This window comes from Rhizobium bangladeshense, from assembly GCF_017357245.1.
In the GTDB taxonomy this organism is placed as follows: Bacteria; Pseudomonadota; Alphaproteobacteria; order Rhizobiales; family Rhizobiaceae; genus Rhizobium; species Rhizobium bangladeshense.
This window is the reverse complement of sequence record NZ_CP071612.1, coordinates 235214-346297: the sequence shown is the minus strand read 5'-3', so window position 1 is coordinate 346297 and position 111084 is coordinate 235214. Positions and strand designations below refer to the sequence as shown.

Below are 111084 nucleotides of genomic sequence, written 5' to 3'. Positions count from 1 at the left end.
CGCAGACGATGGCAACCGCCAGGAAACCCGTGGAGAGCGACAGAGACAGCGAGCTTTCGGCTGGACTGACGGAAAACTCCCGCGAGAAGACCGGCAGCAGCGGCTGGACGCAATAGAGCAGCGAGAAGGTGGAAAAGCCGGAGAGGAAAAGCGCAAGGCTGGCGCGGCGATAGGCGCCGGTGCCGCGCGTGAGGTAGAGCTTTTGCCTTGGGACTGCGGCCGTCTCGGAGGTCTTCACTGCATGCGCTGACATCGGCATATCGTCATCCTTCCGCATCCGATCTAGTCAACCCTCCTGCATTTGTCCAATATATGGAAGTGGCGATTTCGATAGGTTTTGGAGATGGTGATGGAGTTGCGGCACCTTAGATATTTCCTGGCGGTGGCGGAGGAAGGCAATTTCACCCGCGCCGCCGGCAAGCTCGGCATCGGGCAGCCGCCGCTCAGCCAGCAGATCCGTGACCTCGAGACGGAAGTAGGTGCTGCGCTGTTTCACCGTGTGCCGCACGGCGCCGAGTTGACGGCGGCAGGTACGGCATTCCTCGGCGAGGCGAAGGCCGCCGTGGCGGCAGCGGAGAAGGCGAAGCTTGCCGCCCAAAGGGCCAATCGCGGCGAGACCGGGCGCCTGTCGCTCGGCTTCACCGCCTCCTCGGCCTTCAATCCCATCGTCAGCACGACGATCCGCAGCTTCCGGGCGCGCTGGCCGGAGGTGCGGCTGGCGCTGACCGAGATGAATACGCTGGCGCTGATGCAAAAGCTGGAACGCGGCGAGTTGGACGCCACCTTCATGCGCCCCGGCCTCGACGATCCCGCCGGCATCAGGCTGCGGCGGCTGGCTGATGAGCCGATGGTGATCGCCCTGCCCGCCAGCCACCCGCTGGCCCGGCATTCGAGCCTGCCGCTTGCCGCGCTGGCGAACGAACCCTTCATCCTCTTTCCCCGCCTCGTTGGCTTGAGCCTTTACGACGACGTGGTGCTTGCCTGCCGCAAAGCGGGTTTCGAGCTGACCGTGGCGCAGGAGGCGCCGCAGATTTCATCCGTGGTCAATCTGGTGGCGGCCGATCTCGGCGTGTCGATCGTGCCGGCCTCCATTTCCCAGATCAGGCTCGAAGGAGTTGTTTATACCCCGATCGACGGACCGCCGGCCGTCGCGCGCCTGGCGCTGGCAATGCTGAAGACGCATCGCTCGCCGGTCACCGAGAACCTGATGAGCCTGCTCATTCATGAATGACTTCGCAGGTCCGAACAGGAACGTCCGTACTCGATTGCATGTTTTCTGCCAAAGGCTTAGGGTCGAGAACGATCAGAAAAGCGACGGGTAGAAAGCCATGGCTCTCAGCGGCAAACGCATCCTCCTCATCATCTCGGGCGGCATCGCTGCCTATAAGAGCCTGGATCTGATCCGCCGGCTGCGGGAGCGCGGGGCGAGCGTGCGCCCGGTCATGACGAAGGGTGCGCAGGAATTCGTGACGCCACTTGCGGTCGGCGCGCTGGCAGCGGACCATGTCTTTGTCGATCTTTTTTCGCGGCAGGACGAACAGGATGTCGGCCATATCAGGCTGGCGCGCGACTGCGATCTCGTGCTGATTGCCCCAGCCAGCGCCGACCTGATGGCGAAGATGGCTAACGGGTTTGCCGACGATCTCGCCTCGACGGTGCTGCTGGCGACGGACAAGCCGGTGCTGGCCGCCCCGGCGATGAACCCCAGGATGTGGGCGCATCCGGCGACACGACGCAACGCGGCGACGCTCAGGGCGGACGGCGTCCATTTCATCGGGCCGACGGCAGGTGAAATGGCCGAAGGCGGGGAAGCCGGGCTCGGCCGGATGGCGGAACCGCTGGAGATCGTGGCTGCTGCGGAAGCTGTGTTCGAGGGCGGCCGGCGCAAGCCGCTTGCCGGGCGAAAGGCGATCGTCACGTCGGGACCGACGCACGAGCCGATCGATCCGGTCCGCTATATCGCCAATCGCTCCTCCGGCCGGCAGGGACATGCGATCGCCGCAGCACTGGCCAAGCTGGGGGCCGATGTGACGCTCGTATCGGGGCCGGTAACGATCCCCGATCCGATCGGTGTCAACGTCGTGCATGTAGAGCGGGCGGAGGAGATGCGCGACGCCGTGCTTGCGGCGCTGCCGGCCGACGTCGCCGTGATGGTGGCGGCGGTGGCGGACTGGCGCGTGGCCTCGGCCGCCGATCAGAAGCTGAAAAAACATCCGGGCGAATCCATTCCGACACTGGCGCTGACCGAGAACCCCGACATCCTGAAGACTGTCGGTCATCACACGATGCGGCCGAAGCTGGTCATCGGATTTGCCGCCGAGACCCAGGACGTCGAGAGCAATGCCAAGGCAAAGCTCGAGAGGAAGGGCGCCGATATGATCGTCGCCAATGACGTCTCTCCTGCGACCGGCATCATGGGCGGCAGCCGTAACAGCGTGAAACTGGTCCGCCACGACGGCGTCGAGCAGTGGCCGGATCTGGCAAAGGAAGAGGTTGCAGAACGGCTGGCAGCGCTGATCGCCGAGCGGCTCAGGCTGATATAGCGACGCGCTGCGGCTTTGCCGTGTTGCGTTTCTCCGACCGGAAATCGGTAACCTCGATGCCGGCCTTGCCGACGATCACGGCGCTGCCATCCGGAATTTCCGCCCAGGCATCGACGTCGTCGTTCAACGGCTCGGAGACGAGGCAATGGCCGGCTCCGAGAGGAGAAGCATAGAGCGTCGGCGCCTTGCGATCCGTAGCATAGCGGATCGCATAGAGCGACTTGCCGTCGGAGAAGGCAGCGGTAAAGCGCAGCAGGATCGAGCCGATGGTGTTTTCGGCCAGGTCTTCGACGAAGCCGACCATCTCAGCCATCGCAGCGATCGGCTCCTCGCGCAGGCCGAACTGCAGCGCCAGCAGAAACATCAGCTCGGAATCGGTGGTGCCGCTGCGGGCATTGAACAGTTCGTCGTCAAGCATCGCCTCCATCGGCCGGCGCAAGCGCTCGAAGCCGGATATCTGGCCATTGTGCATGAACGACCAAGTGCCATGCGTGAAGGGGTGGCAATTGTCGCGGCGCGTACCGCCGCCTGTAGCGGCGCGGACATGGGCGAGGAAGAGCGGCGAGCGAATCTGCCGCGCCAGGCTCTTCAGATTGCAATCGGACCATGCCGGCAGGATGTCGCGGTAGCGGCCGGGTTCGGGCCTGTCGCCATACCAGGCGATGCCGAAGCCGTCGCCATTGGTCGCCGTCTTGGCGCGGGTGGCGCAATGGGACTGCTCGATCAACGAATGGGCGGGCGAAGATACCAGTTCCTCGAGGTACAGAGGATCTCCGCGATAGGCTGCCCAGCGACACATGCTCTTTGCTCCGGAACCCGCGGCATTGGCGGGCATGCTCTAAATTGTCGAACGCCACGGCTAATAACAGCTTAACGCGCCGCCGATTTGCAAGCAGATCATGACGGTTTGGTGACGGATCCCGGCTTCAAATTAGGCTAAAGCCTGTGTTCATTTGTGAATGCCTCGCACTCATCGAACCCTCACATCAAGGGCATTTCTGCTTGCATCTCGGACGAATCGTCCTACCTTTGGTCTATCAGCAACAGAACGAAAGGAAGGTGATCCAATGTCTAGTGAGATTTCGGACCTCGTATTGGGCATGGAAGTGGTGATGAAAGCGAGGCAGCCCTCGCTCTAAGACCCGCCTTCCTGGGGCTGCTTTGACAGTCCAGGCCAGTTCGAGGCCAAACTCATGGAAAGGGTCGCCAAGGCGGCCCTTTTTATTGCCTGATCTCCGACGTTGACGGTCGATTTGAATTCTTCTACTCATAAAGTCATCAGATGACTTTATGAGTAGAAGATGCAGCCGCTCAGCAAAACCAACCTCGCCGACGGGGCCATCGAGGCGATCCGCAGCGATATACTCGGCAAACGCTGGGCGGTCGGCGACAAGTTGCCGAATGAGGCCTCACTGTCGGCCATGCTTTCCGTCAGCCGCGGCACGGTGCGCGAAGCAGTGCGGGTCCTCGTCGCCCAGGGTTATCTCGAAACCCGGCAGGGATCGGGCACCTATGTGCGTTCGACCAGCGATGCCGGCCGGCCGCTGACGATGGCGCGGCGCGCCAGCCTGCGCGATCAGTTCGAAGCGCGCTGCGCGCTCGATGTCGAAGCTGCCAGACTGACGGCAATGCGAAAGACGCCGGGGGCTGTTGCCGAGCTCCGCCGACTGCTGAACGAACGCGGCAGTTACGCCGGCGTCGATGAAACCGCCTTCATCGAACGCGACCTTGCCTTCCACAGGGCCGTCATTGCTGCTTCCGGCAATCGGGCGATGATCGAGATCTACGATTTCTTCTCGGCCTCGATCGCCGATACGATTGCGGCGACGCTCGGCAAGGATATTCCCGAACCAGACATGCAGGCGCATGTCGACATCGTCGACGCGATCGACACCGGAGATCCCGACCAGGCGGATGCGGCGGTGCGCCGCTTCATGGCGCCCGTTCTTGCCGCGCTCGACCGGATGATCCTGTCGTGAATACGCCTTGCAACAATGCCGCCATCTCGCTTGACGTGGCCGACGATTTGCTGATCGATGCCGAGGCTGACGGCCTTCCCGCCCCGCAGGCAACGCCGGTGCGGAATGGCGCGGCCAGTTTGCTGCTCGGCGCGAGCCTCGTGCTGATTGCTTTCAATCTGCGCCCGGTCTTTTCGAGCGCCTCGGCGCTGCTGCCGGAGATCCGCTCCGAACTCGGGCTGAGCGCGCTCGGCGCCAGCCTGCTGACGACGCTTCCGGTCGTCTGCCTCGGCGTCTTCTCGCCGCTTGCCCCTCGTCTTGCCCAGCGCATCGGAACCGAACGCACACTGCTCGGCGTTCTCCTGCTGCTTGCGCTCGGCACCGCCTTGCGTGGGCTTTCCTCCGTGCCGCTGCTGTTTATGGGCACGGCCCTTGCCGGCGCCTGCATCGCCATCGGCAACGTGCTGCTGCCGGGGCTGGTGAAACGGGACTTCCCCAAGCGCGCCGCGCTGATGACCGGTTTCTACACAATGGCGCTCTGCGCAGGTGCTGCCAGTGCGGCCGGGCTGACCCTGCCGATCGAACATGCTCTCGGCGGCTCCCTCGACGGCGCGCTCGCTGCCTGGGCGCTGCCGGCGCTCGCCGTCGGCCTTATCTGGCTGCCGCAGGTTCTTCGCAGCGGCGCTGGAGCAAGGCGAAACGGCTTCCGCGTCGAAGGACTCTGGCGGGACCGGCTCGCCTGGCAGGTCACGCTGTTCATGGGACTGCAATCGGCGCTTGCCTACTGCGTCTTCGGCTGGCTCGTTCCCATCCTGCGCGAACGCGGCCTCGACGGCGTCACCGCCGGGGTGATCGTTTCGCTTTCGGTGATGGTGCAGGCCACCTCCTGCCTCGTCGTGCCGCATATCGCCGTGCGCGGCCGGGATCAGCGGTTGATCAATGCCGGCCTTTGCGGCGTCGCCGTCACCGCTCTGCTTGGACTGCTCTTTGCGCCTCTTTCGAGCGTCTGGCTGTGGGCGGTGCTGCAGGGCATCGGCCAGGGCGGACTGATCGCGGCCGCCATGACGACGATCGTGCTGCGCTCGCGCGATCCCGATGTTGCCGCCCATCTCTCCGGCATGGCGCAATGCATTGGTTATCTGCTCGCCGCAATCGGCCCGCTGATTGTCGGCCTCATCCGCGGCTGGACCGGAAGCTTTTCCTGGTGTGCGGTTCTCTTCATTGCGCTCGGGCTCGGGGCCGCGATCAACGGCTGGAGGGCCGGCCGGGCGCTGGAGGTGAATGTGCGCGCGGTCGAGAAAATCTGAGCCACCCTCACCTTCAAGCTCACCAGCCCATCACCATCTCTTGATGCCGGTCGCCAGCCGCGGATGCTAGGCTATCTCAGTCGCATCCGCCGGAGGACAAATCGTGCGCATCCGAACCCTGTTTCTGCTCACCGCGTTTATGGCGTCGCTTTGGCCTGCCCTTTCCTCAGCGCAGGAACGCGTCGAACGCCAGGCAAATGTCGAGCGCAGTGCCGGCGACGGCGTGCTGAAGCTGCTGCCGGACGACTCCGTCACCCAGCACGAGCTGACGGTGGACGGCCGGAAGATCGCCTATACCGCGACAGCCGGCACTCTTGATCTCTTCGGTCAGGACGGAGCGCAAACCGGTGCGATCTTCTACACCGCCTATGTCGCCAGCGGTGGCGGGCCGGATCGGCCGCTGACCTTTGCCTTCAACGGCGGGCCGGGCGCGGCCTCCGCCTTTCTGCATCTCGGGCTGGTCGGGCCCAAAGTCTTGGATTTCGGGCCTCAGGCACGCGACGGCGCCCATGCGAAATTGGTCGACAATCCGCAAAGCTGGCTCGACTTCACCGACCTCGTGCTGATCGATCCGATCGGCACGGGCTGGAGCCGGCCCGCGAAGGCGGACGACGCCTCCAATTACCATAACGTCAACTCGGATGCGCAGAGCATCGCCAAGGCGATTGCGCTCTATGTCGCGCATAACAACCGTTCCAACTCGCCGAAATATCTGCTCGGCGAAAGCTACGGCGGCTTCCGCGCCGCCAAGGTCGCCTCCGCCCTGCAGGAAAGCCAGGGCATCGTCGTCGCCGGCGCAGTGATGCTCTCCCCCTTGCTTGAAGGTCAGCTGATGTTCAATGCCGATCAGTTCGCGCTCGGCGCAGCCCTGGAGCTTCCGTCGCTGGCTGCGGCCAAACTCGACCGGGACAACGCCTTTGACGAGCAGACACAGAAAGAGGCGGAGATCTTCGCGCTCGGGGAATATCTGACGAGACTGGCCGGCCCGCCGCCGACAGGCACCGATGCCGAGGCCTTCTATGGCAGGATCTCCCAGTTGACCGGCATTCCACAGGATATCGTCGCCCGCAACCGCGGCTTCCTCGGCAATTCCTTCGTCAAGCATTCGGATGTAGCAAGCAGCGAGGTGATGAGTTCCTACGACGCCTCCTTCGCAGCGCCCGATCCCTATCCGGAATCGGATTACGACCGTGGCGACGACGCCATCCTCGACGGCTTCACCCGGGCCTATGGCGGCGCCTTCGCCAACTATGCCCGCAACGAGCTCGGCTTCAAAACCGAAATGACCTATACGCTGCTTGACGGCGATATCAGCCGGCGCTGGGAATGGGGTGGCGGTCGCGGCAGCGGATCGCGCTTCCAGGCTAGCGCTACCGACGACGTCAGGCAGTTGCTCGCCTCGAACACGGCCTTCCATCTTCTGATCGCGCATGGCTACAGCGATATGGTCACGCCTTACAGCGTCAGCCGCTATGTGGTCGACCACTTGCCGCCCTCGCTCGCTAGTGGCCGCGTCGGGCTGAAGCTCTACCACGGCGGCCATATGTTCTATACGAAAGCCGATCAACGGGCCGCCTTCACGGCGGATGCCAAGGTTTTCTACGCCGCACGCCCGGCCGCACAGCCGGCGGACTGAGGAGTTGCCCATGCATATAACGGGAGGATGCCATTGCGGGGCAATCCGCTATCAGGCGGAGATCGACCCGCAGCGGGTCTCGATCTGCCATTGCACCGATTGCCAGCGCTTGACGGGCTCGGCCTACCGCGTCACCGCGCCGGCGCTGGCGGAAAGTTTCACGCTTATTTCGGGTGAACCGCGCAGCTACGCGAAACATGGCGACAGCGGCGCCCTCAGCCGGCAATTCTTCTGTCCGAATTGCGGATCACCGCTCTATCGCACGGATGGCGAAGGGGGCTCGATCGGCATCCGTGTCGGCAGCATCGACCAGCGGCGGGACCTGACGCCAAAGAAACAGATATGGTGCCAGTCGGCTCTGCCGTGGGTGGAGAACATCGAGCCGCTGCCGCGTTTCGATGGCGAGGCTAACGGAGCCAAGACCTTAGGACCTGACTAAGGAGGGGTTAGGCCGCGTTCGGTCATCAGTCTCTTGGTCAGCACGTTGCGTTGCCGGACCGCCACGTGATGGGCTGCCCGTGGCGAGAGCGCAAGCCAAAGACCACTCCCGTCGAGCGCCGGCAATGAAATCCACTGGCATCCCAGAACTGGGCGGTCTCAATTCCAGTGTTGCACGAACACCCAAAAAGAGGACCCGTCAATATTGCTCTGATCTTAGCTCGAACTGGCTAAGTGCATCTAAGATCAATTTATAGTATATGTAAGATGAGGGGATGATCGCGCATACGGCGCGGAAGGTTGCCGCAGTACTCAGCGGATTTCTCCTGAATTTTACATCCTTGTATTGCATTTTTTTGGGCGTAAGCTTCAGAGAAGCTATCATGGCAGCCTTAGATGCGGGCTTTAGTCGTAACGCGTATAGGGACTTTAGTCTTAATACCCTCCAACTGTGAATGAGCTAGTTCTCTCGATCGACAACCATCGCAGTCGATCGAGAGCTCTAGGTTCAATACGCAAGAGGGTGGGTCCGGGGATGCAGTTCGGCATCCGGGCTCTGTGACCCTCTGCGAGCTAGCCGAGGGAGAAGCTCCATGGCACTCGACATCACAACTCAAGATCTCATCATTGACGAAACCGCCAATTTGCAGGACGACGACGTCAACCCGGCGATTGCGCCGCACAACAATGCGACGGTGCAATACCTGCTGGGTCTCGACGCTACCGGCGGGCTGACCTCCCCGGAGGTGGCTTACCAGAGCAATTTCGTCGTGGCCTCGGCGAGCGCCGGGGAAACCATCAGCGCGGTCGTTCTCACCCAGAACGCATCCGGCACCCCGTACTCCACCACGGTCGGCGTCAACAGCAACATTCGCACCGTCGATGGCAATTATGTCTGGCTATTTCAGGATCCGAACAATGCAAACGTCGTGATCGGCATCATCGGCACGTCCGACCCGCTCACCGCGCCGGCCGCGGGCGGGCCGCTCGCCTTTTCGCTGGCGCTGATCAGCACCAGCGCCACCAATGCCGACCTCTACACCGTCCAATACGTGCCGCTATTCCATACCGATGCGACCAATCCCGACGACCGCATCGATCTGACGAATAAGGTGTATGCCTCGGTCACGGCAACTTCGGTAGTCAATTTCAGCCAGCTTGGAGATGCCCCATCCGGGCATAATAACTGGTATATTCTCGACGCCGACGCAGCCAGCCCGCAGAAGATCCTCGTCACCGCTCACGACAATGGCGTGCAGGCGGAAGTCAATGTCAGCACGCAGGGCCTCGGCGTCGCGTCGCAAGACGTTCGGTTCGGCCGCGAGCTCCAGATCGACCTCATCACCGGCGGTACCCAGAGCGCTGGCAAGGATTTCACCAACACGCCAACCGCGCCCGACTACGGCTCTCACATCGAGAACGTCTTCAGCGCCGGCTTCTCGGTCTCGCAGTCTACTCCAACCGGCACCGTCGCCGACATCGAGATCCACGCTTATAACAATGACGACAATGTCGAAGGCGCGGCCTTCCCCACAGACGATAACGATACCGAGATCAACATCACCGGCGTGACATTCAAGCTGAACGGCGTCACAAAAACAGCCGCTGAGCTCGGTATCACGGTGAACCTCGCCGGCACCGGACTGATCCTCGAGAATGTCGGAGAGGGCGTGACGGTCGATTTCACGACCGCGGGCGGAGCTGGCGGAACCTTCGACCGATTTACCATCAAGAATATCGACACCGAGAAAGACTTTTTCGATGTGAAGGAGGTGCACTTCAGCGGTGCTGTGGGCAACGCCTACAATGAAGAAGTCGGATCCTTCATCAACTTCGACGATGACGGGCCCAGCATCACGGCAACCGGCACCCCGCCGCAACTGACAGTCGACGAGACCGTGCTGACGACCAACGCCAGTGCCGACTTCTCGGCCTTCTTCACCTCGAATGCCGGGGCCGATGGCGGCGGCGCCACCCCCATTACTTATGCGCTCGCCATCAACCAGGTCACCAATGTCAGCGGCCTCACCGACACCGCAACCGGCCAGTCCGTGCTGCTGTTCCTCGAAAGCGGCAGTGTGGTCGGGCGAGCCGGAGCCGGAGGGCCAGTCGTCTTCACCGTCAGCGTCAGCGCCGCCGGCGTCGTCACCCTCGACCAGCAGCGGGCCATCGTCCATGCCGACGCCACTAATCCGGATGACAGCCGAACCCTGGCGGCCGCCAACCTCGTCACCCTGACCGCCACCATCACCGACGGTGACGGCGATCCCGCCCCGGCCACCCACAATATCGGCCAGAACCTCAACTTCAAAGATGACGGGCCTAGCATCACGGCAAGCGGCACTGCACCGCAGGTGACAGTCGACGAGACCGTCCTGACGACCAACGGCACCGGCAACTTTGCCACCGCCTTCACCTCGAATGCCGGCGCCGACGGCGCCGCCACCGCCACCTATGCACTCGGCATCAGCCAGGTCACCAATGTCAGCGGCCTTACCGACACCGAAACCGGCCAATCCGTGCTGCTCTTCCTCGAAAGCGGCAATGTGGTCGGGCGAGCCGGAATAGGCGGGCCTGTCGTGTTCACCGTCAGCGTCAGCGCTGCCGGGGTCGTCACCCTCGATCAGGCACGGGCCATCATCCATGCCGATGCCACCAACCCGGACGACAGTCGGACACTGGCGGCCGCCGACCTCGTCACCCTGACCGCAACCATCACAGATGGTGACGGCGATCCCGCCTCGGCCACCCGCAACATCGGCCAGAACCTCAACTTCGAGGATGATGGACCGACAATCACAGTGCCGTTCGACGGCGACCCCGTTACCGCGGGCATCCAGCACGAGACTCTGGCCAACGTGCTCAACGCATCGGCCAGCGGCAACTTCGGCTACAATATCGGCGCGGATATTCACCCGGCCGCGTTCTATGCCACCGGCTCCGACTTCGTCGACCAGGATGGCGGGACGGCCGGCGTCCAGATCGGACTGACAGGCACCATCACCGGCGGCGGCGGCGGCAGTCTTCTCAGTTCGAATGTGACGCTCGCCTCGGAGAGCCTCACCTCCGCGACGTTCAACTTCACCTTCACCTATGACAAGGATCCGGCGGCCGGCAACCAGGTCGGCACAGCGGGCGGCACTCTCGTCTTCGACAAGGCCGCCGACACCTACACCATCCAACTGACGGACCCGCTCGAAGGCTTCAGCTTCGACGTCCTGCACACCAGCGAACTCTTGTCGAAGGAGCCCACAGGCAATACCGGCCATCCGCCGATCGTGGTGGAACGGTTGCAGGCGGATGATCCGAATACGCCGGATGACGAAGACTTCTACGTGCAGTTCACCGGCAATCTGATCAACAAATCTAACCCGTTCAGCTTGACCGGCAATGGCGAGGGATCATCCGGCGATTCCACCTTCACGGTCGGCGGCCACGAGATGGTCAGCAATGCCAATGAAACCTGGGTGTCGGCGACGCAGAGCACCAACGGTGTTGCCGGCGACACGATCCAGAAAGACGAACTGCTCACCTTGCGGTTCTTCAACAGCAATGTCGGCATCATCAACGAGGCCCTCACCCCGACGGCGACCGCCGGCTCGATGGCCATCAAGTTCGACGGCATCGGCAATAGCGAGGATCTGATGGTAATCCTCGACCTGATCGACAAGAACGGCGCCGACAATATCGCCGGCAACGGGGACGACAATGCGACGATCACCCGGGCCGTCTACATATCGAACTCCGACATCTTCAAGGCGGGTCAGGTCCCTGCCCCTTACAGCAGCGAGTTCACGCTCGACAACAATGACGGCCTCGTGATCATCGAGCAGAACGACTACAACGCGGCCGGCGAAGACTATGTGCTGCAGGGCGCCCAGATCATGCAGTCGGGCAACGGGATCACCGGCAACAACGCCGCGATCGATCTGATCAGGGCGACCGGCGCCAATGGCGGCAGCAATGCGACCGGCAATCTGGTGAACTTCGACGCCACAGATAACGACGTGCTGAAGATCACCGATATCGGATTCACCTCGACCGTGACCGAGACACCGAACGCCAACCTCGACTTCGCCTTCAAGGTGGCGGACGCCGATGGCGATCAGACAGAGATCCAGCACATCCTTGTCGACGTCGCCTGACATCCGACCAAAGGGGGCAGCAAGCTGCCCCCTCACTGCCTTTGCATGCTCATGTAATCTCGTACGCCAGAGATATGATGATGAAAACAAACCGGCCATCCCCTGCCCTGCAGGTGGTGATGAAAGAAGCCAGACGCGCCATCCGGCCGCTGATCTGGTTCAGCGGCGGCATCAACGTGCTGATGCTGACAGGAGCGCTCTACATGCTCCAGGTCTACCACCGTGTGTTGTCAAGCCACAGCCTAGAGACATTGGTCATGCTCTCGCTGATGGCGGCCGGCGCGCTTGCCGCAATGGCGGGGCTGGAGGTGGTGCGCGGGCGACTTCTGGCAACCGTCGGATCCTGGATGAACGCACGCCTGGCGCCGGTGCTGCTGACCGCATCGGTGGAATATGCCGCCTCGGCGCCCAGCCAGGCCAATGCCCGTCCGCTGCGGGACCTCGACCAGGTGCGGAATTTTTTCACCAGCCCCAGCATCTTCCCGATCCTCGACGCACCCTGGGCGCCGCTGTTTTTCGCCGCGATCTTCTTCATGCACCCTTGGCTGGGCTGGCTGGCGCTGGGGGGCGGAGCAGTACTTTTCGGCTTGGCCCTGCTCAATGAATGGCTCACACGCAAGCCGCTGACCGAGGCCGCAAGCGCGCAGTCGCAGGCCTATGTCCAGGCGGAAGCCGCGATCCGCAACGCCGAGGTCGTACAGGCAATGGGCATGTTGAAGCCCTTGCTGGAGAGCTGGAGGAGTCAGCAGGACGAGGCGAACAGGGGACAGGTCGTGGCCGCCAACCGTGGCGGAATCATCTCGGCCATCGCACGTTGTCATCGGCTGGCCCTGCAAATGGGCATATTGGGGCTGGGGGCTTATCTCGTGCTTCGCAACGAAGCTTCTCCGGGGATCATGGTCTCCGCCTCGATCCTGATGGGGCGCGCCTTGTCGCCGGTCGAACAGGCGATCGGCACATGGAAGGCGACGGTGGGGGCGCGGGCCGCCTATCGGCGCCTCGCGGCCGTCGCCGGCCAGCACCCCGAGGCCACGCCGGTCCTGGCGCTACCACGACCGACCGGCAGGTTTGAGGCCGACAATATCGTGCTTGCCCGACAGGGCGGCGAACATATCCTGAAAGGGATCAGCTTTCATCTCGAGCCCGGTGAAGCAATGGCTTTGATCGGCCAGAGCGCAGCCGGCAAGACGAGCCTGGCGCGAATATTGGCCGGCGCCTGGCGTCCGTCCGGCGGTCGGGCGCTGCTTGACGGCATGGATGTCGCTCAGTGGGCGGCAGAAGACCGCGGCCATCATGTCGGTTACCTGCCGCAGGACATAGAGCTCTTCGCGGGGAACGTCTGCGAAAATATCTGCCGTTTCGCCAAGGTCAGCCCGGTGGTCTTCGACAAGGTCGTCAAGGCCGCACAGCTCGCCGGCGTTCACGAACTGATCAAAGGGCTGCCGAAAGGTTACCTTACCGAGATTGGCGAATCCGGCGCGGTCCTGTCAGGCGGACAGCGCCAGCGCATCGGATTGGCGCGGGCTCTCTACGGCGACCCGGCGCTCGTCATCCTGGACGAGCCCAATTCCAACCTCGACCGCGAGGGTGAGGAAGCATTGATCGCAGCCCTCGGCACGGCCAAGGCTGCAGGCACAACCGTTATCCTGATCGCCCATCGGCCTAACATCATGGAGACGGTTGACAAAATACTGGTCCTCAATCGCGGCCAGCAAGACCTCTTCGGCCCACGTGACTACGTCTTCAATGAGCTCGCGGCACGCGTACGCAAGGTCGCTCAAATGCCGACGAAAGTGGTGAAGTAGCGAGGAACGAAACAGCCATGAAAAACATGAAGGTCGTTCCGTTGCCCGTTTCGCCGCCGCCTGCACCTGTTCCCCTGCGTCTCGCAGGCGTCACTTTCACCGGCTTCGCGATCATGTTCCTGTTCTTCGGCATGGCCGGGGGCTGGGCGACGCTCGCACCGTTGGAGAGTGCCGCGGTAGCGCCGGGCGTTATCAAGGTGGCCGGCGATCGCAAGCTCATCCAGCACCTGGAGGGCGGCATCATCGCCGATCTGAATGCCGCTAATGGCGATATCGTGAAGGCGGGCACGATCCTAATCCAACTCGACGGTACACAGGCGAGGACGAAGCTCGACCTCATCCAGAACCGCATCGCAACGCGCGAGGCGCTGGCCGCCCGCCTGAGGGCCGAGCGTGACGGCAAGACCGAGATCGAGTTCGATCCGGCCCTGCTTGCAGACTCCACCAAATCGGCAAGGGACGCGGTGGCCGCCCAGCGTGATGTATTTTCGGCGAAGCACCACAATTTGAAGGACGAGCGGGAAATTCTCAGCCAGCGCCGTCGCCAGACCGCGGAAGAGATAACCGGACTGGAGGAGCTCATCATCACCGAGGACAAGCAGATCGAGGTGTTCGAGGGTGAAACCAGAGATCTCGAAAGCCTCCTCAAGCGCGGTCTCGTCACCCGCGAGCGTTGGCTGCTGCTCAGACGGCAGCAGCGGGAAGTCGAGGGGGAGCGCGCGACCAATGTCGCGGCCATCGCTCGCGCCAGGAGCGCCATGGCTGAGATCGACATGCAGATCCTCAACCTCACCACCTTGCGATTGAACGAGGCGGTCGAGGAGTTGAGCAAGGTCGAGGCGGAACTGTTCGACCTCAGGCAGGAGGAGCGTTCCGCCAGGGATGTGCTCGCCCGCACCAGTGTCGCCGCACCAGTCGACGGCATCATCATGGACCTGAAGGTCCACACAACCGGCGGAGTCGTAAAACCCGGCGAGACCCTGATGACCATCGTGCCGCTTGGACAGCAGCTTATCGTCGAGGCCATGGTCAGACCGGAGGATGTCGAGACCATCGCTCCCGGGCAACTGGCGCGCGTCAGTTTCCCGGCCTTCGCCCGCTATAACCTGCCGCCGCTCGACGGCGTCGTGGAGATCGTATCGGCTGACAGGATGGTGGAGGAACGCAGCGGGGCGCCTTATTTCGCCGCAACCGTTTTGATCGACAAGAGCGAGCTTGCCAAGCTGGAGGGGCGCAAGCTCCTGCCCGGCATGTCGAGCGAGGCGATGATCCGGACGGGTGCCCGCAGTGTGCTTTCTTATCTGGCCGAGCCGATCACGCAGAACTTCCGGCGGGCGATGCGGGAAAAATAGTTGCGGCGCCGCCCGATCACGCCGCTTTGGCGGCGTGATATTCCTTGATGGCGACCATCTTGATTGCCGGATAGCGCTCCGCCTCGTAACGTAGCGAGAAAGCGTCCTGGGCGAGGAAAACGGGATCGCCGTCGAGGTCGCGGGCGATATCGCCGCGTTTGACGGTGAGGAACTTCTCGAGATCGGCTGGCTGATCGGCCGAGATCCAGCGGCAGACGGAGAAGCGCGACATTTCGAAGGAGACCGGCAGGCCATATTCGGCCATCAGCCGTTCCTTCAGGACGTCGAGCTGCAGAGCGCCAACCACGCCGACGATCGCCGGCGAACCGTCTTCGGGCGAGAAGAGCTGGACGACGCCTTCCTCGGCCATCTGCTGCAGCGCTTCCTTGAGCTTCTTCGCTTTCATCGCATCCTCGAGACGCACCCGGCGCAGGATTTCCGGCGAGAAGTTCGGGACGCCCTGGAACACCAACGCTTCGCCTTCGGTCAGCGTATCGCCGATGCGGAGCGTGCCATGATTGGGAATGCCGACGACGTCGCCGGCATAGGCGGTATCGGCGAGTTGGCGCTGCGACGCGAAGAAGAATTGCGGCGCCGTCAGGCCAAGCTGCTTGCCGGTGCGGGCAAGCCTCGCCTTCATGCCGCGCTCGAGCTTGCCCGAGCAGATGCGGGCAAAGGCGATGCGGTCGCGGTGGTTCGGGTCCATATTGGCCTGGATCTTGAAGACGAAGGCCGTCATCTTGTCGTCGGTCGCATGCACGGTCCTGGTGTCGGCGACCTGGTCACGCGGCGGCGGCGCGAATTCGCCGAGCGCATTGATGAGGTCGCGAACGCCGTAATTGCGCAGCGCCGAGCCAAAGAAAACAGGCGTCATATGGCCTTCGAGGAAAGAATCGCGGTCGAAGGGGCGGCAGGCCTCGATGGCGAGCTCGGTCTCATCGATGAAGGCCTGGCGTTCGTTTTCCGGCAGCCTGTCGGCAACGGCCTGCGGTCCGTTGACCGGCGTCGTCTCGATCTCGGTGTCGGAGCCGCGGGCGGTGCTGTTGGCGAGATGATAGGAGCCGCAGAAGGTCTTCGAACGGCCGATCGGCCAGGTGATCGGCGCTGTATCGAGCGCCAGCTTCTCCTCGACCTCATCGAGGATCTCGAAGGGATCGCGGCTTTCCCTGTCCATCTTGTTTATGAAGGTGATGATCGGGATGTCGCGCATGCGGCAGACTTCGAAGAGCTTCAGCGTGCGCGGCTCGATACCCTTGGCGGCATCGATGACCATGACGGCGGCGTCGACGGCCGTCAGCGTGCGGTAGGTGTCGTCGGCGAAATCCTCGTGGCCAGGTGTGTCGAGGATGTTGAAGACATTGTCGTTATATTCGAAGGTCATCACCGAGGTGACAACCGAGATGCCGCGCTCGCGCTCGATCTTCATCCAGTCGGAGCGCGTCTGCATGCGGTCCTTCTTCGCCTTGACTTCGCCGGCAAGCTGAATGGCGCCGCCGAACAGCAGCAGCTTTTCGGTGAGCGTCGTCTTGCCCGCGTCCGGGTGAGCGATAATAGCGAATGTGCGGCGGCGGGAGACCGCCTCGGCGAGGCTTTCGGCCATGATGTGAATCCTGTGGAATTGCGGCGTATCTAGCGATTAAAGCCCGGCAATGCAATTGACCTCAGCCGCTCACGCGCAAAGTAATGCGCCATGACCATTCATCACGATCTCAGCCCGACGCTGAACCTCATCCGCCTGGCCAATGGCGACGGCCTCGATCTGCCCGCCTATGAAAGCAAGGGGGCGGCCGGCATGGATCTGCGCGCCGCCGTCGCCGACGGCGAACCGCTGACGCTCTCGCCCGGCAAGCGGGCGCTGGTGCCGACCGGCTTCATCTTCGAAATCCCCGAAGGTTTTGAGGGTCAGGTGCGGCCGCGCTCCGGCCTTGCGTTCAAACACGGCATCACCTGCCTGAATTCGCCGGGCACCGTCGACAGCGACTATCGCGGCGAGGTGAAGGTGCTGCTCGTCAATCTCGGCGAGGACGCTTTCGTCATCGAGCGCGGCATGCGCATCGCCCAGATGGTGATCGCGCCGGTGACCCAGGCGCGGGTGGCGGAGATCACCGAGACAAGCGAGACGGCGCGTGGCGCGGGCGGGTTCGGCTCCACCGGCGTTTGATCGACGGTTCGAATGAAGCAGCCGAACGGCTGATAAGCAGCGTTTGTGGGGGCGCTTATGCTATTCAAGAGAGCGCCTTGGGGCGTGGTTATGGGTCTAGCGGCAGCGCTGATTTCGACTCCGGCGCTTGCGTTGGATTCAACAAAGCTCCAGGCCATTCGCTCTTCGTTATCTGTGGAAGAGATCGTGGCTTTTGCAATGACGAAATCAACAGCGCCGATCCTCAACATCGACAATCCGGTCGACGTAAACATCGTCATCAATGTGAAGGGCATGGAGCGGAACGATATTCAAGCTTTACAGCTAGAGTTTTTCCGCGTGTTTTTTGGTCTCATGGCTTACGTAGACGTTCGGCTTAATTTCGACGCCAGCCAATCCATAGGCTACTCAGCTGGAACGTCATATGCCCCTTTCGGTGATCAGAACCGGCGGTCGAATAGCCAGGCAGTTGACGTGTTCGTTGATCGTGATGCGCTCAAGCTGGCAAAATTGGGCCAGATAGCAGTGCACGACATAGACACGCTTCGAAGCAAGCCGGACACGTTGGAATGCTACCATGAGCTCCGGAAAGGATACTCGGCTATCAACGTTATCGTCGATCGCGATATCAATCCTGTAGGTTGCCTTTACACGGTTCTGCTGCAGTCGATCGGCCTAAAGGGACCTTTCGGCGGAGTTGCGGCAACATATCGTGCCGGCGAGGTTCCCGGCTTCAGGCGCAATGCCGAAATGGCGGCAGCATATGCCATTCATGAGTGCCGATCTCTCATCGATAAAAAAGATCAGTTTGAGCAGTGTATCACAGGAGTTCTGAAGGGGAACTAAGGAGCCGCGGAGTTGCCCAAAATGAGCGGCGTTGGTGGGGCATTTATGCTATTCGGGAAAGTGCGTTTAGGCGTGATTGGGGGCCTAGCGGCAGCGCTGGTCGCAACACCGATGCTTGCGATTGATTCAGCGAAACTCCAGTCGATTCGGTCGTCCTTCTCCACCGAGGAGGTGGTCGCATTCGCTGTGGCGAAATCGGCAGCACCGATTTTCGACATCGACAAAACCATCGATATGCACATTGCCCTCAACGTGAAGGGTATGGACAGACGCGATATTCAAGCTTTGCAAATCGAGCTTTTGCGCGTGGTTTCCGCGATTGGGGCTTACGCGGAAATCGGTATCAATTTCGACGTCAGTCGATCCATCGATTACTCGCCTGCAACGCCGTATGTGCCTTTCGGCGATCAGAACCGGCCGCCAAACACCCAGACTCTCAACGTGTTCATCGATCGTGATGCGCTTAAACTGGCAAAGTTGGGCCAAATTGCAGTTCACGATATAGACACGCTACCGAGCAAGCCAGACACGTCGACGTGCTATCACGAGAGCCGAACGGGGAACCCGGTCATCAATGTCCTCGTCGACCGCGACGTCAATCCGGTGGGCTGCCTCTATGGAGTTCTACTACAATCGGTCGGAGTTACGGATGCTTTTGGCCGAGATGCTACCACTTTCAATCCCGGAAGGATTCCCGGGTTTAGGATCAACGCCGAAATGGCGGCAGCATATGCCATTCGCGAATGCAGATCTCTCATCGATAAAAAAGATCAACTCGGGATGTGTTTGAAAGGCGTTCTCGGTGAAGGGAAATAAGGAATTCCGGATTGGCCGAGGCTGCTTGCATTCCCTTGCAGTATACCTTCGATCGCGGATTTTTAAAGCGGGTCGCAACAATCCTGGTTCAAGCGGACGGGCTGCCGTCCTTTGTTTTTATACATCTCGTTATTCCCCGCTGCACATTTGGTGAGACACCTCTGATGGCAAATCGCCTCGACAGCGCCGGCCTGACCTTCCGGCAGGATTACTTCGACGACCCGACCGGCTGGGCGGCCTTGGTCTGTCTGCTCAAGGATATTTTCGGCATCGACATCGGCCCGCTGCAGCAGCTCGGCGGACCCGATCCCAGCAGCATGCCGTTCGGCTGGTTCGATGCCACGGGAGAGCTTGCGGCCAATATCTCGGCCTTTGCGCTGCCCTTCGTCATCAATGGCAGGGTCGTCCATGCCGCCGGGCTGCAATCCGGCGCGGTGCGGCCGCAGTGGCGCGGCCGCGGTCTCTATCGCGACCTGACGGTGAAAGCGCTCGACTGGTGCGAGCAGCAGGGCTTCGAGGCCATCATCCTCTATACCGATAAGCCATCGCTCTACGAGCCCTATGGATTCCGCTCGATACCGCTGCACCGCTACGAGGGGGTGGCCCCCGCGCCCTCCACATCAGCCGCACCAGCCCTGCCGCTTTCGGCGGCGAATGCGGATGATCTTGCCCTGCTGCAAGCGCTGCTGAAAGCACGCAGCCCGGTCTCGACGACGCTTTCGGTGACGGCCAATGCAGCGATGTTTCTCATCAATACCCAGCTCGACCCCGATATTCGCGTCAGTTTCCTTGAAGGCGAGCGCGCAGCCATCGCCTGGAAGATGGATGCAGCGGGTCGCTTCAGCCTTTTCGACGTCGTGGCGACGGAAATCCCGACGCTTGCAGCGATCCTCGGCGGACTCGACATCGCCTCCGCCCACATCGAGGTGCTTTTCCGGCCGGACAAGCTCGGCTGGGCGGGTGATCCGCTACCGCTGCAAAGCGGCACGACCCTGATGCTGCGCGGGCTCGGCGATATGACCCCGCATTTTCCGGCGATGCTGTCGCCGATGGCGGATTTCTAAGCGCCGGCTTCGGCCGCCGCTATATTTTCCGCGAAAGCGGCGGCAGGCGGCGTTTGACAGGCGAGGCTTTGATCATCGCAGTGTTGGTTTCCGCGCGCTCGGCGACCCTGTCGAGGAGACCGTCGAGCTCTGCCATCGATCGGATGACCAGGCGGGCGATGAAGCAATCCTCGCCGGTCACCTTGTCACATTCGACGATTTCGGGAATCTCCTGGATGAGCCGCTCGACGATGTGCAGCTGTCCCGGCAGCGGCCGCACACGCACGATCGCCTGCAGGGGATAACCGACGGCGGCAGGGTCGAGATCGATGGTGAAGGCCTTGATGACGCCGCGCTCCTCCAGCCGCCGCAGGCGCTCGGCGGCACTCGGCGAGGACAGCCCCACCTGCTGCGCCAGCTCCTTAAGCGAGATCCGGGCGTTGCCGGCCAGCGCTTCCAGAATGGCCTGATCGATATCATCGAGCGATTGCACATCATTAGCCACAGCGATTTATTTCCCTATGATGATTAGGCGATTAAGCCAGTTTTCCTTTCTATCTCTATATAAAACCTTCGGCCGCCGCAATATTCTCATCTCATAGAAACGGAGGCGATCATGAGCGGCGACATCAAAAGAGGTTCAGTGGAAATGACGGCAGCGATGCTGATCTCGGGAACGATCGGCTGGTTCGTCGTCATGTCGGGTCAACCGGTCAGCGGCGTCGTCTTCTGGCGCTGCCTGTTCGGAGCGATGACGCTGCTCGTCATCTGCGGCGCCCTCGGGCTGCTGCGGCCCGGCATCATCACGCTGCGCGCCTTCGGCATCGCCGTCTTCGGCGGCGTCGCCATCGTCGTCAACTGGCTGCTGCTCTTCGCCTCCTATTCGCATGCGACGATCTCGATCGCCACGACCGTCTACAATACCCAGCCCTTCATGCTGCTGGTGCTCGCGCGCTGTTCCTCGGCGAGAAGATCACCGCCGCCAAGCTGTTCTGGCTGGCACTGGCCTTTGCCGGCATGGCGGCCATCGTCGAAGCGAAGCCGCAGACGGGCGGGACATCGGACAGTTATGGGCTCGGCATTCTGATGGCCCTCGGCGCCGCCTTCTTCTACGCGCTGGCGGCGCTTGCCGCGAAATGGCTGAAGGGCACGCCGCCGCACCTGATCGCGCTGATGCAGGTCGCAACCGGCATGCTGATGCTGGCGCCGATGACTGAGTTTTCGCAGCTGCCCGGCGATGCCGGCGGCTGGGCGATCCTCGTTTCGATCGGCGTCGTCCATACCGGGCTGATGTATGTGCTGCTCTACAGTGCGATCCAGCGGCTGCCGACCCACCTCACGGGCGCGCTTTCCTTCCTCTATCCGATCGCCGCGATCCTCGTCGACCGGCTGGCATTCGGCCACGCGCTGCAGCCGATGCAAATTGCCGGCGCGGCGATTATCCTGCTTGCCGCCGCCGGCATGAATCTCGGCTGGATGCCGCGGTTGCTGCGGCCGAGGGCGCTCGAGAGTTGAGAGCTGAGCATCCCCCGACAGGGCGAGCCGCCCGGGATAATGCCGAGATTATTTCTGGCCGCGCGTCGTTTCGAACAGGAACCAGGTGCGGCGCTCGGCCTCGTCGATCCAGTTCTCGATCAGGCTGGCGGTCGCGACATCATTATGTTCGTCGCAGAGGTCATGCACCTCGCGCAGCAGTGATACGAGCTGGGCATTGTCCTCGCGCAGTTCCGACAACATGTCCTCGGGGGTGACGAAATCCGCGTCGTTATCAGCAATGCGCTGTTGGCGAGCGATCTGGCCGATCGATCGCAGAGTCGTGCCGCCGATCTTGCGGACACGCTCGGCAATGTCGTCGGTCATGCTGAAGATCTGCGCTGCCTGCTCGTCGAGCAGCAGATGATAGTCGCGAAAATGCGGGCCGGACATATGCCAGTGGAAATTCTTGGTCTTGAGATAGAGCGCGAAGACATCGGATAGCAGCGCGGTCAGCGCCGCCGAAATATCGGTAATGGCGTTGGTCGACAGACCGGACGGCGTCTTGAGCGGCGAAAGCCTGCGGGATTCGGCTGAGGTAAGGGACATTCATTTTCTCCTTCGTGATGAAACCTGTTGGTGACCGCCGGGGAGCCTCGGCGGCGCGTGCTTGCGAAGAGGAAATTAACAAGGCCCGACCGCTTGCCAAGTAGACCCTTGTTCAGCAGACCTATTCTTAATGCTTATGGACAGATCAGCGCCAAAGCATTGATGAAGCCACGTCGCGTGCTTATAGGAATGTGACACACCCCTTGGATTTGACGATGAGCCTTGCCGCCTTGCTCGCCTATGCCGGAGCGCTTTTCATCGCCGCGGTCATTCCCGGGCCCGGCATCACTGCGATCGTCGCCCGCGCGCTAGGGTCGAATTTCCGCGAGACCTTCTTCATGGGTCTCGGCCTGGTGCTCGGCGACATGGCCTATCTCACCGCGGTCATTCTCGGTCTCACCTTCGTCGCCCAGACCTTCACCGAAGTATTCATCGCCATCAAGATCGCCGGCGCCCTCTATCTCGGCTACATCGCCTGGAAACTCTGGACGGCGGGACTGCTGCCGCAGGATATTACCGCGCAGCGATCCGGCAATATCGGCCTGTCCTTCCTTTCAGGCCTGCTGGTGACGCTCGGCAACCCGAAGACAATGCTCTTTTATGTGGCGCTCGCGCCGACGCTGATCGATATCGGCAATATCACGCTACGCGACTATGCGCTTCTGCTCGCAGTCACCTTCGTGGTGCTGATCGCCGTGCTCGTGCCATATATGCTGCTTGCCTCGCGCGCCCGCACGATGCTGAAACAGCCGCGCGCCCTGCAGGCGCTGAACCGAGTTGCAGCCGGAATCCTTGCAGGCACGGCAGCCTTTATCGCCACGCGGGCAGCGTGAAATAAACATCCGTCAAGGAACGGTCTTCAAAGCATATTTTCTCTCCGGCGCCCCGCCCGGGACGAACGCGCTCTGGTCTCATTCCGTCTTTGACCCTATTCTCCTCTCCGATTTCAGGGACCGAGTCCAAAGGGAGAGAACCATGTCGCACAAACCCGGCCGCGGCCGCATCTATTCCTCGATCACCGAGACCATCGGCGACACGCCGCTGGTGCGCTTCGACAAGCTGGCGCGGGAAAAGGGCGTGGCGGCAAACCTGATCGGCAAGCTGGAATTCTTCAATCCGATCGCCTCCGTCAAGGACCGTATCGGTGTGGCAATGGTCGAAAGCCTGGAATCGCAGGGCAAGATCACACCCGGCAAGACGGTGCTGATCGAGCCGACCTCCGGCAATACCGGCATCGCGCTCGCCTTTGCCGCCGCCGCCAAGGGATACCGGCTGATCCTCACCATGCCGGAGACGATGTCGGTCGAACGCCGCAAGATGCTGGCGCTACTCGGCGCCGAGCTGGTGCTGACGGAAGGGTCGAAGGGCATGAAGGGCGCCATCGCCAAAGCGGAGGAGCTGGCCGCCTCCCTTCCCGACGCCGTCATTCCGCAGCAGTTCGAAAATCCGGCCAACCCCGAGATCCACCGCAAGACGACCGCCGAGGAAATCTGGAACGACACCGAGGGGACGGTCGACATCGTCATCTCGGGCATCGGCACCGGCGGCACCATCACCGGCGTCGGCCAAGTGCTGAAGAGCCACAAGCCCGACATCAAGATCATCGCCGTCGAACCCGCCGATTCGCCGGTGCTCTCAGGCGGCAATCCCGGCCCGCACAAAATCCAGGGCATCGGCGCCGGCTTTGCCCCAAAAATCCTCGATACCGGCATCTATGACGAGGTCGTCACCGTCACCAATGACGAGGCCTTCGAACATGCCCGCCTCATCGCCCGGCTCGAAGGCGTGCCGGTCGGCATCTCCTCGGGGGCGGCGCTGACGGCCGCCATCAAGGTTGGCAGCCGGCCGGGAAATGCGGGCAAGAACATCGTCATCATCATTCCGTCCTTTGCGGAGCGCTATCTCTCGACGGCGCTGTTTGAGGGGCTGGGGAGCTGAGGTAGGGCTTTATCTAACGGTTTCCCATTCATAATCCTCGCGGGAATATTGGGGCGCTGCGGCGCCCCTTGCTCTTGCTGATGTGATCCGCTGGGGTGGAACGCAAAATTGGATAAAACTTGGGGGCAAAGTCACGATCTATACTGTTAAGTTGGGATTTGCGTTCGATCTTATCGGATCGAAGAAAGCTAAGTGCACTGTTGTGGGAAGGAAAGAATGCTGAACGCGCAGGCGCGATTATTATGTACAGCAGTTTTGGTTCTATCGGCTATTGGTCTGCGGCAGACTGCGGCAATGGCGCCGTGTCCCAGCCAGAAAGAACTGCTTGCGAAGGCGGAGGTCGTCGTGGAGGCAAGGGTCAGATCACTCTCCATCAGCCCTTCTGGTTTGATAACGACCGACAACGATTTCCCAGGGCAGTTGGTAAGAGCAGAGTTGGAGATCAAGAAGGTCGTCAAAGGAAAGTTCCCTGCAAAAGAGGCCATAGCGTACGGCATTCCATTTCCTCCTGGGCCGTTCACTGAGTTGACTACCATGGCGCTACTCTACGGTTACGAAGGCCACGACACGTTCGAGTGGGAACTTTCGCAGGCCGACATGGACCATGGTATGGGGTGGTTCAGGATCAATGACTGCATCTATTACAAATTCCCCGAGTTAGCCGTCGATCCCCGCTGACGACGGTGACCCGCCCCTGCATTACGCAGAGCTAGCCGCAGACGTTCGTCCCATCGAATTCGGTCTAGACCGAAACTTGTCGTTGATTGAAGGCATGGCTTGTTCCCGATGTCGCGTGAGCAGGGCATTGCTGTCATACGCTTTATCACCGCGCACCGCCGTGCCCACCTGAGCCACGAGAAGAGCAGGACTTCAGCGCGCCGGCGGCCCCCATCTGGTTACGCCGCCGCCGTCAACCTCTCACCAGCGATGCGATAGGAGATCGCTTCGGCAAGATGCAAGCGCCCAACCGTCGGCTTGCCGTCGAGATCGGCAAGCGTGCGGGCGACCTTGAGGACGCGGTGGTAGCCGCGGGCGGAGAATTTCATCTTATCGGCGGCATCGCGCAGCAGCTGCAGTCCGCTCGCATCGGGTTCGGCGAGTTTTTCGATCATCGCGGTGGAGCAGCGGGCATTGGTGCCGATATCCCTGGCGCCGGCGCGCTCGAAGCGCTCCTGCTGGAGCTCGCGGGCGCGGGCGACGCGGCGGGCGACGTCGGCGCTCGCCTCGGCCGCCATCGGGCGGATGAGGTCGGCGGCGGAGACGGCGGGCACGTCGATGCGGATATCGATGCGGTCCATCAGCGGCCCGGAGATCCGGGCCTGGTAATCGCTCATGCAGCGCGGGCCGCGGGCGCAGGTATGGCCTGGCTCGCCGGCCATGCCGCAGCGGCAGGGGTTCATCGCCGCGATCAGCTGGAATTTCGCCGGATAGGAGACGCGGTGGTTGGCCCGCGCAATGACGCATTCGCCGCCTTCAAGCGGCTGGCGCAGCGCATCGAGCGCCTGCGGCGTGAACTCCGGGAATTCATCGAGGAAAAGCACGCCGTGATGGGCAAGCGAGGCTTCGCCAGGGCGGGCGCGCAGACCGCCGCCGACGAGGGCGGCCATGGTGGCGGAATGATGCGGCGTGCGGAAGGGCCGGCGGTCGGAAAGCTTGCCGCCGGTGAGCTGGCCGGCGATCGAATGAACCATCGAGACTTCAAGCAGTTCGGCGGGCGAAAGCGGCGGCAGGATCGACGGAAGCCGCGACGCCAGCATCGACTTCCCCGAGCCGGGAGGCCCGACCATCAGGAGGTTATGGCCGCCGGCGGCCGCCACCTCGAGCGCGCGCTTGGCGCTTTCCTGACCCTTGATCTCGGCAAGATCCGGCAGGTTGGCGGTATTGGCGCGGATCGACGGCTCGGGCCGGGAGAGCACCTGCGTACCGCGGAAATGATTGGCAAGGGCAATCAGGCTGCGTGGTGCGAGAATATCGACGTCAGCGCCCGCCCAGGCCGCCTCTGCGCCGCTTTCGGCCGGGCAGATCAGCCCTTTGCCCAGTGCATTGGCGCCGATGGCGGCCGGCAGCGCGCCGGCGATCGCGGCGATCGTGCCATCGAGATTGAGTTCGCCGACGACGACATAATCCGACAGTGCGTCGGCCGGAATGGCGCCGAGGGCCGCCATCAAAGCGAGCGCGATCGGCAGATCGAAATGCGAGCCTTCCTTCGGCAGATCGGCCGGGGCCAGATTGACGGTCACTCGCTTGCCGGGCAGCGCCAGGCCGGAGGCGTGAAGCGCGGCCTGCACGCGCTCGCGGCTTTCGGCCACCGCCTTGTCGGGCAGACCGACGATCTGCATGCCGACCTTGCCGGGCGCGATCATGACCTGGACCTCGACCGGCACGCCCTCGATGCCCTGGAATGCTACCGTACTGACACGCGCGACCATATGCTCACCCTTGTCCCGCAAACTCTTAGAGACCGCCCCTGTGGCCATTGAAAGCCAGCGGTTGCAATCTGGCATGGAAACCGGAATAAAACAAGAACGATAAAAGAACGCAGGCGGATATCAGCGGTGATCGCGGTTGTACCCGGATCGCAGCCTCAGGTGCGCTTGCGCTCGATCGCATCCCAGAGCAGGCTTGCTATGTCGGCGCCGCCGAACTTTCTGACTTCGCGGATGCCTGTCGGCGAAGTGACGTTGATCTCGGTCATGTAATCGCCGATCACGTCGATGCCGACGAGCAGGAAGCCGCGTTCGCGCAGAGCGGGACCAATACGCTTGCAGATCTCTTTTTCGCGCGGCGTCAGTTCGGTCGCCTCGGCCCGGCCGCCGACATGCATGTTGGAGCGGCTGTCATGCTCGGCCGGCACGCGGTTGATCGCGCCGGCGAATTTGCCGTCGACCAGGATGATGCGTTTGTCGCCCTTGCGCACGTCGGGCAGATATTGCTGGGCGATGAACGGCTCGCGGAAGAGCTGGCCGAACATCTCCAGCAGCGAGGAGAGGTTGCGGTCGTCACGGGTCGAATGGAAGACGCCGGCGCCGCCATTGCCATAGAGCGGCTTCAGGATGATGTCGCCCATTTCGTCGCGGAAGCGGCGGATTTCGGCCGGATCCTTGGTGATCAGCGTCTTCGGCATCAGATCGGCAAATTCGGTGACGAAGATCTTCTCCGGCGAATTGCGCACCCAGGCCGGATCGTTGACGACGAGTGTCTTCGGGTGGATGCGCTCGAGCAGGTGCGTCGAGGTGATATAGGCCATGTCGAAGGGCGGATCCTGGCGCAGCAGTACGACATCCATGGTCGAGAGATCGACGCGCTCGGACGCGCCGAGCTCGAAGTGATCGCCCTTGACGTCGCGCAGCAGCATCGGCTCGACGCTGGCAAAGAGCTTGCCGTCGCGGAAGCTCAGGCGGTCGGGTGTATAGTGGAAAAGCCTGTAGCCGCGCGCCTGCGCTTCCAGGCTCATGGCGAAGGTGGAGTCACCTGCGATATTGATGCCGGCGACATGATCCATCTGGACCGCTACATTGGTGATCTTGGCCATTTCCGTCCCTCGCTGAATGCCGGACAGATGTAGGTCGGCCGGGCATCAAACGCAACGGCCAATCAAGGGCGGCAAAGGCCGGCGATCGTCAGGCGGCGATCCCCTGGTTGCCGCCATTGCGCAGCAGGTTGCGCAAGCGATAGGCGATCGCCAAGGGCTTGGGGAACGGCTTGCGCAGGAAAGCTACCTTGCGGACGTAATTGTCGACGCGCCAGCTGGCCCAGGTCCCACCCGCGAAAAAGGCGACGTCGCCGGTGCGCAGGGTCCGTTCGGTGCCGTCTTCGGCGGTGATATGGACCTCGCCTTCGAGGATCATCACGGTCTCGTCCCAGCCGAAATACCAGCGGAATTCGCCTGCCGTGCAGTCCCAGATCGCCGTTAGCGACGCCTCGTCATGACCCCGCGAATGTTCTGCGGTGCGTGCTTGCGGATTGCCGCTGACAATCCAGTCCGGGTTGATCGGCGTCGATTTGAGCGGCAGCAAGTCGCTCGCATGGGCAATGAAGGATTTACCGGCCGGCTTCGCCACGGCATAAGGCACGGAGCGCGCAGCCATGGCGACCGCACTTGCAAACATCAGCTTCCAGGCCATGAAACAACCCCAATTGTTACCCCTACGCAGATTGCGATAGCAGAGAGTCGTAAGAAGCTGGTTCAAGCCGAAGCTAAAGTTTTAACGATCCGAAACCGCTGAACCGAGAGACGCTAAAACGCATCCGGAAAGTGGCGCGGCAGCCGGCCTGGCATGACCGCGACGATATCGTAGCGCTGGGAAAGGCGGGCCTGATCGGCCTGGCGGGCGAGCCAGAGATCGCTTGCCGCCCGTATCCGCTTCTGGGAGGCGACGGAGACGGCGTCGATCGCCGCAGTCTCGCGATGGCGGGCTTTGACCTCGACAAAGATGGCGAGATCGCCCTTGCGGGCGACTATATCGATCTCGCCGAGCCGGGTTCTGTGGCGCAGTGCCAGAATGCGGTAACCCTTCAGCATCAGGAAGACGGCGGCGACATATTCCGACATGCGGCCCCGTCGCAGCGCTTTCCTTTTAATGTCGGTGAGGTTTTTATCGCCCATTGCCGCCCTTCATCTCCAGCAGGCGCTGGTAGAGAACCTTGCGTGGCAGGCCGGTGAGACGCGCCGCCTCGGTCGCGGCCTTCGCCGTCGGCATCGACATCGACAGATCGGCAAGCACGGCCTCGACATCGGCTTCCGGTGTTTCCACAGGCTGCGGCGGACTGACGACGAGAACGATCTCGCCCTTGACGTTTTCCACCTGCTGATAATGGGCGGCAAGTTCGGCCAGCGTGCCGCGGCGGAATTCCTCATAAGTCTTGGTGAGCTCGCGGCAGACGGAAGCCGGCCTTGCCGGGCCGAGCACATCGGCGGCAGCCAGCAGCGTCGCGCCGATGCGATGGGGCGATTCAAAGAAGATAAGCGTCGCGGGGGCTGCGGCAAATTCACCGAGACGGTCACGGCGGGCCTTGTCCTTGGCCGGAAGAAAGCCGGCGAAGAGGAAGGCGTCGTTCGGCAAGCCGGAGCCGACAAGGGCTGCGAGCGGCGCCGAGGCTCCCGGGATGGGGATGACGCGGTAACCGGCGGCAATCGCCTGCTGGGCCAGCCGGTAGCCGGGGTCGGAGACGAGCGGCGTGCCGGCATCGGACACCAGCGCCACCGAGCGGCCGGCCTCCAGCGCCTGGATGAGCCGCGGGCCGGCTTCGTCGGCGTTGTGCTCGTGATAGGCGAAAGGCCGGTTCTGGATGCCGTAACGATCGAGCAGCACGCGGGTGACGCGCGTATCCTCGCAGGCGAGCACGTCGGCGCCGGCCAGCGTTTCCAAGGCACGCAGCGTGATGTCGCCGAGATTGCCGATCGGGGTGGCGACGAGATAGAGCCCCGGCTCCAGCGGTCGCGCCGGCACCGTCATACTGTGCAGGCGGAAACTCCGCCTCGCGGCGGCATCCGCTGTGGTTTGCTCGTTCATGCCGTTTGCTTTCGTCCCGCCGTCATCAATCCTCTATGGGGACCTTTATGGGCGAGCCGCACCGCTTCGGCAAGGCTTCGGATTTCTGTGAGGATTGCTCCGGAAAACCGCAAATGCAGGCGCGCGGCCATCCATGCCTCTTGCAAAGCGATGCTGAAGTCTGCCATTTTGCCCCTCCACTCCCCCGGTCCACGGTCGGGAAAGCATTCTCGGGTGCTCGATGCGCCCGGACAGTCACGGTCGAAAGCGGTAGCATCCCATGCGTATTACTATTGAGCGGTCAAACCTGTTGAAATCGCTGAACCACGTCCACCGCGTGGTCGAACGTCGCAACACGATCCCGATCCTGTCCAACGTATTGCTCAAGGCCGACGGCCAGAACCTCGACATGAAGGCGACCGACCTCGACCTCGAAATCACCGAGGCGACGCCTGCCAGCGTCGAACAGGCCGGCGCCACCACTGTTCCGGCCCATCTTCTCTACGACATCGTGCGCAAGCTGCCCGACGGTTCGGAAGTGCTGCTGGCCACCAGCACCGACGGCGGCTCGATGACCGTGCAGTCCGGCCGCTCCAAATTCTCGCTGCAGTGCCTGCCGGAATCCGATTTCCCGGATCTGACCGCCGGCACCTTCACGCATAGCTTCAAGCTGAAGGCGTCCGATCTGAAGATGCTGATCGACCGCACCCAGTTCGCGATCTCGACGGAAGAGACGCGTTATTATCTGAACGGCATCTTCTTCCACACGATCGAGAGCAACGGCGAGCTGAAGCTTCGGGCGGTCGCGACAGACGGCCACCGGCTGGCCCGCGCCGATGTCGACGCGCCGTCCGGCTCCGAGGGCATGCCCGGCATCATCATTCCGCGCAAGACGGTCGGCGAACTGCAGAAGCTGGTCGACAATCCGGAAGCGATCGTCACCGTCGAGGTTTCCGACGCCAAGATCCGCATGACGATCGGCTCGATCGTTCTGACCTCGAAGCTGATCGACGGCACATTCCCGGATTACCAGCGCGTCATCCCCACAAGCAACGACAAGGAAATGCGCGTCGACTGCACAAGCTTCGCCCAGGCTGTCGACCGCGTCTCGACGATCTCCTCCGAGCGCGGCCGCGCCGTGAAGCTCGCGCTGTCCGACGGACAGCTGATGCTGACCGTCAATAATCCCGATTCCGGCAGCGCCACCGAAGAAGTCGCCGTCGGCTACGATACGGATGCGATGGAAATCGGCTTCAACGCCAAATATCTGCTCGACATCACCGCACAGCTTTCCGGCGAGGAAGCGATCTTCCTCCTGGCCGACGCCGGTTCGCCGACACTGATCCGCGACACCGCCGGCGACGACGCGCTCTACGTGCTGATGCCGATGCGCGTCTGACGGGAACGAAGGCGACCGCTTTCGGTTTTCCTCCTGTCGAACAGGAGGATTCCAGATGAAGAAGACGGGAGCGGTGCGCATCGGCATTTCAGGCTGGACTTATGCGCCCTGGCGCGGACAATTCGATCCGGAAGGCCTTCCGCAGAAGCAGGAGCTTTCCTACGCCGCCCGTCATTTCCGTTCGATCGAGATCAACGGCACCTTCTACGGATTGCAGAAGCCCGAAAGCTTCGGCCGCTGGCGGGACGAAACGCCTGACGATTTCGTCTTTGCGGTCAAGGGGCCGCGCTTCCTCACCCATGTCAGGCGACTGAAGGAGATCGAGGCGCCGCTCGCCAATTTCTTCGCCTCCGGCCTGCTCAGGCTCGGTCCCAAGCTTGGGCCGATCCTCTGGCAGTTCCCGCCTAACATGGCCTTCGATCCCGATCGTTTCGAAAACTTCCTGTCGCTGCTGCCGCAGGATCACGACGCTGCGATAGCGCTTTCGAAGCGACATGACGAGCGCCTCAAACAGGCCTGGCTCGAAAGCGACGGACACCAGCCGATCCGCCATGCCCTAGAAATCCGCCACGACAGCTTTTGCTCAGCCGAGTTCATCCAGATGCTCCGGCGGCACAAGGCAGCGCTCGTCTGCGCCGATACGGTGAAATGGCCGCTGCTGATGGATATCACCGCCGACTTCATCTATTGCCGCCTGCATGGATCCGAGCAGCTCTATGTGAGCGGCTATGAAGACGAAGCGCTGGATAAATGGGCGGAACGCATCCGCGCCTGGACAAGCGGTGGAGAACCTGGCGATGCGACGCGCGTTCTGGAGCCTCTGCCGGCGCGTGCGAAAGGCCGCGACGTCTATCTCTATTTCGACAATACCGACAAGAAGCTGCGCGCGCCTGTCGATGCGGGGCACCTGGCCGAAAGGCTTGCCGATCTCATGCCTCGTTCCCATCGAAAAGCGGCATGAGTTGTTGATGCCGATGTCCTTGTTGCGAAAAACCTTGTCCCGAGAGCGACAAGCAGCATATTAAGACGGTCGATCAACGTGCGGATGGGTGGAGAATGCGCTTACGGGTCAAGGTGAAGGAACGGCTGGGGAAGAAATTCGATGATGAAATCCGCTTCTTCCGGGGCATGATGCAGGGACCGAAGACGGTGGGCTCCATCGTGCCGACCTCCTCAATCACCGCCAAGCGCATGGCCAGCGTCATCGACCTCAGTTCCGGGCTGCCGGTGCTCGAACTCGGCCCCGGCACCGGCGCCATTACCAAGGCCATCCTCGGCCGCGGCGTCCGGCCGGAAAATCTGGTGGCGATCGAATATTCGACGGATTTCCACCAACATCTGCTACGGACCTATCCCGGTGTGAACTTCATCAACGGCGACGCCTTCGATCTCAAAACCACGCTCGGCGATTACGGCGACCAGACCTTCGATTGCGTCATCTCCTGCATTCCGCTTCTTAACTTCCCGATGGCGATGCGGGTCTCGCTGCTCGAAAGCCTGCTTGATCGCCTGCCTGCAGGACGGCCGGTGGTGCAGATCTCCTATGGCGCGATCTCGCCGATCGCCGCCAATGGCGATCGTTACAGCATTCATCATTTTGATTTCGTCATGCGCAATATTCCGCCGGCACAGCTCTGGATCTACCGGCGAGGATAAATGTTCGGACTTTATATCACCCATCCGCAAGTCAAAATCGACCCGCAGGTTCCCGTTCCCAAATGGGGTCTCTCAGACATCGGCGCCGAACGCGCCCGCAAGGCTGCTTCGAGAGACTGGGCGAAACGGCTGACCCGCATCATCTCCAGCGACGAGACGAAGGCGATCGAGACGGCCGAAATCCTGGCGGAAGCATCCGGCACGAAAATCGAGATCGTCGACGCCATGCACGAGAACGACCGTTCGGCCACCGGCTTCCTGCCGCCGCCACAATTCGAAGAGGCGGCGAACTGGTTCTTTGCCAATCCCGAAGAAAGCTTCAAGGGCTGGGAGCGCGCCATCGATGCGCAGGCCCGGATCGTAGCGGCGGTCAAGGCCGTTCTCGCCACCCATGATACGGCATCACCGATCGCCTTCGTCGGCCACGGCGGCGTCGGCACGCTGCTCAAATGCCATCTGGCGGGGCGGCCGATCTCCCGCGACCGCGACCAGCCGGGCGGCGGCGGCAATCTCTATGCTTTCGGCCTTGCGGATGTCAGTTTAACATGCGACTGGACACCCATCGAAGAGTGGCGGGGGTGACTTCACATGGACGCACGCGAGCGGCTGATCGTCGGCCTGGATGTTCCAGCGATCGACGAGGCGGAAAGACTGGTTTCCACGCTCGGCGACGACATTCTCTTCTATAAGATCGGTTATCAGTTGGTCTTTGCCGGCGGTCTGGAATTCGCCCGCGACCTTGCCGCGAGCGGCAAGAAGATTTTTCTCGACATGAAGCTGCTCGACATCGACAACACCGTCGCCTCCGGCGTCGAGAATATCGCCAAGATGGGCATGTCGATGCTGACGCTGCATGCCTATCCGAAGGCGATGCGGGCGGCGGTGGAGGCTGCGGCCGGCTCCGGCCTCTGCCTGCTCGGCGTCACCGTGCTGACCTCCATGGATGCCGAGGACCTCGCCGAGGCCGGCTACAGTCAAGACCCGCACAGCCTGGTGCTCAGCCGCGCCGGACAGGCTCGCGCCGCCGGCATGGGCGGCATCGTCTGCTCGGCGGCGGAAGCGGCCGAGGTGCGGGGGGTCGTCGGAACCGATATGGCGATCGTCACTCCCGGCATTCGCCCGACCGGCAGCGACAAGGGCGACCAGAAGCGGGTAATGACGCCTTTCGACGCGCTGAAGGCGGGATCGACGCATCTCGTCGTGGGCCGGCCGATCGTCAAAGCGCCCGATCCGAAAGAGGCGGCCCGCGCCGTCCTCAACGAGATGGTGAATGCGCTCTGGCCGGCAAACCGCTGAATCCAAAAAAGCAAAAGGGAGAAGATCATGGCCAAGGCATATTGGATCGCCCGCGTCGACGTTCGTGACGCCGAGCGCTACAAGGATTACGTGGCGGCGGCCAAACCGGCCTTCGAGAAATACGGGGCGAATTTCCTGGCGCGCGGCGGCGCGATCACCGAGCTCGAGGGCAAGGCGCGCGCTCGCAATGTCGTGATCGAATTCCCGTCGATGCAGCATGCCGTCGACTGCTACAATTCGCCGGAATACCAGATCGCCGCTAAAATCCGCCACGAAGCGGCGGATGCGGAAATGGTCGTCGTCGAAGGCGTCTGAGTGCCTCCGCATGCGCAAAACTCACGGCGCGATAGGCCTTCCCGTCGCGCCGGGATTCGGCTAAGACGGAGCCGATACAGCATCCCGCACAGCCTTTCGAGGAGCCTGCCATGACCCTTGCCAACCTGCCGCCGCTCGTCACCGTGTTCGGAGGTTCCGGCTTCGTGGGCAGGCACGTGGTGCGGGCGCTGGCCAAGCGCGGCTATAGCATCCGCGTCGCCGTGCGCCGGCCCGATCTTGCCGGCTTCCTGCAGCCGCTCGGCAATGTCGGCCAGATTTCCTTCGTGCAGGCGAACCTGCGCTATCGCAACTCGATCGACCGTGCCGTCGAAGGCGCCAGCCACGTCGTCAACTGCGTCGGCATTCTGCACGAGACCGGCCGCAACACTTTCGACGCCGTGCAGGAATTCGGCGGCCGCGCGGTGGCTGAAGCCGCACGCAATGTCGGCGCGACCCTCACCCATATTTCGGCGATCGGCGCCAACGCCAATTCCGATTCGGATTATGGCCGCACCAAAGGCCGCGCGGAAGCCGCGATCCTCTCGATCAAGCCCGATGCGGTTATCTTCCGCCCGTCGATCGTCTTCGGACCCGAGGATAGCTTCTTCAACAAATTTGCCGACATGGCCCGCATGTCGCCCGTCCTGCCGCTGGTCGGCGGCGGCAAGACGAAATTCCAGCCGGTCTATGTCGAGGACGTCGCCGAGGCGGTCGCCCGCGCCGTCGACGGCAAGGTCGCCGCCGGCAAGATCTATGAGCTTGGCGGGCCAGAGGTGCTGAGCTTCCGCGAATGTCTCGAGATGATGCTGAAGGTGACGCGCCGCAAGAACCCGCTGGTGTCCCTGCCCTTCGGTCTCGCTTCGCTGATCGGCAGCATCGCCTCGCTTGTCCCGTTTGTGAGGCCGCCGATCACGCCGGACCAGGTGCGCCTGCTCAAGCGCGACAATATTGTTTCCGCAGAAGCCGAGGCAGAAGGCCGAACGCTGAAGGGGCTCGGCATCACGCCCACCATGCCGGCATCGGTGCTCGGCTCCTACCTCGTGCAGTATCGTCCGCACGGCCAGTATACCGGCTCCGGCAAGGCTGCCTGAATAACTTCGAGCATTCTGAACAATGCCGTTCGCGGATAAAGCGGGCGGCATTTGCCGTTGCCGTTTTAAGCACGGGCAGCGCAAATCCGGCATGTCTGATTGCGGCTCAGCTCAAGGGCCGTTGCAGAAAAGACGCATCTGAAAAATTGTGGAATTAACGCCAAATTTAGCAGGAACGTTTATTGCTATTTGCCATTCCACTGACTACCAAACCCCGCGCGTCTCCAACGGACTCGACGCCTGCGAAAGCGTGCGGCAATCACTGTGAAAGGCATTCTCGATGGGCAAGTCAATCGCGCTCCTTTTTGCGTGTGCGGCGCTGATTATCATGGCAGGCTCCTTCGTTGCGCCCGGTTCGGTCGCGGCGGTCAAGGGCGATTGCTCGCCGGCCTACGGCGTCGATCCCTGCTCGACGGCTTCGGTCCGCCACTGACGAAAGGCTGGCCCTTCGCGCCGGTCTCCTATCCAGACAATGCCCGCGAAGCGGATACCTGACACAGGCGTTTGACAAACGCTCGGCCCCGCCTGCGTCATCATCGCCAGCTGGGCGCACAGCGTTTAATTATTCGGCTATCGCGTATCGCATCCGCGCCGGGAGCTGCGCGGACGCGATGCGATCGGAACATCTCAGCTGATCATGCCTGTTGTGGCCATGCCGAGCAGCAGGACACCGAGAATGATGCGGTAGATGGCAAACAACGTAAACCGGTTGCTCCGGATATAGGCAAGCAGCCATTTGACGGCGATGAACGCGACGATGGTGGAGACCACGAAGGCGATGGCGAGCGCAGTCCAGTCTTCACCTGCCGCACCGCCATCCCTGAAGGCCTTCACCAGTTCATAGCCGCTGGCGGCGTACATTGTGGGGATGCCGACGAGAAAGGCGAATTCAGTCGCCGCGGCGCGATTGCCGGTGCCGGCCAACAGAGCGACGAAAATCGTGGCGCCGGAGCGCGACGTTCCCGGGAAGACGCCGGCGACGATCTGGGCGATGCCGACCAGGATAGCGACGAGCCAGGTGATCTCTTTATGCGGCGGGCGGCGCGCGGCGGCCCACTCGGCAAAGATCATCCAGATGCCGCCGATGATCAGCGCCCAGGCAATCGGCGTCGCCGTCTCCGGCAGTTCAAAACCGAGCCTCTTGACGATGAAGCCGAGAATGGCGGTGATGAGGAAGGCGACGATCAGCTTGGCGGCATAGTCGCGATTCTCAGGCTCCCGCCAACCAAGCACCAGATCGACGAGACGACGCCAGTAAATGATGGTCACGGCAAGAATGGCGCCGGCCTGGATAACGATATTGAACATGTCGGACCGGTGGCCGAGCCATTGCTCTGCAATGATGAGATGGCCGGTGCTCGAGATCGGCAGAAATTCGGTGATTCCCTCAATGACACCTAGAATCGCGGCATTTATATAATCCATACATTGTCTCCGGTTTAGAGTTCGGCCGGGCCTGAGCGCTTGGGTCGATCAGGCTGCCGCTTCCATTCGTTCGTTAGACCGTGTTTTGCCATCGTCAGATGGCGTAAAATCCGATTCGCTTGTATTGGCGGGGCCAAGCTCCTATAGCTTCAACCAATGAGTCATGACTAGGGCGCTATAAATGAGCTGCCGCACAGTCCTGTAACAGCAATCATAAAGCACGAGTATCGATGCCCACGCTTTATCACCATCCCATGTCATCCGCATCTCGCTTCGTCCGGCTGATCCTGGCGGAATACGGCTATCAGACGGATCTGATCGAGGAGCAGACATGGGAGAAGCGCCGGGATTTCCTGGCGCTCAACCCGGCCGGCACGCTGCCGGTCTATGTCGACGACAGCATGCGAGCGCTCTGCGGCGCAAGCGTCATTTCCGAATATCTCGACGAAACGCACGGGGTCCTGAAGCGCGACCGGCGGCTGCTTGCCGAGGACCCTTTCCAGCGGGCAGAAATCCGCAGGCTGACCGAATGGTTCATGCAGAAGATGGAAAACGACGTGACGAAGCCGCTCGCACGTGAACGCGTCTACAAGTTGCAGATGACCGCTGATCAGGGTGGCGGAGCGCCGGATTCGAAGATTTTGCGCACGGCCCGCGCGAATATCCGCCAGCATATGCGCTATCTCACCTGGCTTGCCGGTTCGCGCCAATGGCTGGCCGGAGAGCGAATGAGCTATGCGGATCTCGCCGCCGCCGCCTCGGTCTCGATCCTCGATTATCTCGGCGAGATCGAGTGGGCCGAAGCTCCCGTCGTGAAGGAGTGGTATCAGCGGCTGAAGTCGCGTCCGTCTTTCCGGCCGATGCTGACCGAGCGCGTGCGCGGCCTGACCCCCGTTTCACACTATGCCGATCTGGATTTCTGACGAGGGCTCTTCATGCCCGAAGCTTATAGAGACGACAAAGAGCGGCGGCGCCGCGACAATTTGACCGACTTCGTCAGGGCGGAATCTGCGGCCAAGGGCTTCGATCTCTGCCGCATCACGCGCCCTGACGCGATCCCCGAAGCCAGACAGCGTCTCGGTGAGTTCATCGATGCCGGGCGGCACGGGACGATGGAGTGGATGGCGGAGACGCGCGAGCGGCGCGCCGACCCGCTGACCCTCTGGGGCGCGGTGCGATCGGTCGTCGTCTTCGGCCTCAACTACGCGCCCGATGAGGATCCGCGCAGCATTCTCGACAAGCCGGACAAAGCGGCGATCTCCGTCTATGCCCGCAACCGTGATTATCACGACGTCATCAAGGGCCGGTTGAAAGAGATCGCCACGCGTTTTGCGGCGCGGGCCGGCGCCGACGTCAAGGTGTTCGTCGATACGGCGCCAGTCATGGAAAAGCCGCTGGCGGCCGCCGCCGGTCTCGGCTGGCAGGGCAAACACACCAATCTCGTCAGCCGCACGCATGGTTCGTGGCTGTTCCTCGGCACGATGTTCACCACCGCCGATCTTGCCGTCGATGCGCCGGAGAACGACCATTGCGGCTCGTGTCGCGCCTGTCTGGACGCCTGCCCGACGGCCGCCTTCCCGGCGCCCTACCAGATCGACGCGCGGCGCTGCATCTCCTATCTCACCATCGAGCACAAGGGACCGATCGATCCCGAGTTGCGGGTGCTGATCGGCAACCGCATCTATGGCTGCGACGACTGTCTCGCCGCCTGTCCCTGGAACAAGTTCGCAAGTGCTGCCTCCGAGATGAAGCTGCAGGCGCGGGAAGAGTTGAAGGAGCCGTCGATCGCCTTTCTGCTGACGCTCGACGATCCCGCTTTTCGCGCCTTTTTCAGCGGCTCGCCGGTGAAGCGGATCGGCCGTGACCGTTTCGTCCGCAACGTGCTGATCGCCGCCGGCAATTCCGGCGAGAAAGCGCTCATCGCGCAATGCCGCCTGCTCGCCGACGATGCCTCGCCGGTGGTTCGGGGGATGGCGGTCTGGGCGCTTTCAAGGCTGATGGAGACTGGCGAATTCTCGGCCTTTGCCGCAGAAAGGGCTGGTGAGAGCGACGACGACGTTCTGAACGAATGGCGGCTGGCAGGAGTGGGCTGATGCATGTGATGATCTTTGGCTGCGGTTTTTCCGGCACGGCGATCGCCGAGGCCTTCGCCGGCGACGGCGTGCGCGTCTCCGGAACGACCCGTTCGGCAGAGAAGATGGAAGCGCTCCGCCGCGCCGGCATCGAGGCATTCCTGTTCGATGGCGAGACCATGGAAGAGCGACTCGTCGAAGCTTTGGCTGATGTCACCCACCTGGTGCAGTCGATCGCACCTGGGAAGGCCGACCCGCTGCTGCGGCTGCTTGATAAAGACGGCGCGGGCCTGCTGCCGAGGCTCGAATGGATCGGCTATCTCTCCACCGTCGGCGTGTATGGCGATCACAAGGGCGCATGGATCGACGAGGAAACGCCCTGCGTCCCCGTTTCCGGACGGTCGAAAGAACGGCTCGAGGCCGAAGAGGGCTGGCTGGCGATGGGCCGCGAGCGCGGCGTGCCGGCGGCGGTGCTGCGTCTTTCCGGCATTTACGGGCCGGGGCGCAACGCCTTCTGCAATCTCGAAAAGGGCACGGCGCGGCGGTTGATCAAGAAGGACCAGGTCTTCAACCGCATCCGCGTCGAGGATATCGGCGCGGCGGCACGCTTCTTGTCGGCGCGTGGCCTCGGCGGCGTCTATAATGTCACCGACGACCGGCCGGGGCCACCGCAGGATGTGATCGTCGAAGCGGCACGGCTGATGGGTGTCGAACCGCCCCCGGAACAGGCTTTCGAAACCGCCGAACTGACGCCGATGGCGCGTTCTTTCTACGGCGAGAACAAGCGGGTTTCGAATGCGAAACTGAAGGCTGCCGGCTTCGAATTCTCCTTCCCGACATACCCTATGTCGCTTGCGCAATTGTGGCGGGACGGGCGCTGGCGCGGTTAAACTAGGCCACCATTTCTGGCCCGTTGCCATCACCCGAAATGAGTAGGAAATTCCTACTTTCCTCATTTATCAGAATAATTCTCGCGGCATATTATAGTTAACGGCCTTTGAATTTGTCCAAATGTGGCAACGAATATGGCAGAACCAGAAAAAAAATTTCACTAATTTTGTGAATGCCGGGAAGTTTGATTTTCTATGGAAAAAATCATCTGAGTTTTAGCTGATTTCATTACCTTTTTTCCACACTCTGCCGGACGCGGCGAAATCTCATATTTAATCAATGATATCACCAATATTACAGAATGTAACATTCCGTGATCTCGTGCGGCACTTTTTTGCCACTTTTCGACGGATTTAAGCCCCGCCGCCTGCAAGGGCGTGAGTTCAATAGTTGAGGGATAATCCGTTTTGAAGAAAATCAGCCGTTCTATTATCGCTGCCGCAACTATTGCAGCCTGCTCTTCCATGCTTCCGGCGGAAGGTTTTGCTGCAAATGGCTGTGGCGGTGCTTCATGGTACGCACTTCGCTCCAAAACTGCTTCCGGAGAACGTATGAACCCCGCCATCTTGACTGCCGCACATCGTTCGCTCGCATTCGGCACCAAGGTGAAGGTCACCAACCGCAACAATGGCCGCACCGTCGTCGTCCGCATCAATGATCGCGGTCCGTTCATCCGCGGCCGTGTACTCGATCTGTCGCGCGCCGCCGCACAGAATATCGGCATGGTGAGCTCCGGCACGGCGAAGGTCTGCTACCAGGTCATCAGCTAAGCCCCGACTGCGCCGTAAGCGGCGCTTGCTCTTGCCGCCAATCGCGGTTACCACGCGATTGAACCCTGTAGACAATCCGCCGAGCCTCTGTGTGCGGATCGTTCACATGGCATGGCAACAGGAGATATGTGAATGCGTCTGGGCGGCCGCCTCGAAGGGGCGATTTCTGTGCTCGCGGACATCGATGCCCGCAAGCGGCCCGTCGCCGACGCGCTGAAGGACTGGGGCCTGGCGCACCGCTTCGCCGGTTCCGGCGATCGCGCCGCGATCGGCAATATCGTTTACGACGCCTTGCGCATGCGGCTTTCGCATGCCTGGCTGATGGATGACGACAGCGCCGCCGCCATTGCCCACGCCGTCATGTTCCGTCAATGGGGCTTCACATCGGACAGCCTCGCCGCCGAACTCGCCGACGACAAGTTTGCGCCGGCGCCGCTTCCGGCCGAGGCCCTCGCGGCCTTTGCAAGCCGCTCGCTCGACGATGCGCCGCCGCATATCCGCGGCGATATTCCAGAATGGGTTCAATCCTCCTTCGAACGGGCTTTCGGCACGGGTTGGCTCGCCGAGGCACAGGCGCTTGCCGCCCGCCCCACACTCGATCTGCGCGCCAACATCCTCAAAGCCTCGCGCGACAAGGCCGTCAAGGCGCTCGAAAGAGCCGGCGCGCATGCGGCGAAGATCGCCCGCTACGGCATCCGGATTGCCGCAGGCGAAGGCGCCTCGCGGCTTCCCAACGTGACAGCCGAGCTTTCGTTCCAGAAAGGCTGGTTCGAAGTTCAGGACGAAGGATCGCAGATCGTCGCCGATCTGGTGCTGGCCAAGGAGGGTGAACAGATCCTCGACTATTGCGCCGGCGGCGGCGGCAAGACGCTCGCCATGGCCGCCGCCATGCAAAACAAGGGTCAGGTTCACGCCTACGATGCCGACCGCAAACGCCTGGCGCCGATCATCGAGCGATTGAAGCGAGCGGGCACCCGCAATGTCCAGGTGCATGACGACGCCAGGGGATTGTCTGGCCTTACCGGGCGCTGTGACAAGGTGCTGGTCGATGCGCCCTGCACCGGCACCGGCACGTGGCGCCGCCGCCCCGATACTAAATGGCGGCTGACGGCGAAGAACCTCGACGAACGCACCGCCCAGCAGCAGGATGCGCTGGCGCAGGCGAGCGGCTTCGTCAAACCGGGCGGCGAGCTGATCTACGTCACCTGCTCGGTGCTGCCTCAGGAAAATGAGGAGCAGGTGCGCCGCTTCACCGGCGGAAATCCCGATTTCCAGATCGTCAGCGCCCTGCCCGTCTGGGATGCCCTCTTCGGAAAGGACGCGCCGCGTCCGCATTCCTCCGACGGCCTGACGGTGACGCTGACGCCGGCCTCCACCGACACGGACGGCTTCTTCTTCTGTCGCATGCAGCGCAAGGGCTGACGCCTCGCGGCATAAGCAGACGGAGGCGGCCCTCGCTAGCCGGACGGCCGCGCTGACCTTCACGCAAATGCTCTTGAAATCGGCGTTTGCCGGTCTTCCCCATTCTTGAAATCATTCCAAACTAGAGCGTTTGACACCAGTTTGCTTTTGCGCGAAGAGACGGAGGCCGATTAGACGGAAGATCCGTCACAGGAGAGGATAATGAAGCTCAACAGCAAATTCCGCGCAGCCGTGCTGGCGATTGCCCCCGCAGCCCTGCTCGCCCTTCCAGCGCAGGCCGAGACGGATGCTAGCGCCGTGGTGAAACACTATGCCGAGGTAGCGCACGCCAAGTATGAGGACTCGCTGACCACGGCCAAGGCGCTCGACGCTGCGATCGACGCCTTCCTGAAGGCGCCGACCGACGAGACGCTGAAGACAGCGAAGGACGCCTGGATCAGGGCGCGCGTTCCCTACCAGCAGACGGAAGTCTATCGTTTCGGCAATCCGGTCGTCGACGACTGGGAAGGCAAGGTCAATGCATGGCCTCTCGACGAGGGCCTGATCGATTATGTCGACCCCTCCTACGGCACCGAGAGCGACGAAAACTCGCTCTATGTGGCGAATGTCATCGCCAACAAGACGATCAAGATCGACGGCAAGGATGTCGACGCCTCGAAGCTGACGCCGGAATTCCTCTCCGGCACGCTGCAGGAAGCCGGCGGCATCGAAGCCAACGTCGCGACCGGTTATCACGCCATCGAATTCCTGCTCTGGGGTCAGGACCTCAACGGCACCGGGCCTGGCGCCGGCAACCGTCCGGCAACGGATTACGACCTCAAGAATTGCACGCATGGCAATTGCGACCGTCGCGCCGAATATCTGAAGTCGGCTTCCACCCTGCTCGTTTCCGACCTGCAGGAAATGGTGGACGACTGGAAGCCGGACGGGGCTGCGACGAAGAACGTCGAAGCCGATCCGAAAGCCGGCCTCGTCGCGATCCTGACGGGCATGGGCTCGCTTTCCTACGGCGAGCTTGCCGGCGAGCGCATGAAGCTCGGCCTGCTGCTGCATGATCCGGAAGAAGAGCATGATTGCTTCTCGGACAATACCTACAACTCGCACCTGAACGACGCGATCGGCATCGCCGCCGCCTATACCGGCAACTACACCCGTGTCGACGGCACCAAGCTCAGCGGCCCGTCGCTGCACGACCTCGTCGCCGCCAAGGACAAGGCGCTCGATGCCGAGATGGAAGGCAAGCTCAACAAGACGCTCGATGCGATGAACGCGATGGCCAACCGTGGCGAGACGGTCGAGAAGTATGACCAGATGATCGGCGAAGGCAACAAGGAAGGCAATGCCGTCGTCCAGGCCGCCATCGACGGGCTGATCGACCAGACGAAGTCGATCCAGCGCGTTATTGCCGCACTCGATCTCGGCACGGTTCAGCTTGAAGGTTCCGACAGCTTGGATAATCCTAACGCCGTCTTCAAATAAGCGAAAAGGCGGCCGCTTCGGAAGCCGGAGCGGCCCGAACCCTGAAATGCCATCTATTACTTCCCTCATTCCTGTGTCTGGGCTCTGCCCGAGGGATGTCGCAGGAATCCAGCCACCACGCATCGGCGTCGTGAGTGACTTGGCTGAGGGGGAGTCTTTCGCGCCCAAGCACTTGGACGCAATGGATTCCTGTGACATCCATCGGGTCAAGTCCGAGCACAGGAATGAGGGAGTAGCAAGGGAGGCACGCGCCGACACCCTCAAACTTGTTGGACGGAACAATCGCTTCTTCTCAAGAATTCAGCTATCCGTCCGCATCGCCACCCTTGCCGCCCTTGCAGGAGCGCCGGCAGCCATCGCCGCCGGTTTCGATCTGCCGACGAACCGCACCGACCTTTCCGAGGCCGATCTCAAACGCGTCGCCGACGTCACGCGGCCGACCAGAGATTTTGCCAAGGCCGAACAATATGAAGCGATGCAGGCGGGGGCAGCGACGTCGGTCGATCCCGTCACCGAGGACAGTTTCTCGCATATTTCAGCCAATATACCCTTCGATGAAGAGCAGAATTTCAAGCTTGGCAATGCGCTGTTCCGCAAGCTCTGGATTTCCGCTCCTTCCTCGACACAGGCTTCCGATGGCCTTGGGCCGCTTTTCAACGCCCGCTCCTGCATGAGCTGCCATGTCAATGACGGCCGGGGCAAACCGCCGGAGGGCGGTCCAAGCGCCACCTCGATGTTCCTGCGGCTGGCACGCGCGGCCAAGACGCCCGAGGAAGAGAAGGCGATCGCGAATGCCGATATCGTCAATTTCCCCGATTCGGTCTATGGCCATCAACTGCAGGACCTTGCCGTTCCCGGGCTTGCCGCCGAAGGCAGGATGGCGATCAGCTATCGCGAGGAAAAGGTGACGCTTGGCGATGGCGAGGTCGTGTCGCTGCGCCGGCCGAATTATGCGGCGACGAATCTCGCTTACGGGCCGCTTGACGCAGCGACGACCATTTCGGCGCGCATGGCGCCGGCGATGATCGGCCTTGGATTGATCGAAGCCATTCCCGAGGCCGATATCAGTGCCCATGCCGACCCCGATGATGCAGACGGCGACGGCATTTCGGGCAAAGCCGCGATCGTGCGCGACCGCCGCAGCGGCAAGATCGCGCTCGGCCGCTTCGGCTGGAAGGCGCAGAACGCCACGGTGCGCGATCAGAGCGCCGACGCCTTCGCCAACGATATCGGCATCTCGACGCCCGACCGGCCGGACGCACATGGCGACTGCACGAGCGCAGAAGAAAAATGTCTTGAGATGCAGACCGGCGTGCAAAAGCGGCTGGGCGAAGAAGAAGCACCGGGACCTATTCTCGAGCTCGTCACCTTTTATTCGGAAAACCTGGCCGTGCCGGCGCGCCGCAAGGCGAGCTTTCCCCGGACGCTGCAGGGCAAGCGGCTTTTCTACGAAACCGGCTGCATTTCATGCCATGTGCCGAAATTCGTTACCCGGCGGGATACCGCCAACAAGGCGCAGTCCTTCCAGCTGATCTGGCCCTATTCCGATTTTCTCCTGCATGACATGGGCGACGGCCTTGCGGACGGGCAACAGGTGGGCCTTGCAAGCGGACGTGAATGGCGCACGCCGCCGCTATGGGGTATAGGACTGACCCGGACTGTCAGCGGACACAGCTTTTTCCTGCATGACGGCCGTGCGCGGGATCTGACCGAAGCGATCCTCTGGCATGGCGGCGAAGCTGAAAGGGCCCGCAACGCTTTCTCCTCCCTGTCCCGAGACGATAGGGAGGCACTGATTACATTCCTGGAGTCACTTTGATGCGCCTTTGGCACCCCCTGCTCTGCCTCACTCTGATCGGTCTCGCCACATCGGCGGCCGCCCAGACAGCCGCGCCTCCGGCAGGGTTGAACGAGGATGCCGTTCCCGCCGTGATGCAGCGTGCGGTCGACGAGGTGATCCGCCCCGGCTATCGCAACATGCAGCAATCGGCCGCCCGGCTGACGACGGCGATGAAGGATCTCTGCGACGACGGCACGCAACAGACGCTCGACAAGGCGAAATCAGCTTTCGACGACACGATCCGCTACTGGTCGACCATCGAGATCGTCCAGATCGGCCCTGTCATCCAGGACAATCTCTTTGAGCACATCCTGTTTTATCCCGACCGCAAGGGTGTCGGCCTGAAGCAGGTGCAGGCGTTGATCGCCAAGGCCGATCCGAAGGATGCCACCGTCGATGCCATCGCCGGCAAGAGCGTCGCGCTGCAGGGCCTGACGGCGCTGGAATATGTGCTCTACGGCAACGGCTCCGACGACCTCGTCAAGCAGAAGGGCGGTTTCCGCTGCCTTTACGGCCAGGCGGTCGCCGGCAATATCCAGCGTGAGGCGGGCGAAGTCGTCGCAGCCTGGGAAAAGCCCGACGGCGTGCAGGCGAGCTGGAAACATCCAGGCCCACAGAGCAATGATTTCATCGACGACAGGGAAGCCGTGACAGCACTGCTCGGCATTCTCGTTCACGGTGCGGAAAACGTCCGCGACCAGCGGCTGGAGCAGTTCTACAAGGGCAAGGACACCGCGCCGCGCCCGCGCATGGCCATCTACTGGCGTTCGAAGAACACCTGGAAATCCATGGCTGCCAATCTGGAGGGCCTGCGCACGCTGTGGCAGAAGGCCGGCATGGCCGAGCTTCTGCCTGCGGACAAGAAGTCAATCGCCGCTTCGATCGACGAGGATTTCAAATCGCTGCTCGACAGCGTACCGAAGCTCAATCCCGACATCGACGTCGCCGTGAGCGATGCCGAGAAGCCCAAGCTCGACGCGCTGCTTGCAGAAAGCCGCGAGCTGATCACCAGAATAAGTGACGAATATGGCGCGGCGATCGGCCTTTCGGCAGGCTTTTCCTTTTCGGACGGAGACTGAAGAGATGATAAGAAGCACGACGATCGATCGGCGCAGCTTCCTCAAGGCGGCAGGGATCGGCTTCCTGGCGGCTTTGACACCGAGGTCGCTGCTGGCCTTGGAACGCACGGACGCCGTCTACGCCTCGGGCATTCGCGCCGCCGACGGCTCCTTTGCCATCGCGACCGTCACAGAGCGCGGCGAAATCATCGATGAGGTGGCGCTCCCCGCCCGAGCCCACGGCATGGCATTCAGCGCCGCCACGGGCAAGACGGTCGCCTTTGCGCGCCGGCCCGGCACCTATGCGATGATCTTCGACCCTCGGAACAAGGGCGAGCCGATCGTCATCAGCTCCCGGGAAGACCGGCATTTCTACGGCCACGGCGCCTTCTCTCCCGATGGCCGCCTGCTTTACGCCAGCGAGAACGATTTCGATGGCAATCGCGGCATGATCGGCATCTACGATGCAACCGCCCGCTTCACCCGCATCGGCGAGTTCGAGACCTACGGTATCGGCCCGCACGACATGACCGTTTCCGATGACGGGCGCCTTCTCATCGTTGCCAATGGCGGCATCGAGACACATCCGGACTTCGGCCGAACCAAGCTCAATCTCGGGGCGATGCAGCCGTCGCTGGTGTTGATCGATGCGGCAACGGGCGCGTTGATCGAAAAACACGTGCTGCCGGACGAATGGTCGCAGCTGTCGACCCGCCACGTCGACCTCGGCGGCGGGGGCCGCATCTGGTTCGCCTGCCAGTACGAGGGCGGCCGCAAGGACCTGCCGCCGCTCGTCGGTCATTTCGCCAAGGGGGAAGATCTTTCCTTCGTCGAGCTGCCGGAGGAGACGACGCGCAGGCTTGCCAATTACGTCGGGGCGATCGCCGTCAATCGCAGCGAAGGCCTCGTCGGCATCACTTCGCCGAAAGGCGGCGCGTCGGTGACGATCGATGCCAGGACCGGAAAGGTGCTGGCCGAAATCGCCGTTCCGGAGGCGGCCGGCATCGCGCCGGCACGCGGCGGCTTTGCGGTCTCCTCCTATGAGGGCGATTTCCTGTCCAGGCGCAGCGACGTCGCCTGGGACCAGCATATCGTCCGGATCTAGGCATCTGGCGCTAATGTCCAGCCAAACGCGGCTCGCAGGGTTGCCCCGGCGACACGGGTTGGGGTTTCCAGCGGCGTCCAGATGGATTTCTGCGACGTTCAGCTTGTCGAATCCAGCCCGCCATGCCACTTTCCCGGCTTCGAGAGGGGTAGCCATGAGCGAGACTGACAGAGGCGATTTCCGCGCGCGAATCCGCCGCAATTTTGCGCGCCAGGCGGCGATGCAGACGATCGGCGCGGAGTTGACGCGCGTCGAGCACGGCGTCGTCGAGATCGAACTTCCCTTCGACGTCAAGCTGACACAGCAGCACGGCATCCTGCATGCCGGCATCATTTCCGCGGCGCTGGATTCGGCCTGCGGTTTTGCGGCCTACAGCCTCATCGACCCCGAAGCCTCGATCCTGACGATCGAATTCAAGGTAAATCTCATGTCGCCGGGGCGTGGCGAGCGCTTCCTGTTTCGCGGGGAAATCACCAAACCCGGCTCCACCATCATCGTCGCCGACGGGCGAGGCTACGCGATCAGCGACGGGCCAGCGAAACTCATCGCTTCCATGACCGGGACGATGATGGTCATCCGCGGGAGAGAAGGAATTACAGGATGAAGTTCGAGCTGAAGTCGGTCGCAGGAAAATCCATGCTGTTCGTCATGGCGGCGGAGGCCGAATACGGTCCCTTCCTGCGCTCGCGCATCGAACCCTTGATGACCGGCGTCGGCCCGGTCGAGGCGGCGGTCGCGCTGACCAAGACCTTGGCACGGCTGGATGCGGCCGACGACCTGCCGGACCTCGTGGTTTCGCTCGGCTCGGCCGGTTCGGCGAAACTGGAGCAGACCGAAGTCTATCAGGTGAGCTCGGTTTCCTACCGCGACATGGACGCCTCGCCGCTCGGCTTCGAAAAGGGCAGGACGCCGTTTCTCGACCTGCCCGCGGCGCTCGAGCTGCCGCTGCGCATCCCCGGCATTCCCGAGGCAAGCCTTTCCACCGGCGGCAACGTCATTTCGGGTACCGCCTATGGCGACATCGACGCCGACATGGTCGACATGGAGACCTATGCGGTGCTGCGCGCCTGCCAAGGCTACAAGCTGCCGCTGATAGGCCTGCGCGGGATTTCCGACGGCGCGGTCGAACTGCAGCATATCTCCGGCTGGACGGAATATCTGCACATCGTGGACCGTAAGCTCTCCTACGGCGTCGACAGCCTGTTTGCCGCGCTGGAGGATGGAGTTTTCTGGTTTTAGCGCGGCGCGCCTTTTAAGGCGGGGGACAATCGGAACAATAAAAACCCGACGCCGTCGATTTCCCGGATTGCCAGGCGAAGCGCTTTTCTTTAAAGCCTCGCCATGACCCAGACAGCACATCCCGACTCCGTTCTCATCGTCGATTTCGGCAGCCAGGTGACCCAGCTCATCGCACGGCGCGTGCGCGAGGCCGGAGTCTATTGCGAGATCGTTCCCTTCCAATCCGCCGAAGAAGGCTTCAAGCGCCTGCAGCCGAAGGCGGTGATCCTGTCCGGCAGCCCGGCGTCCACGGTGGACGAGGGATCGCCGCGAGCGCCTGACATCATCTTCGACAGCGGCCTGCCGGTCTTCGGCATCTGCTACGGTCAGCAGACGATGTGCATGCAGCTCGGCGGCAAGGTCGAAAGCGGCCATCACCGCGAGTTCGGCCGCGCCTTCCTCGATGTCGACAAGGATTGCCAGCTGTTCGAAGGCCTCTGGTCCTCCGGCTCGCGCCATCAGGTCTGGATGAGCCATGGCGACCGCGTCACCGCACTGCCCGAGGGTTTCGAGGTGGTCGCCACCTCTTCCAATGCCCCCTTCGCCTTCATCGCCGACGAGAAGCGCAAATATTACGGCGTTCAGTTTCACCCTGAGGTCGTGCATACGCCTGACGGCGCCAAGCTGATCGGCAACTTCATCCACAATGTCGCCGGCATCAAGGGCGACTGGTCGATGTCGGCCTATCGCCAGAAGGCGGTCGACGAAATCCGCAAACAGGTCGGCGACAAGCGCGTCATCTGCGCGCTTTCGGGCGGCGTCGACAGTTCGGTTGCAGCACTCCTGATCCACGAGGCGGTCGGCGACCAGCTGACCTGCATCCTCGTCGACCACGGCCTGATGCGCAAGGACGAGGCGGCCAATGTCGTTGCGATGTTCCGCGAGCACTACAATCTACATCTGCTGCACGTCGATGCGTCGGACCGCTTCATCGGCGAACTCGAAGGCGTCAGCGACCCGGAAACCAAGCGCAAGATCATCGGCCGGCTCTTCATCGAGACCTTCGAGGAAGAGGCAAAGAAACTCGGCGGCGCCGATTTCCTTGGCCAGGGAACGCTCTATCCCGACGTCATCGAGAGCGTCTCCTTCACCGGCGGCCCGTCGGTGACGATCAAGTCGCATCACAATGTCGGCGGACTGCCGGAGCGAATGAAGATGCAGCTCGTCGAGCCGCTGCGCGAACTGTTCAAGGACGAGGTGCGCGTGCTCGGCCGCGAACTCGGCCTGCCCGACAGCTTCATCGGCCGCCACCCCTTCCCAGGCCCCGGCCTCGCCATCCGCTGCCCCGGCGGCATCACCCGCGAAAAGCTCGAGATCCTGCGCGAAGCCGATGCGATCTACCTCGACGAAATCCGCAAGGCAGGCCTCTACGACGCCATCTGGCAGGCCTTTGCCGTGCTGCTTCCTGTCCAGACCGTCGGCGTCATGGGCGACGGGCGCACCTATGAATTCGTCTGCGCGCTGCGCGCCGTAACCTCGGTGGACGGCATGACGGCCGACTTCTACCACTATGACATGGAATTCCTCGGCCGCGCCGCCACCCGTATCATCAACGAGGTGCGCGGCATCAACCGGGTGGTCTACGACGTCACATCGAAGCCGCCCGGCACGATCGAGTGGGAATGATTTTGCCCATTCGGCGGTATCCGAGAATACGGCACGGACTACATAGGACACTGGTAATAAAAAGACGGTGGCGGCCTATCTCGTGCTGTAATGCCGTCACGCTGCATGCATTATTCGGTTCTTTGCCTGCTTGATGTCACGGACGGGAGGCACGCCGAACATGCGTCCATACTCGCGGGTGAACTGTGGCACGCTTTCGTAGCCAACCGCATAGGCCGCGTTGCTTACCGGTTGTCCCTCAGACAGCATCATCCGCCGCGCCTCAATCAGACGCAGTTGCTTCTGAAACTGGAGCGGCGATAGCGAGGTGATCGCACGAAAATGCTCATGGAAGGACGACACACTCATGCCGGCCACTTCCGCGAGACGTTCGACGCCCAGCGGCTGGTCATAACACTCTCGAATAAGCGCTACGGCCTTGCCGATGCGCTGGGCATGACTGTCAATCACGCCCAGACTACGGATCGCTGATCCATGGCGGCCGGCGAGCAGCCAGAAATGAAGCTCGCGCATCAGTTGCTCCTGCAGCACCGGAAGGACGGAAGGGCGATCGAGCACGCGCAACAGCCGCAGCGCCGCCTCGGCGACCTCGGCTTCGGTAGGATCAACCCGGACCGGCCCGTCGACAGACCCCTGTACCGCGCGCATCTCGACTGCGAGTGGCTTGATCACCGCGGGATCGAGCTCGAAGACGAAGGAGTAATAGGGCACACCAGCATTCGCGCGTGTGATCTGACTGACAGTCGGCACGTCAGCGGCGATCAGCAGCGAGTCGCCGGCGCCGAAGTCGAAGGTATGACTGCCCATCGTTACCCGCTTGCCACCCTGCACAACGAGCGCAACGAGAGGTCTATTTATCGCATATTGCAATTCGCTGGGTGCGGTCGCGCGGATCATGCTGAGCCCGGGCACGGGTGTACGAGCAATGCCGAGATCATCGGCGTTGGCATCGGCGTAGCGGCGAACGGCTTCTAGCAGCGTCTGTGTCATGCCAGCCATTCTATGCACATGACTCGCTTGCGCAAGCTGGCTTGGACAATCGGGCAAGAACGTCGCCGTTCCGCCCTCAGGAGCGACAAGAGCGGACGCAAGCCATACTGATCGTCGTGCTATCTGACGCGCCCCTGTTGCCATCAAAACCTCTCTCGACAAAGGCGCCGCCGGTGACCGGCGGCGCCTTTTACGCTGCGCTTGCTGGCGGCTGCAGCATTAAATTACCTGGCCACCGGAGACCTCGATGCGCTGCGCGGTGATCCAGCGATTGTCGGGGCCGAGCAAGCTGGCGACCATAGGCCCAATGTCATCGGGAACACCGACCCGACCGAGAGCGATCATGCCGGCGAACTGCTTGTTGAGGTCCGGCATGTCGCGCACGGCACCGCCGAGGAAGTCAGTTTCAATGGCGCCCGGCGCCACCGTGTTGGCGGTGATGCCGCGATTTGCAAGTTCCTTGGCCATATAGATGGTCAGTATCTCGACCGCACCCTTGGCTGCGGAATATGCGGAGAAGCCGGCCGCGGAGACACGCGTGAGGCCCGACGAAAAATTGACGATGCGACCACCGTCGGCAAGCAGTGGCAGAAGCGTCTGCGTGAGGAAGAAAACGCCCTTTACATGGGTGTTGAAGAGTGCATCGAACTGCGCCTCGGTCGTTTCAGCGAAGCTCGCCATTTCGCCTTGCCCCGCGTTGTTCACCAGATGGTCGAAGTTATCGCGGCTCCAGGTCGTCGACAGGGCCTGCCGAGCAGTGTCGGCAAATGTCCTGAACGAAGAAACGTCCGCCACATCGAGCTGCAGTGCTACCGCCTTGCGGCCAAGAGCCTCAATCTCGGCAACGACTGCCTTCGCCTGTTCGGCGCCGTTTCGATAAGTCAGGATGACATCGCCGCCATGGCGCGCGATGCTGATCGCGGTATTGCGGCCGAGGCCGCGGCTCCCGCCAGTCACGAGGGAAATGGTCGTCATATTAGGTCTCCTTCATCGTGCGTTTCGACGACCTTCTTATGGAGCCTTCTCCAACCCGCGGGTTGCCGGTTTGTCGAGCAGTCTTGCCTGTTTCTCCGGAGATGCACCGCAGATCGACCCAACACGCCGCCGGAAGGTTTTGGCCCCGATCATGCAGCCTGCACGTGGAGCGCCACGAACACAAACCAATTGCAAAATGAAATCAGTCGAGCTACCCTGACCCAATTGGAAAGTGCCATGGTTGTAGCGCCGATGTGCCGCGAAATGGAAGGAAGTTGGCATGGCTAAGCTCGTGTTCGGAATGAACCAGTCACTGGACGGCTACGTCGACCATATGGCGTTCGCGCCAAGTCCCGTGCTCTTCCGCCACTTCATCGAGGGGACTCAGAGGCTGGCGGGCAGTGTCTACGGCCGGCAGATGTATGAGGTCATGCGTTATTGGGATGAGGATCACCCCGAATGGGATGAAGAGCAACAAGCCTTTGCAGCGGCGTGGCGGAAACAGCCGAAGTGGGTGGCCTCGCGCTCGTTGACGTCGGTCGGTCCCAACGCCAGCCTTGTTGGGGATGATCTCGAGGGCGCGATGCGGGCGCTGAAGGCCGAGCGCGATGGGGAGATCGAAGTTGCCGGCCCGAACCTGGCGCAAAGCCTTACCGAACTCGGCCTGATCGATGAGTACCACATCTATCTGCATTCCGTCGTGCTCGGCCACGGCAAACCCTATTTCACCGGGGCCCGACCGCCGCTCCGCCTTGTGAGCCACGATCGGGTTGACGAGAATGTGATCAAGCTGATCTATGTTCCTGCCTGATCTCGCGAACAATCCCGCAGCTTCCCTGCGGCAGGCTCGAAGCGCTTGCCGGGACGGACCTGGATGGCACCGCAATCGGTCCATTCTGACATGTGCGTCCTCAAGGGACTGTCGAAGACCGGCAGCGCCAGGGTCCGATAGCGGCGCCTTAGGAACGTTCTCCCTCCAAGAGTCGTGCAGCAAGCCGTACGCGATGGTTTCGAGGCGTAGGGGCCTGTCGTCGGCCATCATGATCTCCGTTCCCGATGCACCTGAATCAATCAGCGAGTCCCGACGCATTACGACCTGCCGGACTTCCTGACGTAATCGATCAACGCACGCAGTTTCACTGGCTGCCGCTGGCGCCTGGGATAGTAGAGATAGAAGCCGGGAAATGGAGGGCAGAAATCCTCCAGCAGCGGCACTAGCTCGCCGCAATCGATATAGGGCGCAAAGGTTTCCACCATCCCAAACGTGATCCCAGCTCCGGCGCAGGCCATGCGGATCATCATTCCCATGTCATTGGTCGTGAGCACGGGATCGACGGCGACGTCGAAGTCGCGGCCATTCTCCGTGAATTCCCAGCGATAGGGTGCGGTGTCCGGGCGCGGACGCCATCCGATACAGGCATGGTTCTGCAGGTCGCGAGGATGGCGAGGAGGAGCGTTACGCTGGAGATAGGCAGGAGATGCGGCTGCGCATTGCCTCTGGGGATCGGAGACCGGTATTGCGATCATGTCCTGCTCGATCACCTCTCCGAGCCTTACGCCGGCATCGAAACCGGCTTCGACGATGTCGAACTCGTCGTCGGTAATGGTGATATCGATCTTGATGCCGGGGCAGGTCCGCATGAAACCTGCAAGCAAAGTGCCCGACAGGAAGCGCTCGGCGATGGAGGAGACTGCTATCCGCAGCAGGCCGCTCGGGCGCGCCTGCATGTCGCGCACCGCCTGCATCGCATCCCTGACCTGGCGCATTGAGGGACGAACCGCCTCAAGGAAGACCTCTCCGGCCTCGGTCAGGCTGACGCTGCGCGTCGTGCGCTGGATCAGGGGAGCCCCAAGGCGGTCCTCGAGACGCTGTAAGGCCTGGCTGACAGCGGAGCGGGTAACGCCGAGGCGCTCACCAGCGAGGCGGAAATTCCGCGCTTCCGCCACGGCGAGAAAGACTGAAATACCTTCGAGATCGTCGACCATTGGTTAGTATACCTAACCAAGCCATCCGATGTTGGCAACTTAACCGCGTCGTCGGAGAAGATTATCTTCCTGTCGAGGTCAGGACGTAGCCAAAACCTCGTGCCGACCGCTTCGAAAGGAAGAGCAATGCGAAAGATTTCCAGCAGTCCTGTTCGCTATTTTTTCACCGCGGCCATCCTGGCGGGCACTGCAATCCCGGCGTCGTCCGCCGATGCTTCGGACAGCCGAAACCCTGCACGTCGACAGCCAAGCGAGAACACCATGCAGCAACATCCCTATGTCGGAATGTGGGTCACCGATGACGGCCGCGTCCGACACGAACTCCTGCCCGACAATCGTTACGACGAGGCCCGCGGAAGCCGGGAGAGCGCCTATCGCGGACGCTACGAGGTCACCGGAACGCATATCGAATACTGGGACGACACTGGCTTCACCGCCGACGGCCATTTCGTCGACGACAATACGCTCCATCATGGCGGCATGGTGCTTCGCCGCGAATGAACTGTCTGCAGTGGATCTGCACATAGGAGAAGGCCGCGCAGGACGGCCGGAAAGGATGACAACCATGTCTTCCACCACACCCATCTGGTTCATCACCGGCGCGTCATCCGGCCTCGGCCGAGCGCTCGCAGAAGCCGTGCTGGCACGCGGCTGGCGCGCTGCCGTTACGGCGCGCAGACCCGATACGCTCGGCGATCTCACGGCAGCGCACGGGAAGCGGGCGCTGGCCCTGGAGCCCGGCGGCTTCCGCACCGATTGGGCGGGCCGCTCGATGGTCGAATCCAGCACCATCATCGAAGATTATGCCGAGACCGCGGGCAAGCGGCGCCAGGCCACCCGCTCGGTCTCCGGTAGGCAGCCTGGTGATCCCGCGCGCGCGGCAACCGCGATCATCTCGGCCTTCGAGGCGGGCGAACCGCCGCTCCGCCTGCTGCTTGGTGCAGCCTCCCTGAAGATCGCCCGCGAACGGCTCGATGCGCTGCGCGCCACTTTCGACGCCTGGGCGGAGACGACGCTCAGCGCCGATTTTCCGAACTGACCATCACGAAGATCCCCAACCAGCTCATGGAGCTTGAAATGTCTGATATCGAAGGAAAAGTCATAGCCATCACCGGAGCCAGCAGCGGCATCGGAGAGGCCACCGCCAAAGTGCTAGCCGCCGCCGGCGCGCGGGTCGTGATCGGCGCGCGCCGCAGCGACCGCCTGGAGGCGCTCGCCGGCGAAATCGAAGCCGGAGGTGGAACGGTGCGTCTGCGAAAGCTCGACGTCACCGACCGTGCCCAGGTGGAAGCCTTTGCAGACTTCGCCAAGACCGAATTCAGCCGGCTCGATGTCATCGTCAACAATGCCGGCGTCATGCCGCTCTCGCCGCTCGACGCGCTCAAGATCGACGAGTGGGATCGGATGGTCGACGTCAATATCAAAGGCGTCCTCTACGGCATCGCGGCAGCCCTTCCGATCATGAAAGCGCAGGGATCCGGGCAGATCATCAATCTGTCTTCGATCGGCGGCCACAGCGTCTCGCCGACTGCGGCCGTCTATTGCGCGACGAAATTTGCCGTCCGGGCGATCTCGGACGGGCTGCGGCAGGAAACCAATTGCATCCGCGTGACCGTCATCTCACCCGGCACCACGACATCTGAACTCGCCGACACGATCACCGATCCGACGGCGCGGGACGCCATGAGGTCGTTCAGGGCGATCACGATCAGCCCCGAAGCCGTCGCCAACTCAATCCTCTATGCCGTCAGTCAGCCTGACGCCGTCGATGTGAGCGAGATCATCATCCGCCCGACGGCCAGCCCGCATTGAGCCGCCGAGATCCTGTAAAAGAAACGCCGCCGCTGCTCAAAAACCCAGCGACTGCTGGGCGGGCGGTGGCGGGCCGAGCTGGACGCCTTCGAGTTCCAGCATGCGGGCCTTCGATGACGAACCACCAGGCGCCGAGAAGCCGCCGATCTTGCCCCCGGCGGCAAGCACTCGGTGGCAGGGGATGATCAGGGCGACCGGGTTCTTCGCCATCGCCTGGCCGACGTCGCGGGCCGCTTCCGGCCCGGCGCCGAGTTCCCTGGCCAGCGCCCCGTAAGTGGTGGTGCGGCCCCAGCCGACACGCCTTGCCGCCGCATAGATCTCCAGGAAGAAGTCGTCCTGGCCGGCCAAGTCGAGTTCGACGCCGGAAAAATCGGTTTCCTCGCCTCGGAAATAGCGTTTCACCGCCGCGACTGTCTCAAGGACCTGAGGCGTCGGCAGGCCGGGCTCGCCATCGGGCAGACGGCGCAGAAGCAGCCGCTCGGTAGCCTCGGCGGTTTTCGTCGGCAATTGGAATCGCAGGATGCCGGCGTCGCTCCAGGCGATGCCGCAGAAACCGCCCGCCGTTTCGAAGATGAGATAGTGGCGCCTTGTCTCTGCCATGACACAGCCTCCGCGTTTTCGACCTCCCAAAGGATCGTATGGAGAGGCCCTCGTTTCAACCCGTTTCTTGCGCAAATCGTTCGTTTTTTGTTCTTAAGCTCTCATCCTCCATAATATCCTGGCGGCTCGGGACAGCGGAGCGGGCCTCAGGGCTTGGGAGCCCAGGCGATTTTTGGTTTCGTGCATGCTCTCAGGAGCCTCGGGCGGCGGGACAAGATCAACAACAGCGGCAATTTGCTTTGCTTCGGGCTTCGCCCCGGTTGAGGCAAGGATGCCGGCGAGGCTTGCGCTCGCCGGATTTCCGGGCATAAAGCTGGAGCCCGTCGGGCTGGTGAACGCGGAGCAAGGAAAGCATGGACGTCTCGGAGATCATCATCCCAGGCGATACGCCGGGAATAGAGTGGCGGCTACCGGTGCTGCGTTTTGCTGGCCGTGATCCGAAGGCGCCAAAGACCTATATCCAGGCGGCACTTCATGCCGGCGAACTGCCGGGAACCGCTCTTCTGCACTTCCTCTGCGAGCGTCTGCGGCAGGCGGAAGGCGAAGGCGCAGTCGCGGGCGACATCACCATCGTGCCGCAGGCCAACCCGATCGGCGCGGCGCAATCGCATTTCGGCGAATTGCAGGGCCGTTTCGATCTCGGCTCGCGCACCAATTTCAATCGGGATTTTCCGCTGATTACCGTTGCCGATCGGGCAATGCTGACGGAAGACCTCGATGATTATCCGGCTACCGAGCAGCTGAAGCGTCAACTCCTGGACATGGCGCTCGGCGCCGATCTGGTCCTCGATCTGCACTGCGACGACGAATCGTTGCAATATGCCTATATCGATGAGGCCTTCTGGCCGGAGGCCGCCGATCTTGCCGCCGCACTCGACATGGAGGCGGTGCTGCTTTCGGATGGCGAAAGCTCGGCCTTCGAGGAGGCCGTCGGTTTTGCGTGGAAATATGAGGTTCCCGGCGAACGACAATCCCGGCTGCCGGGAAGGCTTTCGGTAACGGTCGAACTGCGCGGTAAGCGCGACGTCGATCCGCTGCTGGCGAAGCGGGATGCGGACGGGCTCTGGCGCTTCCTCGCCGCACGGGGGATCGTTAGCGACGAAAGAAGGGCGCCGGCCGTGTTCGCCGGTCCCGCCGTGCCGCTGGACAATGTGGAAATCATCCGCGCTCCCGAAGGCGGCGCCGTGCTGTTCCATCGCACCATCGGCGACAGGGTTGCTGAGGGCGAGCTTTTGGCGACGATCGTCACCCGGCCGGGTCAGACTGACGGCAGCATCGACCTGCATGCGCCGCAGGAAGGGCTGATCCTGACCCGAACCTCGGATCGGCTGGTGCGCCGGCGCGACGACCTGATGAAGATCGTCTGCGCCAGGCCCAGTAGGGCCGCACGCAAGGCCGGCACGCTGGAGAGTTGAGCAGGCGCTACCGGGGATAAATGCCGCGCGGCGTTTGCGCCGGCCCTTCCGCATGCTATCCCGCTGCCGTCACAGGGAGACTGATCGGGCATGGCCGTCACCATCTATGGCATCAAGAATTGCGACACGATGAAGAAAGCCCGCAGCTGGCTGGAAGAGCACGGCGTCGCCTATGAGTTTCACGATTACAAGGCGCTCGGCATCGACCGCGCCCATCTCGAAGCCTGGATCGACAAGGCCGGCCTTGATACGGTGCTCAACCGCGCCGGCACCACCTTTCGCAAACTGCCCGATGCCGAGCGCGAGAACCTGAACCGGGAAAAGGCGATCGCGCTGATGCTCGACCAGCCGTCGATGATCAAGCGGCCGGTGCTGGAGACCGAGGACAAGCTGGTGATCGGGTTCAAGCCGCAGATTTATGCCGGCACATTCGAAGACTGACAGGCGCCGAAATGTCCAAGACCACGCGCGCGACACAGGTTCTTTCCCAGGCAGGCATTGCCTTCACCATCCACACCTATGATTATGATCCGGGCGCTGAGCGCGTCGGGCTGCAGGCGGCGGAAGCCTTGGGCGAAGCGCCGCAGCGGGTGCTGAAGACGCTGATGGCCGAGGTCGACGGCAAAGCTGTCTGCGTCGTGGTGCCGTCAGATCGCGAAGTCAGCATGAAGAAGCTCGCCAGCGCCTTTCGCGGCAAGTCGGCCAGTATGATGAAGCCCGCCGATGCCGAGCGGCTGACGGGCTACCATGTCGGCGGCATCAGCCCCTTCGGCCAGAGGAAGGCCGTGCCGACGGCGATCGAAGAAACCGCTCTCGCCGAACCGCTGGTCTATATTAATGGCGGACAGCGCGGGCTGCAGGTGCGGCTCGATCCGAAGGATGCGCTGAAGGTGTTGAAAGCGATGGGTGCGCCATTGATCGCCTGATCAGAGGAAACGAGCGAGCAGACCGGAAATCGCCTTCGCCTCGTCGTCGGCAAGCTTGCTGCCGACATGGGCGTCAATCGCTGCCGCATAGACAGTCCACATCCGCGTGCGAAGCGTTCGGCCGGCATCGGTAATCACAACCCAGCGGCCGCGGCCATCCTCGGCGAAGACCTCGCGCCGGACCAGGCCCTCTCTTTCCAGCCGGTCGATCAGCCGGGACAGATTATACTGCGCCAGCAATGTCCGCTCCTCGATCTCGTAAGGCCGCAGCCTGCCGTCTTTCGAGCGCGCCAGTTCCCAAAGCACGTCATACCAGGCAAGCGGCGGCATGCCGGCCGCTTTCAGATCGGTCTCGATCGCCGCGAGCAGCCGTTCACGGGCGCGCATGATGCTGGTCCAGGCAGAGGTGGCGGCTTCGCTCGGCTTCGGTGTCTTTTCCGTCATAGATGCAGATACATTTATCTTGAACGAAGCCGCAAGCAATATTATATGCATATGCATCTACTTAGACTGCGAGGAGACGTTCATGAGCAGGCTTACACTCATCAGCCACCATCTCTGCCCCTATGTGCAGCGCGCCGCGATCGCGCTTCTCGAAAAGGGGGTGGCCTTCGAGCGCGTCAACATCGACCTTGCCAATAAGCCGGACTGGTTCCTGCAGATCTCGCCGCTCGGCAAAGTGCCGCTGCTCAGGATCGAAGAAGAGGATGGCAGCGAGGCCGTTCTCTTCGAAAGCAGCGTCATCTGCGAATATCTGGAGGAGACGCAGGCGGGATCCGCCCTGCATCCCGCAGATCCGCTTACCCGCGGCCGCCATCGCGGATGGATGGAATTCGGATCGTCCGTGCTTTCCGATCTCTGGGGCTATGAAACGGCAACGGAGGTGGAGCAGCTGGAGGCCAAGCGCAAGGCGCTCACCGACAAGTTCACGACGCTCGAAGGAGCACTCGCGGATGGACCTTATTTTTCCGGCAGCAGCTTCAGCCTCGTCGACGCCGTCTTCGCGCCGGTCTTTCGGTATTTCGATGTATTCGACAAGCTGGGAGATAGCGGCATTTTCGACGGGCTTGAGCGGGTGACGCGCTGGCGGAGAGCGCTCGGCGAGCGCCGGAGCGTGCAGGTCGCCGTCGGCGAGGACTATCCGCAGCGGCTGATGGAGTTTCTCGACAAGCATAAGTCGATCCTGCTCAGGCTGCCTGCCGCCGCCTGAGACGTCATGGTGAAAGCGGTCGGGCATCGCGCTCCGCGGCTTTCAAATCGGCAGCGGCGCGCTTCATTTTCGCCGCAAACGGGTCTAAGTCTTTCAGCCTTACCTCGATGACAAAGGCAGGTTGAACCATGACTTTCGTGCCCCAGAGCCAGAACACCGTTGACCCCGTCAAGCTCGAGAAGCTCGCGGAAGTCGCCGTCAAGGTCGGGTTGCAGCTGCAGAAGGGCCAGGATCTGGTGATAACCGCGCCTGTCGTGGCGCTGCCGCTCGTTCGTTTCATCACCAAACACGCCTATCAGGCCGGGGCCGGGCTGGTGAGCACCTTCTATTCCGACGAGGAAACGACGCTTGCGCGCTTCCAATATGGCAGCGACGAGAGTTTCGATCGCGCCTCCGACTGGCTCTACGAGGGCATGGCCAAGGCCTATGCCAATGGAGCGGCCCGTCTGGCGGTCGCGGGCGACAATCCTATGCTGCTTGCCGAGCAGGATCCCGGCAAGGTCGGCCGCGCCAATCGCGCCACATCCACAGCATACAAGCCGGCGCTGGAGAAAATTTCGAATTTCGACATCAACTGGAACATCGTCTCCTATCCCAACCCCTCTTGGGCGAAGGTGGTCTTCCCCGACGATCCCGAACCGATGGCGATCGCCAAGCTTGCCAAGGCGATCTTTGCGGCCTCGCGCGTCGATCTCAATGACCCCGTCGCTGCCTGGGCGGAACACAATGCCACTCTCGCCAAGCGCTCCGCCTGGCTGAACGGCGAGCGCTTCGCCTCGCTGCATTTCCAGGGACCGGGCACCGATCTGACAGTCGGCCTCGCCGACGGGCATGAATGGCACGGCGGCGCATCCACGGCCAAGAACGGCATCACCTGCAACCCGAATATTCCGACCGAAGAGGTCTTCACCACGCCGCATGCCTTGCGGGTCGAAGGCCATGTGTCGAGCACCAAACCGCTGTCGCACCAGGGCACGCTGATCGACAATATCCGGGTGCGTTTCGAAGGCGGGCGGATCGTCGAGGCTAAGGCGTCACGCGGCGAAGAGGTCTTGAACAAGGTGCTCGATACCGACGAGGGCGCGCGCCGGCTCGGCGAGGTGGCGCTTGTGCCGCATTCCTCACCGATCTCGGCGAGCGGCATCCTGTTCTACAACACGCTTTTCGACGAAAACGCCTCCTGTCACATCGCGCTCGGCCAGTGCTATTCCAAGTGCTTCCTCAACGGCGCGGCCCTCAGCCAGGAGCAGATCAAGGCGCAGGGTGGCAATTCCAGCCTGATCCACATCGACTGGATGATTGGCTCGGACAAGGTCGACATCGACGGTATCACACCGGACGGTTCGCGGGTTCCGGTGATGCGGCAGGGCGAATGGGCCTGAGCGGCATCATCGTGCGCTGACTGAGCCAGACGCCGGCAAGCACCATGGCGAAGCCGGCGATCTGTACCGGCGTCAGGCTCTGGCTAAGCGCCAGCCAGCCGAGCAGGGTCGCGACCACAGGGCTCAGAAAGCCGAGCGAAGAGATCGCCGACGGCTCGATGCGCGACAGGCCGCGGAACCAGAGCAGATAGGTGAAGGCTGCGCCGATCAAGCCAAGATAGGCGATGCCGGCAAGGTTTGCGGCGGTCGGCATCGGCAGCGCCGGTTCGAGCAGAAGGGCGAAAGGCACCAGAAGGATGCCGCCCGCCGTCAGTTGCCAGGCGGTGAAGGTAAGATTTGAGACCGGCGGTGCCCAGCGCCGTGCTAGCACCGTGCCGAACGCCATCGAGACGGCGCCAGCAAGGCCTGCGGCGACACCGATGGAATCGAGCGCCGCCTTTGGCGTCAACACCAGCAGCCCGACGCCGACCATGCCGACGAATCCTGCCACCACGGCCAGCGGCTGGATCGGCTTGCCGAGAAAAACTCGCGACAGCGCGATGACGATCAGCGGCTGCACGGCGCCGACGGTTGCGGCAACGCCGCCCGGCAGCCTGTAGGCCGAGACGAAGAGCATCGCCCAGAAGAACGAGAAGTTCAGCGCGCCGAGAATGAAGGCGCGGCCCCACCACACGCCCGTCGGCAGCTTCCGGACAATCAGCAGCAGAAGCAGGCCCGCCGGCAGGGCGCGCAGCAGAGCAACCGTCAACGGATAGCCCTGGGGCAAGAAGGATGTGGTGACGAAATAGGTGCTGCCCCAAATGGCGGGGGCGACAGCGGTGGTCAGCACATCGGCGAGATAGCGAGCATTTGTCTTCATATCAAGAATCTCTACTTCAAGATAAATCCAGCATAGAGCTTTTTATCTTGACGTCAAGATATCTGATGATATCGATGTGGCATGAGCGAACAGAAGCAGGATCATGTCGACAGGATTCTGGCGCAATGGCGGCGCGAGCGGCCGGATCTCGACGTCGAACCGATGGGCATCCTCGGACGCCTGAAGCGCCTCGGCACCCATCTCGGCCGCGAAGTCGAAGCCGTGCTCATGACACACGGGCTTTCCACCTCGGCCTTCGACGTGCTGGCCACACTTCGCCGCTCCGGCGCACCTCATCGGCTTTCGCCGGGCGAGCTCCTGGAAATGACGATGGTCAGCTCCGGCACAATGACGAACAGGATCGACCAGTTGGAGAAGGCGGGCCTGGTCGAGCGTATCGTCAATCCGCAGGATCGGCGCAGTGTGCTGATTGCGCTGACGGAGAAGGGGCTTGCGACTGTCGAAGAGGCGGTCGGCGCCCATGTCGCCAATCAGCAGCGGCTGACGCGCAACCTGACGGCCGAGGATAAGGCCGCGTTCGACCGACTACTGAAGAAGTTCCTGTCGGACTTTGAATAATCAGACTTCAGCGAGCGCCTTGTGGACGCGCTCCAGATGCGCCTTGCGCCTGGCATCAGTCGTGCGGTCCATGTCGTGCAGGCTCAGCATGCGGAAGACGAGCTTCTTCGAACAGAAATTGGCGATACCGCGCTTCAGCAGGCGGCGGACGGGATTGCCCATATAGAGATGCACCAGCCACCAGGGCGAGCCCGTCGTCGTCAGCGCATAGAGCAGCCTGATATTGGTGAGTTCAGGCACGATCCGGCCGCCGGCGGCATCATGCCTGAAAGCCACACCTGGTGCGAAGACGCGATCGAAGAAGCCTTTCAGGATGGCGGGGAAATTGAACCACCACTGCGGAAAGACGAGGACGAGACCGTCGGCGGCCTTCAACCGGGCAACGGTATCGGCCACATCGGAGGTATCGTAGGACATATCGAAGTAAGCACGGCGCTCGGCCACGGAGAGGCGTGGATCGAAACTCTCAGCGTAGAGATCGAGGAGATCGACGACATGACCGGAGGCTTCCAGCGCTTCGCGAGCCGTGTGCGCGACCGAGGCGGCGAAACTTTCCGGCAGCGGATGGGCAAGCACAAGCAGGATCCGCATTGTCAGAACAGGCTTCCCTGCTTCGTCGGCTCCGCCGGTTTTGTGCTGCGCTTCTTGGCGCCACCAGGCGGGTCGCCGCCTTCCGTGGTCATGGCGCCGACACGGCCGTCGGCAAATTCGATGGCGATGCTCGCGCCAGTGGAGAGTGCGGCGGCCTGTGAGACCGGCCTGTTATCCTCATCGCGAATGACGGCGTAGCCGCGCTTCAGCACGTTCTTATAAGAGAGCGACTGCAGCACGCGGTCCTGCGCGGAGAGCTCGGCGCGGGCGCGCGTCAGCTGGTGGCGGATTGCCGTATCGGCATGGCGCGAAAGATTGCCGAGACGTTCGCGCGAGCGGTCGGTTTGCGCTTTCAACCGTGCCGGCAGCGAAGCAAGGATCGCCTCGGCGCGCGCGATGCGTGACGCCGAGCGGTCGATCAGCCGTTCGACCATGCGTTCGGCCCGCACCATCCGCTCGTTCAGCGTCTGACGGCGCTCGGCAATACGGCCGGAAAGAAGGTCTGGGCGCAGATGCGCGGCAACACGCTCGAAGCCGCGGCGCTTGTTGATCGTATTCAGCTCCAGCCCACGGCCGAGGCCTGCCGCCGCCTCGTCGAAACGACGGCGTGGCAAGGCGAGAAGCTGATCGAGCGAGGGCAATGCACGCATCAGACTACGGACCGACTGGCGGCGCTGATCCATCTGCCGGTTCATGCAGCCCTGCAGGCGGGCGGCAAGAGCGGCGGCCTGCGCCTCGAGCTCCGCCTTGACGGGCACGGCCATCTCCGCCGCCCCGGTCGGCGTCGGAGCGCGGACATCGGCGGCATAGTCGATCAGCGTCCAGTCGGTCTCGTGACCGACGGCGGAGATCAGCGGTATCCGGCTTGCGGCAGCAGCGCGCACGACGATCTCGTCGTTGAAACTCCAGAGATCTTCCAGGCTGCCGCCGCCGCGCGCGACGATCAGCACATCAGGGCGCGGGATGGCGCCGGTCGGCTCCAGCGAATTGAAGCCGCGAATGGCGTTCGCCACCTCCTCGCCGGCGCCCTCTCCCTGAACCTTCACCGGCCAGACGAGGACATGCACGGGAAACCGGTCGGAGATGCGGTGAAGGATATCGCGGATCACGGCGCCGGTCGGAGAGGTGACGACGCCGATCACATGCGGCATGAAGGGCAGCCGCTGCTTGCGGGCCGCATCGAACAGGCCCTCGGCGCCGAGCTTGCGCTTGCGCTCTTCGATCAGCGCCATCAGCGCGCCGGCGCCGGCCGGCTCCAGCGTCTCGATGACGATCTGATATTTCGAGGAGCCCGGAAAGGTGGTGACCTTGCCGGTGGCAATCACCTCCATGCCTTCCTCGGGGCGGAACTTCAGCCGCGAGAACGTGCCTTTCCAGATAACGGCGTCGATGCGCGCGCGGTCGTCCTTCAATGCGAAATAAGCATGGCCGGAGGAGTGCGGACCGCGATAACCCGATATTTCGCCGCGCACGCGAACCTGATCGAAGGCGGTTTCGACGGTGCGTTTTATCGAGCCGGAAAGCTCCGAAACCGAATATTCGGCAAGGTTGGTCGGCGAATCGCTATCGAAGAGGTTGCTCATCCCTTCTTTCTATTTCCATTGGCGGGAAACGGGAAGATCGCGACCGCCGATGAGACCTGTTTTCCCGGCTGCTGAGCCATTGGCGTGGAAGAGGCGCCCATTCCATCAAGATATGTCCAAGCGTTAGGTGCATGCGCTCGTTGCAGCAGGTAGAATGACAAGAAAAACGGGAAAATTCGCTTCACTGGGGAACGCATAGATAAAAGGCGCGTTTCCTATGAAAGGGATTGCTAACCACCGCAATACAAACGATTTTTGGCCGAGAGAGCCGGTAAATCTTTGTTAGTTGGCGCTTCCTATGCTTCCCCTCGTTCTCTCTGGGAAGGTGCTGAAATGATTATTCTCACAGCAGCAGCATTGGGCATCAGCGCCGGGTTAATGCGCTCGGCCGCCGGGATCGCGTTGGTCGCCGCGCTGATCGGAATGAGCTTCACGCTGGCGGCGATAACCTCGCCCGGGCCGGTGTCACTTCTGGCGCTTGTTTATGCCATTCTCGGCTATAATGGCGGCCTGATCCTCTTCGTCCTCGGGCTCTATGCCAGCGACCGTCTGCGGGCCCTCCGTACGTCGCACTGACGTCAGCGCATCATAAAGGCTGTCGGCGTCAATTCGCCGTCGGCCGGTAACGAAAGAACTGGATAACTGCGTCCGGAGCCTTCGGAAGTGGCTCAAGATAGGGCGGAATATTCCCTCTGCCGAGTTCAGCATAGAGACCATCCGGTTTCAGCTTTGCGAGCTCGCGCGTCTGCGGGTCCTTCGGGCAGAAGGCAAGCACCGTCACACCGGCCCCCTTCAGAAAGGCTTCCGCCTCTAGGGGCTTTGCCAGGCCGATATGCATCTCCGTCAGCATGCCGCCCTGATTGCGGTGATAGGGGGCGGAGAGAACCCGGTTTTGGGTGAAGCGCAGGATTGATACCCCCATTTCCGACGGCGCGGAGACCAGCCCGACCGAAAGCCCCGCAAGCGGCGCCAGCGCCTCCTTGGATGTGCAGGAAATCGCTTTTGTCGGCTCCCCTGCCTTCTTCTGGTGATCGTTCTCCATCTGCAGCGAGACAAGCCCGCCACCGATGGCCCAGACGACCGGAACGCTCGCGAGTACGCTCATCACATAGACGAAGGCGGCGGCGATATTCTCGCTGTCGCTGTTGGAGATGCGCCTGACATCGATGATCAGCAAGGCGAGGGGCAGGATGGAAAGCAGGTTAGAGAAAGCGGCGCCGCGCACCTGGACCAGCGCAATCGCCCAGCTCGTGGCCAGCAGGAAGAGCAGGACCAAATGGATCTGAACGCGGTCGCCCTGAATGATTCGAAAGATGCAGACGGCGATGCCGAGGAGGCCTGCCGCATAGAAGGCGCCAATCGAGAACGGATCGGTGCGCGCCAGCGCTAGGAGCGACTGGGCTTCCGAAACATGCCGCAGCCAGAGTTCGACCAGCATCGGATCGAGACTGCCCAGCGGATCGCTCAGGCATTGCGGTGAGATGAGGATCGCCGAACCGAAAACGCCGGCGCCGACAACGGCGAGAGCGGCAAAGCGCAAGGGCCGACGCAAGCGGCTTGCAAAGACCGCCGAAAACAGCAGGAGACTGCCGCCGATCGCCGCCAGACTGTAATAGCCGATCGAGAGATTGTCGCAGGTGACCATCGCATAGAGCCGGGGCGGCACCGTTGCGAAGAAAAGAATGTTGATCGCGATCGTCAGCGACAATCCGAAGGCCCGGGCGGCGACGGCGACACTCTCTCCTTCCCATGCCCAGACCAGGGCGACTGTGAGGCAGACGGCAGCAACGAAAGGGGTCGTCTCAGCGCCGATGGCGATGGCGACAGCCGCGGCAACGCCGGCGATGGCATAGCACCAGCCGCGACGCTGCGGATCGACGAGCATCGCCACCATCGTCGCAACCAGCGCCAGTTGCACATTGTGATGATCGATGGCGCCCGGGGCGAAGCGGTTTCCGGTAAAGATCGTCAACGCGGTCAGACCGAGAGCGATGTGCATGCCGGCAATCCCGCCGATGCGCCGGCCGGCGAAGCCCATGGCAAGCATGACAGGAAAGATGAGCGATAGCGGCCAGACGGCGAGCGCCAGCGCCTCCGCCGTTTCGCGCGGCGCAAACAGGCCAAAGAACCAGATCAGCGAAGCGATCGGCAGATCGATCAGCCTCGACCAGTGCATCAGCGTACCGCCGGCAAGGCCGAGACGATATTGCATCAGATCGAACCAGCCCTGGCCGGCAAGAAAATCGCGAACCTCGACAAGACGCATGCCATCGTCATTGTCGGGACCGACATAGTCGGTGGCGCCGAAGAGTTTGGTAACAAGAATGACGGCGGCAAGGATGACGCTATAGGCGATGACGACCGGCCAGAGACGCGTCAGCAGCGCCCTGAGTCGGCTCCTCTGGGCGGCAGCCACGGACAATGCATTGGCGATCGGCTGCACGGCATTCATCGTGGTTAGTACTTCGTTTGCAGATGGCCGAACCTTAACGGGCGCCGATCAAGAAAGTGTAAAGCCGTCTGCGGATGCGGCCGATTTTGCCTGCGTCATAGGGTCTTATTAACGCTGCGTGTTTTAGTCTGGGTGACGGCTTCTTTAGTGTAACGAGTAGAGTCATGGCCCGAACGCGTACCGACCACCCGGACATTGCCGTCCTGCTTCCCTGCTATAATGAAGCTGCGACGATCGGCCCGGTGGTGCAGGGCTTCCGGGCGACACTCCCGGGTGCCGCGATCCACGTCTACGACAATAATTCCACCGACGGGACCGCTCTGCAGGCCATGCTGGCCGGCGCGCATGTCGTGCGCGAGCGGCGGCAAGGCAAGGGCCACGTCGTGCGCCGCATGTTCGCCGACATCGAGGCGGACATCTACATCATCGCGGATGGCGACGGAACCTATGCGCCCGGCGATGCCGAGGAGCTGGTGCGGACGCTTCTCACCGAACGCGCCGACATGGTCGTGGGCACCCGGCGAGGCGTGCATGCCGATGCCGGCCGTCAGGGCCATGCGCTTGGCAACCGGCTTTTCAACCTGCTCTACCGCACGATCTTCGGCCCCGACTTCACCGATATCTTTTCCGGCTACCGCGCTTTCTCGCGCCGCTTCGTCAAGAGCTTCCCGGCGGTATCAGGCGGCTTCGAGATCGAAACCGAAATGTCGGTGCATGCCTCCCGGCTGAAGCTTCCCGTCAGCGAACTGGAACTCGATTACGGCCGCCGCCCGGAAGGCTCCCACTCCAAGCTTTCGACGTTCCGTGACGGCGGCAAAATCCTCTGGATGTTCGCGATGCTGATGAAGGAGACCCGGCCCTTCGCCTTCTTCAGCGCGATCAGCGCCGGCTTCATGCTGACAAGCCTCGGCTTCATGGCGCCGGTGCTGGCGGAATATTTCGACACGGGCCTCGTCAGCCGCATGCCGACCTGGGTTCTGTCGATGGCGCTGATGATGATCTCCTTCATGCTTTTTACCGCCGGCGTCATCCTTGATTCCGTGGCCAGGGCCCGAGCCGAGCAGCTTCGCATCCATTATATGAGCCTGGAGACCCCGAGCGCCGCCAAGGCGCTGCTCACTGACGCAAAATCGGCATCGCGTAAACGTCCCGGAAAGGCGGATGCGGCATGAGAAAGCTCGTCCGCTTCGCGATCGCCGGGGGCATCGGCTTCCTTGTCGATGCCGGCATGCTGGCGGCGCTGCTCCATCTGACGCCGCTCGGGCCGTTTCTGGCGCGGTTCTTCGCGATCGCGGCGGCAATGGCGGCCACCTGGGCTTTCAACCGCAGCTTCACCTTCGATCGCTCCGGCCGTTCGCTTGCCGCCGAGGGCTTCCGTTACGGCTCTATCGGGGTGACGGCGGCGCTTCTCAATTACGGGCTTTACTCTGCGCTGCTGCTTTCGCTGCCGACGCTCCAGCCGCTGGCGGCCATGGTGATCGCCAGCGTCGCCTCCATGGTCTTCAGCTTCCTCGGCTATTCGCGCTTCGTCTTCCGCCCGGAATGAGCGGAATAATCAGACTGCCTCCCAGCCGTCCTTCTCGCTGGCGCGGTAGATCGCATCTATCACCTTCTGGTTCAGCTTCGAGTTTTCGAGCGTGACGATCTCTTCCTTTCCGTTCTTTACCGCGCGAGCGAAGGCCTCGACCTCGCGTCTGTATTGGCGGCTGTCCTGATAGCGGAAGATGCGCGATTCATTGTGGCTGCGATCGGCCAGTTCGATCTCTTCCGGCCCCCAGCGATTGGCGTTGAAGGGGGACTTGACCTCGATGTAACCTTCGGTGCCGTGGAAGACCATGAGCTGGCGATTGGCCATCTGCGTCGAGACATAGAAGCTCAGCTCGAAATCCCCGAAATCGGCCTTGACGCTCGAATAGATGTCCGTGCCGAAATGCGGATCGCGCTCGGTGGTCGCCTGGATCCGGAGCGGCTCCTTGCCGGTGGAAAAACGCGTGCTCATGACGGGATAGACGCCGATGTCGGGAAGACCGCCGCCGCCGAGTTCGGGAACGTTGCGCATGTTGGCGGGGTCGCGGTTGAAATAGGTGAAAGCGCCCTGCACATGGCGCAGCGAACCGATGGCACCCTCGCCGATCAGTGAACGCACCTTCTGCCAGACCGGGGCATAGGTGACCATGTAGGCTTCGGTGACCACCACGCGATTGCGGTCTCGGGCAGCGATCACGGCGTCAATATCATCGGCCTTCAGCGCCAGGGGCTTTTCGCAGAGCACATGCTTGCCGGCGTCGGCTGCCTTGATCGACCATTCGATATGCTGCGAGGTCGGCAGCGGGATATAGACGGCGTCGATGACGTCGGACGCCAGCATTTCCTCATAAGAGCCGAAGGCATGCGGTACCGAGAAGCGATCGGCCATCTCCCTTGCACGCGCCAGATCGCGGCTGGCAACCGCGGTGACGACGCAATTTTCAGCGTCCTGGATGGCGGGCACGACATTGTCGCGACCGATCTTCGCCGTTGAAATGATACCGAAACGCAGCATGTGCGAGCCTCCCAAAATGGATATTCGCGAACCATATTCAGGCCTCCGCCGCGGCGCAATGGCGCGATATCAAATTGCCGAAGCCGGGTTTGCCTTGTGCCTGGATCGCGCTAGCTTAGCGGCGTTCTGCCATGTCCGCCGTTCAATACAGCCTTTGATATTTTATCCATCGTGGAGAGCCTTATGGAAATGCGCCGGCTTGGAAAAACAGGTATTTCGGTCGCACCGATCGTGATCGGCGGCAATGTCTTCAGCTGGACGGCCGACGAGAAAACTTCCTTTGCCAATCTCGACGCCATTTTCGATGCCGGGCTCAATACGATCGATACGGCGGACGTCTATTCCACATGGGTTCCCGGCAACAAGGGCGGCGATTCCGAGGAGATCATCGGACGCTGGCTGAAACAGGCGCGGATCTCCCGCGACAGGGCCGTCATCGTTACCAAGGTCGGCTCGGACATGGGCCAGGGAAAGACGCTGAAGGAGAGCTATATTCTGACGGCGGTGGAGGCGTCGCTGCGCCGGCTGCAGACGGACTATATCGATCTCTATCTCTCGCATTGGCCGGATGCCGATACGCCGCACGAGGAGACGCTCGGCGCCTATGCAAAGCTGAAGCAGCAGGGCAAGATCCGCGCCATCGGCTGCTCGAACTACGATGCGGACATGCTCCAGACGTCCTTCGACGCTGCCGAGAAAGCCGGCCTGCCGCGATATGACGTGCTGCAGCCGGAATATAATCTTTACCAGCGCGCCAGCTTCGAGGGGCCGCTTGCCGATCTCTGCGTCCATCAGGATATCGGCGTCATCACCTATTTCAGCCTCGCCGCCGGCTTTCTCACCGGCAAATACCGCAGCAAGGCAGATACGCAAGGACGGGCGCGCGAAGGCCGCGTTTCGCAATATCTCGACGCGAAGGGCCTGCGCATTTTCGCCGCGCTCGACCGGGTGGCCGCCGAAACGGGCGCCAAGCCCGCGAAAATCTCGCTTGCCTGGCTGTTGCGTAAGAAGGGAGTGACGGCGCCGATTGCCAGCGCGACCAGCCTGTCGCAGCTTGAAAGCCTTGTGAAGTCGGCGACACTCTCCCTTTCCACTGAGGCAATGGCGCTGCTCGACGAAGCCGGCGCGGAAAGAAGACAGCCATGACCGCAACGATACGTGATGCCCGCCCCGAGGACCAAGCCCGCTGGCGCGAACTCTGGGCAGCCTACCTCACCTTTTATGACGTAACTGTCGATGCCGATATCACCGACCAGACGTGGCGCCGGATTTTCGATCCAGGCTCGGCGATCGGCATGCGCGTCGCCGAGATCGACGGCAGGATGGTGGGCTTTGCACTTTTCCTGACGCATGAGGGCACCTGGATCCGCGGCAGGGACTGCTATCTGGAAGACCTCTTCGTCGATCCCGATGCGCGCGGCAGGGGCGTCGGCCGGGCGCTTATGGACGATCTCGTCGCGCTCTGCAGGGCGAAGGGATGGTCGCGGCTCTATTGGCATACGAGCGAGAAGAACAAGACGGCCCGCGCGCTCTACGACAGCTATGTCGAAAGCGACGGCCACATCCGCTATCGCATCAGTTTCTGAGCGCCGGAAATCCCTTGTAGAAAGCAGCGTGGTCACCCGCCCAGTTCGCCATACCTGGCTTTGTCAGAATGCCGCGCGGTCTGACATAGCTCTGGATCACCCGCCTCGGCCGTTCGTGCCACTGGATATTGAAGGCCCAGAGCTTCGGAAAGAAGCAGAGCGATGCGTAGGGCAGATGGTCGTGGATCCACCAGGCGAGCCGCTGCCAGTCGCTTTCATCGCGGTAACGGTCGATCATCCACGGCACGGCAATGCAGGCGGCGGCGCCCATGCACCCGTCGAAATCTCTGATATCCCAGATGTGATGCGCAGCGGTGGCGGCATTGGTGGAACAGTTCAGCTTGTTCTCGTTGCCGAACCGGTTAACCTCGGGCGAGCGGTAGCCGGAGCGAATGTGCAGGCGTCCGAACGTCGCTTCCAGCGGCTCCAGCAATTCCTCGCAAAGTCTTTTCCCGGCTTCGATCGCCAGTTCGGGATCCTCGGGAATATTGGGAATGCGGTAGAAATCGGCGATTTCCGAATGCAGGAAATCGCGGAAGAAGAAGTTTTGCGACAGCCGCACGCGGCCGAGATCCTCCAGACCTTTCATCGAACCCGGCTTTCGCATGCGTTTTCTTCCTCCACGTCAGCGGCGGGATGATTGCCCGGAGCGGTTTTGCAGTCCACCCGAAATCGATCGGGAACAATTAGCGCGATCTTCGCTTCTTAGTGTGTCGCCGCGTTCGCGGCCTTTCCCAAAAAAAGGATGGAGAAAATGGCCAAGGAAAAGACGTTGGAAGATCTCTTTTACGACACGCTCAAGGACATCTATTTCGCCGAGCGGCAGATATTGCGCGCTCTGCCGAAGATGGCGCGCGCCGCCCAGTCCTCCGAACTGAAGGCGGGCTTCGAAAAGCACCGCGAGGAAACCGAAGCGCAGGTCGAGCGCCTGCAGCAGGTTTTCGAAAAGTTCGGCAAGCGCGCGCAAGGCAAGACCTGCGAGGCAATCCAGGGCATCATTGCCGAGGGCGAAGAGATCATGGAGGAATTCAAGGGCACACCAGCACTGGATGCCGGGCTGATCTCCGCTGCGCAGGCAGTCGAGCACTATGAAATCGCCCGGTATGGCACGCTGAAGACCTGGGCAGCAACGCTCGGCCTGAAGGATGTCGTCGCCCTGCTCGACCAGACGCTGCAGGAGGAGACGGCCACCGACAAGAAGCTTTCCCAGCTCGCCACGACGGCGGCAAACCAGAAGGCGAAAGCTGCCTGACGGAACGACGAACCGGGCGGCCGTGCCCTTTTATCGGCCGCCCTTATCCTCGACATGTCTGAAGAAATCGATGAAGGCGCGCAGCGCCGGTCGCATCTGCCGCCGGCTCGCATGATAGACAAATGGCGGCCCCGGATAAGGCGCGCACCAATCCTCCAGCACCCGCACGCCTCCAGTTGTTCCGCATGAACCCGCACATCTGTAAATCGAGAGAAGCCACGGTTGGGAAGCGGCCGGGCTTGCCTTCGCAGCCCGCTAAACTATCTAACAGCATCTCGGAGAACGGGATGAAAACATGTCGGACAGGCAAGCAGTCGAACAGACGGTTCATCTCTATGTCGAAGGCATGGCCTTCGCCAATGCGGCAGCCTTGAAGAAGGCCTTCCACCCGAAAAGCTCGATCATCGGTTATTACCAAAACGCCGTCGAATGGCTGACACGGGATGAATTCATCGCCGCGATCCTGGCGGAGGAGCCCGCCCCGCCTGGCACCCAGCCCTTCATGGATATTCAGAGCGTCGATGTCGAGGGCGACGCGGCGAGCGTGAAGGTCACCGACGACTTCGCCGGAATGCGCTTTACCGATTATCTCTCGCTGCTGAAGATCGAAGGCCGCTGGACGATCGTCAGCAAGCTCTACCATCTTCATACGTGAAAGGCGGACACGCGATGAATGACCGGCCGCCTCGCGCGTCCTTTCAGACACGCGAAGGGGAGCGGCCGGTTATTGTCCGGATCAGCTTCTGAGGACGCCGCCGGTGAATTTCGTGACGCTCGCCACGACCTTCTGCGTCAGCGCCTCGAAATCCTCGTCCGTCAGCGTGCGATCGACAGGCTGGATCTGAACCTCGATCGCCACCGACTTCTTGCCCTCGCCTACCGAAGCGCCCTCGAAGATGTCGAAGACATTGACACCGGTGATAAGCTTGCGGTCGGCGCCGGTCGCAGCCTTGACGATCGCGCCTGCTTCCAACGTCCTGTCGACGACGAAGGCGAAGTCGCGCTTGACCGCCTGGAAAGGCGAAAGATCGAGCGCCGGCTTGGTGCGGGTCGCCTTCTTCTTCGGCTCGGCCATGGCATCGAGATAGACTTCGAAGCCGCAGAGAGCGCCGGAGACATCCAGCGTTTCCAGCGTCAGCGGATGGAATTCACCGAAATAGCCGAGCACGATCTTCGGCCCCATCTTGATCGTGCCGGAGCGGCCGGGATGATACCATTCGGGGCCGCCCTGCTCGATCTGGATATTGCCCATCGGCAGGCCGCAGGCTTCAATTACGGCAAGCGCATCGGCCTTGGCGTCGAAGACGTCGACAGGCTTTCCGCCACCCTTGGCGACGTTCAACCACATGCGGCCGGCGCCGGCGAGCGATGCCGTGCCGCGGCGGATGCCGCCGGCGACGCGGCGCTGGCCTTCCGGCCTGTCGTTTTCATAGGTGCCGGAGACCTCGAAGATGGCGACGTCGGCATAACCCTTGTCCGCATTGCGCTGAGCGGCGGTCAGCAGACCCGGCAGCAGCGACGGGCGCATGTCCGACATTTCGGCAGCAATGGGATTGGCAAGCCTTAGCCCTGGCGAGCCACCGCCGAAGAGCTTCGCCTGACCTTCCGGAATGAAGGACCAGGTGACGGCTTCCAGCATGCCGCGCGCGGCAAGCGCCCGTTTGGCGACGCGGGTGCGAATCTGCAGCGTCGTCAGGATCCTGCCGTTGACGGCCGCATGGCTTTCGAGCGGCGCCGGCTTGATATTGTCGACGCCGTGGATGCGCATGATCTCCTCGACGAGATCGGCCTTGCCGTCGACATCGGGGCGCCATGAGGGAACGGCGACGGAGACGCGCTCGCCGGAACCGGTGACAGTGAAGCCGAGACGGGTCAGGATCGTGTTGCTTTCCTCATTCGAGACTTCAAGGCCGGTCAGGCGCTTGACCTCCGAATAGGGGAAATCGACAATTTTAGGTTCGTAGCCGCGATAGCCGACAACCTCGGCTCTGGCAGCGGTGCCTCCGCACAGTTCCAGCACCAGTTCCGTCGTGCGCTCGAGACCGGGAACCATATATTCCGGATCGACGCCGCGTTCGAAGCGATAGCGGGCATCGGTGATGATGCCGAGGCTGCGGCCCGATTTGGCGATGTTCATCGGATCCCACAGAGCGGATTCGATCAGGACGTCGACGGTGTTGTCGTCGCAGCCGGAATGTTCGCCGCCCATGATGCCGCCGATCGATTCGATGCCCTCTTCATCTGATATGACGACGTTGTTCGGGCCGAGCTTGTATTCGCGCTGGTCGAGCGCCAACACGGTCTCACCTTCCCTCGCGCGGCGGACGGTGAGATTGCCCTTGATCTTGGCGGCATCGAAGACATGGATCGGCCGGCCCTGATCGAAAGTCATGTAATTGGTGATATCGACCAGCGCATTGATCGGGCGCAGGCCGATGGCTGTGAGCCGCTGCTGCATCCAGCGCGGGCTCGGGCCGTTCTTGACGCCGCGCACGAGGCGCAGCGCGAAGCCGGGGCAGAGTCTGGGATCATCGAGATCGAGCGTCAGCTTCACCGGCGTTTCGCCGTTCATTGCGAAGGACGGCGCGGACCGCGTCTTCAACGTGCCGAGACCGGAGGCGGCGAGATCGCGGGCGATGCCGTGGACCGAAGTACAGTCCGGCCGGTTCGGCGTCAGGTTGATCTCGATGACCGGGTCGTCGAGACGGGCGTAAGCCGCGTAACTCTGGCCGACGGGCGCATCCTCCGGCAGATCGATGATGCCGTCATGATTTTCAGAGATCTGCAACTCCTTTTCGGAGCACATCATGCCGCGGCTTTCGACGCCGCGGATATTGCCGACGGCAAGCGTCACCTCGATGCCGGGAACGTAGGTTCCGGGAGCCGCGAAAGCACCGACGAGGCCGGCGCGCGCATTCGGAGCGCCGCAGACGACCTGCACCGGCGCGCCGGATCCGGTGTCGACCATCAGCACCTTCAGGCGATCGGCCTGCGGATGTTTTTCCGCCGAGAGGACTTTGGCGATGACGAAGGGCTTGAACGCCGCCTTGTCGTCGACATCCTCGACTTCCAAGCCGATCTCGGTGAGACGGGCGCAGATTTCATCGAGCGTGGCATCCGTTTCGAGATGCTCTTTCAGCCAGGAGAGCGTGAATTTCATCGTCCCAATTCTCCGTTCAAGCGCTCAGACCGCCGAACAGCGTCGGCATGTCGAGCGGGCGGAAGCCGTAATGCGTCATCCAGCGGACGTCGGCATTGAAGAAGTCGCGCAGGTCGGGCATGCCGTATTTCAGCATGGCGATACGATCGAGACCCATGCCCCAGGCAAAACCCTGATATTCGTCCGGATCAAGCCCGCCATAGCGCAGCACGTTCGGGTGGACCATGCCGCAGCCGAGGATCTCCATCCAGTCCGTGCCCTCGCCGAACTTGACGATCGGGCCGGAGCGGTCGCACTGGATATCGACCTCGAAAGACGGCTCGGTGAAGGGGAAGAAGGACGGGCGAAAACGCATCGTCACGCTATCGACCTCGAAGAAGGTCTTGCAGAATTCTTCCAGCACCCAGCGTATGTTGGCGACATTGGCCTTCTTGTCGATGACCAGACCTTCGACCTGATGGAACATCGGCGAATGCGTCGCGTCAGAGTCCTGGCGGTAGGTCTTGCCGGGAATGATGATGCGGATCGGAGGCTGCTGTGCTTCCATGGTGCGCACCTGCACCGGCGAGGTATGGGTGCGCAGCACCTTGCGCTCACCGTTCTCATCCGGATTGAAGAAGAAGGTATCGTGCATCTCGCGGGCCGGATGGCCTTCGGGGAAGTTCAGCGCGGTGAAATTGTAGTAATCGGTTTCGATATCGGGACCTTCGGCGATCGAGAAGCCCATGTCGGCGAAGATCGCGGTGATCTCGTCGACGATCTGGCTGATCGGGTGGATGCGGCCGCGTTCGGCGGGCGAAGAGCGCACAGGCAGGCTGACATCGACCGTCTCGGCCTTCAGCCGCGCATTGACCGCCGCCATCTTCAGCACCGATTTGCGCTCGGTAATGGCGTCAGTCACGTCGTTTTTCAAGGCGTTGATCGCCGCGCCCCGGGTCTGGCGTTCCTCAGGCGTCATGGCGCCGAGCGTCTTCAGCAGTTCGGAGACCGAGCCCTTCTTGCCGAGAGCGGACACGCGCACGGCTTCGAGCGCCGGCTCATCGCCAGCGGCGGAAATTTCGGCAAGCAAGGAGGATTTAAGCTGGTCGATATCTGACATTGTCTTCTTTCCGTCCAGATCAGGCGGCGTTCGAAAAGTAGGCCGGCGGCCGGCGCAAGGAGTAAAGAGAAAGAAAAACCCGCGCTAGCCCAAACCAGCGCGGGTTTCCCAAAATTCAAAAAAGCGTCAAGCTTGGGAAGCGCTGGTTACCGAACCGCGCCTTCAAACTCGTTCGCCGTGCCGGTTTCCTTGAGGTACTCAAGGGCCTTCTTGGCGGCAGCAACCAGCGCGCCGAATGCTTCCGGCTCGTGGATTGCCATGTCGGAGAGAACCTTACGGTCGACCTCGATGCCAGCCTTGTTCAGGCCGTCGATGAAGCGGCCATAGGTCAGGCCGAATTCGCGGACGGCAGCGTTGATACGCTGGATCCAGAGGGCGCGGAAGTTGCGCTTGTTGACCTTGCGGTCGCGGTAGGCGTACTGCTTGGCGCGATCGACGGCAGCCTTGGCGGTACGGATGGTGTTCTTGCGGCGGCCATAGAAGCCCTTCGCCTGCTTCAGAACCTTCTTGTGCTTGGCGTGGGCAGCGACGCCTCTCTTTACACGTGCCATTTCATGATCTCCTTAATCTAACGCGTTACCGGAATAGTCTCAGAGACCGTTCGGCAGATAGTTCTTCACGACCTTGCGGCCATCGGGTTCTGCGAGAACCATCGTGCCGCGCGCATCGCGAATGAACTTGTTCGTGCGCTTGATCATGCCATGGCGCTTGCCAGCGGCAGCCGCCTTGACCTTGCCGGATGCGGTGATCTTGAACCGCTTCTTGGCAGCGGACTTCGTCTTCATCTTGGGCATTTTGCTACTCCTTCTGTCCTCCCTGCGCGCTTCATCAAAAGCCCTCCTCGCGAAGTCCGGTTCTCCGGCCGTCGCAACAAGGTGCGGGAGCGTTTGTTGTTGATCTGCGGCATCGGCGACGAACCGTTCCGCAAGCATTCGAAACTGCCACGGCATGCCCTGCCGGTCAGTTCGGACGCGCGCTTATAACCGCAGCGTCATGAAAGTGCAACGGGGCCGCGGAGGAATCTTCGGCGAGCGCATCGTCCCGAAAATCGGAATCGAGTTCCGGAAAGCACGATGCGCAGGTTCGAAGTGTTACGGCATCCTTTGCGCGTCTGACAAGACGCGCGGCGCTGCAATGCATGTCTCCCGGACGTGTGCGCGTTCCGGGATAACGACATGCATAAAACAAAAGACGAGAAGCAGGGTAGCCGAAAGCACAAAAGCCGCCCTTACGGACGGCCTTGGGCGAAAAGTGACTGGCGCTTACTTCGGCGCCAGCACCATCATCATCTGGCGGCCTTCGAGCTTCGGCTCGGCCTCGACCTTGGCGATTTCGGTCGTATCGGCCTTCACCTGCTGCAGCAGCTTCATGCCGAGTTCCTGGTGAGCCATCTCACGGCCACGGAACTTCAGCGTCACCTTGACCTTGTCACCCTCGTCGAAGAAACGGCCCATCGCCTTCATCTTCACCTCATAATCATGGGTGTCGATGTTCGGGCGCATCTTGATTTCTTTGACTTCGACGATCTTCTGCTTCTTGCGCGCCTCGGCAGCCTTCTTCTGGTTGGCATATTTCAGCTTGCCCAGATCGAGGATCTTGCATACCGGCGGTTCGGCATTTGGGGAAATTTCGACGAGATCGAGGCCGGCGTCTTCCGCCATTCTCAAGGCCTGGTCGGTGGGCACGACGCCCATATTCTGTCCGTCAGCCGCGATCAGCTGAACTCGGGGAATGCGGATTTCACGGTTCGAGCGCGGTCCGTCCTTCACGGGCGCATCGGTCTTAAAAGGTCTGCGAATGGTCGTATTCTCCTCGCGTTGTTTCGGAACGTTGCAGCCGCGCGCTCCCGATCAGGGGGCACAAACCTATCTCGTTATCGCTGCAACGGAGTCAATATCACCCTTTAGCGGAAAAATCACCTGCTGTCAGCCTGCCAAGAATCTGTTTTATAGGCCAAAACAAAAGGAGTTTCACCGATGTCCGATCCGATGCCCGATGCCCAGCCGCAATTCATGACGGTCGGCGACGGCGAAGCGGCGCGTGAAATCGCCATGCTCGTTCGCCCCGCCCAAACCGGCAATACCGCCCCGTCGCTCGTTTGGCTATCCGGCTACCGTTCCGACATGAGCGGTACCAAGGCCCTGGAGCTCGACGGGCTGGCGCGCGAACTTGGTGTCGCCTGCATCCGCCTCGACTATTCAGGCCACGGGCTTTCCGGTGGGAGCTTCCGCGACGGCACAATCTCGCGCTGGCTGGAGGAAGCCCTTGCCGTCATCCGCCACCTCGGGCCCGACCGGATCATTCTTGTCGGCTCGTCGATGGGAGGCTGGATCGCGCTCCGGCTGGCGCAGGAACTCGCCCGACAGGGCGGTCCAAAGCTCGCCGGCATGGTGCTGATTGCGCCAGCGCCCGATTTCACCTCCGAGCTGATCGAGCCGAATCTGACGGCCAAGGAGCGCAAGTCGCTGGCAGAGCGCGGCTATTTCGAAGAGCGCTCGCAATACAGTCCGGAACCGAACATCTATACGCGGGCACTGATCGAGGACGGGCGCAAAAACCGGGTGCTTGACGGGATGATCGAGACGGGATGCCCCGTGCATATCCTTCAGGGCATGAAAGATCCAGACGTGCCGCATGCGCACGCGATGAAGCTTCTGGAGCACCTTCCCGCCGATGACGTGGTGCTGACCTTCGTCCGCGACGGCGACCACCGCCTTTCCCGCCCCGGCGACATCGCCCTTCTCCTCAGCGCCGTCAAAGGCATCATTCGTTCATCAACAAATATGCAGATGCCCATTTGAACAGCACCTACCGAGAAATTCCCCCAACGCAAGCCGCCAACCCGTTGCATTTTAACCATGTTGTCGCGTCGCAAAGCGCTCCCAAGAAGTAACGATTGACTCTTCTCGGCCCTCTCCATTAACAGTTTGTTAATAATTAGGGGCGATCGAGGAAAGAGCGGGCGTGCGATTCAAAGGTATCTTTGTGGCCATGATGGCCGTGTTTGCGATGGCGACTGCCGCCATCCCAGCTCCAAGCAGAAATGCTTCCATGGTAACAGGCAACGCCACCTCACAACCGATCGGCCATTACGATTTCTGTCAGATCCACAGCAGTGAATGCGGCGCAAACCGCAATGCAGGCCCGGTCGAGATGACGCCTGCCAAGTGGTCGCTCGTCCGTTCGGTCAACGCCACGCTTAACGGCACGATTAAGCCGATGACCGACAAGGAAATCTACGGCAAGGACGAGGTCTGGGCCTACCCGACCACCGCCGGCGATTGCGAGGATTTCGCGCTGCTGAAGCGCCGCATCCTGATTCAGCGCGGCTTTCCGGCCGCCGACCTGCTGATGACCGTCGTGCGGAAACCTGACGGTGAAGGTCATGCCGTCTTGACGCTGCGCACCGCCGAGGGCGACTTCGTGCTCGATAATCTTGCTGCCGACGTGAAGCCCTGGTTTGCGACGCCCTATACATTCGTCAAGCGCCAGTCGAGCTACAATGCCGGCCGCTGGGTCACCATCGAGAACGGCCGCGACCTTCTGGTCGGCGCTCTTCGCTAAGGAATTCTAAAAAGGGGATGCGGGGGAAAAGGCCGGCGGAAGCCGGCCTTTTGCTTTTGGGTGATGGTTCTCTCTTTCCGATGCGGGAGCGGGCTATCGCTAGCTGCCCTTCGCTTGCTCGCTAGCGAAGGGCAAGGCCCGCTTGATGCCTAGTATGCCACCGTCTCCCGGCCCTGCGCATGGCTCCGGGCGTTCGCTGCTGCAATCGATTCACTGGATCGATTGCTCGGGCTGCGCCCGACCGTCTTCGATGTCGACAATAAGGCTACCGGTGCCCGGCCCTGCGCATGGCTCCGGGCGTTCGTCGCTGCAATCGATTCACTGGGTCGATTGCTCGGGCTGCGCCCGACCGTCTTCGATGTCGACAATAAGGCTTACCGGTGCCCGGCCCTGCGCATGGCTCCGGGCGTTCGCTGCTGCAATCGATTCACTGGATCGATTGCTCGGGCTGCGCCCGACCGCAGCTCACCCATTCCCGATCAGAATACCGGCGGCGAGCACCAGGCTGCCGCCGAGCACCACCTGGAAGGCGGCGCGTAGGAAAGGGGTTTCCATGTAGCGGTTCTGGATGAAAGCAATTGCCCAGAGTTCAAAGAAGACAATGATCGCAGCGGTGATCGTTGCCGTCCAGAAATGCGGGATCAGATAAGGCAGCGCATGGCCGAGGCCGCCGAGCGCGGTCATGATGCCGCAGGCAAGGCCGCGCTTGACCGGCGAGCCCCTGCCGGAAATCTTGCCGTCGTCATGGGCGGCTTCGGTGAAGCCCATCGAGATGCCGGCGCCGACGGAGGCGGAAAGACCGACGAGGAAGGTCTGCCAGGTATCCTGCGTGGCGAAGGCGGCGGCGAAAATCGGCGCCAGCGTCGAGACCGAGCCGTCCATCAGCCCGGCAAGGCCGGGCTGCACATAGGTCAGCACGAATTGCCGGTGCGCCGTCTCGTCCTCATTGCGCCTGACATCCTCAGGCGTATGCTTGTCGCCCAACATGCGGGCAATATCCTCATGCCCCTGTTCGGCGAGCGCGAGGTCGCCGAGGAGCTCACGCGTCGAGGCGTCGGCGGTGCGCTTAGCCGCCGCGACATAAAACCGATAGGCTTGGTCCTCCATCGCCTCGGTCTCCTGCCGCATCGCATCGAGCGACAAATTGGCTCTCAGCCAGTCCGGCTTGCGCTCGTAAAAACCCTGCACATGCTCGCGCCGGATCAGTGGGATGCGCTCGCCGAAACGCTGGCGATGGATTTCGATCAGCGATTTGCGGTGCGTGTCCTCGACCTCCGCCATATCTTCAAAGACCTTGGCAGAGGCCGGAAATTCAGGGCGCAGTCTGTCGGCATAGGCGAGATAAATGCGGGCATCGTCTTCCTCGGAGGCAATCGCAAGGGCAAGAATCTCCTGCTCGGAGAGAGAGTCAAAAGACCGTTTCGGCGACCTGAAAAACCGCGCCAGCATAAAACATCCCCTATAACTTAGAATTATTCTAAATCTAAAGAAGGAGGCGATGGTGGTCAAGTGGCCGGGCGGACCGCTGACAGATTGCCGCAAGCGGCACGAGCGGCTTTGGTTCGCAGCCGTAAAGACCTATATGAGGGCTGCCGCATCAGGCGGCGCCGGGATTTATGATGAACAATGACATTCAGGGCCGCCCCGCAAATATCGCGGCCATCCGCGAAAGGGCGGAGGCCGAAATGCGAGCGATGGGCGTCGACGAGGCCTTCATCGGCAGGCTGGTCGAGACTTTCTACGGACGCGTGCTGACGCATCCCGATCTCGGCCCCGTATTCGATGCCAGGCTCTCCGGCCGATGGCCGGAGCATATGGTGAAGATGAAGAGCTTCTGGTCGGCCGTTGCGTTTCGCAGCGGCGCCTATGGCGGCAAGCCGGTGCAGGCGCATACGGGCGTTCAGAACCTGACGCCAGACCTCTTTCCGAAGTGGCTGACGCTGTTTGCCGCAACGCTTGACGATGTCGCCCCCTCACCGGAAGCCAAGGACTGGTTCATGACGACCGCAGAACGGATCGCCAAGAGCCTGACGCTGTCGCTGTTCTACAATCCCGCTCTCGACGATCCCGCGAAAAGAGCGGGCTGATCACTGCCTTGCGGAAAAGGTCGCGCCGGCGCTTGCCGCGACCACCAGGGCAGTTCCGGCCATCTGCAGCAGTGTCATCGGCTGTGCGAGAACGATGAAACCTGCGAGTGCCGCGATGGCCGGCTCGAGGCTCATGAGAATGCCGAAGGAGGCTGTCGGCATGCGCCTCAGGGCAACCAGCTCCAGCGTGTAGGGCAGCAGCGGCACAAGAATGGCAAGGCCAATCATTTCAACCAGGCCGTAAGCATCGAGGTTCGGTGCGGCGCCGGCAAAGCCGAAGGGCGTCGCGACAAGAGCGGCGGCCAGCAGCGATACGGAAAGCCCTTCCAACCCCTTGAAGCTCCCACCGATCTCTTTTGTCAGGACAATATAGATCGCCCAGCCAGTTCCCGCGCCAAGTGCAAAGAAAACACCCTCGATATCGCCGACCCAGCCTTTACCGTCATGAGCAAGCGCGAGAACACCAAGCGCAGCAATGAGCGGCCAAAGGAGACGTCGGCTGAGGCCATAGCCGATGGTCGCAACGGAGAGCGGGCCGAGAAAATCGATCGCCACGGCAAGGCCGAGCGGAATGCGCTCGATCGCCGCGAAGAAGCTCATGGTCATCAGCGCTGTCGTCGCGCCGAGAACCAGTGCGCTTGTCCATTGCGCCCTGTCGTAGCTGACGACGCGCGGCCGCACGACAACGGCGAGAATGATGGCCGCCAAAGCGAGGCGCAGCCAGCTTGCTCCAGCCGGTCCGTAGCTCGCGATGGCCTGAGAAGAAAGAGCTGCACCGAACTGGATCGAAGACATAGAGAGGAGGCACATCAGCCCGCCAGCCGCCAGGCCGGAGGACGTGGCAGGCGTTTCCAATGCCAGTACGCCGGCGTCGTCGTTCATCTCGTCTTGCATCTCAGTCTCCGATTGCGCCCTATTCCTACGAAGGCCGCCTGTACTCGACAAATTCAATCTACTGATCCAGCCAGCAATAGCCCTGATGCATTTCAGAGGCGGCCGGCAAGGATCACCTCTTCGGCGTCATCGAAGCTCATCTCGAAGACCTTCCTGCCGATCTCGAAGCTGAAGCCATTGCGGGCGAAGGCGGAGAGTTCCTTTGCCTTTCGCTTGTCGTCGAGTTCGACGCGACGGAAAGGACCGAAGGCGCGTTTGCGGGCAAAGATCGTCGCGGCATAGAGGTCATCCGCTTCTGCGAGCGCGGCCTCGACCTTGTCGCTGGAGACGCCCTTGGCCGCAAGTTTCTGGGCGATGGCGCGTTTCGATTTGCCGCCGCGCACGGCGGAGCGCGTGTTGATCTCCGCATATGCGCCATCGTCGAGCGCCTTGTTGTCGTAGGCGAATTTGACGGCAAAATCGGCAAGGGCCTTGAGTTGCGCCGCGCTGATAAGCTCGAACTTCTCTTTCGCCTTGCGGGAGATTGCGTCAAACAGCTGCTTTTCCGTCATCATCCGCCGCTCCAGCCGATAGATGGCGGAGTTGCGCGCCCAACTCAGCATGCGTGCTGTCGGTATATCGGGTGGAACAGTGTCGTCGGTCATATCAGGCGATCAGGCTTCGAGACCTGTGAGTACATTTGCGACGTTGAGGCCTATTTCCGGCACGCCGTAACCGCCCTCCATGCAGGTGACGACGGGCAGCCCGGCAGAAGAGATCATCTCTCCCATGCGAATGAAATCCTCGGATTTCAGCTGGAAGAAGGAGATCGGGTCGCGCTCGAAGGTATCGACGCCGAGGGCCACGACAATCGCCTCGGCGCCGAAAGCCTTGATGCGGGCGAGCGCATCGGCAAGGGCAGAAGACCAGACCGGCCAGGGTGTGTGGGGCGGCATCGGATAGTTGCGGTTGGTACCGGTGCCCTGCCCTTCGCCCTGTTCGTCGGCATGGCCGAGGAAATAGGGAAAGGCAAACATGGGATCGCCATGCAGCGACGCGGTGAAAACATCGCCTCTGTGATAGAAGAGATCCTGCGTGCCGTTGCCGTGATGGAAATCGACATCGAGCACGGCGACCTTCTTTGCGCCGTGATCAATGAGCCGCTGGGCGGCGACGCCAGCATTGTTGATGAAACAATAGCCGCCAAAGAGATCGATGCCGGCATGATGGCCGGGCGGACGGCAAAGCGCAAAGGCGAAACGGTTGCCGGCATTCAGCCAATCTGCACCTGTGATGGCGCAACGCATGGAGGCTATCGCCGCTTCGTAAGAGCCTTTGGTGATGGAGGTGTCGGCGGCATTGGCGTAATGGCCGATTGCGCCGACGATATTATCTGGCACGCGCTGGCTGGTGCGGCGGACCGGGAAGGAATTGGCGATCGCCTCACCCTCGAAGCCGGCCGCCACCCAGCGGTCCCAGACGGTCGCGAGAAAATCGAGATAGGCGGGATCATGCACTTTTTCGGCCGTTTCCAGTCCGTGAGGATCCGGCGCCACGACATCGGCAAAGCCCGCCTCCCTGACCGCCGCCAGGATCCATTCAGCACGGAACGGCGCCTCGAAGGGCGTCACCAGCTGGCCGGCATGAAGCTCTGTTCTGGCGTCGCGCAGCTTGTGGTCTTCGGAATAGATGACGCGCATTTCAGATCCTGTCCTTGAACGAAAACCGATTGCCGAGATCGACACTTACATGGAGCGGGGCCAACAAAAAAGCGGCGCAGCGCTCTTGATTGCCCAAGCAAACGAAGTCACCTTCGCCGGTTCCGGAGCGAGGATTCTGCCGCATGAAAGTGTTGATGGTCGATGTCGATGGCGTGCTCATTCATGGGCGTCCAGCCGACGGCCTCCCTCTCTTCACATTTCTGGAGCGCGATCTGGGACTCAGTCTCGAGCTGCTGCAGCGGGAATTCTTCCAGACCCACTGGGGCGAAATCATCGTCGGCCGCGAGGCGCTGGAACCGAGGCTCGCCCAAGTGCTGGCAAAAATCGCGCCTCACCTCAGCGCTGCGACGCTGATCGATTACTGGTTTGAAAACGATTCCCGCGTCGACCGCAATCTCCTGGAAGAGCTGGTCGCGCTTCGGCATAGCGGTATCACGCTCTTTCTGGCAACCAACCAGGAGCATAGGCGGGCGCGTTACCTGATGGAACAGGCCGGCCTTGGTGCACATTTCGACGATATCCTCTATTCCGCAGATCTCGGGCACAGGAAACCTTCGCCAGACTTCTTCAGGCTTGCAACCGAGCGCGCCGCCGTGCTGCCCGGTGAGATCGCCTTCATCGACGACATGGCGGAAAATATCGAGGCGGCGCGGCAGTTCGGTTGGCACGCGGCGCAGTGGACGGCGGGCGCCACACTTGCGGGTGCGTTGCCGGCATTCGGCCAGCTGGTTCGATCCGATCTGGCGCAATCAAGCGAGCCGCTTGTAAAATAGGGTGGTGTCGCAGAATCCGCCTTGCGGCCACAGCGCATAATCGGGAATGACGCCGACGCGCTGCCAGCCCAGGCGGGGATAGATCGCCTCGGCATCGCTGCCGGTTGCCGTGTCGAGCACCAGCAGGGTTTTGCCGCGAGCGGCCGCCTCGCGTTCAGCAGCTTCCATCAACAGACGCGCAAGGCCCTTGCCGCGGGCGGAGCGATGCACCAAGAGCTTCTTCAGATCGCCGCGATGCGGCTGGTTCGGCATCTGCGCGGCTCCTACCTGCACAGTGGCGACGATCCGGCCATCGAGTTCGGCGACCAGCAACAGGCTGCCCCCGCCGGCGACCGCATCAGCAACGTCTGACCAATAGGACTCGGCATCTTCGGGCCCGTAGGGATGCATGAAGCCGACGGAGGCGCCGCCCGCGACACAATCTGCGAGCACGTCCGAAAGATCAGAAATGGCGGCGCGAGCTTCCTCGGCCGAAAGGATACGAATGTCACGCACGATTTTCTCCCAAAATGAATGTCGTTATCGGCTGCCGCGATCGAGCACGACGCAATAGCGCGCCGGCGCGCTGCCGGGATTGTGGAAAACGTGGCCTTCGCCGACGGGCATGAAGAGGCAATCGCCGGGGCGCAGCCGGTAGACCGCCTCTCCCGTCGTCATCTCCATCTCGCCATCGAACAGCCAAACATGCTGCGTCATGCCATGAGATGCGGCGTGCGGGGGAAAGCTGACGCGAGCGCCCGGAGGAAATTCGACTTCGACGATATCTACTGCTGAGGCGGTGCCGGGCGCCGAGACCGCGCGCCTGAGGTAACCGGTTTCCGGATCGCGCCAGACCTGCTGCTCCTGACGGCGCGCGAGCGGGGAAACCTGGTGCCCATCCTCGGCGAAGAAAGCTGATAGCGACCGGCCCAGCGCGGCGCAGATCCTTGCCAGCAATGACGCAGTGGGGCTCGCCTCCGCCCGCTCGATGCGCGAGATCATGGCGCGACTGACGCCCGACGCCTCTGCAAGTTCATCCAGCGTCAGGCCCCTTTCCTGCCGCAGCTTGCGAATGCGGATGCCGATTGCCTGTTCGAGGTTTTCTTCCATTGTCGACCCATGATTCCACTATAAGAGAACTACAGTATCCGATGATAGAATCAACCCCCGAGCCGATCGCGGATCCCGGCTTGCCTTCGATGCGCCGCCGCCGATATATGACAGCGACGCTCGAGAGGGGGAGGACACCATGGACGGCAGCATGCAGCATACGGATACGACAGGAAGCTTCACTGCCGCCGCCTGGAGCCGTATCAAGCCGATCATGGCCGAGATCGAGCGGCTGCCGTTGCTGGAACGGCTTTCGGACGGCACGCTGCCGCCAGAGATTTTCCGCCACTATATCCTGCAGGACGCGATCTATCTGAAACATTACGCCCGGTGCCTGGCCATCGTCGCGGCAAAGGCGCCAGACAACGCTCAGTTCCTGCGTTTCCTCGGTTCGGCGCAGAAGGCCATTACCGTAGAACAGGGTCTGCATGCCGGCTTCCTCTCGCAGTTCGGCATTTCGAGCGCGGATGTGACGGCCGCCGAGCCCTCGCCTTCCTGCTTCGCCTATACGAATTTCCTCCTGGCGACCGCTTATCACAGCTCCTATGCCATTGCGCTTTCGGCCATCCTGCCGTGCTTCTGGATCTACATGCATGTCGGCGAAGGCATCAAAGGCAGGCCGGCGATCGAAGGCAATGTTTTTCAGGCCTGGATCAACACCTATGGCGATCCGCAGTTTGCCGCCGGCGCCCGCGAGGTGATCGCGCTGACCGATATCGCCGCCCGCGCCGCATCGGAGACGGAGCGCGCCGAGATGATGGACGTTTTCGTGCGCGCCTCGCAATATGAATGGATGTTCTGGGATTCGGCCTGGCGGCTGGAAACGTGGCCGGTCTGACGCACCTTGGGCAGAGCGGCAAAATAGCGTAAATTCCGGGATAATTACCGCTTTGCGGCACGGGGCGGCGCTGCTATATGGCGCGCATGAGCACCATTTCGACCACTCCGTTGTCCCATATCCGCAACTTTTCGATCGTGGCCCATATCGACCACGGCAAATCGACGCTGGCCGACCGCCTGATCCAGACGACGGGCGGACTTGCCGAGCGCGAAATGTCCGAGCAGGTGCTCGACAATATGGAGATCGAGCGCGAACGCGGCATCACCATCAAGGCCCAGACCGTGCGCCTGCACTACCAGGCGAACAATGGCGAGAAATATGTTCTCAACCTGATCGACACGCCCGGCCACGTCGACTTCGCCTATGAAGTCTCGCGGTCGCTGTCGGCCTGCGAGGGCTCACTGCTGGTCGTCGACGCTTCGCAGGGGGTGGAAGCGCAGACGCTCGCCAATGTCTACCAGGCGATCGACAACAACCACGAACTCGTCACTGTCCTCAACAAGATCGACCTGCCGGCCGCCGAACCCGACCGAATCAAGGAACAGATCGAGGAAGTGATCGGCATCGACGCTTCGGAGGCCGTGCTGATTTCGGCCAAGACCGGCCTCGGTATTCCCGACGTGCTCGAGGCGATCGTCCACAAGCTGCCGGCGCCGAAGAGCCCGGGCGGCGAGAAGGCGCCGCTGAAGGCGCTGCTCGTCGACAGCTGGTACGACACCTATCTCGGCGTCATGGTTCTCGTGCGCATCATCGACGGCGTGCTGACCAAGGGCCAGACGATCCGCATGATGGGCACCGGTGCAAAATACCAGGTCGAACGCGTCGGCGTGCTGACGCCGAAGATGGTCCATGTCGACAGCCTCGGCCCCGGCGAGATCGGCTTCATCACCGCCTCGATCAAGGAAGTGGCCGATACCCGCGTCGGCGACACGATCACCGAGGACAAGCGCCCGACCGCCGAGGCCTTGCCGGGCTTCAAGCCGGCGCAACCCGTCGTCTTCTGCGGCCTTTTTCCGGTCGATGCCGCCGATTTTGAGGATCTGCGCGCCGCGATGGGCAAGCTTCGCCTCAACGACGCGTCCTTCTCCTTCGAGATGGAATCGTCTGCCGCTCTTGGTTTCGGCTTCCGCTGCGGCTTCCTCGGCCTCTTGCATCTTGAAATCATCCAGGAGCGCCTGGAGCGCGAGTTCGACCTCGACCTCATCGCAACGGCACCTTCCGTCGTCTATCAGCTGACGATGACTGACGGCAGCGAGCGCGAGCTGCACAACCCGGCCGACATGCCCGATGTCGTCAAGATTGCCGAAATCCGCGAGCCCTGGATCAAGGCGACGATCCTGACGCCGGACGACTATCTCGGCGGGATTCTGAAGCTCTGCCAGGACCGCCGCGGCATCCAGACCGAGCTGACCTATGTCGGCACCCGCGCGATGATAACCTATGAACTGCCGCTCAACGAAGTCGTCTTCGACTTCTACGACCGTCTGAAATCGATCTCGAAGGGTTATGCATCCTTCGACTATCACCTCGAAGGCTACCGCGAAGGCAACCTCGTGAAGATGTCGATTTTGGTCAACGGCGAGCCGGTCGATGCGCTGTCGATGCTCGTGCACCGCACCGCAGCTGAAAAGCGCGGCCGCGACATGTGCGAGCGGCTGAAGGAGCTGATTCCGAAGCACATGTTCAAAATCCCGATTCAGGCGGCGATCGGCGGCAACGTGATTGCCCGCGAAACCATCTCGGCGCTGCGCAAGGACGTGACGGCCAAGTGCTACGGCGGCGACGCCACCCGCAAGCGCAAGCTGCTCGACAAGCAGAAGGAAGGCAAGAAGCGCATGCGCCAGTTCGGCAAGGTGGAGATCCCGCAGGAAGCCTTCATTGCAGCGCTGAAGATGGGCGACGAATAACGCTTCTCAATGACGTCTTATGCGCATATGACTTGCGCATAAGACGAGGAAATCGGACTTTCTCTTCCAAGGCTTCTAAGCCTCACCCTCTGCCCATATACTCCTTCACCAGCCCCTCATAGGCATCCATCTCAGGCAACGCCGGGTAGCTGTAGACCGCTCCGGTCTCGGCGAAAGACAGCTTCTCGCTCGTCCATGTCTCGATGAAGGGCGTGAACCAGCTGGGGTCGTCGAGCATGGTGACGCGCAGATTGACGAACCAGTCCATGCCTTCCGGCCGGGTGAACATCCAGCTCATGCAGTGCGGGCAGAAATAATGCTTGCTGGCGCCGTGCAGGCCGCCAATAACAGGCTCGCCCTTGGTTACCTCGAAGCCTTCGCTGGGAATGGCGGCGCTTAGTGAATAGGCGCTGGCAGTCATCTTCTGGCAGCCCGTGCAATGGCAAGCCATGGTGAGCAGCGGCGGCGCGCTGATCTTCAACCGCACTTGGCCGCAACGGCAGCCGCCTTCCATCGGTAAATTCTCTACTGGCATGGCATCACTCCCCTTCGCCTCTCTCATCTAGCAGAGCCCGCGGCAATGTCGAGAAGCCAAGACAAGCGCGAATCTCAGGCGGGGTTTATCGGCCTTGCCGGATTGCCGACCACCGTAGCGCCCGCCGGCACATTCTTCGTGACGACGGCGCCCGCGCCGACGATCGCGCCATCGCCGATCGTCACCCCACCGAGGATGATAGCGCCGCCGCCGATCCACACATCGCTGCCAATGGCAACAGGCCGTGCGATCTCGATTCCCGCGCTGCGAAGCGCCAGGTCCTTGTGATGCTCGGCGCAATAGATCTGCACGCCGGGACCGAACATGGTGCGGTCGCCAATCGTCACGCTGCCGGAATCGAGGATGGTGCAGCCGGCATTGAAATAGACGCGCTCGCCGAGCGTGATGTTGATGCCGTAGGAGCAGTGAAACGGCGCTTCGATGAAGATATCGGAGGCAGCCTGCGCAAAAAGCACCTTGAGGGCAGGTGCTACTGCGCCGCGCTCGTCCGGCGGCAGCGTATTATGGGCGTGGACGGCGAGCCGCGCCTGCCGGCGCAGGAGATCGAGCTCGCCGTCAAGGCAGCAATACCACTCACCCGCCGCCATCTTCTCGCGTTCGCTTGCCGTCATTGCATCCCCCGTCAAGCCGGGACCTGCGACAGCATCTCGACCCCTTGCCGTTCGATCTGTCCGACCCAGGCGCGGGCGATGGCAAGGCCGGCGGCATCGGCTGCACCAGCATGCCGCGCAGCCAGCTCGGCATAGCTTTCCAGCCAGCCCGGCGCGATGCGTTTTATCGTGTCAGGGAATTCCGCCTTCCATTGCTCGACCACCGTTCTATCGGCCTCGAAATGAAACTGGGTGCCGTAGACGGCGCGGCCGATGCGGAAGGCCTGGTTTTCGGCGACAGGGCTCGTCGCCAGGCGAACAGCGCCTGCAGGCAGGGAAAAGGTGTCGGCATGCCATTCGAAGATGGTGAATTCGCCGCCAAGCGCCGAGAGTAGTGGATCGGCCTGGCCTTCATCGGTGACGCCGATCCTGTGCCAGCCGAATTCGCGGGCGGTCCCGAGATGATTGTCGGCACCATAGGCGCGGGCAAGAATCTGGCTGCCGAGGCAAATGCCGAGCACCGCCTTGCCGGCATCGCCGAAGCGGCGCGCGAGCTGGGCGAGCTCCGGCAGGTAGGGATGCGTCTCGTCATCCAGCGCGCTCTGCTCGCCTCCGAGAACGACCAGCGCGTCATGGCCGGATATATCCCGAGGCAGAATGCCATCCCGCCAGACCCGGAACCACTCGACTGTAGCACCCGCCTCGTCGAGCGCGATGGCAAGCGCGCCGAGACCGGTGTTGCGCATATTTTCGACGACTGCGACTCGCATAGGTTCTCCCCGGTGGTGGCAGGAAGAGACCATGCTGTAGAACGGCGCGCAAGATGCTTGCGCATGCGCGATTGCGTCCGCACGCTGCAAGAGCTTAAATCGCTCCAAACGAAAGGAAACGCCATGACCGAAAAAGCCCGCGTCTCGATTCTCTACTGCACCCAATGCAACTGGCTGCTGCGCGCCGCCTGGATGGCGCAGGAGCTGCTGAGCACTTTTTCCGACAGTCTCGGCGAAGTTGCGCTGATCCCCGGCACCGGCGGCAACTTCGAAATCCGCGTCAATGGAGATCTCATCTGGGAGCGTAAGCGCGACGGCGGCTTTCCCGGGCCGAAAGAACTCAAGCAGCGCGTCCGCGACATCATCGAGCCCGGCCGGGATCTCGGCCATGTCGACCGCGTCTCGCACGAAAGCTGACCAAGCCCGTCAGCGATAGGGCGATCGGCAAACCCTGTAGACGCCTTCATAAGTGAGGAAGTGATCCGTCCGCGGATTATAGGAACGGTATTCATTGGTGCACCAGGCGATATGCTTGTTCATATCGCGCGCCGCCGGCTGCACGCGCTGCACCGGCGGCGGGTCATAGGTCAGTTGCGGCCGTCCCGCCGCGCCCGGCAGATAATAGGTCGGCCCCGCACCTCGCGGACGGTAATTCGGCTGGACATAGGCCGGGCGATGCCATTGCTGCGGCCCGAAACCGAAGCAGCCGCGAAAATCGCAGAGCGTCGATCCCGTGTTGAGCGGCCCGACGCCCCGCTTCGGCGAATCGGCGCTGGCCATGGCAGGCGCGAGAACGGCGAAAAGGCCGGCGAGCAGAAGCGTGCGGGCAACAGACATGAGGCATTCCTTTCGATATTCCCTCTATATAGGGCGCGGGGAACAAAGCGCTATGCTCACTCTGCGGCGCTCTCCCCATGTGATACGCAGCTTTTTCGCCAACTGTCAGGAAAACTTCAAAAACCCAGTTGACAGTCACGAGCCACCCCCTTACATCGCTCTCCGTCGCCCAGATGGCGGAATTGGTAGACGCGCAGGTTTCAGGTACCTGTGCCGCGAGGCGTGGAGGTTCGAGTCCTCTTCTGGGCACCATTTCCTTTTGATCGCTGCCAAGATCAAATATCCAAACTTCTGCAAAATTGCGCATTTGGCTCTGTTGTCAGGGGCCATTGACGACGTGCTTGTCCGGATACCGGTTACAGGAGCAGTGCAGGTTGAAGGCCTTTCACGCCGCCATGTGAGGTGTCGTCTTCCCGCTATCGGATATGACCGACAAAGCCGTAATGCCGGCTTCCCTGGCGGCGAGAAGAAGTAATTCCCTCAATTCCTCCATTCCGCCCTCTCCCGCGATGGCATCGTCGCAAGCCTTCACTGCCGCGACATATTCCTCTCCATCATCGAACGGCCAATCAATAATCAGAACTTCGGCTGCGTCTCGGAGCGACTTGACGACCCTTCGCCGACCGCCAAGAAAGAGGACAAGAGGCGCAAAATTCGGCGATGCGTTCCATTGCATGACACTTTCTCCCCAAAGGTTAGAATATTAGTAATGGTGCAAGAAGCGTGCCGGGCGAGCAGAGGCGCGTTTGCTGTCCGATTGACAGCGCTCCATGTGACCGCGGCAAGAGATGAAATGAGCGGTGCGGACGCCATTCCATCGTTCAGCGCTCGCGAAACCGAGACCCTCTTCTGGCGCACCCCACAAGCCTCGCACAAGAACGAAATCGGATACCGGGTCAGGGATGAACATACGGCCGTTCCGCCTGCAATGAGCCGAGCAGCTCACGAGGGGAAGCTTGGCCAGAGACTCTGGAGTTCGCTTGGGATGAAAGTCGTAATTCTCGCCGGTGGCCTTGGCTCGCGTCTTGCCGAGGAAACCAGCGTCCGCCCCAAGCCTCTGGTCGAAATCGGCGGCATGCCGATCCTCTGGCACATCATGAACATCTACGCCCATCATGGCCTCAATGATTTCATCATCTGCGCCGGCTACAAGGGCTACATGATCAAGGAATACTTCGTAAACCTTGTTCTGCATCACAGCGACATCACCGTCGATCTCGGCGCCAACAGCATCCAATATCACGGCGGAACACGCCCCAACTGGCGCGTGACCGTGGTCGATACCGGCATGCATTCGATGACCGGCGGCCGCATCGGGCGTATTCGCGACCATCTGATCCCGGGCGAGCCCTTCTGTATGACCTATGGCGACGGCGTCGGCGACATCGACATCGCTGCTGAGGTCTCCTTCCATCGCAGCCACGGCCTGAAGGCGACAATGTGCGCGGTGTCGCCGCCCGGACGCTACGGTGCCACGAACATTGAAGGGCAGTTCATCACCTCCTTTGTCGAGAAGCCGAAGGGCGACGGTCAGCGCATCAATGGCGGCTTCTTCGTGCTCGACCCTTCGGTGGTCGATCTCATCCCCGGCGATGATACCATCTGGGAAGCCGGGCCGCTGGAGTGGCTTGCCGCCAACAACCAGCTCGCCGCCTTCAAACATGACGGCTTCTGGCAGCCGATGGATACGCTTCGCGAGCGCACTCATCTGGAAGAACTCTGGAATTCTGGAAAAGCACCGTGGAAGCTATGGGCCTGACGAACTTCTGGAATGGCAGGCGCGTATTCCTGACGGGGCACACCGGGTTCAAGGGATCATGGCTCTCGCTCTGGCTGGAAAAGCTCGGAGCAGAGGTGACGGCCGTCTCACTGGAGCCCGAAACCAATCCTTCCCTTTATCAGCGGCTTTCACCTTGGAGCGGACAAGGCCATCACATAGCCGACATCCGTGACGCTGCCGCGTTCAAGCAGCACCTCATGGCTTTCGAGCCCGAAATTGTCATCCACATGGCAGCCCAGGCCCTGGTGCGACGCTCTTATGAAAACCCTGCCGAAACTTTCGCGACCAATGTCATGGGAACAGCGAATGTTCTTGATGCCGTCCGCGAGGCGGCCTCGGTCAAGACCGTTCTGGTCGTCACGTCCGACAAGGTCTATGCCAATAACGGCAGCGGTGTTCCCTTCAGCGAAACGGATACACTCGGCGGCAAGGACCCCTACTCCAACTCCAAAGCCTGTACCGAACTCGTCGTCCAGAGCTATCGCGACAGCTTCTTCAAAGGGCGCGACATCAGGGTCGCCACCGTCCGCGCCGGCAATGTCATCGGCGGCGGCGACTGGTCGAGGGACCGTCTGATCCCGGATTTCATTCGCGCTTTCGAAAGCAATCAGCCGATCCTGCTCCGTTATCCCGAGGCAATCCGCCCCTGGCAGCATGTGCTGGAGCCGCTCGGCGGCTATCTCGCCTTTGCCGCGGCTCTGACGCTTTCGGGCCAAGATGAATTGCCCGAAGCCCTCAATTTTGGCCCAGATCCGCAGAGTTTCGCGACAGTATCGGACCTTGCCGAAGCTCTGGGTCTTGCCCATGGCGTCAAAGACGTCTGGAGACTGGCACCGGGAACGCATCTGCCGGAAGCACCCGCCCTGACTCTCAGCTCGGAGCTTGCGTTATCGGCCATCGGCTGGCGACCGCGCCTGAGCCTGCAACAGACAATCGACTGGACAGCCGCCTGGTACAAGGCCAACCGCGAAGGAGCAGACATGCGCGCCTTCTCGCTCGGGCAGATCGCGGCCTATGAGGAAGCAATATCATGACAGCGCATAATTGCCGGTTCTGCCGCGCTCCCTTGAAACATCGCTTCGTCGATCTGGGCTCGACGCCGCTTGCCAACGCCTATCTCACGGAAGAGCAGCTCAAGCAGCCGGAGCCTTCCTATCCGTTGCGCGCCTTCGTCTGCTCCGAGTGCTGGCTGGTGCAGGCCGATGCCTTCGTTCCGCCGGAAGACATCTTCAGCCACTACGCCTATTTCTCCTCCTACAGCGACAGTTGGGTTGAGCATGCGCGCCAGTTCACCGTCATGGCGCGCAATCGTTTCGGCCTCAGCCAGGCATCTCGGGTGATCGAGGTGGCGAGCAATGACGGTTACCTCCTCAAGCATTTTGTCGAGGCCGGCGTGCCGGTGCTCGGCATTGAGCCGGCCGAAAATGTTGCAGAAGTTGCGCGGCAGATCGGTGTTCCCACGGAGGCCCGGTTCTTCGGCAGGGAAACGGCCGCCGATCTCGTTTCCCGCGGCCTTGCCGCCGACATCGTCATTGGTAACAACGTGCTGGCGCATGTCCCCGACATCAACGATTTCGTCGGTGGGCTCTCTGCCGTTCTGAAGCCGGATGGCATCGTCAGCGTCGAATTCCCGCATCTGTTGCGGCTGATGGAAAACATCCAGTTCGATACCGTTTATCATGAGCATTTCTACTATCTGTCGCTGCTGGCCGTCGAGAAGGCCTTTGCGGCGCACGGCCTTACCGTATTCGACGTGGAAGAATTGCCGACCCATGGCGGGAGCCTGCGCGTGCTCGCCTGCCGCACGACGTCGACCGCTCATCCGACCGGCCCCGGCGTCGCCAAGGTGCGTGCCGACGAAGCGGCCGCAAGCTTCGACACGGTTCAAACCTACGAGGCTTTCCAGAGCCGCGTAGCGCCGATCAAAGATGGGCTGCTGACCTTCCTCAAGCAGGCTAAGCGTGACGGCAAGTCGGTCGCGGCCTACGGGGCCGCCGCCAAGGGCAACACGCTCCTGAATTTCTGCGGCGTCGGCACCGACCTCATCGACTACGTAGTCGACCGTAATCCGCACAAGCAGGGACATTACCTGCCGGGCAGCAAGCTGCCGATCTATGCGCCGGAAAAGATGGACGAGACGAAGCCCGATTACGTTCTCATCCTGCCGTGGAACATCAAGAACGAGGTCGTAGCGGCCAACAGCAGGGTCAGCGCCTGGGGTGGACGCTTCGCCGTCGCCGTGCCTGAACTGACGGTGATCGGATGAAATTCGTTCCGACCGCGGTTTCAGGTGCTTTTGTGGTGGAAGTCGACGAGCGCTCTGACGAACGCGGGCTGTTTGCCCGGACTTTCGATGCCAAGAGCTTTGCCGATCGCGGCCTCGTGCCTGTCTACCCGCAGTGCAATGTCTCACAGAATCACAAGAGCGGGACGTTGCGCGGCATGCATTACCAGGCTGACCCCCGGCCGGAGATCAAGCTGGTGCGGGCCACGCGCGGCAGGGTCTTCGACGTGGCGCTCGATCTGAGACGGGATTCCCCAACCTATCTCCAATGGGCCTCCGTCGAGCTCGATGCTCGCAGTCACAATGCCTTCTACATACCTGCCGGATGCGCACACGGCTTCCTGACGCTAGAGGACGACTGCGAGCTCTTCTACCAGATGTCGGAAGTCTTTGTGCCGGAGCTTGCCCGCGGCGTCCGCTGGGACGATCCCGCCTTTTCCATCGCTTGGCCATTCGAGCCGAGCGTCATCAGCGAGCGCGACGCCGCGCTTGAAAGCTACAGCCGGGAGACGAGCCTTTGAGCGGCATCAAACTCAGCATCTGCATCCCGACATACAATCGCGAAGCCTATCTCAGAAACGCGCTCACCTATTGCCGCAACGACTATAGGTTCGACTTTCCCTTCGAAATCGTCATCTGCGACAACGCCTCCACTGACGGCACCCGGCAGGTTGTCGAGGAATTCATCAGTCACGGATTGCCGATCCGCTATTACAAGCGTGAGGTCAATGCTGGTGCCAACGCCAATGTCACGAGCGCTCTGCGCCTCGGCAGGGGTGAATATCTCATCTATCTCGCAGACGACGACATACTGATTGCGGAAGCCGTGGCCGCTACCGTTAAATATCTCGATGAGAACCGTGAGGTAACCTGCGCCCATGCGCCCTGGTTCATGTATGACGAGGTCGCCAAACACGACATCACGAAATTCTACAATGTCGAGGAGGACCGGAAGTTTGCGCATGGCAGCTTCACCGAGGTCTTCCAGTATATTTGCGAACGCAACATCTTTCCGGAAATCGCCATCTACCGCGCGTCGGCGTTGCGGTCGGCGTGGATCCCGCGCGACATCTGCTTCTATCCGTTCCCGTTCCTTGCGCATTTCCTCGATCAGGGCGCGGTCACCTTCCTGCAGCGGCCTTTCTATCGCTCCATCGCCAATTCGGCGATCGTTCGCGACCGGCCACAGGAGGGCGCCAACGACGTCATGACGAGCTGGGACCGCTATCGCGGCGGGCTTGAATATTTCCTTTATACGGGGGTCAGGCGCGGGGCAGTAAATCTGACGCCCGAGACACGTCTCAAGTATGAGGAGATGTGCAGGATCTTCACGCTGAACCGCATGGCGGTCGCCTTCCGCTTCTGGGCGGCCAGCAAGAACTTCATCAAGGCCTACGAGCTCTATACCCGCTTGATGTGGGGCGGGATGCTCGACCACCCGGAAATCCGCCCCTTCCGCGAAGGGCTGCCGCTGTTGGTCGCAATTCAGACGCTGGTCAGCGAGGTGAATTCGGCAATCGGGATCAAAACGCTGCTTCTCGCAGGTTTCACGGAGATCCCACCGCTCGAAAATCTGCTGCGGGAACTCGGGCTGAGCGAAAAGGTGAGGGTGACAAAGGAGCTCAGCGACAGTCCGCTGGAGAGCACCGCCGTCTTCGTCAGCGCTGACCGCGATCGGGAATATTTCGTGGCACTCGGCTACCTGCCCAATCTCGTGTTCCACGAACATGATCTCGCCCGGCACATCATCATGTGAGCCTCGCACCAGTTTCAGAAACTAGGGTCGCGGCGGGCGGCTGCGTCTTGATCCATTCAACAGAAATTAGCGGCATGACAAACAGGATCTTCTATACCAAGCCTTCCATCACCCAGCTTGAAACCGATTATGCCACGGATGCGGCAGCAACCGGCTGGGGCGCACGCTGTTACGACTACATCAACCGCTTCGAACGCGACTTCAAGACCTATCTCGGCAGCGACTTCGCCATTGCGACTTCGAGCTGCACGGGCGCCATGCACATGGGCCTGGCTGCACTTGGTGTCGGCGAAGGCGACGAAGTGATCCTTGCCGACACCAACTGGGTCGCTACCGTCTCGCCAATTTTCCACCTTGGCGCCAAGCCGGTCTTCGTCGATGTGCTGCCGGATTCCTGGTGCATCGATCCGCACGAGGTCGAACGGCACATAACCCCGAAGACCAAGGCGATCGTCGCGACTCACATTTATGGCAATCTCTGCGAGATGGATGCGCTGCTCGAAATCGGCAGACGTACCGGCATCCCTGTCGTCGAGGATGCGGCCGAAGCGATCGGTTCCGTCTACCACGGCCGCCGCGCCGGCTCGATGGGCGCCTTCGGCACCTTTTCCTTCCATGGCACGAAGACGCTGACGACCGGTGAAGGCGGCATGTTCGTCACCAGCGATGCCGCGCTTTACGAGCGGGTGCTGACGCTCAGCAACCACGGCCGCGCACGCGGCCAAACCAAGCAGTTCTGGCCCGACGAGATCGGGTTCAAGTACAAGATGTCCAACATTCAGGCGGCCATCGGCTGCGGACAGCTCGAGCGCATCGAAGAGCTGGTCGCCCGAAAGCGGGAAATCCTCGCCGCCTACATGGTACGGCTTTCCGCCCTGCCCGGCCTTTCGATGAATCCGGAATACAGCGGCACGATCAACGGGGCGTGGATGCCGACTGCGGTGTTTCATCCGTCGACCGGCATTACCCGCGAGATGATGCAGCAGGCTTTCGAGGCCGCCAATATCGACGCCCGAGTCTTCTTCTATCCCCTCTCCAGCCTCTCCATGTTTGAGGATCGGCCGGAGAACGTGAATGCCTGGAGTATTCCCGACCGGGCGATCAATCTGCCGAGCTACCACGACATGAGTGAAGCCGATATCGATAAGGTAGCGGCGACGCTGCTCGATGTGGCCGCCGGGCGAACCTACCACAACAGCCCGGCACTGCAGCAATCGGCCTGAGACAGCCATAGAGCGAAGGATAAACAATAGTCATGACCACCAAGGACGACCGTCTCGAATTTGAAGCCCACAAGCGGGAAATGTCGCTTGCGCTCGGCAAGGACGAGGCAAGCTTCCAGCAGTCGCTGAACACCCTGATCGGGCTCGACAAGTTCGACTATTTTTATCTGTGGTCGTGGATGGGCGTGCCGATCATTCAGCTTCCAGCCGATATCCTCGCGACTCAGGAAGTCATTTGGGCAACGAAGCCCGATGTCATCATCGAAACCGGCGTGGCGCGCGGCGGCTCGCTAATCTTCATGGCGTCGATCCTCGCCGCCACTGGCAACGACAAGGCCAAAGTCATCGGTGTCGACATTGACATTCGCGCTCACAATCGTGAAACGATCGAATCTCATCCCATGTCGGGGCGGATCAAAATGATTCAGGGCGGCTCGGTCGACGACGACGTGCTTGCTGCCGTGAAGGCCGAGATTTGGCCGGGCGCCCGCGTGATGGTGGTGCTCGACAGCGACCATTCCTATCAGCATGTTCTTGCCGAATGCCGCGCCTACGGCCCTCTGGTAAGCGAAGGCTGCTACCTTGTCGTCGCCGACACCCTCATCGGCCACCTGACCGAGGAGCAGGCATTCACCAAGCGGTCCAAGGTCTGGCTGCGCGGCAACGAGCCGCTGCAGGCGATTACGGACTATTTGGCGGAAACCGATCGTTTCGAAGTCGATCCCGTGCTCAATGGAAAGCTCGTTCTGTCTTCCTCGCCGGGCGGCTATTGCGTCTGCCGCAAGGCCTGATCAGAGGACAGATGTAATCGCGCATGCCGCAAATCGATATCGTCAGCATCAAGGGCAATGCGGATGCGAGCAAACGGCTCCGTCTGCCAATCAGAAGCGATAGCGGTCGGTTCGTGGGTGAATTGCAATGCATCGACAGGTCGATGCTCGATGAGCCCGGCCTGACCGCTGACCTGACGGCGTGGCGAAACCAGTCGATGCCGTTCTTCCTGACGCAGTTTGCCGCCACAGAGGAGCGCACACGCAGCTGGCTCGAGAGCATTTCGCTACCTGCCCCAGACCGGATCCTGTTCGTCATTTGCGATCTCGACGGAAACAGGCTCGGCAATTTCGGCGTCTGCAACATCCGGCCCGGCGCGGCCGAATTTGACAATGTCATCCGCGGGCGGATGAGCGATATTCGCAACCTCATGCTCCACTGCGGCGAGGCATTGCTGGAATGGATGTTTTCGGTGCTTGGGGCCAAGACAGCCGAGTTGCACGTCTTCTCGCATAATGAAAAAGCGATCGGGCTTTACAAGCGGCTGGGCTTTGCGGCGGCCGAAAGCCTGCCGCTACGGCGAACCGAGGAAAAGGACGCAGTCAGATATTCGGTCATAGATCGATCGCAAGCAAATGCGGGCTTCGACTATCTCAGGATGGAGCTTCCGGTTGAACGTTTTGAAGATCGCATCCGCAGGCGCTTTTGAGCGCCTCACCGCACTGGCTGGTAATGGCCACGGAGCGGAACTTTGCGGCCCATGGTGACAAAGCCGTCGCGGTCGCAGACATACATCAGCGTCGGCATGCCACCGGACCGGAAGATTTCATCATAGCGGCGGCGGACCTGCACGGTCTCGGTGCGGCAATTATAGGATTCCTCTTCCTTCTTGTCCGGCTGTGCCTTGACGCCGGGAAGGTCCCTGTAAGGATAAAGAGGTTTGACGTCCGATTGAATGGGTTTCGTCCAATCGACGGCGAAGGCCGCCGCCGGGGCGAGGCCAGTCACGGCAAGGAGCGACATCAGAAGCATCATCAACAGCCGCATGGGAACTCTCCTGCCGGCGATAGGCCGCCTTCTGCCGATGTAGGAAAGGCGGGGCGCTTGATCAAGCCGCCGTGGCGGGCGATTTCCTGAAATAGCCTCTGATGACGGGGTGGCCGAAGAGGCCGGCCAAAATGGCAAAGGCGGCGCCCAGGAAGAAACCAGCGAGGAAGCCGCCGATGATGCCGGCGACCATCAGGATCTTCTTTCCCGGGCCATCGGCCTTGACCGGCGGTTCGGCCGGCGAGATGACGCGGATGTTGCTTTGACTGAGGCTCTGCTCCTCGCTCGTCTGGCTGGAGCGTTTCAGCACCGTCTCGTAGATATCGCGCGCCGCCGTCGCCTTGCGCTGCAATTCGTTCAGTTCCACCTGCTTGTCCGAACTCGTCGCCTGCAGCGCCTTCTGGACGGCAAGCTCCTTGGCGATGCTATCCTCGGCTGATTTGGCCTGCTCATATTCGCCCCGTGCGGAGGTGGCGAGGCGCTGCAACTCGCCCTTGATCTCGCCCGATATGCTCTGCAGCGAGGAGCGGGCCGCCTGCAGGCGCGGATGACGCGTGCCCATCTGGCTTTCGAGGCTGCCGACGGCGGCGGCCTGGGCGGCATATTGCTGACGCAGGCTGACGAGCGGCGAGGTGGCGCCGCCTTCCATCTGGTTGCCGGCGACGATGTCCTCGACGCGGAGACTGGCGACCGCATCGGCGCGGGCCTTGGCCTGAATGGTCTTTTCCTGTGCCGTCACCAGCAGCGTGTTCAGTGATGCGAGCCGCTGATCGGAGATCAGATTGCCTGCAGTCGCGGCCATGTCGTTGTCGGCACGGAAGGTTTCGACCGCCTGCTCGGCCTCCAGCACCTTTTGGCGCAGGTCGGCAAGGCGTCCGTCCAGCGTCGAGGAGGTGTTTTCGTAGAGGCCGTTTGAGGCGCTGTTTTCCTCCTCGGTAAAGGAAGCGACGACCTGGTTGGCGAGCTTTGCGGATTTCTCCGGGTCATTCGTCGTCGCGGCGAGCGAAACGACGTAGGTGCCGGTCTGGCGGGTGATGACAAGCGCCTTCTGCAGGGCGCCGATCACGGCCGCGCCATCCGTCCTGCCGCCGTTAAATTCCGGATCCTGGTCGAGCTTCATCGCCTCGACGACGCGGCGCAGCACATTGCCCGAGGTCAGAATCTGCACCTGGCTGTCGATGAGTGCCGAAATCATCTCCGGCGATGGACCTGAAGATTGCGCGCCCGTCTCGGCAAGGCCGATCTGGCGCGGGTCGAAATAAAGGCTGCTGACGGCCGTGAATTTCTGGCCGATCAACGGCGCCATCACGCCGCCCCCGACCGCTCCGAATAGGGCCAGTGCGAGAACCACCAGCCGGCGGCTCCAGATTGCGGCGATGCCGGAACGGAGGTCGAGAAGCGGGGCGCCAGGTGCGGATGTCCCCTGCAGCCGAATATCGGCCGCAGCCTCTCCGGCGGGTGCCGGCGAAGCCTCGCCGTATCGGCGGGTTTGGGCAGGCCTTACGGACGGCGGCACCAAAGGCGGAGCGGCAGTTTCGAGCTCCTGACGGGCGAAGTCATCCGGACGAACGACCGGACTGCGCAGGCGCACGCCTTCCGACGCAGTCTGAGACGGCTCATAACTACGCCAGCCGGGCAGCCGGCTTACCCTGTTCCTGTCATACTGGCTCATACGCGCACTCGTGTCCCGCCCAGCGTGAAAGACTGAAGCCGAGGTGCTGCGACTTTAGAAATTCTTAGCTAACGGACCGTTAAGATGAATGCAGCGACCATCGACGTCGCGCTTTGCCGTGATTGCGAGGATTGTCATGGGGACGACACGACATCTGGTGGCGCTGCTGCTTGCGGCCGCCCTCACCCCATCGCCGGGCTTTGCGGCCGGCGCGCCGTGTTATCGCGGCGTCAATCTTTCCGGCGGCGAATACGGGGAGCGCGGCGCCATCTACGGCACGAACTACATCTATCCGAGCGAGCAGACGATCCGCTATTTCGCCGAAAAGGGCATGACGATCATCCGGCTGCCCTTCCGCTGGGAGCGGCTGCAGCCGGCGCTCGGCGGGCGGCTCGACGAGGATGAAATCAAGCGGATCAAGGACACCGTCGCCCTGATCCGCAAGCACGGCATGGCCGTTCTGCTCGACCCTCATAATTTCGGCTATTACGACAAGGCACAGGTCGGCACCGCACCGGCGTCGGACGCCGCATTCGCCGACTTCTGGGCAAGGCTGGCGGTCGAATTCGCCAATCAGGACGGCGTTCTCTTCGGCCTGATGAACGAACCCTATGACATCAAGGCGACGGATTGGCTCGATGCCGCCAATGCCGCCATCCGCGCCATCCGCGCCGTCGGCGCACGCAACCTCATCCTCGTACCGGGCACGTCCTGGAGCGGCGCTCACAGTTGGGAGAAGGATGTGATCGGCGGTGCCAACGGCACGGTGATGCTGGGCGTTCGCGATCCGCTCGACTTCTACGCTTACGAAGTCCACCAATATCTCGACGTCGATTCATCAGGAACCCATGCCACATGCGAAGGTGCCGCCGCCGCTGTCGAGGCGATCGTCGGCGTCACCGCCTGGCTGAAGCGGAACCATAAGCGCGGCTTTCTTGGCGAATTCGGCGCCTCCACCGACAAGGACTGCATGAGCGGCCTGACCAAGATCTACGCCACCATGTCGGAGAATAGCGATGTCTGGCTCGGCTGGTCCTACTGGGCGGCGGGCGAATGGTGGCCGGCAGACGAGCCTTTCAACGTTCAGCCGGGCAGGGGTGCCGAGCGACCGCAGATGCGGCTTCTCGCCGCCTCGGCGAAAACCGATGCCGACGCCTGCAGCGCCGTCAAGTCCAAGGGGAACTGATTGTGGCAGCCGTCGATCAGAAGGCAGCGACTTTCACCATGGCGAACAAGCCGCTCCATGTGGCCGGGAGGACACCGCGCGTCGACCATCCGGTGCTTTGGCTCGGCCTGCTTTCGGTGCTCTATAACGGCATTCTCGCGTTCATAAACCATAACATCACGCCGCTTTCGATGACGCATGTCGCCGCCAGCGAAGGCCTGATTCTGGCAAGCGCCATCATCTACATTCTCCACAAGGGGATCTACGAGACGGATCTGCCGGCCTTCCTGTTCCTGCTGTTCACGCTTGTCGTCACCATCTATGTCAGCGTGCTCAATCGCGTGCCGTTCGTCGACAACTTCCGCAATGTGCTGATCATGTTCTGCTTTTCCGGCCTCGGCGGCTGGAGTAACGAGAAAACAATCAAGCTTACCTTCCGCTGGGCAAGCCTTGCGGTGTTGATTTTCCTGATCTTCGAGATCGTCAGCGTGCCTTTCTATGTCAGCATCGTGCATCCGTCCGATTATTTCGCCAATACGCGCGGGCTGCTGCCGCTGAGCTACAACAAGACAGGCCTGTTCCAGAATGCGCTCGGTTTTCCCGAGCGCTTCTCCTTCGGCATCATCGACCACCGCTCCTCCTCGATCTTCCTCGAGCAGGTGTCGCTCGCCAATTTCTGCGGCGTGATCGCGATCTACCTCGTTTCCATGTGGGAAAGGACTGGCCGCTGGGACCGGCTACTCTTCATCGGCACGGCCGTGCTGATCCTGGTAACGAACGATACGCGCACAATGCTGATCTTCTGTTTTGCCTGCATCGTCGGTTATTTCGTCTTTCCGAAGATCCCGAGGAATTTCAATCTGGCGCTGATGCCGCTGATCATCGCCGCGGGCTTCCTCGTCTACACCATGAAGCCCAATGCGACGGGCGACAATTTCACCGGTCGCATCAACCTGACCATGAAGAAGATCATGGAGCTCGATCCCCTCGCCGTTCTCGGGCTGTCGGTCGACAGGGTCGCCGAGTTCGCCGACAGCGGCTACGTTTATCTGATCTACGCAGCGACGATCTTCGGCGTCATCGCCTTCTGGATGTTCGTCTGTCTCTTCCCCGCCGGCCGTACGGCAGCACAGAGGCGATGCGCCCATTCACTTTCTCTTTTCATTTTTCTGAATATGATGATCGGGGGCACCGCTGTTTTCTCGATGAAGATTGCCGGCCTCTTGTGGTTCGTCGTCGGATATATGCGCTTCCACGACAGCCCGCGCATCCGACAGGGTCGTGCGGCAGATGTACCGAGTTGACCGCAGCGGCACGGTAGAAGCCGGCGCCGCCCGCGAGCCTGAGGAGCAAGACATCAGATGCTTGTCCAGCTTCAATATTTGCGCGCTGTTGCGGCGCTGATGGTCGTTTATTTCCATGCGATCTTGCAGCTCGCCAAGGTCAATCCTGCCGTCGACGCCACAGCTTTTCTGTATGGTGAAACCGGCGTCGACATCTTCTTCGTCCTGAGCGGCTTCGTGATGTGGCTGACGACGAGCGGGCGCGCGATGAGCCCCATGGATTTCGCCCGCCGTCGCATCAGGAGGATCGTCCCGCTCTATTGGCTGGCAACATTGTTTTCGGCTGTCGTGGCGCTGGTGGCTCCATCATTGCTCAAATCGACGGTGTTCGATCTGCCGCATCTCATCGCCTCGCTGTTCTTTCTGCCATGGGCCAATGCCGCCGATCCAAGCACGATTACCCCCGTCGTCGTGCCGGGCTGGACGCTGAATTACGAGATGTTCTTCTATTTCGTGTTTGCTCTGTTACTGCCGCTCTCGGAAGCCCGGCGGATTCCAGCGATGTTTGCCGTCTTTGCCGTGATCCTGATTGCCTGCCGGCTGCTGCCGCAAACGGCAGGCACCCGGTTCTACGGCGAACCGATCATGCTGGAGTTCCTCGCCGGCGTCGTGCTCGGCTGGCTTTACGGGCAGAAGGTGCTTCTGCCGAAGCGCTGGGCATGGGCGGCACTGGCCACCGGCTTTGCCTTCCTCCTCGTCAACGAAGCGCTGATGCCGCCGGAGAGCCGGTTCTACGCCTGGGGAATCCCCGCGATTTTTATCGTCTACGGGGCAGTTTCCATCGACTTTTCCCGGCTACCGGTCCTGGGATGGCTGAATTATCTCGGCGACTGCTCCTACAGCATCTATATCACCCACGCCTTCACTCTCGCTTTCCTGAGGGTGGCTTCGGACCGCCTGCAGATCGACATCCTGCAGCAGCCGGTATTTTTCGTGATCCTGTCGCTGGTGCTCTCGTCGATCGGCGGCGCAATCGTCCATGAAATCACCACGCCGCGCCGGAAAGCGGCGATCGTGAGCCGACCGCCAGCCTAGATGTGAACCTTCGGATTCAATTTTTCGCCCTTCACATCCTTGGTTTCCCGCCTCTCGATGTCGCAATTTGCCCATCAGCTTTCAGCGGCATGCTTTAATTTCACTCACTGAAGGCGAGAATACACATCCGGGCGGCGCTGGCGGCACAGCGTTTCGAGCAACTTCTCCTAAGCTGATGCCAGCCATGAGAGAACTTGCAGGAACGTGATAGTTTATCTTGCAATTTGTCGCATAAATGAAAGTGCGCCGGCCTGTTCGCGGCTCGAGCTTTGATCTAAGCACGGGCTGCGACCTCCAAGAGGGAAGAGGGAGAAACATGAAAAGCTATGTATTGACGGTATCCTGCAAGTCGACGCGCGGCATCGTTGCGGCGATTTCGAGCTATCTGGCCGACAAGGGCTGCAACATCATCGACTCCAGCCAGTTCGACGACCTCGATACCGGCAGGTTCTTCATGCGCGTCAGCTTCATTTCCGAGGAAGGGCTTTCCGGCCCCGAAATCAGCGCCGATTTTGCCGCCGTCGCCGCCCCCTTCGCAATGGATTACGAATTCCACGACAGCGACAAGCGCATGAAGGTGCTCTTGATGGTGTCGCGCTTCGGCCATTGTCTCAACGACCTGCTCTACCGCTGGAAGATCGGGGCGCTACCGATCGACATCGTCGGCGTCGTCTCCAACCATTTCGATTACCAGAAGGTCGTCGTCAACCACGACATCCCCTTCCACTACATCAAGGTGACAAAGGAGAACAAGCCGCAGGCCGAGGCCCAGCTCGTCGACCTCGTCGAGCAGACCGGCACCGAGCTGATCGTGCTCGCCCGCTACATGCAGGTTCTCTCCGACCAGCTCTGCAAGCAGATGTCGGGCAGGATCATCAACATCCACCACTCCTTCCTGCCGAGCTTCAAGGGCGCCAATCCCTACAAGCAGGCCTATGGCCGCGGCGTCAAGCTGATCGGCGCCACCGCCCATTACGTCACAGCCGACCTCGACGAAGGCCCGATCATCGAGCAGGACACGGCGCGCATCACCCATGCGCAGTCGCCCGACGACTATGTCTCGATCGGCCGCGACGTCGAAAGCCAGGTGCTGGCGCGCGCCATCCACGCTCATATCCACCACCGCACCTTCATCAACGGCAACCGCACCGTCGTCTTCCCGGCAAGCCCGGGAAGCTACGCCTCAGAACGCATGGGGTGAGTCGGTAGAGGCCGCATCTCTTTTGCTGGCAGACAACAATCTCCCGTTGCCTGCCAGCGGCAAGTATTTGATTATCGCGTTTAAGGGGTAATCGAATCATACTGGGGGATGGGTGTCATGACCGACGAGGCGCTTGTTGATCGCATGGCGCTGCCGCGTCCCGACGTCAGCGTTTCTGACGCGGAAGAAATCCTTCTTGCCCATTACAGCCTGTCCGGCACACTCGCTGAACTCGGTAGCCAGCAGGATCGGAACTACCGCGTCGACAGCGATCGCGGTCGATACGTTCTGAAGATCTGCCATGCCGCCTACGAGACCCGCGAGCTCGAAGCGCAGAATGCAGCGCTCCATCACCTCAAAAGCCGTCAGGATGCGCCACGCGTTCCGAACGTGATCCCCACGAATGACGGGCGGGAGATCGTCGTCCTTACCGTGCGCGGGCACGGCTATCAGGTCCGGCTGCTGGAATATCTGGAAGGCCAGGGGCTGACGGAGAAGAGGTATCTGGCGCCGGCTTCCGTCGCGGCGCTCGGCGCGCTCTGCGCGCGGCTGGCACAATCGCTTGCCGATTTCGACCATCCCGGCCTCGACCGCAGCCTGCAGTGGGATTTAAGACGCGCCGGCCCTGTGGCCGTGCAGCTGCTTTCCGCCATCACCGACAGCGCTGCCCGCGACCGGATCGCCAAAACCATGGTGAAGGCCGTTCGCCGCATCCAGCCCCTGGCGCCGTCGCTTCGGCTCCAGGCTGTCCATCATGACGTCACCGGCGACAACGTCGTCGGCCACCGCGACGCCCATGGCCACACGATCCCCGACGGGGTCATCGATTTCGGTGACATTATCCGCGGCTGGCTGGTTGGCGACCTAGCCGTCACATGCGCTTCGCTGCTGCATCAGGCGAATGGCGATCCCTTTCATATCCTGCCCGCCGTCACCGCCTATCAGGCGATCTATCCGCTGAGGGACGAGGAACTGAAGGCGCTCTGGCCGTTGATCGTCGCACGCGCGGTCATCCTGGTGGCCAGCAGCGAGCAGCAGATGTCCATCGATCCCGATAACGACTATGTCCGCAGCAATCTCGAGCGTGAGCGGGCGATCTTCGATACGGCGATGTCGGTTCCATTCGAACTCATGGAAGCCGCAATCCTCAAGGCGGTCGGTGCAGATGTCGCCGCTCCGCAGCCGTCAGCATGGCTGCCTTTGCTGCCCGATATCGATCCGGCTACGATCGGCTATGTCGACCTTGGCGTGCGGAGCGCGCATTTTTCCGCCGGAAACTGGCTGAACGCCGATATGGACTGGCGGCTGCTTGCCCGGGCTGCTACCGAAAACGGCACGGCGGCGACGCGCTACGGTGAATATAGGCTTTCCCGCGCTGCCCTCGGAAACACCGCGGGACAGGCGACCTTCGCCCTGCATGTCGACATCTGCCTTGCCGCAGGAAGCGCGGTCGCCGCGCCGTTTGCCGGCCGCATCGGCTGGAAGGACCAGCATCTGACACTGTCGGACGACAGCATGACCCTTCATCTCGACGGGCTCGACCCTTTGATCGAGGGTGGGGTCGAGGATGGCGCCGTGCTCGCCGCCGGCGATCCGCTCGGTTCGGTTTTCGGTGAAGCGTCGTCGCTCGGCGGCCTGCGCCTCCAGCTCTGCAGCGTAGCAGGCCTCGAACCCCCGCTCTTTGCCAGGCCGCGCGAGGCGGCAGCCTGGTCGGTGCTCTGCCCTTCGCCTTCGCCGCTTCTCGGCCCGGGAGCGGATGCGCCGCCACCGGAGACGGCCGACCTACTCGCCAGGCGGCAGGCCCATCTTGCCAGCGCCCAGAAGAACTATTATGCCGCGCCCCCGCAGATCGAGCGCGGCTGGAGGGAACACCTGTTCGATGTCGAGGGCCGCGCCTATCTCGACATGGTCAACAATGTGACGATTCTCGGCCACGGCCACCCCAGGATGGCGGCGGCAATCAGCGCCCAATGGCAGCGGCTCAATACGAATTCACGTTTCCACTATGCGGCGATCGCGGAATTTTCCGAACGTCTCGCGGCGCTCACGCCGGACGGGCTCGACGCGGTCTTCCTCGTCAACAGCGGCTCTGAGGCCAATGATCTGGCGATCCGGCTGGCGCAAGCCCATAGCGGCGCGCGCAACATGCTCTGCCTGCTCGAAGCCTATCACGGCTGGTCGGCGGCGAGCGACGCCGTCTCCACTTCGATCGCCGACAATCCGCTGGCGCCGACCACCCGCCCGGATTGGGTGCATGCGGCCGTTTCGCCGAATACCTACCGCGGTGCGTTCCGCGGACCCGACACAGCGGCGAGCTACCTCGGCGCCGCCAAGCCGATATTCGAGATGATCGACGCGGGCGGCCAGGGCCTTGCGGGCTTCATCTGCGAATCAGTCTACGGCAATGCCGGCGGTATTCCCCTACCAGAAGGTTACCTCAAGGAAATCTATGCTGAGGTGCGAGCCCGCGGCGGGCTCTGCATCGCCGATGAGGTGCAGGTCGGTTATGGCCGGCTCGGCCATTATTTCTGGGGCTTCGAGCAGCAAGGGGTCGTGCCCGATATCATCACCATCGCCAAGGGCATGGGCAATGGCCATCCGCTCGGCGCCGTCATCACCAGACGGGAGATTGCGCAGTCGCTGGAGAAGGAGGGGCCCTTCTTCTCCTCCACCGGCGGCAGCCCGGTCAGCTGCGTCGCCGGCATGACGGTGCTCGATATCATGGCCGAGGAGAAGCTCCAGGAAAATGCCCGCACGGTGGGAGATCATCTGAAGGCGCGGCTCGCCGCGCTGATCGACCGGCACTCGATCGCCGGCGCCGTCCATGGCATGGGTCTCTATCTCGGGCTGGAATTCGTCCGCGACAGAACGACGCTGGAGCCGGCGACGGAAGAGACGGCGGCGATCTGCGATCGGCTTCTCGAGCTCGGTGTCAT

At 61.8% G+C, this 111084-nt stretch carries 113 protein-coding genes, 1 tRNA gene and 4 pseudogenes (2 of these 118 only partly in view); 75 read left to right on the top strand and 43 right to left on the bottom strand.

Going from position 1 to position 111084, the window contains the following annotated elements; genetic code table 11:
- Positions 1–259 carry the start of an MFS transporter gene (locus tag J2J98_RS01700; RefSeq protein WP_138394308.1) on the bottom strand. 992 nt of this gene lie to the left of the window's left edge, so 259 of the gene's 1251 nt are visible here — the first part of the coding sequence; its start codon is at positions 257–259; its stop codon lies beyond the left edge, outside the window.
- Positions 260–349: 90 nt separating this feature from the next.
- Between J2J98_RS01700 and J2J98_RS01695 the strand changes: the two genes are divergently transcribed.
- Both J2J98_RS01695 and coaBC read left to right on the top strand, forming a co-directional pair.
- The gene (locus J2J98_RS01695) at positions 350–1231 is read left to right on the top strand and encodes a LysR family transcriptional regulator (protein WP_064707734.1); all 882 of its coding nucleotides are present in this window, start codon (positions 350–352) and stop codon (positions 1229–1231) included.
- A 97-nt stretch (positions 1232–1328) separates the two neighbouring features.
- A complete protein-coding gene (gene coaBC / locus J2J98_RS01690; protein ID WP_138394310.1) occupies positions 1329–2543 on the top strand; it encodes a bifunctional phosphopantothenoylcysteine decarboxylase/phosphopantothenate--cysteine ligase CoaBC in 1215 nt (404 codons plus the stop codon).
- Here coaBC and J2J98_RS01685 read toward each other — a convergent pair.
- Positions 2530–3342: a class II glutamine amidotransferase gene (locus J2J98_RS01685; protein WP_138394311.1), complete on the bottom strand. Its 813-nt coding sequence runs from the start codon at positions 3340–3342 to the stop codon at positions 2530–2532. The genes coaBC and J2J98_RS01685 overlap by 14 nt on opposite strands.
- 502 nt (positions 3343–3844) lie before the next feature.
- Here J2J98_RS01685 and J2J98_RS01680 point away from each other — a divergent pair.
- The 7 genes from J2J98_RS01680 to J2J98_RS01650 all read left to right on the top strand — a co-directional run bounded on the left by J2J98_RS01680 (position 3845) and on the right by J2J98_RS01650 (position 15184).
- Positions 3845–4522, top strand: a complete 678-nt coding sequence (locus J2J98_RS01680) for a FadR/GntR family transcriptional regulator (RefSeq protein ID WP_207602192.1) — start codon at positions 3845–3847, stop codon at positions 4520–4522.
- Positions 4519–5808, top strand: a complete 1290-nt coding sequence (locus tag J2J98_RS01675; protein WP_207602191.1) for a CynX/NimT family MFS transporter — start codon at positions 4519–4521, stop codon at positions 5806–5808. Before J2J98_RS01680 ends, J2J98_RS01675 begins: the two co-directional genes overlap by 4 nt.
- Positions 5809–5911: 103 nt before the next feature.
- Positions 5912–7444 carry a S10 family peptidase gene (locus J2J98_RS01670; protein ID WP_207602190.1) on the top strand — a complete coding sequence of 511 codons (1533 nt, stop codon included), beginning with the start codon at positions 5912–5914 and terminating at the stop codon, positions 7442–7444.
- Positions 7445–7454: 10 nt separating this feature from the next.
- On the top strand, positions 7455–7883 hold the full coding sequence (locus J2J98_RS01665; protein WP_138394314.1) for a GFA family protein: 429 nt from the start codon (positions 7455–7457) through the stop codon (positions 7881–7883).
- Between the two features lie 592 nt (positions 7884–8475).
- A complete protein-coding gene (locus J2J98_RS01660) occupies positions 8476–12027 on the top strand; it encodes a DUF5801 repeats-in-toxin domain-containing protein (RefSeq protein WP_207602189.1) in 3552 nt (1183 codons plus the stop codon).
- Positions 12028–12107: 80 nt separating this feature from the next.
- The gene (locus tag J2J98_RS01655; protein WP_207603063.1) at positions 12108–13832 is read left to right on the top strand and encodes a type I secretion system permease/ATPase; all 1725 of its coding nucleotides are present in this window, start codon (positions 12108–12110) and stop codon (positions 13830–13832) included.
- 17 nt (positions 13833–13849) lie between these two features.
- Positions 13850–15184: an HlyD family type I secretion periplasmic adaptor subunit gene (locus J2J98_RS01650; protein ID WP_207602188.1), complete on the top strand. Its 1335-nt coding sequence runs from the start codon at positions 13850–13852 to the stop codon at positions 15182–15184.
- 16 nt (positions 15185–15200) lie between these two features.
- Here J2J98_RS01650 and J2J98_RS01645 read toward each other — a convergent pair whose 3' ends face one another.
- Entirely contained in the window at positions 15201–16784 is a 1584-nt protein-coding gene (locus J2J98_RS01645; RefSeq protein WP_207602187.1) for a peptide chain release factor 3, read from the bottom strand.
- A 90-nt stretch (positions 16785–16874) separates the two neighbouring features.
- On the opposite strand from J2J98_RS01645, the gene dut reads away from it, so the two are divergent.
- The 4 genes from dut (at position 16875) to J2J98_RS01625 (ending at position 20050) form a co-directional block, all read left to right on the top strand.
- Entirely contained in the window at positions 16875–17345 is a 471-nt protein-coding gene (dut, locus tag J2J98_RS01640) for a dUTP diphosphatase (RefSeq protein ID WP_207602186.1), read from the top strand.
- Between the two features lie 57 nt (positions 17346–17402).
- On the top strand, positions 17403–18170 hold the full coding sequence (locus J2J98_RS01635; protein ID WP_207602185.1) for a hypothetical protein: 768 nt from the start codon (positions 17403–17405) through the stop codon (positions 18168–18170).
- A gap of 21 nt (positions 18171–18191) precedes the next feature.
- Positions 18192–18986, top strand: coding sequence for a hypothetical protein (locus J2J98_RS01630; RefSeq protein ID WP_207602184.1), 795 nt, complete (start codon positions 18192–18194; stop codon positions 18984–18986).
- Between the two features lie 164 nt (positions 18987–19150).
- On the top strand, positions 19151–20050 hold the full coding sequence (locus J2J98_RS01625; protein ID WP_207602183.1) for a GNAT family N-acetyltransferase: 900 nt from the start codon (positions 19151–19153) through the stop codon (positions 20048–20050).
- Positions 20051–20069: 19 nt separating this feature from the next.
- Here J2J98_RS01625 and J2J98_RS01620 read toward each other — a convergent pair whose 3' ends face one another.
- The gene (locus J2J98_RS01620; RefSeq protein WP_207602182.1) at positions 20070–20534 is read right to left on the bottom strand and encodes an Lrp/AsnC family transcriptional regulator; all 465 of its coding nucleotides are present in this window, start codon (positions 20532–20534) and stop codon (positions 20070–20072) included.
- Between the two features lie 111 nt (positions 20535–20645).
- Between J2J98_RS01620 and J2J98_RS01615 the strand changes: the two are divergent.
- Positions 20646–21544 (top strand): annotated as a pseudogene (locus tag J2J98_RS01615) (DMT family transporter).
- 48 nt (positions 21545–21592) lie between these two features.
- Here J2J98_RS01615 and J2J98_RS01610 read toward each other — a convergent pair.
- The gene (locus J2J98_RS01610) at positions 21593–22111 is read right to left on the bottom strand and encodes a Dps family protein (protein WP_207602181.1); all 519 of its coding nucleotides are present in this window, start codon (positions 22109–22111) and stop codon (positions 21593–21595) included.
- Between the two features lie 215 nt (positions 22112–22326).
- Here J2J98_RS01610 and J2J98_RS01605 point away from each other — a divergent pair, with 215 nt between their 5' ends.
- The 3 genes from J2J98_RS01605 (at position 22327) to J2J98_RS01595 (ending at position 24727) form a co-directional block, all read left to right on the top strand.
- A complete protein-coding gene (locus J2J98_RS01605; RefSeq protein WP_207602180.1) occupies positions 22327–22944 on the top strand; it encodes a LysE family translocator in 618 nt (205 codons plus the stop codon).
- Positions 22945–23086: 142 nt separating this feature from the next.
- Positions 23087–24049, top strand: coding sequence for a cysteine synthase A (cysK, locus tag J2J98_RS01600; RefSeq protein WP_207602179.1), 963 nt, complete (start codon positions 23087–23089; stop codon positions 24047–24049).
- A 216-nt stretch (positions 24050–24265) separates the two neighbouring features.
- On the top strand, positions 24266–24727 hold the full coding sequence (locus J2J98_RS01595; protein ID WP_246569385.1) for a hypothetical protein: 462 nt from the start codon (positions 24266–24268) through the stop codon (positions 24725–24727).
- Positions 24728–24945: 218 nt separating this feature from the next.
- On the opposite strand, the gene J2J98_RS01590 is transcribed toward J2J98_RS01595, so the two are convergent.
- From J2J98_RS01590 to rsmI, 5 genes are all read right to left on the bottom strand, one after another.
- Positions 24946–26478: a YifB family Mg chelatase-like AAA ATPase gene (locus J2J98_RS01590; RefSeq protein ID WP_207602178.1), complete on the bottom strand. Its 1533-nt coding sequence runs from the start codon at positions 26476–26478 to the stop codon at positions 24946–24948.
- A 155-nt stretch (positions 26479–26633) separates the two neighbouring features.
- Positions 26634–27581 (bottom strand): glutathione synthase, encoded by a 948-nt coding sequence (gene gshB / locus J2J98_RS01585; protein WP_207602177.1) that lies wholly within the window; start codon positions 27579–27581, stop codon positions 26634–26636.
- 88 nt (positions 27582–27669) lie between these two features.
- Positions 27670–28173: a cupin domain-containing protein gene (locus J2J98_RS01580; RefSeq protein WP_064707717.1), complete on the bottom strand. Its 504-nt coding sequence runs from the start codon at positions 28171–28173 to the stop codon at positions 27670–27672.
- Between the two features lie 113 nt (positions 28174–28286).
- Positions 28287–28655, bottom strand: coding sequence for a YraN family protein (locus J2J98_RS01575; protein ID WP_207602176.1), 369 nt, complete (start codon positions 28653–28655; stop codon positions 28287–28289).
- Positions 28645–29562, bottom strand: coding sequence for a 16S rRNA (cytidine(1402)-2'-O)-methyltransferase (rsmI, locus tag J2J98_RS01570; RefSeq protein WP_207602175.1), 918 nt, complete (start codon positions 29560–29562; stop codon positions 28645–28647). Before rsmI ends, J2J98_RS01575 begins: the two co-directional genes overlap by 11 nt.
- A gap of 259 nt (positions 29563–29821) precedes the next feature.
- Here rsmI and dnaN point away from each other — a divergent pair, with 259 nt between their 5' ends.
- The 8 genes from dnaN to J2J98_RS01530 all read left to right on the top strand — a co-directional run bounded on the left by dnaN (position 29822) and on the right by J2J98_RS01530 (position 35731).
- A complete protein-coding gene (dnaN, locus tag J2J98_RS01565) occupies positions 29822–30940 on the top strand; it encodes a DNA polymerase III subunit beta (RefSeq protein ID WP_064707714.1) in 1119 nt (372 codons plus the stop codon).
- Between the two features lie 55 nt (positions 30941–30995).
- Complete coding sequence (locus J2J98_RS01560; RefSeq protein WP_207602174.1) at positions 30996–31901, top strand: DUF72 domain-containing protein; 906 nt, start codon at positions 30996–30998, stop codon at positions 31899–31901.
- 95 nt (positions 31902–31996) lie between these two features.
- Positions 31997–32596, top strand: a complete 600-nt coding sequence (gene pmtA / locus J2J98_RS01555; RefSeq protein ID WP_207602173.1) for a phospholipid N-methyltransferase PmtA — start codon at positions 31997–31999, stop codon at positions 32594–32596.
- The gene (locus J2J98_RS01550) at positions 32597–33178 is read left to right on the top strand and encodes a histidine phosphatase family protein (RefSeq protein ID WP_138394329.1); all 582 of its coding nucleotides are present in this window, start codon (positions 32597–32599) and stop codon (positions 33176–33178) included. It begins immediately after the preceding gene.
- Positions 33179–33184: 6 nt separating this feature from the next.
- Positions 33185–33892 carry an orotidine-5'-phosphate decarboxylase gene (gene pyrF / locus J2J98_RS01545; RefSeq protein WP_207602172.1) on the top strand — a complete coding sequence of 236 codons (708 nt, stop codon included), beginning with the start codon at positions 33185–33187 and terminating at the stop codon, positions 33890–33892.
- A 27-nt stretch (positions 33893–33919) separates the two neighbouring features.
- Positions 33920–34207, top strand: a complete 288-nt coding sequence (locus J2J98_RS01540; RefSeq protein WP_064711785.1) for a DUF1330 domain-containing protein — start codon at positions 33920–33922, stop codon at positions 34205–34207.
- A 110-nt stretch (positions 34208–34317) separates the two neighbouring features.
- Entirely contained in the window at positions 34318–35298 is a 981-nt protein-coding gene (locus tag J2J98_RS01535) for a complex I NDUFA9 subunit family protein (protein ID WP_207602171.1), read from the top strand.
- Between the two features lie 280 nt (positions 35299–35578).
- The gene (locus tag J2J98_RS01530; protein ID WP_167358961.1) at positions 35579–35731 is read left to right on the top strand and encodes a hypothetical protein; all 153 of its coding nucleotides are present in this window, start codon (positions 35579–35581) and stop codon (positions 35729–35731) included.
- A 194-nt stretch (positions 35732–35925) separates the two neighbouring features.
- On the opposite strand, the gene J2J98_RS01525 is transcribed toward J2J98_RS01530, so the two are convergent.
- Entirely contained in the window at positions 35926–36723 is a 798-nt protein-coding gene (locus tag J2J98_RS01525; RefSeq protein ID WP_064707707.1) for an undecaprenyl-diphosphate phosphatase, read from the bottom strand.
- A 230-nt stretch (positions 36724–36953) separates the two neighbouring features.
- Between J2J98_RS01525 and J2J98_RS01520 the strand changes: the two genes are divergently transcribed.
- The 3 genes from J2J98_RS01520 to J2J98_RS01510 are packed head-to-tail and all read left to right on the top strand — an operon-like array spanning position 36954 to position 39685.
- Entirely contained in the window at positions 36954–37646 is a 693-nt protein-coding gene (locus tag J2J98_RS01520) for a glutathione S-transferase family protein (protein ID WP_138394334.1), read from the top strand.
- Between the two features lie 12 nt (positions 37647–37658).
- The gene (gene queG / locus J2J98_RS01515; protein ID WP_207602170.1) at positions 37659–38816 is read left to right on the top strand and encodes a tRNA epoxyqueuosine(34) reductase QueG; all 1158 of its coding nucleotides are present in this window, start codon (positions 37659–37661) and stop codon (positions 38814–38816) included.
- Positions 38816–39685 carry an SDR family oxidoreductase gene (locus tag J2J98_RS01510; RefSeq protein WP_207602169.1) on the top strand — a complete coding sequence of 290 codons (870 nt, stop codon included), beginning with the start codon at positions 38816–38818 and terminating at the stop codon, positions 39683–39685. Before queG ends, J2J98_RS01510 begins: the two co-directional genes overlap by 1 nt.
- Before the next feature lie 161 nt (positions 39686–39846).
- Here the strand turns inward: J2J98_RS01510 and J2J98_RS30220 are convergent, their stop codons facing one another.
- Positions 39847–40251 carry a hypothetical protein gene (locus J2J98_RS30220; RefSeq protein ID WP_246569431.1) on the bottom strand — a complete coding sequence of 135 codons (405 nt, stop codon included), beginning with the start codon at positions 40249–40251 and terminating at the stop codon, positions 39847–39849.
- Here J2J98_RS30220 and J2J98_RS01505 point away from each other — a divergent pair.
- From J2J98_RS01505 to guaA, 9 genes are all read left to right on the top strand, one after another.
- The gene (locus J2J98_RS01505; RefSeq protein ID WP_245296596.1) at positions 40151–40456 is read left to right on the top strand and encodes a septal ring lytic transglycosylase RlpA family protein; all 306 of its coding nucleotides are present in this window, start codon (positions 40151–40153) and stop codon (positions 40454–40456) included. The two genes, J2J98_RS30220 and J2J98_RS01505, sit on opposite strands and share 101 nt — an antisense overlap.
- 132 nt (positions 40457–40588) lie before the next feature.
- On the top strand, positions 40589–41878 hold the full coding sequence (locus J2J98_RS01500) for an RsmB/NOP family class I SAM-dependent RNA methyltransferase (RefSeq protein WP_207602168.1): 1290 nt from the start codon (positions 40589–40591) through the stop codon (positions 41876–41878).
- A gap of 201 nt (positions 41879–42079) precedes the next feature.
- The gene (locus J2J98_RS01495; RefSeq protein ID WP_207602167.1) at positions 42080–43357 is read left to right on the top strand and encodes an imelysin family protein; all 1278 of its coding nucleotides are present in this window, start codon (positions 42080–42082) and stop codon (positions 43355–43357) included.
- A gap of 46 nt (positions 43358–43403) precedes the next feature.
- Positions 43404–45176 (top strand): di-heme oxidoreductase family protein, encoded by a 1773-nt coding sequence (locus J2J98_RS01490; protein WP_246569384.1) that lies wholly within the window; start codon positions 43404–43406, stop codon positions 45174–45176.
- Positions 45176–46276, top strand: coding sequence for an imelysin family protein (locus J2J98_RS01485; RefSeq protein ID WP_138394340.1), 1101 nt, complete (start codon positions 45176–45178; stop codon positions 46274–46276). The genes J2J98_RS01490 and J2J98_RS01485 overlap by 1 nt, the downstream gene beginning before the upstream one ends.
- 4 nt (positions 46277–46280) lie before the next feature.
- Positions 46281–47360, top strand: coding sequence for a DUF1513 domain-containing protein (locus J2J98_RS01480; RefSeq protein WP_207602165.1), 1080 nt, complete (start codon positions 46281–46283; stop codon positions 47358–47360).
- 154 nt (positions 47361–47514) lie between these two features.
- The gene (locus tag J2J98_RS01475; protein WP_064707699.1) at positions 47515–47964 is read left to right on the top strand and encodes a PaaI family thioesterase; all 450 of its coding nucleotides are present in this window, start codon (positions 47515–47517) and stop codon (positions 47962–47964) included.
- Positions 47961–48599, top strand: coding sequence for a 5'-methylthioadenosine/S-adenosylhomocysteine nucleosidase (locus tag J2J98_RS01470; protein ID WP_064707698.1), 639 nt, complete (start codon positions 47961–47963; stop codon positions 48597–48599). The genes J2J98_RS01475 and J2J98_RS01470 overlap by 4 nt, the downstream gene beginning before the upstream one ends.
- 102 nt (positions 48600–48701) lie before the next feature.
- Positions 48702–50264, top strand: coding sequence for a glutamine-hydrolyzing GMP synthase (guaA, locus tag J2J98_RS01465; RefSeq protein ID WP_064707697.1), 1563 nt, complete (start codon positions 48702–48704; stop codon positions 50262–50264).
- 96 nt (positions 50265–50360) lie between these two features.
- On the opposite strand, the gene J2J98_RS01460 is transcribed toward guaA, so the two are convergent.
- Both J2J98_RS01460 and J2J98_RS01455 read right to left on the bottom strand, forming a co-directional pair.
- Positions 50361–51254, bottom strand: coding sequence for an AraC family transcriptional regulator (locus J2J98_RS01460; RefSeq protein ID WP_207602164.1), 894 nt, complete (start codon positions 51252–51254; stop codon positions 50361–50363).
- Positions 51255–51473: 219 nt separating this feature from the next.
- A complete protein-coding gene (locus J2J98_RS01455) occupies positions 51474–52229 on the bottom strand; it encodes an SDR family NAD(P)-dependent oxidoreductase (protein WP_138394343.1) in 756 nt (251 codons plus the stop codon).
- Between the two features lie 280 nt (positions 52230–52509).
- Between J2J98_RS01455 and J2J98_RS01450 the strand changes: the two genes are divergently transcribed.
- Positions 52510–53040, top strand: a complete 531-nt coding sequence (locus J2J98_RS01450; RefSeq protein ID WP_207602163.1) for a dihydrofolate reductase family protein — start codon at positions 52510–52512, stop codon at positions 53038–53040.
- Positions 53041–53318: 278 nt separating this feature from the next.
- Here J2J98_RS01450 and J2J98_RS01445 read toward each other — a convergent pair whose 3' ends face one another.
- Positions 53319–54215, bottom strand: coding sequence for a LysR family transcriptional regulator (locus tag J2J98_RS01445; protein ID WP_207602162.1), 897 nt, complete (start codon positions 54213–54215; stop codon positions 53319–53321).
- 126 nt (positions 54216–54341) lie between these two features.
- Between J2J98_RS01445 and J2J98_RS01440 the strand changes: the two genes are divergently transcribed.
- From J2J98_RS01440 to J2J98_RS01430, 3 genes are read left to right on the top strand one after another with little or no spacing between them, the layout of a single operon-like run.
- Positions 54342–54716 (top strand): Atu4866 domain-containing protein, encoded by a 375-nt coding sequence (locus J2J98_RS01440; protein WP_207602161.1) that lies wholly within the window; start codon positions 54342–54344, stop codon positions 54714–54716.
- A 55-nt stretch (positions 54717–54771) separates the two neighbouring features.
- On the top strand, positions 54772–55254 hold the full coding sequence (locus J2J98_RS01435) for a Rossmann-fold NAD(P)-binding domain-containing protein (protein WP_207602160.1): 483 nt from the start codon (positions 54772–54774) through the stop codon (positions 55252–55254).
- A gap of 38 nt (positions 55255–55292) precedes the next feature.
- On the top strand, positions 55293–56027 hold the full coding sequence (locus tag J2J98_RS01430; RefSeq protein WP_207602159.1) for an SDR family oxidoreductase: 735 nt from the start codon (positions 55293–55295) through the stop codon (positions 56025–56027).
- A gap of 36 nt (positions 56028–56063) precedes the next feature.
- Here J2J98_RS01430 and J2J98_RS01425 read toward each other — a convergent pair whose 3' ends face one another.
- On the bottom strand, positions 56064–56627 hold the full coding sequence (locus J2J98_RS01425; protein ID WP_064707689.1) for a methylated-DNA--[protein]-cysteine S-methyltransferase: 564 nt from the start codon (positions 56625–56627) through the stop codon (positions 56064–56066).
- Between the two features lie 353 nt (positions 56628–56980).
- On the opposite strand from J2J98_RS01425, the gene J2J98_RS01420 reads away from it, so the two are divergent.
- The 3 genes from J2J98_RS01420 (at position 56981) to ybaK (ending at position 58968) form a co-directional block, all read left to right on the top strand.
- Positions 56981–58042, top strand: a complete 1062-nt coding sequence (locus tag J2J98_RS01420) for a M14 family metallopeptidase (RefSeq protein ID WP_207602158.1) — start codon at positions 56981–56983, stop codon at positions 58040–58042.
- 90 nt (positions 58043–58132) lie between these two features.
- Entirely contained in the window at positions 58133–58483 is a 351-nt protein-coding gene (locus tag J2J98_RS01415) for an ArsC family reductase (RefSeq protein ID WP_207602157.1), read from the top strand.
- An 11-nt stretch (positions 58484–58494) separates the two neighbouring features.
- Complete coding sequence (ybaK, locus tag J2J98_RS01410) at positions 58495–58968, top strand: Cys-tRNA(Pro) deacylase (protein WP_207602156.1); 474 nt, start codon at positions 58495–58497, stop codon at positions 58966–58968.
- Here ybaK and J2J98_RS01405 read toward each other — a convergent pair whose 3' ends face one another.
- Positions 58969–59412, bottom strand: coding sequence for a MarR family winged helix-turn-helix transcriptional regulator (locus tag J2J98_RS01405; protein WP_207602155.1), 444 nt, complete (start codon positions 59410–59412; stop codon positions 58969–58971). It lies immediately after the preceding gene.
- 82 nt (positions 59413–59494) lie between these two features.
- Here J2J98_RS01405 and J2J98_RS01400 point away from each other — a divergent pair, with 82 nt between their 5' ends.
- Both J2J98_RS01400 and J2J98_RS01395 read left to right on the top strand, forming a co-directional pair.
- On the top strand, positions 59495–60178 hold the full coding sequence (locus J2J98_RS01400) for a glutathione S-transferase family protein (RefSeq protein WP_207602154.1): 684 nt from the start codon (positions 59495–59497) through the stop codon (positions 60176–60178).
- 128 nt (positions 60179–60306) lie between these two features.
- Positions 60307–61560 carry an aminopeptidase gene (locus J2J98_RS01395; RefSeq protein ID WP_207602153.1) on the top strand — a complete coding sequence of 418 codons (1254 nt, stop codon included), beginning with the start codon at positions 60307–60309 and terminating at the stop codon, positions 61558–61560.
- On the opposite strand, the gene J2J98_RS01390 is transcribed toward J2J98_RS01395, so the two are convergent.
- Entirely contained in the window at positions 61508–62419 is a 912-nt protein-coding gene (locus tag J2J98_RS01390) for an EamA family transporter (protein ID WP_138394350.1), read from the bottom strand. The genes J2J98_RS01395 and J2J98_RS01390 overlap by 53 nt on opposite strands.
- A gap of 81 nt (positions 62420–62500) precedes the next feature.
- Here J2J98_RS01390 and J2J98_RS01385 point away from each other — a divergent pair, with 81 nt between their 5' ends.
- Positions 62501–62998: a MarR family winged helix-turn-helix transcriptional regulator gene (locus tag J2J98_RS01385; RefSeq protein ID WP_138394351.1), complete on the top strand. Its 498-nt coding sequence runs from the start codon at positions 62501–62503 to the stop codon at positions 62996–62998.
- On the opposite strand, the gene J2J98_RS01380 is transcribed toward J2J98_RS01385, so the two are convergent.
- Together J2J98_RS01380 and xseA are read right to left on the bottom strand one after the other, a co-directional pair.
- The gene (locus J2J98_RS01380) at positions 62999–63589 is read right to left on the bottom strand and encodes an NAD(P)H-dependent oxidoreductase (protein WP_207602152.1); all 591 of its coding nucleotides are present in this window, start codon (positions 63587–63589) and stop codon (positions 62999–63001) included.
- A 2-nt stretch (positions 63590–63591) separates the two neighbouring features.
- The gene (gene xseA / locus J2J98_RS01375; protein ID WP_207602151.1) at positions 63592–65172 is read right to left on the bottom strand and encodes an exodeoxyribonuclease VII large subunit; all 1581 of its coding nucleotides are present in this window, start codon (positions 65170–65172) and stop codon (positions 63592–63594) included.
- Between the two features lie 333 nt (positions 65173–65505).
- On the opposite strand from xseA, the gene J2J98_RS01370 reads away from it, so the two are divergent.
- On the top strand, positions 65506–65748 hold the full coding sequence (locus tag J2J98_RS01370) for a hypothetical protein (RefSeq protein ID WP_064707678.1): 243 nt from the start codon (positions 65506–65508) through the stop codon (positions 65746–65748).
- Positions 65749–65776: 28 nt separating this feature from the next.
- On the opposite strand, the gene J2J98_RS01365 is transcribed toward J2J98_RS01370, so the two are convergent.
- A complete protein-coding gene (locus tag J2J98_RS01365) occupies positions 65777–67624 on the bottom strand; it encodes a hypothetical protein (RefSeq protein WP_207602150.1) in 1848 nt (615 codons plus the stop codon).
- Between the two features lie 164 nt (positions 67625–67788).
- Here J2J98_RS01365 and J2J98_RS01360 point away from each other — a divergent pair, with 164 nt between their 5' ends.
- Together J2J98_RS01360 and J2J98_RS01355 are read left to right on the top strand one after the other, a co-directional pair.
- On the top strand, positions 67789–68796 hold the full coding sequence (locus J2J98_RS01360) for a glycosyltransferase (RefSeq protein ID WP_207602149.1): 1008 nt from the start codon (positions 67789–67791) through the stop codon (positions 68794–68796).
- Positions 68793–69170, top strand: coding sequence for a GtrA family protein (locus tag J2J98_RS01355; RefSeq protein WP_207602148.1), 378 nt, complete (start codon positions 68793–68795; stop codon positions 69168–69170). The genes J2J98_RS01360 and J2J98_RS01355 overlap by 4 nt, the downstream gene beginning before the upstream one ends.
- 9 nt (positions 69171–69179) lie before the next feature.
- Here the strand turns inward: J2J98_RS01355 and J2J98_RS01350 are convergent, their stop codons facing one another.
- Positions 69180–70166 (bottom strand): Gfo/Idh/MocA family protein, encoded by a 987-nt coding sequence (locus tag J2J98_RS01350; RefSeq protein WP_207602147.1) that lies wholly within the window; start codon positions 70164–70166, stop codon positions 69180–69182.
- Positions 70167–70349: 183 nt separating this feature from the next.
- On the opposite strand from J2J98_RS01350, the gene J2J98_RS01345 reads away from it, so the two are divergent.
- Complete coding sequence (locus J2J98_RS01345) at positions 70350–71312, top strand: aldo/keto reductase (protein ID WP_207602146.1); 963 nt, start codon at positions 70350–70352, stop codon at positions 71310–71312.
- Positions 71309–71752: a GNAT family N-acetyltransferase gene (locus J2J98_RS01340; protein ID WP_138394359.1), complete on the top strand. Its 444-nt coding sequence runs from the start codon at positions 71309–71311 to the stop codon at positions 71750–71752. The genes J2J98_RS01345 and J2J98_RS01340 overlap by 4 nt, the downstream gene beginning before the upstream one ends.
- Here J2J98_RS01340 and J2J98_RS01335 read toward each other — a convergent pair.
- Positions 71742–72359 (bottom strand): hypothetical protein, encoded by a 618-nt coding sequence (locus tag J2J98_RS01335; RefSeq protein ID WP_207602145.1) that lies wholly within the window; start codon positions 72357–72359, stop codon positions 71742–71744. The two genes, J2J98_RS01340 and J2J98_RS01335, sit on opposite strands and share 11 nt — an antisense overlap.
- Before the next feature lie 147 nt (positions 72360–72506).
- Here J2J98_RS01335 and J2J98_RS01330 point away from each other — a divergent pair, with 147 nt between their 5' ends.
- On the top strand, positions 72507–73004 hold the full coding sequence (locus J2J98_RS01330; RefSeq protein WP_138394361.1) for a YciE/YciF ferroxidase family protein: 498 nt from the start codon (positions 72507–72509) through the stop codon (positions 73002–73004).
- Between the two features lie 30 nt (positions 73005–73034).
- On the opposite strand, the pseudogene J2J98_RS30215 reads toward J2J98_RS01330, so the two are convergent.
- A pseudogene (locus J2J98_RS30215) lies at positions 73035–73204 on the bottom strand (LysR family transcriptional regulator); the annotation flags it as partial.
- A 95-nt stretch (positions 73205–73299) separates the two neighbouring features.
- Here J2J98_RS30215 and J2J98_RS01325 point away from each other — a divergent pair.
- Positions 73300–73659: a nuclear transport factor 2 family protein gene (locus J2J98_RS01325; protein ID WP_064707669.1), complete on the top strand. Its 360-nt coding sequence runs from the start codon at positions 73300–73302 to the stop codon at positions 73657–73659.
- An 81-nt stretch (positions 73660–73740) separates the two neighbouring features.
- On the opposite strand, the gene pheT is transcribed toward J2J98_RS01325, so the two are convergent.
- From pheT to infC, 5 genes are all read right to left on the bottom strand, one after another.
- Positions 73741–76164, bottom strand: a complete 2424-nt coding sequence (gene pheT / locus J2J98_RS01320) for a phenylalanine--tRNA ligase subunit beta (protein WP_207602144.1) — start codon at positions 76162–76164, stop codon at positions 73741–73743.
- Positions 76165–76180: 16 nt separating this feature from the next.
- A complete protein-coding gene (gene pheS / locus J2J98_RS01315; RefSeq protein WP_064707667.1) occupies positions 76181–77263 on the bottom strand; it encodes a phenylalanine--tRNA ligase subunit alpha in 1083 nt (360 codons plus the stop codon).
- Between the two features lie 146 nt (positions 77264–77409).
- Entirely contained in the window at positions 77410–77814 is a 405-nt protein-coding gene (gene rplT / locus J2J98_RS01310) for a 50S ribosomal protein L20 (protein ID WP_064693455.1), read from the bottom strand.
- 39 nt (positions 77815–77853) lie between these two features.
- On the bottom strand, positions 77854–78057 hold the full coding sequence (gene rpmI / locus J2J98_RS01305) for a 50S ribosomal protein L35 (RefSeq protein ID WP_011423646.1): 204 nt from the start codon (positions 78055–78057) through the stop codon (positions 77854–77856).
- Between the two features lie 468 nt (positions 78058–78525).
- Positions 78526–79062 (bottom strand): translation initiation factor IF-3, encoded by a 537-nt coding sequence (gene infC, locus J2J98_RS01300; RefSeq protein WP_082928060.1) that lies wholly within the window; start codon positions 79060–79062, stop codon positions 78526–78528.
- A gap of 177 nt (positions 79063–79239) precedes the next feature.
- On the opposite strand from infC, the gene J2J98_RS01295 reads away from it, so the two are divergent.
- Together J2J98_RS01295 and J2J98_RS01290 are read left to right on the top strand one after the other, a co-directional pair.
- Positions 79240–80064, top strand: a complete 825-nt coding sequence (locus J2J98_RS01295; RefSeq protein ID WP_207602143.1) for an alpha/beta hydrolase — start codon at positions 79240–79242, stop codon at positions 80062–80064.
- 163 nt (positions 80065–80227) lie between these two features.
- Complete coding sequence (locus J2J98_RS01290; protein ID WP_064707664.1) at positions 80228–80827, top strand: transglutaminase-like cysteine peptidase; 600 nt, start codon at positions 80228–80230, stop codon at positions 80825–80827.
- Between the two features lie 465 nt (positions 80828–81292).
- Here J2J98_RS01290 and mbfA read toward each other — a convergent pair whose 3' ends face one another.
- Positions 81293–82276 carry an iron exporter MbfA gene (gene mbfA, locus J2J98_RS01285; RefSeq protein ID WP_064707663.1) on the bottom strand — a complete coding sequence of 328 codons (984 nt, stop codon included), beginning with the start codon at positions 82274–82276 and terminating at the stop codon, positions 81293–81295.
- 170 nt (positions 82277–82446) lie between these two features.
- On the opposite strand from mbfA, the gene J2J98_RS01280 reads away from it, so the two are divergent.
- On the top strand, positions 82447–82914 hold the full coding sequence (locus tag J2J98_RS01280) for a group III truncated hemoglobin (RefSeq protein ID WP_207603062.1): 468 nt from the start codon (positions 82447–82449) through the stop codon (positions 82912–82914).
- On the opposite strand, the gene J2J98_RS01275 is transcribed toward J2J98_RS01280, so the two are convergent.
- The 3 genes from J2J98_RS01275 to J2J98_RS01265 all read right to left on the bottom strand — a co-directional run bounded on the left by J2J98_RS01275 (position 82915) and on the right by J2J98_RS01265 (position 85487).
- On the bottom strand, positions 82915–83808 hold the full coding sequence (locus J2J98_RS01275) for an EamA family transporter (protein WP_207602142.1): 894 nt from the start codon (positions 83806–83808) through the stop codon (positions 82915–82917).
- Positions 83809–83900: 92 nt separating this feature from the next.
- Complete coding sequence (gene recX / locus J2J98_RS01270) at positions 83901–84452, bottom strand: recombination regulator RecX (protein WP_207602141.1); 552 nt, start codon at positions 84450–84452, stop codon at positions 83901–83903.
- A gap of 9 nt (positions 84453–84461) precedes the next feature.
- A complete protein-coding gene (locus J2J98_RS01265) occupies positions 84462–85487 on the bottom strand; it encodes a histone deacetylase family protein (protein ID WP_207602140.1) in 1026 nt (341 codons plus the stop codon).
- Between the two features lie 143 nt (positions 85488–85630).
- On the opposite strand from J2J98_RS01265, the gene J2J98_RS01260 reads away from it, so the two are divergent.
- Positions 85631–86281, top strand: a complete 651-nt coding sequence (locus J2J98_RS01260) for an HAD family hydrolase (protein ID WP_138394370.1) — start codon at positions 85631–85633, stop codon at positions 86279–86281.
- Here J2J98_RS01260 and J2J98_RS01255 read toward each other — a convergent pair.
- Both J2J98_RS01255 and J2J98_RS01250 read right to left on the bottom strand, forming a co-directional pair.
- Positions 86258–86776, bottom strand: coding sequence for a GNAT family N-acetyltransferase (locus J2J98_RS01255; protein ID WP_207602139.1), 519 nt, complete (start codon positions 86774–86776; stop codon positions 86258–86260). The genes J2J98_RS01260 and J2J98_RS01255 overlap by 24 nt on opposite strands.
- Positions 86777–86800: 24 nt before the next feature.
- Positions 86801–87370, bottom strand: coding sequence for a helix-turn-helix domain-containing protein (locus tag J2J98_RS01250; protein ID WP_207602138.1), 570 nt, complete (start codon positions 87368–87370; stop codon positions 86801–86803).
- A gap of 139 nt (positions 87371–87509) precedes the next feature.
- Here J2J98_RS01250 and tenA point away from each other — a divergent pair, with 139 nt between their 5' ends.
- Positions 87510–88208 carry a thiaminase II gene (tenA, locus tag J2J98_RS01245; RefSeq protein ID WP_207602137.1) on the top strand — a complete coding sequence of 233 codons (699 nt, stop codon included), beginning with the start codon at positions 87510–87512 and terminating at the stop codon, positions 88206–88208.
- A gap of 77 nt (positions 88209–88285) precedes the next feature.
- A complete protein-coding gene (lepA, locus tag J2J98_RS01240; RefSeq protein ID WP_207602136.1) occupies positions 88286–90118 on the top strand; it encodes a translation elongation factor 4 in 1833 nt (610 codons plus the stop codon).
- An 82-nt stretch (positions 90119–90200) separates the two neighbouring features.
- Here lepA and J2J98_RS01235 read toward each other — a convergent pair whose 3' ends face one another.
- The 4 genes and pseudogenes from J2J98_RS01235 to J2J98_RS01225 form a co-directional block, all read right to left on the bottom strand.
- Positions 90201–90653: a GFA family protein gene (locus J2J98_RS01235; protein ID WP_138394374.1), complete on the bottom strand. Its 453-nt coding sequence runs from the start codon at positions 90651–90653 to the stop codon at positions 90201–90203.
- Between the two features lie 92 nt (positions 90654–90745).
- A pseudogene (locus tag J2J98_RS30820) lies at positions 90746–90895 on the bottom strand (DapH/DapD/GlmU-related protein); the annotation flags it as partial.
- A gap of 282 nt (positions 90896–91177) precedes the next feature.
- Positions 91178–91261, bottom strand: a pseudogene (locus J2J98_RS30815) (maltose acetyltransferase domain-containing protein); the annotation flags it as partial.
- A gap of 35 nt (positions 91262–91296) precedes the next feature.
- Positions 91297–92034, bottom strand: a complete 738-nt coding sequence (locus J2J98_RS01225; protein ID WP_207602135.1) for a type 1 glutamine amidotransferase — start codon at positions 92032–92034, stop codon at positions 91297–91299.
- Positions 92035–92157: 123 nt separating this feature from the next.
- Between J2J98_RS01225 and J2J98_RS01220 the strand changes: the two genes are divergently transcribed.
- Entirely contained in the window at positions 92158–92451 is a 294-nt protein-coding gene (locus tag J2J98_RS01220; RefSeq protein WP_011423629.1) for an Rdx family protein, read from the top strand.
- Positions 92452–92460: 9 nt separating this feature from the next.
- On the opposite strand, the gene J2J98_RS01215 is transcribed toward J2J98_RS01220, so the two are convergent.
- The gene (locus tag J2J98_RS01215) at positions 92461–92871 is read right to left on the bottom strand and encodes a BA14K family protein (protein ID WP_207602134.1); all 411 of its coding nucleotides are present in this window, start codon (positions 92869–92871) and stop codon (positions 92461–92463) included.
- 167 nt (positions 92872–93038) lie between these two features.
- On the opposite strand from J2J98_RS01215, the gene J2J98_RS01210 reads away from it, so the two are divergent.
- Positions 93039–93123: transfer RNA gene (locus tag J2J98_RS01210), tRNA-Leu, on the top strand.
- A gap of 133 nt (positions 93124–93256) precedes the next feature.
- Here the strand turns inward: J2J98_RS01210 and J2J98_RS01205 are convergent.
- The gene (locus tag J2J98_RS01205) at positions 93257–93547 is read right to left on the bottom strand and encodes a DUF982 domain-containing protein (protein ID WP_064707650.1); all 291 of its coding nucleotides are present in this window, start codon (positions 93545–93547) and stop codon (positions 93257–93259) included.
- Positions 93548–93856: 309 nt separating this feature from the next.
- Here J2J98_RS01205 and rfbF point away from each other — a divergent pair, with 309 nt between their 5' ends.
- The 8 genes from rfbF (at position 93857) to J2J98_RS01165 (ending at position 101394) form a co-directional block, all read left to right on the top strand.
- Positions 93857–94630, top strand: a complete 774-nt coding sequence (gene rfbF / locus J2J98_RS01200) for a glucose-1-phosphate cytidylyltransferase (protein ID WP_064707649.1) — start codon at positions 93857–93859, stop codon at positions 94628–94630.
- A complete protein-coding gene (rfbG, locus tag J2J98_RS01195) occupies positions 94621–95685 on the top strand; it encodes a CDP-glucose 4,6-dehydratase (protein WP_207603061.1) in 1065 nt (354 codons plus the stop codon). Before rfbF ends, rfbG begins: the two co-directional genes overlap by 10 nt.
- Complete coding sequence (locus J2J98_RS01190) at positions 95682–96917, top strand: class I SAM-dependent methyltransferase (protein WP_138394377.1); 1236 nt, start codon at positions 95682–95684, stop codon at positions 96915–96917. Before rfbG ends, J2J98_RS01190 begins: the two co-directional genes overlap by 4 nt.
- Positions 96914–97456, top strand: a complete 543-nt coding sequence (gene rfbC / locus J2J98_RS01185; protein WP_207602133.1) for a dTDP-4-dehydrorhamnose 3,5-epimerase — start codon at positions 96914–96916, stop codon at positions 97454–97456. Before J2J98_RS01190 ends, rfbC begins: the two co-directional genes overlap by 4 nt.
- The gene (locus J2J98_RS01180; RefSeq protein ID WP_207602132.1) at positions 97453–98691 is read left to right on the top strand and encodes a glycosyltransferase family 2 protein; all 1239 of its coding nucleotides are present in this window, start codon (positions 97453–97455) and stop codon (positions 98689–98691) included. Before rfbC ends, J2J98_RS01180 begins: the two co-directional genes overlap by 4 nt.
- Positions 98692–98765: 74 nt before the next feature.
- Positions 98766–99914 carry a DegT/DnrJ/EryC1/StrS family aminotransferase gene (locus J2J98_RS01175; RefSeq protein WP_207602131.1) on the top strand — a complete coding sequence of 383 codons (1149 nt, stop codon included), beginning with the start codon at positions 98766–98768 and terminating at the stop codon, positions 99912–99914.
- Positions 99915–99946: 32 nt separating this feature from the next.
- Complete coding sequence (locus tag J2J98_RS01170; protein WP_207602130.1) at positions 99947–100705, top strand: cephalosporin hydroxylase family protein; 759 nt, start codon at positions 99947–99949, stop codon at positions 100703–100705.
- 23 nt (positions 100706–100728) lie between these two features.
- Positions 100729–101394 carry a GNAT family N-acetyltransferase gene (locus J2J98_RS01165; RefSeq protein WP_207602129.1) on the top strand — a complete coding sequence of 222 codons (666 nt, stop codon included), beginning with the start codon at positions 100729–100731 and terminating at the stop codon, positions 101392–101394.
- Between the two features lie 5 nt (positions 101395–101399).
- On the opposite strand, the gene J2J98_RS01160 is transcribed toward J2J98_RS01165, so the two are convergent.
- Both J2J98_RS01160 and J2J98_RS01155 read right to left on the bottom strand, forming a co-directional pair.
- Positions 101400–101732, bottom strand: coding sequence for a hypothetical protein (locus J2J98_RS01160; RefSeq protein WP_207602128.1), 333 nt, complete (start codon positions 101730–101732; stop codon positions 101400–101402).
- Between the two features lie 61 nt (positions 101733–101793).
- Positions 101794–103404, bottom strand: a complete 1611-nt coding sequence (locus J2J98_RS01155; RefSeq protein WP_207602127.1) for a GumC family protein — start codon at positions 103402–103404, stop codon at positions 101794–101796.
- Positions 103405–103540: 136 nt separating this feature from the next.
- Here J2J98_RS01155 and J2J98_RS01150 point away from each other — a divergent pair, with 136 nt between their 5' ends.
- From J2J98_RS01150 to J2J98_RS01130, 5 genes are all read left to right on the top strand, one after another.
- Positions 103541–104590 (top strand): glycoside hydrolase family 5 protein, encoded by a 1050-nt coding sequence (locus J2J98_RS01150; protein WP_064707639.1) that lies wholly within the window; start codon positions 103541–103543, stop codon positions 104588–104590.
- Between the two features lie 2 nt (positions 104591–104592).
- Complete coding sequence (locus J2J98_RS01145) at positions 104593–105873, top strand: hypothetical protein (protein WP_064707638.1); 1281 nt, start codon at positions 104593–104595, stop codon at positions 105871–105873.
- Positions 105874–105930: 57 nt separating this feature from the next.
- On the top strand, positions 105931–106947 hold the full coding sequence (locus J2J98_RS01140; RefSeq protein WP_207602126.1) for an acyltransferase family protein: 1017 nt from the start codon (positions 105931–105933) through the stop codon (positions 106945–106947).
- Positions 106948–107263: 316 nt separating this feature from the next.
- Positions 107264–108148, top strand: coding sequence for a formyltetrahydrofolate deformylase (gene purU / locus J2J98_RS01135; RefSeq protein ID WP_207602125.1), 885 nt, complete (start codon positions 107264–107266; stop codon positions 108146–108148).
- A 117-nt stretch (positions 108149–108265) separates the two neighbouring features.
- Positions 108266–111084: the 5' portion of an aminotransferase gene (locus J2J98_RS01130; protein WP_207602124.1), read on the top strand. 121 nt of this gene lie beyond the right edge of the window; 2819 of the gene's 2940 nt are visible here — the first part of the coding sequence; the start codon lies at positions 108266–108268; its stop codon lies off the right edge, out of view.

Excerpts from the sequence above, each read along its gene's own strand:
- J2J98_RS01695 (WP_064707734.1), top strand. The coding sequence starts at position 350 with ATGGAGTTGCGGCACCTTAGATATTTCCTGGCGGTGGCGGAGGAAGGC.
- coaBC (WP_138394310.1), top strand. The coding sequence starts at position 1,329 with ATGGCTCTCAGCGGCAAACGCATCCTCCTCATCATCTCGGGCGGCATC.
- J2J98_RS01685 (WP_138394311.1), bottom strand. The coding sequence starts at position 3,342 with ATGTGTCGCTGGGCAGCCTATCGCGGAGATCCTCTGTACCTCGAGGAA.
- J2J98_RS01680 (WP_207602192.1), top strand. The coding sequence starts at position 3,845 with ATGCAGCCGCTCAGCAAAACCAACCTCGCCGACGGGGCCATCGAGGCG.
- J2J98_RS01665 (WP_138394314.1), top strand. The coding sequence starts at position 7,455 with ATGCATATAACGGGAGGATGCCATTGCGGGGCAATCCGCTATCAGGCG.
- J2J98_RS01660 (WP_207602189.1), top strand. The coding sequence starts at position 8,476 with ATGGCACTCGACATCACAACTCAAGATCTCATCATTGACGAAACCGCC.
- J2J98_RS01655 (WP_207603063.1), top strand. The coding sequence starts at position 12,108 with ATGAAAACAAACCGGCCATCCCCTGCCCTGCAGGTGGTGATGAAAGAA.
- J2J98_RS01650 (WP_207602188.1), top strand. The coding sequence starts at position 13,850 with ATGAAAAACATGAAGGTCGTTCCGTTGCCCGTTTCGCCGCCGCCTGCA.
- J2J98_RS01645 (WP_207602187.1), bottom strand. The coding sequence starts at position 16,784 with ATGGCCGAAAGCCTCGCCGAGGCGGTCTCCCGCCGCCGCACATTCGCT.
- dut (WP_207602186.1), top strand. The coding sequence starts at position 16,875 with ATGACCATTCATCACGATCTCAGCCCGACGCTGAACCTCATCCGCCTG.
- J2J98_RS01635 (WP_207602185.1), top strand. The coding sequence starts at position 17,403 with ATGCTATTCAAGAGAGCGCCTTGGGGCGTGGTTATGGGTCTAGCGGCA.
- J2J98_RS01630 (WP_207602184.1), top strand. The coding sequence starts at position 18,192 with ATGAGCGGCGTTGGTGGGGCATTTATGCTATTCGGGAAAGTGCGTTTA.
- J2J98_RS01625 (WP_207602183.1), top strand. The coding sequence starts at position 19,151 with ATGGCAAATCGCCTCGACAGCGCCGGCCTGACCTTCCGGCAGGATTAC.
- J2J98_RS01610 (WP_207602181.1), bottom strand. The coding sequence starts at position 22,111 with ATGTCCCTTACCTCAGCCGAATCCCGCAGGCTTTCGCCGCTCAAGACG.
- J2J98_RS01605 (WP_207602180.1), top strand. The coding sequence starts at position 22,327 with ATGAGCCTTGCCGCCTTGCTCGCCTATGCCGGAGCGCTTTTCATCGCC.
- cysK (WP_207602179.1), top strand. The coding sequence starts at position 23,087 with ATGTCGCACAAACCCGGCCGCGGCCGCATCTATTCCTCGATCACCGAG.
- J2J98_RS01595 (WP_246569385.1), top strand. The coding sequence starts at position 24,266 with ATGCTGAACGCGCAGGCGCGATTATTATGTACAGCAGTTTTGGTTCTA.
- J2J98_RS01590 (WP_207602178.1), bottom strand. The coding sequence starts at position 26,478 with ATGGTCGCGCGTGTCAGTACGGTAGCATTCCAGGGCATCGAGGGCGTG.
- gshB (WP_207602177.1), bottom strand. The coding sequence starts at position 27,581 with ATGGCCAAGATCACCAATGTAGCGGTCCAGATGGATCATGTCGCCGGC.
- J2J98_RS01580 (WP_064707717.1), bottom strand. The coding sequence starts at position 28,173 with ATGGCCTGGAAGCTGATGTTTGCAAGTGCGGTCGCCATGGCTGCGCGC.
- J2J98_RS01575 (WP_207602176.1), bottom strand. The coding sequence starts at position 28,655 with ATGGGCGATAAAAACCTCACCGACATTAAAAGGAAAGCGCTGCGACGG.
- rsmI (WP_207602175.1), bottom strand. The coding sequence starts at position 29,562 with ATGAACGAGCAAACCACAGCGGATGCCGCCGCGAGGCGGAGTTTCCGC.
- dnaN (WP_064707714.1), top strand. The coding sequence starts at position 29,822 with ATGCGTATTACTATTGAGCGGTCAAACCTGTTGAAATCGCTGAACCAC.
- J2J98_RS01560 (WP_207602174.1), top strand. The coding sequence starts at position 30,996 with ATGAAGAAGACGGGAGCGGTGCGCATCGGCATTTCAGGCTGGACTTAT.
- pmtA (WP_207602173.1), top strand. The coding sequence starts at position 31,997 with ATGCGCTTACGGGTCAAGGTGAAGGAACGGCTGGGGAAGAAATTCGAT.
- J2J98_RS01550 (WP_138394329.1), top strand. The coding sequence starts at position 32,597 with ATGTTCGGACTTTATATCACCCATCCGCAAGTCAAAATCGACCCGCAG.
- pyrF (WP_207602172.1), top strand. The coding sequence starts at position 33,185 with ATGGACGCACGCGAGCGGCTGATCGTCGGCCTGGATGTTCCAGCGATC.
- J2J98_RS01540 (WP_064711785.1), top strand. The coding sequence starts at position 33,920 with ATGGCCAAGGCATATTGGATCGCCCGCGTCGACGTTCGTGACGCCGAG.
- J2J98_RS01535 (WP_207602171.1), top strand. The coding sequence starts at position 34,318 with ATGACCCTTGCCAACCTGCCGCCGCTCGTCACCGTGTTCGGAGGTTCC.
- J2J98_RS01530 (WP_167358961.1), top strand. The coding sequence starts at position 35,579 with ATGGGCAAGTCAATCGCGCTCCTTTTTGCGTGTGCGGCGCTGATTATC.
- J2J98_RS01525 (WP_064707707.1), bottom strand. The coding sequence starts at position 36,723 with ATGGATTATATAAATGCCGCGATTCTAGGTGTCATTGAGGGAATCACC.
- J2J98_RS01520 (WP_138394334.1), top strand. The coding sequence starts at position 36,954 with ATGCCCACGCTTTATCACCATCCCATGTCATCCGCATCTCGCTTCGTC.
- queG (WP_207602170.1), top strand. The coding sequence starts at position 37,659 with ATGCCCGAAGCTTATAGAGACGACAAAGAGCGGCGGCGCCGCGACAAT.
- J2J98_RS01510 (WP_207602169.1), top strand. The coding sequence starts at position 38,816 with ATGCATGTGATGATCTTTGGCTGCGGTTTTTCCGGCACGGCGATCGCC.
- J2J98_RS01505 (WP_245296596.1), top strand. The coding sequence starts at position 40,151 with ATGCTTCCGGCGGAAGGTTTTGCTGCAAATGGCTGTGGCGGTGCTTCA.
- J2J98_RS30220 (WP_246569431.1), bottom strand. The coding sequence starts at position 40,251 with ATGGCGGGGTTCATACGTTCTCCGGAAGCAGTTTTGGAGCGAAGTGCG.
- J2J98_RS01500 (WP_207602168.1), top strand. The coding sequence starts at position 40,589 with ATGCGTCTGGGCGGCCGCCTCGAAGGGGCGATTTCTGTGCTCGCGGAC.
- J2J98_RS01495 (WP_207602167.1), top strand. The coding sequence starts at position 42,080 with ATGAAGCTCAACAGCAAATTCCGCGCAGCCGTGCTGGCGATTGCCCCC.
- J2J98_RS01490 (WP_246569384.1), top strand. The coding sequence starts at position 43,404 with ATGCCATCTATTACTTCCCTCATTCCTGTGTCTGGGCTCTGCCCGAGG.
- J2J98_RS01485 (WP_138394340.1), top strand. The coding sequence starts at position 45,176 with ATGCGCCTTTGGCACCCCCTGCTCTGCCTCACTCTGATCGGTCTCGCC.
- J2J98_RS01480 (WP_207602165.1), top strand. The coding sequence starts at position 46,281 with ATGATAAGAAGCACGACGATCGATCGGCGCAGCTTCCTCAAGGCGGCA.
- J2J98_RS01475 (WP_064707699.1), top strand. The coding sequence starts at position 47,515 with ATGAGCGAGACTGACAGAGGCGATTTCCGCGCGCGAATCCGCCGCAAT.
- J2J98_RS01470 (WP_064707698.1), top strand. The coding sequence starts at position 47,961 with ATGAAGTTCGAGCTGAAGTCGGTCGCAGGAAAATCCATGCTGTTCGTC.
- guaA (WP_064707697.1), top strand. The coding sequence starts at position 48,702 with ATGACCCAGACAGCACATCCCGACTCCGTTCTCATCGTCGATTTCGGC.
- J2J98_RS01460 (WP_207602164.1), bottom strand. The coding sequence starts at position 51,254 with ATGACACAGACGCTGCTAGAAGCCGTTCGCCGCTACGCCGATGCCAAC.
- J2J98_RS01455 (WP_138394343.1), bottom strand. The coding sequence starts at position 52,229 with ATGACGACCATTTCCCTCGTGACTGGCGGGAGCCGCGGCCTCGGCCGC.
- J2J98_RS01450 (WP_207602163.1), top strand. The coding sequence starts at position 52,510 with ATGGCTAAGCTCGTGTTCGGAATGAACCAGTCACTGGACGGCTACGTC.
- J2J98_RS01445 (WP_207602162.1), bottom strand. The coding sequence starts at position 54,215 with ATGGTCGACGATCTCGAAGGTATTTCAGTCTTTCTCGCCGTGGCGGAA.
- J2J98_RS01440 (WP_207602161.1), top strand. The coding sequence starts at position 54,342 with ATGCGAAAGATTTCCAGCAGTCCTGTTCGCTATTTTTTCACCGCGGCC.
- J2J98_RS01435 (WP_207602160.1), top strand. The coding sequence starts at position 54,772 with ATGACAACCATGTCTTCCACCACACCCATCTGGTTCATCACCGGCGCG.
- J2J98_RS01430 (WP_207602159.1), top strand. The coding sequence starts at position 55,293 with ATGTCTGATATCGAAGGAAAAGTCATAGCCATCACCGGAGCCAGCAGC.
- J2J98_RS01425 (WP_064707689.1), bottom strand. The coding sequence starts at position 56,627 with ATGGCAGAGACAAGGCGCCACTATCTCATCTTCGAAACGGCGGGCGGT.
- J2J98_RS01420 (WP_207602158.1), top strand. The coding sequence starts at position 56,981 with ATGGACGTCTCGGAGATCATCATCCCAGGCGATACGCCGGGAATAGAG.
- J2J98_RS01415 (WP_207602157.1), top strand. The coding sequence starts at position 58,133 with ATGGCCGTCACCATCTATGGCATCAAGAATTGCGACACGATGAAGAAA.
- ybaK (WP_207602156.1), top strand. The coding sequence starts at position 58,495 with ATGTCCAAGACCACGCGCGCGACACAGGTTCTTTCCCAGGCAGGCATT.
- J2J98_RS01405 (WP_207602155.1), bottom strand. The coding sequence starts at position 59,412 with ATGACGGAAAAGACACCGAAGCCGAGCGAAGCCGCCACCTCTGCCTGG.
- J2J98_RS01400 (WP_207602154.1), top strand. The coding sequence starts at position 59,495 with ATGAGCAGGCTTACACTCATCAGCCACCATCTCTGCCCCTATGTGCAG.
- J2J98_RS01395 (WP_207602153.1), top strand. The coding sequence starts at position 60,307 with ATGACTTTCGTGCCCCAGAGCCAGAACACCGTTGACCCCGTCAAGCTC.
- J2J98_RS01390 (WP_138394350.1), bottom strand. The coding sequence starts at position 62,419 with ATGAAGACAAATGCTCGCTATCTCGCCGATGTGCTGACCACCGCTGTC.
- J2J98_RS01385 (WP_138394351.1), top strand. The coding sequence starts at position 62,501 with ATGAGCGAACAGAAGCAGGATCATGTCGACAGGATTCTGGCGCAATGG.
- J2J98_RS01380 (WP_207602152.1), bottom strand. The coding sequence starts at position 63,589 with ATGCGGATCCTGCTTGTGCTTGCCCATCCGCTGCCGGAAAGTTTCGCC.
- xseA (WP_207602151.1), bottom strand. The coding sequence starts at position 65,172 with ATGAGCAACCTCTTCGATAGCGATTCGCCGACCAACCTTGCCGAATAT.
- J2J98_RS01370 (WP_064707678.1), top strand. The coding sequence starts at position 65,506 with ATGATTATTCTCACAGCAGCAGCATTGGGCATCAGCGCCGGGTTAATG.
- J2J98_RS01365 (WP_207602150.1), bottom strand. The coding sequence starts at position 67,624 with ATGAATGCCGTGCAGCCGATCGCCAATGCATTGTCCGTGGCTGCCGCC.
- J2J98_RS01360 (WP_207602149.1), top strand. The coding sequence starts at position 67,789 with ATGGCCCGAACGCGTACCGACCACCCGGACATTGCCGTCCTGCTTCCC.
- J2J98_RS01355 (WP_207602148.1), top strand. The coding sequence starts at position 68,793 with ATGAGAAAGCTCGTCCGCTTCGCGATCGCCGGGGGCATCGGCTTCCTT.
- J2J98_RS01350 (WP_207602147.1), bottom strand. The coding sequence starts at position 70,166 with ATGCTGCGTTTCGGTATCATTTCAACGGCGAAGATCGGTCGCGACAAT.
- J2J98_RS01345 (WP_207602146.1), top strand. The coding sequence starts at position 70,350 with ATGGAAATGCGCCGGCTTGGAAAAACAGGTATTTCGGTCGCACCGATC.
- J2J98_RS01340 (WP_138394359.1), top strand. The coding sequence starts at position 71,309 with ATGACCGCAACGATACGTGATGCCCGCCCCGAGGACCAAGCCCGCTGG.
- J2J98_RS01335 (WP_207602145.1), bottom strand. The coding sequence starts at position 72,359 with ATGCGAAAGCCGGGTTCGATGAAAGGTCTGGAGGATCTCGGCCGCGTG.
- J2J98_RS01330 (WP_138394361.1), top strand. The coding sequence starts at position 72,507 with ATGGCCAAGGAAAAGACGTTGGAAGATCTCTTTTACGACACGCTCAAG.
- J2J98_RS01325 (WP_064707669.1), top strand. The coding sequence starts at position 73,300 with ATGTCGGACAGGCAAGCAGTCGAACAGACGGTTCATCTCTATGTCGAA.
- pheT (WP_207602144.1), bottom strand. The coding sequence starts at position 76,164 with ATGAAATTCACGCTCTCCTGGCTGAAAGAGCATCTCGAAACGGATGCC.
- pheS (WP_064707667.1), bottom strand. The coding sequence starts at position 77,263 with ATGTCAGATATCGACCAGCTTAAATCCTCCTTGCTTGCCGAAATTTCC.
- rplT (WP_064693455.1), bottom strand. The coding sequence starts at position 77,814 with ATGGCACGTGTAAAGAGAGGCGTCGCTGCCCACGCCAAGCACAAGAAG.
- rpmI (WP_011423646.1), bottom strand. The coding sequence starts at position 78,057 with ATGCCCAAGATGAAGACGAAGTCCGCTGCCAAGAAGCGGTTCAAGATC.
- J2J98_RS01295 (WP_207602143.1), top strand. The coding sequence starts at position 79,240 with ATGTCCGATCCGATGCCCGATGCCCAGCCGCAATTCATGACGGTCGGC.
- mbfA (WP_064707663.1), bottom strand. The coding sequence starts at position 82,276 with ATGCTGGCGCGGTTTTTCAGGTCGCCGAAACGGTCTTTTGACTCTCTC.
- J2J98_RS01280 (WP_207603062.1), top strand. The coding sequence starts at position 82,447 with ATGAACAATGACATTCAGGGCCGCCCCGCAAATATCGCGGCCATCCGC.
- J2J98_RS01275 (WP_207602142.1), bottom strand. The coding sequence starts at position 83,808 with ATGCAAGACGAGATGAACGACGACGCCGGCGTACTGGCATTGGAAACG.
- recX (WP_207602141.1), bottom strand. The coding sequence starts at position 84,452 with ATGACCGACGACACTGTTCCACCCGATATACCGACAGCACGCATGCTG.
- J2J98_RS01265 (WP_207602140.1), bottom strand. The coding sequence starts at position 85,487 with ATGCGCGTCATCTATTCCGAAGACCACAAGCTGCGCGACGCCAGAACA.
- J2J98_RS01260 (WP_138394370.1), top strand. The coding sequence starts at position 85,631 with ATGAAAGTGTTGATGGTCGATGTCGATGGCGTGCTCATTCATGGGCGT.
- J2J98_RS01250 (WP_207602138.1), bottom strand. The coding sequence starts at position 87,370 with ATGGAAGAAAACCTCGAACAGGCAATCGGCATCCGCATTCGCAAGCTG.
- tenA (WP_207602137.1), top strand. The coding sequence starts at position 87,510 with ATGGACGGCAGCATGCAGCATACGGATACGACAGGAAGCTTCACTGCC.
- lepA (WP_207602136.1), top strand. The coding sequence starts at position 88,286 with ATGGCGCGCATGAGCACCATTTCGACCACTCCGTTGTCCCATATCCGC.
- J2J98_RS01235 (WP_138394374.1), bottom strand. The coding sequence starts at position 90,653 with ATGCCAGTAGAGAATTTACCGATGGAAGGCGGCTGCCGTTGCGGCCAA.
- J2J98_RS01225 (WP_207602135.1), bottom strand. The coding sequence starts at position 92,034 with ATGCGAGTCGCAGTCGTCGAAAATATGCGCAACACCGGTCTCGGCGCG.
- J2J98_RS01220 (WP_011423629.1), top strand. The coding sequence starts at position 92,158 with ATGACCGAAAAAGCCCGCGTCTCGATTCTCTACTGCACCCAATGCAAC.
- J2J98_RS01215 (WP_207602134.1), bottom strand. The coding sequence starts at position 92,871 with ATGTCTGTTGCCCGCACGCTTCTGCTCGCCGGCCTTTTCGCCGTTCTC.
- J2J98_RS01205 (WP_064707650.1), bottom strand. The coding sequence starts at position 93,547 with ATGCAATGGAACGCATCGCCGAATTTTGCGCCTCTTGTCCTCTTTCTT.
- rfbF (WP_064707649.1), top strand. The coding sequence starts at position 93,857 with ATGAAAGTCGTAATTCTCGCCGGTGGCCTTGGCTCGCGTCTTGCCGAG.
- rfbG (WP_207603061.1), top strand. The coding sequence starts at position 94,621 with ATGGGCCTGACGAACTTCTGGAATGGCAGGCGCGTATTCCTGACGGGG.
- J2J98_RS01190 (WP_138394377.1), top strand. The coding sequence starts at position 95,682 with ATGACAGCGCATAATTGCCGGTTCTGCCGCGCTCCCTTGAAACATCGC.
- rfbC (WP_207602133.1), top strand. The coding sequence starts at position 96,914 with ATGAAATTCGTTCCGACCGCGGTTTCAGGTGCTTTTGTGGTGGAAGTC.
- J2J98_RS01175 (WP_207602131.1), top strand. The coding sequence starts at position 98,766 with ATGACAAACAGGATCTTCTATACCAAGCCTTCCATCACCCAGCTTGAA.
- J2J98_RS01170 (WP_207602130.1), top strand. The coding sequence starts at position 99,947 with ATGACCACCAAGGACGACCGTCTCGAATTTGAAGCCCACAAGCGGGAA.
- J2J98_RS01165 (WP_207602129.1), top strand. The coding sequence starts at position 100,729 with ATGCCGCAAATCGATATCGTCAGCATCAAGGGCAATGCGGATGCGAGC.
- J2J98_RS01160 (WP_207602128.1), bottom strand. The coding sequence starts at position 101,732 with ATGCGGCTGTTGATGATGCTTCTGATGTCGCTCCTTGCCGTGACTGGC.
- J2J98_RS01155 (WP_207602127.1), bottom strand. The coding sequence starts at position 103,404 with ATGAGCCAGTATGACAGGAACAGGGTAAGCCGGCTGCCCGGCTGGCGT.
- J2J98_RS01150 (WP_064707639.1), top strand. The coding sequence starts at position 103,541 with ATGGGGACGACACGACATCTGGTGGCGCTGCTGCTTGCGGCCGCCCTC.
- J2J98_RS01140 (WP_207602126.1), top strand. The coding sequence starts at position 105,931 with ATGCTTGTCCAGCTTCAATATTTGCGCGCTGTTGCGGCGCTGATGGTC.
- purU (WP_207602125.1), top strand. The coding sequence starts at position 107,264 with ATGAAAAGCTATGTATTGACGGTATCCTGCAAGTCGACGCGCGGCATC.